93 protein-coding genes, 4 tRNA genes, 1 other RNA gene and 1 pseudogene (2 of these 99 cut by a window edge) are annotated in these 115,343 nt (G+C 62.4%); 58 read left to right on the top strand and 41 right to left on the bottom strand.

Annotated elements, in window-relative coordinates; all coding sequences use genetic code 11:
• From ACFPN2_RS28860 to ACFPN2_RS28840, 5 genes are all read left to right on the top strand, one after another.
• Positions 1-204, top strand: partial view of a TraB/GumN family protein gene (locus ACFPN2_RS28860; protein ID WP_380603162.1) — the end only. The gene continues 744 nt to the left of window position 1, outside the view; 204 of the gene's 948 nt are visible here — the last part of the coding sequence; the start codon falls outside the window, past its left edge; the stop codon is at positions 202-204.
• Between the two features lie 874 nt (positions 205-1,078).
• Entirely contained in the window at positions 1,079-2,077 is a 999-nt protein-coding gene (locus ACFPN2_RS28855) for a hypothetical protein (protein WP_380603160.1), read from the top strand.
• Positions 2,078-2,122: 45 nt separating this feature from the next.
• A complete protein-coding gene (locus ACFPN2_RS28850; protein WP_380603158.1) occupies positions 2,123-2,686 on the top strand; it encodes a carboxypeptidase-like regulatory domain-containing protein in 564 nt (187 codons plus the stop codon).
• Between the two features lie 290 nt (positions 2,687-2,976).
• Positions 2,977-4,791, top strand: a complete 1,815-nt coding sequence (locus tag ACFPN2_RS28845) for a phospholipase C/P1 nuclease family protein (protein WP_380603156.1) — start codon at positions 2,977-2,979, stop codon at positions 4,789-4,791.
• A 1,544-nt stretch (positions 4,792-6,335) separates the two neighbouring features.
• Entirely contained in the window at positions 6,336-6,890 is a 555-nt protein-coding gene (locus tag ACFPN2_RS28840; protein ID WP_380603154.1) for a hypothetical protein, read from the top strand.
• 363 nt (positions 6,891-7,253) lie between these two features.
• On the opposite strand, the gene ACFPN2_RS28835 is transcribed toward ACFPN2_RS28840, so the two are convergent.
• Positions 7,254-7,345, bottom strand: a tRNA-Ser gene (locus tag ACFPN2_RS28835).
• A 53-nt stretch (positions 7,346-7,398) separates the two neighbouring features.
• Positions 7,399-8,277 (bottom strand): 4-hydroxy-tetrahydrodipicolinate synthase, encoded by an 879-nt coding sequence (dapA, locus tag ACFPN2_RS28830; protein WP_380603152.1) that lies wholly within the window; start codon positions 8,275-8,277, stop codon positions 7,399-7,401.
• Between the two features lie 158 nt (positions 8,278-8,435).
• On the opposite strand from dapA, the gene ACFPN2_RS28825 reads away from it, so the two are divergent.
• The 8 genes from ACFPN2_RS28825 (at position 8,436) to recR (ending at position 14,377) form a co-directional block, all read left to right on the top strand.
• Positions 8,436-8,963 carry a glycine cleavage system transcriptional repressor gene (locus tag ACFPN2_RS28825; protein ID WP_380603150.1) on the top strand — a complete coding sequence of 176 codons (528 nt, stop codon included), beginning with the start codon at positions 8,436-8,438 and terminating at the stop codon, positions 8,961-8,963.
• A gap of 4 nt (positions 8,964-8,967) precedes the next feature.
• Positions 8,968-9,540, top strand: coding sequence for a peroxiredoxin (locus ACFPN2_RS28820; protein WP_380603148.1), 573 nt, complete (start codon positions 8,968-8,970; stop codon positions 9,538-9,540).
• A 155-nt stretch (positions 9,541-9,695) separates the two neighbouring features.
• A complete protein-coding gene (locus ACFPN2_RS28815; protein WP_380606672.1) occupies positions 9,696-11,054 on the top strand; it encodes a PhoH family protein in 1,359 nt (452 codons plus the stop codon).
• A complete protein-coding gene (gene queF, locus ACFPN2_RS28810) occupies positions 11,054-11,515 on the top strand; it encodes a preQ(1) synthase (protein ID WP_380603146.1) in 462 nt (153 codons plus the stop codon). Before ACFPN2_RS28815 ends, queF begins: the two co-directional genes overlap by 1 nt.
• A 124-nt stretch (positions 11,516-11,639) precedes the next feature.
• An RNA gene (gene ffs / locus ACFPN2_RS28805) (signal recognition particle sRNA small type) lies at positions 11,640-11,736 on the top strand.
• Between the two features lie 23 nt (positions 11,737-11,759).
• Positions 11,760-13,436, top strand: coding sequence for a DNA polymerase III subunit gamma/tau (dnaX, locus tag ACFPN2_RS28800; RefSeq protein ID WP_380603144.1), 1,677 nt, complete (start codon positions 11,760-11,762; stop codon positions 13,434-13,436).
• A 14-nt stretch (positions 13,437-13,450) separates the two neighbouring features.
• Positions 13,451-13,777: a YbaB/EbfC family nucleoid-associated protein gene (locus ACFPN2_RS28795; RefSeq protein ID WP_380603142.1), complete on the top strand. Its 327-nt coding sequence runs from the start codon at positions 13,451-13,453 to the stop codon at positions 13,775-13,777.
• Positions 13,778-13,780: 3 nt separating this feature from the next.
• Positions 13,781-14,377 (top strand): recombination mediator RecR, encoded by a 597-nt coding sequence (gene recR, locus ACFPN2_RS28790; protein ID WP_380606670.1) that lies wholly within the window; start codon positions 13,781-13,783, stop codon positions 14,375-14,377.
• A 7-nt stretch (positions 14,378-14,384) separates the two neighbouring features.
• On the opposite strand, the gene ACFPN2_RS28785 is transcribed toward recR, so the two are convergent.
• Entirely contained in the window at positions 14,385-15,140 is a 756-nt protein-coding gene (locus ACFPN2_RS28785) for a helix-turn-helix domain-containing protein (RefSeq protein ID WP_380603140.1), read from the bottom strand.
• A gap of 185 nt (positions 15,141-15,325) precedes the next feature.
• On the opposite strand from ACFPN2_RS28785, the gene ACFPN2_RS28780 reads away from it, so the two are divergent.
• The 6 genes from ACFPN2_RS28780 to ACFPN2_RS28755 all read left to right on the top strand — a co-directional run bounded on the left by ACFPN2_RS28780 (position 15,326) and on the right by ACFPN2_RS28755 (position 23,797).
• Positions 15,326-17,284, top strand: a complete 1,959-nt coding sequence (locus ACFPN2_RS28780) for a serine hydrolase domain-containing protein (protein WP_380603138.1) — start codon at positions 15,326-15,328, stop codon at positions 17,282-17,284.
• Positions 17,285-17,292: 8 nt separating this feature from the next.
• Positions 17,293-18,324 carry a dipeptide epimerase gene (locus ACFPN2_RS28775; RefSeq protein ID WP_380603136.1) on the top strand — a complete coding sequence of 344 codons (1,032 nt, stop codon included), beginning with the start codon at positions 17,293-17,295 and terminating at the stop codon, positions 18,322-18,324.
• Positions 18,325-18,369: 45 nt separating this feature from the next.
• Positions 18,370-20,616 carry a TonB-dependent receptor gene (locus ACFPN2_RS28770; RefSeq protein ID WP_380603134.1) on the top strand — a complete coding sequence of 749 codons (2,247 nt, stop codon included), beginning with the start codon at positions 18,370-18,372 and terminating at the stop codon, positions 20,614-20,616.
• 21 nt (positions 20,617-20,637) lie between these two features.
• On the top strand, positions 20,638-21,675 hold the full coding sequence (locus ACFPN2_RS28765; RefSeq protein ID WP_380603132.1) for an N-acetyltransferase DgcN family protein: 1,038 nt from the start codon (positions 20,638-20,640) through the stop codon (positions 21,673-21,675).
• Complete coding sequence (locus ACFPN2_RS28760; RefSeq protein WP_380603131.1) at positions 21,675-22,796, top strand: YkvI family membrane protein; 1,122 nt, start codon at positions 21,675-21,677, stop codon at positions 22,794-22,796. Before ACFPN2_RS28765 ends, ACFPN2_RS28760 begins: the two co-directional genes overlap by 1 nt.
• A gap of 86 nt (positions 22,797-22,882) precedes the next feature.
• Entirely contained in the window at positions 22,883-23,797 is a 915-nt protein-coding gene (locus tag ACFPN2_RS28755; protein ID WP_380603129.1) for an alpha/beta fold hydrolase, read from the top strand.
• 15 nt (positions 23,798-23,812) lie between these two features.
• On the opposite strand, the gene rsgA is transcribed toward ACFPN2_RS28755, so the two are convergent.
• Positions 23,813-24,742, bottom strand: a complete 930-nt coding sequence (rsgA, locus tag ACFPN2_RS28750; RefSeq protein WP_380603127.1) for a ribosome small subunit-dependent GTPase A — start codon at positions 24,740-24,742, stop codon at positions 23,813-23,815.
• A complete protein-coding gene (locus tag ACFPN2_RS28745) occupies positions 24,739-25,992 on the bottom strand; it encodes a M48 family metallopeptidase (protein WP_380603125.1) in 1,254 nt (417 codons plus the stop codon). Before ACFPN2_RS28745 ends, rsgA begins: the two co-directional genes overlap by 4 nt.
• An 83-nt stretch (positions 25,993-26,075) precedes the next feature.
• On the opposite strand from ACFPN2_RS28745, the gene orn reads away from it, so the two are divergent.
• Positions 26,076-26,624, top strand: a complete 549-nt coding sequence (gene orn, locus ACFPN2_RS28740; RefSeq protein WP_380603123.1) for an oligoribonuclease — start codon at positions 26,076-26,078, stop codon at positions 26,622-26,624.
• Between the two features lie 51 nt (positions 26,625-26,675).
• On the opposite strand, the gene ppsA is transcribed toward orn, so the two are convergent.
• Positions 26,676-29,045, bottom strand: coding sequence for a phosphoenolpyruvate synthase (gene ppsA / locus ACFPN2_RS28735; protein WP_380603121.1), 2,370 nt, complete (start codon positions 29,043-29,045; stop codon positions 26,676-26,678).
• A gap of 91 nt (positions 29,046-29,136) precedes the next feature.
• On the opposite strand from ppsA, the gene ppsR reads away from it, so the two are divergent.
• The 3 genes from ppsR (at position 29,137) to ACFPN2_RS28720 (ending at position 31,632) form a co-directional block, all read left to right on the top strand.
• Positions 29,137-29,961, top strand: coding sequence for a posphoenolpyruvate synthetase regulatory kinase/phosphorylase PpsR (gene ppsR / locus ACFPN2_RS28730; protein ID WP_380603119.1), 825 nt, complete (start codon positions 29,137-29,139; stop codon positions 29,959-29,961).
• Positions 29,962-30,083: 122 nt separating this feature from the next.
• On the top strand, positions 30,084-30,536 hold the full coding sequence (locus ACFPN2_RS28725; protein ID WP_380603117.1) for a DUF1249 domain-containing protein: 453 nt from the start codon (positions 30,084-30,086) through the stop codon (positions 30,534-30,536).
• A gap of 28 nt (positions 30,537-30,564) precedes the next feature.
• The gene (locus tag ACFPN2_RS28720) at positions 30,565-31,632 is read left to right on the top strand and encodes a hypothetical protein (RefSeq protein WP_380603115.1); all 1,068 of its coding nucleotides are present in this window, start codon (positions 30,565-30,567) and stop codon (positions 31,630-31,632) included.
• 22 nt (positions 31,633-31,654) lie between these two features.
• Here the strand turns inward: ACFPN2_RS28720 and ACFPN2_RS28715 are convergent, their stop codons facing one another.
• Positions 31,655-33,811 (bottom strand): carboxy terminal-processing peptidase, encoded by a 2,157-nt coding sequence (locus ACFPN2_RS28715; protein WP_380603113.1) that lies wholly within the window; start codon positions 33,809-33,811, stop codon positions 31,655-31,657.
• 186 nt (positions 33,812-33,997) lie between these two features.
• Here ACFPN2_RS28715 and ACFPN2_RS28710 point away from each other — a divergent pair, with 186 nt between their 5' ends.
• A complete protein-coding gene (locus ACFPN2_RS28710) occupies positions 33,998-34,285 on the top strand; it encodes a hypothetical protein (RefSeq protein WP_380603111.1) in 288 nt (95 codons plus the stop codon).
• A gap of 91 nt (positions 34,286-34,376) precedes the next feature.
• Here the strand turns inward: ACFPN2_RS28710 and ACFPN2_RS28705 are convergent, their stop codons facing one another.
• Both ACFPN2_RS28705 and ACFPN2_RS28700 read right to left on the bottom strand, forming a co-directional pair.
• Complete coding sequence (locus ACFPN2_RS28705) at positions 34,377-34,613, bottom strand: hypothetical protein (RefSeq protein WP_380603109.1); 237 nt, start codon at positions 34,611-34,613, stop codon at positions 34,377-34,379.
• Positions 34,614-34,792: 179 nt separating this feature from the next.
• Complete coding sequence (locus ACFPN2_RS28700; RefSeq protein ID WP_380603107.1) at positions 34,793-35,239, bottom strand: hypothetical protein; 447 nt, start codon at positions 35,237-35,239, stop codon at positions 34,793-34,795.
• A gap of 195 nt (positions 35,240-35,434) precedes the next feature.
• Here ACFPN2_RS28700 and ACFPN2_RS28695 point away from each other — a divergent pair, with 195 nt between their 5' ends.
• Positions 35,435-36,397, top strand: coding sequence for a Gfo/Idh/MocA family protein (locus ACFPN2_RS28695; protein ID WP_380603105.1), 963 nt, complete (start codon positions 35,435-35,437; stop codon positions 36,395-36,397).
• On the opposite strand, the gene ACFPN2_RS28690 is transcribed toward ACFPN2_RS28695, so the two are convergent.
• A complete protein-coding gene (locus ACFPN2_RS28690) occupies positions 36,366-37,634 on the bottom strand; it encodes a hypothetical protein (RefSeq protein WP_380603103.1) in 1,269 nt (422 codons plus the stop codon). The two genes, ACFPN2_RS28695 and ACFPN2_RS28690, sit on opposite strands and share 32 nt — an antisense overlap.
• A 237-nt stretch (positions 37,635-37,871) precedes the next feature.
• On the opposite strand from ACFPN2_RS28690, the gene ACFPN2_RS28685 reads away from it, so the two are divergent.
• Positions 37,872-39,008, top strand: a complete 1,137-nt coding sequence (locus ACFPN2_RS28685) for an adenylate/guanylate cyclase domain-containing protein (RefSeq protein WP_380603101.1) — start codon at positions 37,872-37,874, stop codon at positions 39,006-39,008.
• A gap of 14 nt (positions 39,009-39,022) precedes the next feature.
• Here ACFPN2_RS28685 and ACFPN2_RS28680 read toward each other — a convergent pair whose 3' ends face one another.
• The 6 genes from ACFPN2_RS28680 to gspC all read right to left on the bottom strand — a co-directional run bounded on the left by ACFPN2_RS28680 (position 39,023) and on the right by gspC (position 46,096).
• Positions 39,023-39,640, bottom strand: coding sequence for a UdgX family uracil-DNA binding protein (locus tag ACFPN2_RS28680; protein ID WP_380603099.1), 618 nt, complete (start codon positions 39,638-39,640; stop codon positions 39,023-39,025).
• Between the two features lie 74 nt (positions 39,641-39,714).
• Complete coding sequence (locus tag ACFPN2_RS28675) at positions 39,715-39,993, bottom strand: hypothetical protein (RefSeq protein WP_380603097.1); 279 nt, start codon at positions 39,991-39,993, stop codon at positions 39,715-39,717.
• Positions 39,994-40,139: 146 nt separating this feature from the next.
• Positions 40,140-41,360, bottom strand: coding sequence for a type II secretion system inner membrane protein GspF (gspF, locus tag ACFPN2_RS28670; protein WP_380603095.1), 1,221 nt, complete (start codon positions 41,358-41,360; stop codon positions 40,140-40,142).
• Between the two features lie 9 nt (positions 41,361-41,369).
• The gene (gene gspE, locus ACFPN2_RS28665; RefSeq protein ID WP_380603093.1) at positions 41,370-42,890 is read right to left on the bottom strand and encodes a type II secretion system ATPase GspE; all 1,521 of its coding nucleotides are present in this window, start codon (positions 42,888-42,890) and stop codon (positions 41,370-41,372) included.
• Positions 42,891-42,923: 33 nt separating this feature from the next.
• The gene (gene gspD, locus ACFPN2_RS28660) at positions 42,924-45,077 is read right to left on the bottom strand and encodes a type II secretion system secretin GspD (RefSeq protein ID WP_380603091.1); all 2,154 of its coding nucleotides are present in this window, start codon (positions 45,075-45,077) and stop codon (positions 42,924-42,926) included.
• Positions 45,078-45,127: 50 nt separating this feature from the next.
• Complete coding sequence (gene gspC / locus ACFPN2_RS28655; protein ID WP_380603089.1) at positions 45,128-46,096, bottom strand: type II secretion system protein GspC; 969 nt, start codon at positions 46,094-46,096, stop codon at positions 45,128-45,130.
• Positions 46,097-46,558: 462 nt separating this feature from the next.
• On the opposite strand from gspC, the gene clpS reads away from it, so the two are divergent.
• The gene (gene clpS, locus ACFPN2_RS28650) at positions 46,559-46,876 is read left to right on the top strand and encodes an ATP-dependent Clp protease adapter ClpS (protein WP_116810964.1); all 318 of its coding nucleotides are present in this window, start codon (positions 46,559-46,561) and stop codon (positions 46,874-46,876) included.
• A 122-nt stretch (positions 46,877-46,998) separates the two neighbouring features.
• Positions 46,999-49,287, top strand: a pseudogene (clpA, locus tag ACFPN2_RS28645) (ATP-dependent Clp protease ATP-binding subunit ClpA).
• Between the two features lie 79 nt (positions 49,288-49,366).
• On the opposite strand, the gene infA reads toward clpA, so the two are convergent.
• The 4 genes from infA to trxB all read right to left on the bottom strand — a co-directional run bounded on the left by infA (position 49,367) and on the right by trxB (position 52,638).
• Positions 49,367-49,585, bottom strand: a complete 219-nt coding sequence (infA, locus tag ACFPN2_RS28640) for a translation initiation factor IF-1 (RefSeq protein ID WP_116810962.1) — start codon at positions 49,583-49,585, stop codon at positions 49,367-49,369.
• Positions 49,586-49,673: 88 nt separating this feature from the next.
• Complete coding sequence (gene aat / locus ACFPN2_RS28635; RefSeq protein ID WP_380603086.1) at positions 49,674-50,414, bottom strand: leucyl/phenylalanyl-tRNA--protein transferase; 741 nt, start codon at positions 50,412-50,414, stop codon at positions 49,674-49,676.
• Positions 50,415-50,417: 3 nt separating this feature from the next.
• Positions 50,418-51,563: a GNAT family N-acetyltransferase gene (locus tag ACFPN2_RS28630; protein WP_380603084.1), complete on the bottom strand. Its 1,146-nt coding sequence runs from the start codon at positions 51,561-51,563 to the stop codon at positions 50,418-50,420.
• A gap of 103 nt (positions 51,564-51,666) precedes the next feature.
• Complete coding sequence (gene trxB / locus ACFPN2_RS28625; protein ID WP_380603082.1) at positions 51,667-52,638, bottom strand: thioredoxin-disulfide reductase; 972 nt, start codon at positions 52,636-52,638, stop codon at positions 51,667-51,669.
• A 351-nt stretch (positions 52,639-52,989) separates the two neighbouring features.
• On the opposite strand from trxB, the gene ACFPN2_RS28620 reads away from it, so the two are divergent.
• The 5 genes from ACFPN2_RS28620 (at position 52,990) to serS (ending at position 59,034) form a co-directional block, all read left to right on the top strand.
• Positions 52,990-55,281 (top strand): DNA translocase FtsK, encoded by a 2,292-nt coding sequence (locus ACFPN2_RS28620; RefSeq protein ID WP_380606668.1) that lies wholly within the window; start codon positions 52,990-52,992, stop codon positions 55,279-55,281.
• Positions 55,282-55,285: 4 nt separating this feature from the next.
• Entirely contained in the window at positions 55,286-55,942 is a 657-nt protein-coding gene (gene lolA / locus ACFPN2_RS28615; RefSeq protein ID WP_380603080.1) for an outer membrane lipoprotein periplasmic chaperone LolA, read from the top strand.
• A 5-nt stretch (positions 55,943-55,947) separates the two neighbouring features.
• Entirely contained in the window at positions 55,948-56,355 is a 408-nt protein-coding gene (locus ACFPN2_RS28610; protein ID WP_380603079.1) for a VanZ family protein, read from the top strand.
• Between the two features lie 47 nt (positions 56,356-56,402).
• Complete coding sequence (locus tag ACFPN2_RS28605) at positions 56,403-57,635, top strand: replication-associated recombination protein A (protein WP_380606666.1); 1,233 nt, start codon at positions 56,403-56,405, stop codon at positions 57,633-57,635.
• Between the two features lie 118 nt (positions 57,636-57,753).
• Positions 57,754-59,034 carry a serine--tRNA ligase gene (serS, locus tag ACFPN2_RS28600; protein ID WP_380603077.1) on the top strand — a complete coding sequence of 427 codons (1,281 nt, stop codon included), beginning with the start codon at positions 57,754-57,756 and terminating at the stop codon, positions 59,032-59,034.
• Between the two features lie 95 nt (positions 59,035-59,129).
• On the opposite strand, the gene ACFPN2_RS28595 is transcribed toward serS, so the two are convergent.
• Positions 59,130-59,804: a Bax inhibitor-1/YccA family protein gene (locus tag ACFPN2_RS28595; protein ID WP_380603075.1), complete on the bottom strand. Its 675-nt coding sequence runs from the start codon at positions 59,802-59,804 to the stop codon at positions 59,130-59,132.
• A gap of 300 nt (positions 59,805-60,104) precedes the next feature.
• On the opposite strand from ACFPN2_RS28595, the gene ACFPN2_RS28590 reads away from it, so the two are divergent.
• On the top strand, positions 60,105-62,789 hold the full coding sequence (locus tag ACFPN2_RS28590; protein WP_380603073.1) for a winged helix-turn-helix domain-containing protein: 2,685 nt from the start codon (positions 60,105-60,107) through the stop codon (positions 62,787-62,789).
• A 78-nt stretch (positions 62,790-62,867) separates the two neighbouring features.
• Here ACFPN2_RS28590 and ACFPN2_RS28585 read toward each other — a convergent pair whose 3' ends face one another.
• Complete coding sequence (locus tag ACFPN2_RS28585; RefSeq protein WP_380603071.1) at positions 62,868-65,672, bottom strand: YncE family protein; 2,805 nt, start codon at positions 65,670-65,672, stop codon at positions 62,868-62,870.
• Positions 65,673-65,891: 219 nt separating this feature from the next.
• On the opposite strand from ACFPN2_RS28585, the gene ACFPN2_RS28580 reads away from it, so the two are divergent.
• Entirely contained in the window at positions 65,892-67,034 is a 1,143-nt protein-coding gene (locus ACFPN2_RS28580) for a PepSY-associated TM helix domain-containing protein (protein WP_380603069.1), read from the top strand.
• A gap of 28 nt (positions 67,035-67,062) precedes the next feature.
• On the opposite strand, the gene ACFPN2_RS28575 is transcribed toward ACFPN2_RS28580, so the two are convergent.
• From ACFPN2_RS28575 to ACFPN2_RS28565, 3 genes are read right to left on the bottom strand one after another with little or no spacing between them, the layout of a single operon-like run.
• A complete protein-coding gene (locus ACFPN2_RS28575) occupies positions 67,063-68,250 on the bottom strand; it encodes a carbohydrate porin (protein ID WP_380603067.1) in 1,188 nt (395 codons plus the stop codon).
• Positions 68,247-69,581, bottom strand: a complete 1,335-nt coding sequence (locus ACFPN2_RS28570) for a sensor histidine kinase (protein ID WP_380603065.1) — start codon at positions 69,579-69,581, stop codon at positions 68,247-68,249. Before ACFPN2_RS28570 ends, ACFPN2_RS28575 begins: the two co-directional genes overlap by 4 nt.
• Positions 69,582-69,585: 4 nt before the next feature.
• A complete protein-coding gene (locus ACFPN2_RS28565; protein WP_380603063.1) occupies positions 69,586-70,260 on the bottom strand; it encodes a response regulator transcription factor in 675 nt (224 codons plus the stop codon).
• A gap of 217 nt (positions 70,261-70,477) precedes the next feature.
• Between ACFPN2_RS28565 and ACFPN2_RS28560 the strand changes: the two genes are divergently transcribed.
• The 10 genes from ACFPN2_RS28560 to ACFPN2_RS28515 all read left to right on the top strand — a co-directional run bounded on the left by ACFPN2_RS28560 (position 70,478) and on the right by ACFPN2_RS28515 (position 83,792).
• On the top strand, positions 70,478-71,515 hold the full coding sequence (locus ACFPN2_RS28560) for a right-handed parallel beta-helix repeat-containing protein (protein ID WP_380603061.1): 1,038 nt from the start codon (positions 70,478-70,480) through the stop codon (positions 71,513-71,515).
• A 96-nt stretch (positions 71,516-71,611) separates the two neighbouring features.
• Positions 71,612-72,133, top strand: a complete 522-nt coding sequence (locus tag ACFPN2_RS28555; RefSeq protein WP_380603060.1) for an RNA polymerase sigma factor — start codon at positions 71,612-71,614, stop codon at positions 72,131-72,133.
• Between the two features lie 8 nt (positions 72,134-72,141).
• Positions 72,142-73,233 (top strand): FecR family protein, encoded by a 1,092-nt coding sequence (locus tag ACFPN2_RS28550; RefSeq protein WP_380603058.1) that lies wholly within the window; start codon positions 72,142-72,144, stop codon positions 73,231-73,233.
• Positions 73,234-73,351: 118 nt separating this feature from the next.
• A complete protein-coding gene (locus ACFPN2_RS28545) occupies positions 73,352-75,868 on the top strand; it encodes a TonB-dependent receptor (protein ID WP_380603056.1) in 2,517 nt (838 codons plus the stop codon).
• 60 nt (positions 75,869-75,928) lie between these two features.
• Positions 75,929-78,007, top strand: coding sequence for an amidohydrolase family protein (locus tag ACFPN2_RS28540; RefSeq protein ID WP_380603054.1), 2,079 nt, complete (start codon positions 75,929-75,931; stop codon positions 78,005-78,007).
• A 33-nt stretch (positions 78,008-78,040) separates the two neighbouring features.
• On the top strand, positions 78,041-79,225 hold the full coding sequence (locus ACFPN2_RS28535) for an alpha/beta hydrolase (protein ID WP_380603052.1): 1,185 nt from the start codon (positions 78,041-78,043) through the stop codon (positions 79,223-79,225).
• 35 nt (positions 79,226-79,260) lie between these two features.
• A complete protein-coding gene (locus tag ACFPN2_RS28530; protein ID WP_380603050.1) occupies positions 79,261-80,556 on the top strand; it encodes a metal-dependent hydrolase family protein in 1,296 nt (431 codons plus the stop codon).
• A 14-nt stretch (positions 80,557-80,570) separates the two neighbouring features.
• Positions 80,571-81,236 (top strand): flavin prenyltransferase UbiX, encoded by a 666-nt coding sequence (locus ACFPN2_RS28525; protein WP_380603048.1) that lies wholly within the window; start codon positions 80,571-80,573, stop codon positions 81,234-81,236.
• On the top strand, positions 81,211-82,479 hold the full coding sequence (locus ACFPN2_RS28520; RefSeq protein ID WP_380603046.1) for an MFS transporter: 1,269 nt from the start codon (positions 81,211-81,213) through the stop codon (positions 82,477-82,479). Before ACFPN2_RS28525 ends, ACFPN2_RS28520 begins: the two co-directional genes overlap by 26 nt.
• Positions 82,476-83,792 (top strand): UbiD family decarboxylase, encoded by a 1,317-nt coding sequence (locus ACFPN2_RS28515; RefSeq protein ID WP_380603044.1) that lies wholly within the window; start codon positions 82,476-82,478, stop codon positions 83,790-83,792. The genes ACFPN2_RS28520 and ACFPN2_RS28515 overlap by 4 nt, the downstream gene beginning before the upstream one ends.
• A 3-nt stretch (positions 83,793-83,795) precedes the next feature.
• Here ACFPN2_RS28515 and ACFPN2_RS28510 read toward each other — a convergent pair.
• The 3 genes from ACFPN2_RS28510 to ACFPN2_RS28500 form a co-directional block, all read right to left on the bottom strand.
• A tRNA-Ser gene (locus tag ACFPN2_RS28510) sits at positions 83,796-83,885 on the bottom strand.
• A 78-nt stretch (positions 83,886-83,963) separates the two neighbouring features.
• Positions 83,964-85,601, bottom strand: coding sequence for an alkaline phosphatase D family protein (locus ACFPN2_RS28505; protein WP_380603042.1), 1,638 nt, complete (start codon positions 85,599-85,601; stop codon positions 83,964-83,966).
• A 149-nt stretch (positions 85,602-85,750) separates the two neighbouring features.
• Complete coding sequence (locus ACFPN2_RS28500; RefSeq protein WP_380603040.1) at positions 85,751-86,659, bottom strand: M55 family metallopeptidase; 909 nt, start codon at positions 86,657-86,659, stop codon at positions 85,751-85,753.
• Between the two features lie 185 nt (positions 86,660-86,844).
• On the opposite strand from ACFPN2_RS28500, the gene ACFPN2_RS28495 reads away from it, so the two are divergent.
• The 4 genes from ACFPN2_RS28495 (at position 86,845) to gstA (ending at position 92,318) form a co-directional block, all read left to right on the top strand.
• Positions 86,845-88,155: an MFS transporter gene (locus ACFPN2_RS28495; RefSeq protein WP_380603038.1), complete on the top strand. Its 1,311-nt coding sequence runs from the start codon at positions 86,845-86,847 to the stop codon at positions 88,153-88,155.
• 257 nt (positions 88,156-88,412) lie between these two features.
• Complete coding sequence (gene tuf / locus ACFPN2_RS28490) at positions 88,413-89,603, top strand: elongation factor Tu (RefSeq protein ID WP_380606664.1); 1,191 nt, start codon at positions 88,413-88,415, stop codon at positions 89,601-89,603.
• Positions 89,604-89,727: 124 nt separating this feature from the next.
• The gene (locus ACFPN2_RS28485; protein ID WP_380603037.1) at positions 89,728-91,551 is read left to right on the top strand and encodes a DUF885 domain-containing protein; all 1,824 of its coding nucleotides are present in this window, start codon (positions 89,728-89,730) and stop codon (positions 91,549-91,551) included.
• A gap of 158 nt (positions 91,552-91,709) precedes the next feature.
• Positions 91,710-92,318 (top strand): glutathione transferase GstA, encoded by a 609-nt coding sequence (gene gstA / locus ACFPN2_RS28480; protein WP_380603035.1) that lies wholly within the window; start codon positions 91,710-91,712, stop codon positions 92,316-92,318.
• Between the two features lie 6 nt (positions 92,319-92,324).
• Here the strand turns inward: gstA and ACFPN2_RS28475 are convergent, their stop codons facing one another.
• The 4 genes from ACFPN2_RS28475 to ACFPN2_RS28460 all read right to left on the bottom strand — a co-directional run bounded on the left by ACFPN2_RS28475 (position 92,325) and on the right by ACFPN2_RS28460 (position 97,757).
• Complete coding sequence (locus ACFPN2_RS28475) at positions 92,325-93,533, bottom strand: RtcB family protein (protein WP_380603033.1); 1,209 nt, start codon at positions 93,531-93,533, stop codon at positions 92,325-92,327.
• A gap of 325 nt (positions 93,534-93,858) precedes the next feature.
• The gene (locus ACFPN2_RS28470; protein WP_380603031.1) at positions 93,859-94,416 is read right to left on the bottom strand and encodes a hypothetical protein; all 558 of its coding nucleotides are present in this window, start codon (positions 94,414-94,416) and stop codon (positions 93,859-93,861) included.
• Positions 94,406-95,251: an archaeosortase/exosortase family protein gene (locus ACFPN2_RS28465; protein ID WP_380603029.1), complete on the bottom strand. Its 846-nt coding sequence runs from the start codon at positions 95,249-95,251 to the stop codon at positions 94,406-94,408. The genes ACFPN2_RS28470 and ACFPN2_RS28465 overlap by 11 nt, the downstream gene beginning before the upstream one ends.
• A 151-nt stretch (positions 95,252-95,402) precedes the next feature.
• Positions 95,403-97,757, bottom strand: a complete 2,355-nt coding sequence (locus ACFPN2_RS28460; RefSeq protein ID WP_380603027.1) for a VIT domain-containing protein — start codon at positions 97,755-97,757, stop codon at positions 95,403-95,405.
• 180 nt (positions 97,758-97,937) lie between these two features.
• On the opposite strand from ACFPN2_RS28460, the gene ACFPN2_RS28455 reads away from it, so the two are divergent.
• Complete coding sequence (locus tag ACFPN2_RS28455) at positions 97,938-98,426, top strand: hypothetical protein (RefSeq protein WP_380603025.1); 489 nt, start codon at positions 97,938-97,940, stop codon at positions 98,424-98,426.
• On the opposite strand, the gene ACFPN2_RS28450 is transcribed toward ACFPN2_RS28455, so the two are convergent.
• The 3 genes from ACFPN2_RS28450 to ACFPN2_RS28440 form a co-directional block, all read right to left on the bottom strand.
• Positions 98,397-99,683, bottom strand: a complete 1,287-nt coding sequence (locus tag ACFPN2_RS28450) for a cation:proton antiporter (RefSeq protein WP_380603023.1) — start codon at positions 99,681-99,683, stop codon at positions 98,397-98,399. The genes ACFPN2_RS28455 and ACFPN2_RS28450 overlap by 30 nt on opposite strands.
• A 129-nt stretch (positions 99,684-99,812) precedes the next feature.
• Positions 99,813-101,303 carry a tryptophan halogenase family protein gene (locus ACFPN2_RS28445; protein ID WP_380603021.1) on the bottom strand — a complete coding sequence of 497 codons (1,491 nt, stop codon included), beginning with the start codon at positions 101,301-101,303 and terminating at the stop codon, positions 99,813-99,815.
• 4 nt (positions 101,304-101,307) lie between these two features.
• A complete protein-coding gene (locus tag ACFPN2_RS28440) occupies positions 101,308-102,279 on the bottom strand; it encodes a hydrogen peroxide-inducible genes activator (protein ID WP_380603019.1) in 972 nt (323 codons plus the stop codon).
• Positions 102,280-102,416: 137 nt separating this feature from the next.
• On the opposite strand from ACFPN2_RS28440, the gene ACFPN2_RS28435 reads away from it, so the two are divergent.
• Entirely contained in the window at positions 102,417-103,070 is a 654-nt protein-coding gene (locus ACFPN2_RS28435) for a Fic/DOC family protein (protein ID WP_380603017.1), read from the top strand.
• 527 nt (positions 103,071-103,597) lie between these two features.
• Here ACFPN2_RS28435 and ACFPN2_RS28430 read toward each other — a convergent pair.
• The 5 genes from ACFPN2_RS28430 to ACFPN2_RS28410 all read right to left on the bottom strand — a co-directional run bounded on the left by ACFPN2_RS28430 (position 103,598) and on the right by ACFPN2_RS28410 (position 107,966).
• On the bottom strand, positions 103,598-105,553 hold the full coding sequence (locus ACFPN2_RS28430; RefSeq protein WP_380603015.1) for a hypothetical protein: 1,956 nt from the start codon (positions 105,551-105,553) through the stop codon (positions 103,598-103,600).
• Positions 105,554-105,604: 51 nt separating this feature from the next.
• Positions 105,605-105,679 (bottom strand) — tRNA-Asn (locus ACFPN2_RS28425).
• A gap of 153 nt (positions 105,680-105,832) precedes the next feature.
• Positions 105,833-106,282: a MerR family transcriptional regulator gene (locus ACFPN2_RS28420; protein ID WP_380603013.1), complete on the bottom strand. Its 450-nt coding sequence runs from the start codon at positions 106,280-106,282 to the stop codon at positions 105,833-105,835.
• Positions 106,279-106,716, bottom strand: a complete 438-nt coding sequence (locus ACFPN2_RS28415; protein ID WP_380603011.1) for a nuclear transport factor 2 family protein — start codon at positions 106,714-106,716, stop codon at positions 106,279-106,281. The genes ACFPN2_RS28420 and ACFPN2_RS28415 overlap by 4 nt, the downstream gene beginning before the upstream one ends.
• 53 nt (positions 106,717-106,769) lie before the next feature.
• Positions 106,770-107,966, bottom strand: a complete 1,197-nt coding sequence (locus ACFPN2_RS28410; protein WP_380603009.1) for a pyridoxal phosphate-dependent aminotransferase — start codon at positions 107,964-107,966, stop codon at positions 106,770-106,772.
• Positions 107,967-108,149: 183 nt separating this feature from the next.
• Here ACFPN2_RS28410 and uvrB point away from each other — a divergent pair, with 183 nt between their 5' ends.
• The gene (uvrB, locus tag ACFPN2_RS28405; protein ID WP_380603007.1) at positions 108,150-110,186 is read left to right on the top strand and encodes an excinuclease ABC subunit UvrB; all 2,037 of its coding nucleotides are present in this window, start codon (positions 108,150-108,152) and stop codon (positions 110,184-110,186) included.
• 16 nt (positions 110,187-110,202) lie between these two features.
• Here uvrB and ACFPN2_RS28400 read toward each other — a convergent pair.
• Positions 110,203-110,277: transfer RNA gene (locus ACFPN2_RS28400), tRNA-Val, on the bottom strand.
• A 162-nt stretch (positions 110,278-110,439) separates the two neighbouring features.
• Here ACFPN2_RS28400 and thrS point away from each other — a divergent pair.
• The 6 genes from thrS to pheT form a co-directional block, all read left to right on the top strand.
• A complete protein-coding gene (thrS, locus tag ACFPN2_RS28395; RefSeq protein WP_380603005.1) occupies positions 110,440-112,365 on the top strand; it encodes a threonine--tRNA ligase in 1,926 nt (641 codons plus the stop codon).
• A 3-nt stretch (positions 112,366-112,368) separates the two neighbouring features.
• Positions 112,369-112,893 carry a translation initiation factor IF-3 gene (gene infC / locus ACFPN2_RS28390; RefSeq protein WP_380606662.1) on the top strand — a complete coding sequence of 175 codons (525 nt, stop codon included), beginning with the start codon at positions 112,369-112,371 and terminating at the stop codon, positions 112,891-112,893.
• Between the two features lie 165 nt (positions 112,894-113,058).
• On the top strand, positions 113,059-113,256 hold the full coding sequence (rpmI, locus tag ACFPN2_RS28385) for a 50S ribosomal protein L35 (RefSeq protein ID WP_380603003.1): 198 nt from the start codon (positions 113,059-113,061) through the stop codon (positions 113,254-113,256).
• An 11-nt stretch (positions 113,257-113,267) separates the two neighbouring features.
• Positions 113,268-113,636, top strand: coding sequence for a 50S ribosomal protein L20 (rplT, locus tag ACFPN2_RS28380; protein ID WP_129777480.1), 369 nt, complete (start codon positions 113,268-113,270; stop codon positions 113,634-113,636).
• A gap of 87 nt (positions 113,637-113,723) precedes the next feature.
• Complete coding sequence (gene pheS, locus ACFPN2_RS28375; RefSeq protein ID WP_380603001.1) at positions 113,724-114,752, top strand: phenylalanine--tRNA ligase subunit alpha; 1,029 nt, start codon at positions 113,724-113,726, stop codon at positions 114,750-114,752.
• Positions 114,753-114,799: 47 nt separating this feature from the next.
• A protein-coding gene (gene pheT, locus ACFPN2_RS28370) for a phenylalanine--tRNA ligase subunit beta (RefSeq protein WP_380602999.1) crosses the window boundary here: on the top strand, positions 114,800-115,343 show its start. 1,838 nt of this gene lie beyond the right edge of the window; the window shows 544 of its 2,382 coding nt (coding positions 1-544); its start codon is at positions 114,800-114,802; its stop codon lies off the right edge, out of view.

Here is a 115,343-nt window from a genome sequence, read left to right as displayed (position 1 = left end):
GCGTATAGCTGGCCGTTCCTGAGTCAGGAGCAAGTCGGGCAGCTGCAGCTCGAGGCGGAGAACAAGCTGCTCAGTGCGCTGGAGCGGGCGCTGAATCGGAATGAGACGACGCTGGTGGTGTTGCCGATCCACGTGGTGTCGCGAGGAAAGAGCGTTGTGGCGAGCTTGCGCGCGGCGGGCTATGGCGTGGCTGAGCCCCGCTGAACTGGATTGGGCAGGCGCGACACACGCGAATGGTTCCCAATGCGAGGCCTCGCAGTTCCGCATAAGTCATGGGGATCCTGGCGGCAATTGCCGCCAGGATCCCCCGAGCGGTGCAAGTGCTCCGCCAGCAGGTAGGCTCCGTAGGGAAGGAGCAGGCTAACGAGGATGAGCGGCTCCGTCTTCGCCCAAACGGAGAGCGATCCAGTTCATCGTCGTTGCTTCCCACGTGATCAGCACATCGACGGCGATGCTCCCCAGAGCGAATCCGAGAAACGTGCCCAGGGGCGGTAGATGGTCCAGCCCTGTGCCGAATGTTCAATCACGTAATCGCGAGCGTACCCAGACTGCCGCGTCAACTCAGCAGCGACCAGGACCCGCAGGCCAATCTGCGCATTCTTGAATTGACCCAGATCCAGACCGTGCCGCATATGCCACTATCACACTCGTTCGTTGAGCGAGTGATCGGAACTTCGGAACCGTACGTCGAGAGCTGTTGGATCACGTTTCCCTCTAGGGTGCCCGAGATCTCGAACGGAGGCTGCGGCACTTCCGTGACTACTACAATCACGGCTCGGTTCATGCGTCATTGAAGGACGTCACCCTGATCTGCTCAGCCGCGCGCAACGTGATTGCTCTCGACGACTATCAGTTGCGATCTCACTGTGGGTTGTATCAGCTGCATGCGGCCGCGTGATGCTCAATTCGCCACATACAGGTGCGTGGTAGGGTCAACGAGGTCGTTGACCCTACCACGAGGAGCTGTTGATCGTTCGGTGAATCCCTGATTTAGATTCTAACTACCGACGCAATATTGACAGCAACTCGGAAAGAATCTCACACTGGACGGACAGAAGATTAATCGCGGGCCGAAGATATGGAGCAATCATCCGAGCTAGGGAGCAGCGCAAATGAGGTCACCGCTCTAGGAGCCGATCAACAAACAATCCGCAAGAAGTGGACGGCGTTGGGCGGCTTCATCGCCGCGGTTCTTGTGCCTGTCGGTGGGGCGCAGGCTCAAACCATTCCGCCGCAATATCAGTATGCCCTGCAACGTGCCGAGTATCTCGTATCCAGCGGAGATGTGAATGGCGACGGCACGCTGGATGTGCTGGTCAAAGCGCGGGTGAGCATCACGTTCGTCGACATCGATTTGCTTGTGCCGATCGTGCTCAAGCCCGCTAGTCCGACCTTCGTGCTGCTCTCATCTGGCGGGACGTACACTCTCTCGGCGAATCCCGACGCGACGCTGATCAATCACCCCGCCTGGCAGGCTAGCAGTCACGATCTGGTATTCGGCGATGTGCTGGGAACGGGGAATAATGCGATGCTGCTGCGGGGTAGGGCGAACGGATCGCCGAATTTCGTCATCGTGACGTCTTCGAGCACAGGCGCGCCGGTCTTGTCACAGCAGCTCTCGGCGGCCAATCTCGGCGTGGACATTAGCGGCTCGACCCACAGCGTGTCGTTGGTCGATACCAACAGAGACGGCCGCGCCGATCTCGTGTTACGTACCAATGGAACGATCGATACTGTGTTCGCCGCCAGCGCCGATGGCTTGTTCGCGGCGCCTCAAGATGAGGAGGATCGAGTCATGATGGCCTGGCGCGCCTTCTGCGCAGCGCTCGACGCGGGTGACTTGGCGTCCGCTCAGCAGTTCATTTCGCCGGTGACGCAGGCGAGATACATGACAGGCCTGACCAACCTTGGCCCCGCGGTGACGACCTTCACCTCAACACTTGCCCAGCCGCGCGAAGTGAGTACCACGGCCACTTTCGCGGAGTACGCCATCACGCAGACGTACAACGGCAGCACTTACCTGCACTTGATCGTGTTTCGTAAGTCGAGCAATCGCTGGCAGCTCGAGGAGTTCTGATCGATGCGAGTCCGTGTGGCAGTGATGAGCAGCTGGGTTGTTTGTATGCTGCTTGCGTTGAACGGCTGCACGAAGGCGTGGCGCTCGGAAGCCATCGACGGTCGCGTTGTCGATGAAGGCACCGATGCGCCCATCGCCGGCGCTATTGTGCTGGTCAATTGGCAGATCAAAGGAATGGAAGGTTATCCGCAGGGACAGCTGGGGATTTTCGAACGGGTGACAGACGCCGCAGGGCGCTTCCAGATTCCTGCGTGGGGGCCGAAACGCCCTCCCATGGGCACGACCGTGGATGCCTCCGATCCCACCGTCCGGGTATTTAAAAACGGCTACGAGCCTTTGGTGGTTCGTCGGCCGCCCAACTCCAAGGATAGCGCACACGTGGAGATGTTGCGTTTACGGCGCTTCGAGGGTACCGCTGAAAGCTATGCCTCGCAGATGGACGAATTCTGGAGGCCCTTGAATGTCAACTTCGTCATCGGCCGCTGCGAGTGGTCATTGGCTGCCCAGATGATTCATGCATTGGTGCGACTCCGAGGCGAGTTCGACAGGGCTGGCATCCGTAGCGATCTGCCGCTGGAAAGTGGGCTGTGTAACGCTGAGACACACTGAGTTTCAATATGAAGAATGCACTCACACGGATGTGCTTGGCACTAGGCGTGCTCGCCGTCGGCAATTTGGCGCTTGCTTATGAGCCATCTACGCACGAGATACTCTCAGAACTGGCCTTCGATCGATCGAGATTGACGGATCCGGCGCTATTCAGCGATCTCGGCTTCGACTCGGCAAGTCAATACAGAAGCGTGTCGGCCGATGGCCTCCCGGAACCTTTGCAAACGCCTCGTAATCTGGTTGGGCACGGTGCCATTGTCGAAGATAGGGCTGTCTGCGCAGACGGATGGATGCGCGTATTCAATCATTTCTTCGACCCACAGCATGGCGGACGCGCGCTCGAGTTTGCCAGTGTCACCCTAGGGCATGCGTCGCCGAACTGGGCCTTGGAGGACAACGGTCAAGTGAGCACGTTCTCGGTGCAGTGTTCGCCCGGCGGTCGTCCACAGAATTTCTCGTATCGAGATGCACAGGGCAACCTCTACCTCGCGCTCACCCAACAAAATGCCGCGGATCGCCAGAATTCCATGGGCCTGGTGTTGCAAACCCTCGGCCACGTTGTGCATCACCTGCAAGATATGTCACAGCCTGCTCACACCCGTAACGAGGCGCATTCGCCGTACAATCCCCCCGACCGAGGCTGGATCGAGGGTTATACTGAGGATTTTATCAACACGAGCATCGCTACGATCGTCAGCAACAACTCCTATCCGACGCCGAGCTTTGCACGTGCGCGAGACTACTGGATCAGTTCGGGCTCCAGCGGCCCGATGTATGTCGGCATGGCGGAGTACACGTCTCACAACTTCATCAGTCAGAGCACGGGCTTTACGACGAGTGGCAACACTGTGCAGGCGAATCCCGACTTCCCGCTGCCCAACGGTCAAGGTAAGAGCATTGAGCCGAGAAATGTCACCATTCATTTGCACGACAACAGCAGTGTCTCTGGCCCCATCCAGGTGGTGACGGGGTCGATCTTCGATGGCTATGCGTTCGGCTCACAACCCAACAAGGTGCTGGCCGCGCAGTCGCTGCTCGACCGGCTGCTGCAAAACAGCGGATTCAGCATGGTGTTCGGTGTCAACTCCTATGTCTACGATCAGCAGTATCCGCTGTTGTTGCCGCGAGCCGTCGGGTTTTCGGCCGGACTTATCAATCATTTCTTCGCCGGCAAGCTCAGCCTGAGTCGCGTTGCGTCCGGGTCGGGGTGGACGATCAGGAATGAAGCGGCGGAGACCATGATGGGCCAATTCGAGCTGTACTATGAGTCCGCCAGCGGGCAGAGGTTGCCTGTGCCCGGTGCGACGCCCTGGGTCGGCACGCTGGCAACCGGCCAATCGACGCCAACGCTGGCCGAGCCGCCGAGCACTGCGAGTAAAGTCGTAGCTGTCTTCTTTGGAACCATCGGAATCGAGCCGACACCACGTGCGGCCGGCAAGGTGATGAATTACTCACCGCCGCCGGTGCCCTGCGGGCAGGAAATATCGGCGGGCGGTTCCTCTGAAGGTTACAACCAATTGATGGAGCTGGGTACAGATGCGGGGCCCGTGCAGGTCGAGTTTGAAGCCTACTCGATTCCGGATAAGTTCGAGATTCGCGCGGAGAACTCGGCTCAGTCAGTGCTCGTCACCACCACCAACATGGTGAGCGGCTGGCACACCTGGACCTATCCGTTCGATCCGGCAACGCTTGGGACCACTAAGGTTCGGGTTCGCGTCACCGGCAATAGTGATCCTGGAACGTTGTGGACCGCCACGGTCTCCTGCCCGAACCAAACACTCAACAATGGTGATCGCATCGAGGATCGGATCAGCATCACTATCGGGCGCGGTGGATGGTCGGGCGCCGGGTGCAGCGCCGGTTATACCGACGTGAACTTGAATGGCAAGAACGTGGCGCGCTTGACCTTCAACAAAGTGGGCAGCGGCTCCTCGACGAGTGTCGCGGTCACGGCGGGCTCCCATCAGCGGTACACGCTGACGACCACGATCACCGATCCGGAAACGCCGGGATTCTCCTGCAGCGGTAACGGCAATGTTTACTACACCGATCGGGCCGGGCAGCACTTTCTGAACGGAAATACGGGTTGGATCGCGATTCAATAGAGCAAGAGGCCAGCGCTCTACAAACGCGCGGGCGATTGCTGCGCTTTCAATGGCGGCAGTGGCTCAGCAGGTTCAGGCTGACTACGGCGGCACGGTCAACCAGCATGGGACGACCGTGACGATGATTGCAGGAGTTACGAGCATGGCCCTTGTGATCAGTGCGATATGCGGCGCGAGCAGTCTGTCGCTGACTGCTGGTATCGATCGCGGTCGTGCGGAAGTATAAAGGTGACGATCGACTTCGTGGCTGTCAAGGACCGTAGGGTGCTCAAAGAGCATTCAAGTCACGATGTCAAAAGTAGACGGGGCATCTCGAAGATCCACTTCAGTGGACGCGCAGCAGCGCTCGGCAGGATTTAAGCAGACAGATCTTGGAGGAATGACATGAATTACAGCAGGAGATTGCGAGTGAAGAATATATTAATTGCAGCACTCTGTACGCTATGGTCTGGGCCCTGTCTTGCCGATATCACGATGACTAGCACTATAGCCGCATTGCAGATCCACCCCGCGTCTAACGGCGGATATGTGAAGCTAACTAGCTATGCAACGATCGTAGATGGTGCATGCTCCGGCCAGTATGGATACGGAGATCTAAATGACGATAAATTTATGATCTATATCTGGCCGGCGCTGATGCTCGCTCACTCGAAAGGGAGAACCGTCAGGATTGGTTTTTCAGGGTGTGGCCCAGGGGGGGGCTCCAAAAATTGCGTGGGTAGAGGTCAACGCCGGCACTCCTTGAATGGCGTGACCCCATTTCGAAAGGCCATGCGTGGCCAGCGACTAGGCTTAATCGGATGTGGCCGCTGGCAGCCAGAGCCAGGGCAGATTGCCCTCGACGAACGACAGAAGTAATCCGACGCTCAGCTGAGAGAATCGCCGACTTTTGGGCGATACGCGGCGGCGATGCACTTGCATATCGCGGACCATTGGGTATCTCCGAATCGGTCATCGCGCCCTGTCGTTCGTTCGAAGAATTCGATCCTATCAAACCACTGAGCCGGATTTTCGGAGCGAGATCTTTCCGAGATCATGGCATGTGATGCATATCGGCGGCGAACGCTCGGCAGCTCGGAGGGGTGTCGCGGTGAGGACAATCCCAAATTCGGAGATCCTTCGTTTGGAAGGCTGAGTTCGTTTTGCTCAATTGCTGCACGTGAGGATGAGATCGTCGCCGCTGTTGGATACAGGGGCGGCCACACTCAGCGCGCCGTAGGTGCGGTCAAGCTTTGCTGATTGGACCGGGTGATATTTCGATCCGGAGATCTGTATGGCAATTGTTCGAAAGAATCGCGGCCGTTACGTGGCAGATTTTCGTGATCAGAATGGCCGCAGGCACATCGAGGTGCCCAAAGGAGCGTTCGAGACATTGGCGATCGAGAAGCGAGCCGCTGGAGTGCTGCTTCAAGAGCGGCTCATCGAAGTGGACTCGGGTATCTATGCTCCGGTTCGAGGCCGACTCACGTTTGCTCAGATCGCGAAGAAATGGCTCGATAGCAAAGGTACGACTGCGCGCATCGGCGAGCTCGGACTACCAACCAATGCTCGATTGCTATCTGCTGCCGTATTTCGGTCCCAGGAAGTCGGAGTCGATTTCGCGCTTGAGTGTCGAAGAGTTTCGGGCAGACATGCAGAAGGGTGTACCCGAGAGCGTGCAGCTCGCTAGGGACAATAAGCTGCGCGAGCTTCAGAAAGATGACCCGACGGCTTGGCTCAAGCCGCTCGATCCAGGTCCGCGCACGATCAATAAGTGTCTCGGCATCCTGACATCGATTGGTTTCTACGTGAGCGGCCACAACTTGGCGACGAAGAATGTTGCCGAGCGCATTGACAAGCTACCCACGGAAGAATCAGCAGAGGATGGAGAAGACAGCGTCATTGAGGAAAACATCTTGACGCCTGGCGAGCTTGTACGAGCCGTCGACCGGGACGGTGGACCCGTATCGCGCGCCGATTGCGCTCGCTGCCTACTGCTGCCCTCGCCAAGCAGAAGTGCTGGGCCTGGAGTGGGACGAATCGATCTTGAGCGTGCATTGCAGAGATCCGCAGAACGCACGATCGAATTGCCAATGCCGTTGATCGCCGAGCTCAAGTGATAGCGAGCGCAACCTTGTATGTCCTTCGGTGACGGGGCTGCCGATGCAGGCGAACGCCCTGTTGCAGCGGGGAATCTATCCAGCATTCAAGCGCTCAGGAGTTCGCCGGGTCGGTATCACGACCTGCGTCACTCATGGGCGAGCAACTACTGGAGCAGGGGGGGCAACATCGCCGACGTTTCGAGGGACTTGGCCACGCCAACGTGTACATCACGCTCAAGATCTATGCCCACGCGATACCGAAGGTGCGGCGAGGGACGAGCGATCAGATGGCCAAACTCATGGCCCAGAGTGGAAACAAAATGGAAACCAGCGAGGGGGGCGAGGTGCCGCGCTCGGCGGACCGAGCGCAAGTTTCTGATTTGGCGGAGAGACAGGGATTCGAACCCTGGAACACCTGTGAGGATGTTACTGGAATTCCAGTCCAGCGCCTTCGACCGCTCGGCCATCTCTCCGTACAGGGCGCGAAGATTACACTACGTCGCGCCCGTTCCCAAGTAACGTTTGTTCAGGCGAACGCGATGCCCGCCGACTGCATGGCTTCCAGGATCGGGGCCTGGTGCTGGCGGGACAGGGCCACCAGCGGCAGGCGCACGGTGTCGCCGCACAGGCCGAGGCGGGAGACGGCCCATTTCACCGGGATCGGGTTGCTCTCCAGGAACATCGACTTGTGGAGCGGCTGGAGCTTCATGTCGAGCTTGCGGGCTTCCTCGCGCTTGCCGGCCAGCGCGGCGTCGATCACGGCCCGGACCTGTCGCGGCGCGATGTTGGCCGTCACCGAGATCACCCCGTTGAAGCCGGCCAGCACCGCTTCGCAGGCGAGGTCATCATCGCCCGAGAACAGCGCGAGGCGGCCACCGACGCGGTTTAACAATTCGCGGTTACGCTCCAGGGAGCAGGCTTCTTTCAGGCCGATGATGTTCGGAAATTCGGTCAGTCGCTGAACGGTCTCCGGCTTCATGTCGACCACGGTGCGACCGGGCACGTTGTACAACACGATGGGCACATTCACGGCTTGCGCGATGGCTTTGAAGTGTTGATACAGGCCTTCCTGGGTCGGCTTGTTGTAGTAGGGGACGACCGAGAGGCAGGCATCGACACCCACGTCTTTGGCCAGCCGGGTCAGCTCGATGGCCTCGCGGGTCGAGTTGGCGCCGGTGCCGGCGATCACGGGGAGGCGCTTGGCGGCACGGTCGACCACGCGTTTGACCACGCCGATGTGCTCCTCGACGCTCAGCGTCGGGGATTCGCCGGTGGTGCCGACGGCGACGATGGCGTTGGTGCCATTGGCGACGTGGAAATCGACCAGACGGTCCAGGGCGCTGTTATCTACAGAGCCATCCGCCTGCATCGGCGTGACGAGCGCCACGATGCTGCCGCTAAACATGGTCATCCTCGAAGGGGAAGGGGCGCGATCGTACCAAAGTTAACGGCAGTTACGCACGCGATGGGCAGGACGCCCGAATGCAAGCCCCCCGGAATTCGCGTTCTGACTCGCGCCGGGTGCGTGTAAACTGGCGACCCGTAAATCCAGTCAGGCATTCGATGCAGTTCATCGTCATTTCCGCTCTCGGCAGCGATCGCACCGGTCTCGTCTACGATCTGACCCGCGTGGTGCTCGACTGCTCCGGTAACATCGTCGACAGCCGCATGAGCTCGTTCGGTAGCGAGTTCGCCATGCTGTTGCTGGTGTCCGGCAACTGGCACACGCTCGCCAAGCTGGAAACGGAGCTGAAAAAGCTCAGCGATGCTTCCGGCATCACCATCAGCCTCCGGCGCACCGATCAGCGCCCGCCGCGCAAGGATGTGGTCACATATTCGGTCGATGTGGTGTGCCTGGATCAGCCGGGCATCGTGCACAACCTGGCCGGTTTCTTCAGTGCGCGCGGCATCGATATCGCCGAGCTGAATACGCGCAGCTACGCGGCCGCGCATACCGGCGCGCCAATGTTTTCCGTACAGATGGTCGTCCACATTCCAGCGAAGATTCATATCGCGGCATTGCGCGAGGAATTCATGGATTTGTGCGATCAGCTCAACCTCGACGCCATTCTCGAACCCGTAAAGTCCTAATCTGATGCCGGCAAAAAAAGCGTCTCCCGCCGCGAAGACAACGGCCAAGAAAGCTCCCGCCAGGAAAGCGCCGGTCGCCAAGAGCGCGCCAGCGAAGAGTAGCGGCGGCTCGGGCAAGATCGCGGTAGGCAAGAAGGTCCCCGCGTTCTCCAGTCTGGTCACGGGTGGCGGCTCGTGGAAGTCGAGCGAGGCCGCCGGCAAGAACCTCGTGATCTATTTCTATCCTCGCGACAACACGCCGGGTTGCACGACCGAGGGCGAGGCGTTTCGCGATCTCGCGCCGGCGTTCAAGAAAGCGAACACGATGATTCTCGGTGTCTCCACCGACAGCATCGCCTCGCACGAGAAATTCAAGGAGAAGTATCGGTTTCCGTTCGAGCTGCTCTCGGATGAGAGCCAGGCGCTGTGCCAGCTGTTCGACGTCTACAAAGAGAAAAGCCTGTACGGCCGCAAGTTCATGGGCGTGGAGCGCAGCACCTTCCTGATCGACGCGGACGGTGTGCTGCGTCAGGAATGGCGCAAGGTGAAAGTGCCCGGTCACGCCGAGGCCGTGCTCGACGCTGCCAAAGCTCTGTAACAGCGGCGCCGTACTCTGCTCTCATCCCTTTCATAGGAGTGACGACACCCCACATGGCCAAAGCCGAATCGAGCGAACACAAGGCCGGCGACAAGCGCAGTCGCCCGGGCAAGCGCGGCCAGCGACGGATTTTCGTGCTGGACACCAACGTCCTGATGCACGACCCGACTTCGATTTTTCGTTTCGACGAGCACGACGTCTACATTCCGATGATCGTGCTGGAAGAGCTCGACGCCGGTAAGAAGGGTTTGTCGGAAGCGGCGCGTAACGTGCGGCAGGTGAGTCGCTTCCTCGATGAGCTGATGGTCGGTGTCGACAAGGCCGCGATCGACGCGGGCATCGAGCTGCCCACCAGCAAATACATCAACGGCCAGAAGAAGCCGATCGCGGGCCGGCTGTTCTTTCAGACCAAAGTGCTGGTGGGCGGTCTGCCCGACACGTTGCCCGGGCACGGCGCGGACAACGCCATCCTCGGCCAGGCGCTGGCCTTGCAAAAGGAACATCCGGATGCGCGCGTCACGCTGGTGTCGAAGGACATCAACCTGCGCATCAAGGCGTCCATCATCGGCGTCTACTCGGAAGACTATTACAACGACAAGACCATCGAGGATGCGGACCTGCTGTACACCGGCCTGCAGGAGCTGCCGGCCAACTTCTGGGAGAAGCATGGCAAGAACATGCACTCCTGGCAGGAGCAGACGCGCACGTATTATCGAGTGCATGGCCCGATGGTGCGCGACTGGCACGTCAATCAGTTCCTGTTTCAGCAGGACGCGAACGGGCTGGAAGCCATCGTTCGCAAGATCGACGGCAACGAGGCGGTGCTCGAGCTGATCCGTGACTTTCGCAACGAGCGGCACAGCATCTGGGGCATCAATGCGCGCAATCGCGAACAGAACTTCGCGTTGAATCTGCTGCTCGATCCCGAGATCGACTTCGTGACTATTTTGGGTCCTGCCGGCACCGGTAAAACGTTGTTGACGCTCGCGGCGGGCCTGGCGCAGACGCTGGAGAGCAATCGCTACAGCGAAATCATCATGACGCGCGTGACCATTCCGCTCGGCGAAGACATCGGCTTCCTGCCCGGTACGGAGGAAGAAAAGATGGAGCCGTGGATGGGGGCGCTGATGGACAACCTCGAGGTGCTGACGCAGAGCCAGGAGGGCGGCAACTGGGGGCGCGCGGCGACCAACGATCTGCTGCGCAACCGGATCAAGATCCGTTCGCTGAATTTCATGCGCGGTCGCACGTTCCTCAATCGGTTCCTGATTCTGGACGAAGCGCAGAATCTCACCGCGAAGCAGATGAAGGCGCTGGTGACGCGCTCCGGCCCGGGTACGAAAGTGGTCTGCCTCGGCAACATCGCGCAGATCGACACGCCGTACCTCACGGAGACCACCTCGGGCCTGACCTATGTCGTCAACCGGTTCCGGGATTGGTCGCACGCCGGCCACATCACGCTGATGCGCGGTGAGCGCTCGCGGTTGGCTGACTATGCCTCTGAGATTCTGTGATGGCGAAGGGCGATAAAAAACTTTCGCAGCTCGGCTCGCAGGTGGCCTTGCCGCAGTCGCCGGAGGAGGCGACGCTCGAGCGCGTGCCGAATCCGCATCCGGACAAGCAGTATCTCGCGCGCTTCACGGCGCCTGAGTTCACGTCGCTGTGCCCGGTGACCGGTCAGCCCGACTTTGCGCACCTCGTGATCGACTACGTGCCGAAGCAGTGGCTGGTCGAGAGCAAGTCGCTCAAGCTGTACCTGGGCTCGTTCCGCAATCACGGCGCGTTCCATGAGGACTGCACGGTCGCCATCGGCGCACGCCTCGTGGACTTCCTGAAACCGCGCTGGCTGCGCATCGGCGGGTACTGGTATCCGCGCGGCGGCATCCCCATAGACGTGTTCTGGCAGACCGGGGCGCCTCCCAAGGACCTGTGGCTGCCAGACCAGGGTGTGCCCGGATACCGGGGGCGAGGTTAGGTAAGGCCGTCGCCACGGCGCGCCGTAGGATTCCGCAGACGGATCTACGGCAAACCGTTGTCGTCTGGTATATTCCGCCGCCTCAAATCGACTGCCGATTTTCGTGGGCTTCTATGGCGGCTCGCGTCGGTTTCTCCGCGACGATCAGCCGCGAACCCCGCCAGGCCCGGAAGGGAGCAACGGTAACGGTGATATCGGGCGCCGGAGAAGCGCCGGCGCGGGCCGTCTCCATCAAGGTTCCCGCATGTCCTATCTAGCTCTCGCCCGCAAATGGCGGCCGCGCAGTTTTACTGAGCTGGCTGGCCAGGATCACGTGATGCGTGCGCTCGTGAACGCGCTGCAGACCGGGCGGGTGCACCACGCGTTCCTGTTCACCGGCACGCGAGGCGTAGGCAAAACGACCATCGCGCGCATTCTCGCCAAGTCGCTGAATTGCGAAACTGGCATGACGCCGACGCCGTGCGGCGTCTGCAGTGCCTGTCGCGAGATCGACGAGGGGCGCTTCGTCGACCTGATCGAAGTCGACGCCGCCTCGCGCACCAAGGTCGATGACACGCGCGAGCTGCTCGATAACGTGCAGTACGCACCGGCGCGCGGTCGCTACAAGGTCTACCTGATCGACGAAGTGCACATGCTCTCGACGCATTCGTTCAATGCGTTGCTGAAGACGCTCGAAGAGCCGCCGCCGCACGTCAAGTTCCTGCTCGCGACCACCGATCCGCAGAAGCTGCCGGTGACGGTGCTGTCGCGCTGCTTGCAGTTCAACCTGAAGCGTTTTCCGCCGGCGATGATTCTCAATCGGCTCAAGTTCATTTGCGAGCAGGAGAACATCGAGTTCGAAGCGGAGGCGCTGCGCATGGTCGCCCGCGCCGCTGAAGGCAGCATGCGCGATGCGCTGAGTCTGCTCGATCAAGTCATCGCGTTCGGTGGCGGCAAGCTCACCGCCGACGACACGCGCACCATGCTCGGCACGCTGGATCGTGCGCAGGTGTTCGGTATCGTCGAAGCGCTGATTGCGCGTGATGCGCGCAAGGTGCTCGATCGCGCGAACGACTTGGATGAGCACGCGCCGGATTATCGCGAAGTGCTCGCCGAGCTCGCGGCGCTGTTACAGAAGCTCGCGCTGTTGCAGGTCGTGCCCGATATGCAGATCGACGAGTCGGACGACGTCGAGGCGTATAAGAAGCTGGCCGCGGCGATCACGCCGGAAGATGCGCAGCTGTTCTATCAGATCGCCATCGTCGGTCGTCGCGATCTCGAGCTTGCGCCCGATGCGCGCGGCGGATTCGAGATGGTGTTGTTGCGCATGTTGGCGTTCAGCGCGCAGGAAGTGGTGGCCTCGGCTGGCAGTGCGCCGTCGGCCGCTCCGGCGCCGGTCCGTTCAGCGGGCGCGTCGGGTGGCGGTGTGCCGGCGTCCGTGCGTGCAGCTGCCGCGGCTCCGGTTCAACAAGCTCAGGCGCCTGCACCCAGTGTCGCTGCACCGTCTGCGCCAGCCGCAGCGGCCGCACCGGCTGCGGCCTCAGGCAGCGACGGCGATTGGAATGCGATGGTCGCGCAGATGGGCCTCGGCGGTATCACACGTCAGCTCGCGGCGAATTGCGCGTTCCTCGGCCGGCAAGGTAACAAGGTGCGTCTGTCGCTCGCTCCGGAAGGCGCGCACTACCGCACGGCCATGATGGAAGAAAAGCTCAAGCAGGCGCTGAGCACGTACTACGGCGAGCCCGTGGTGCTGGAGTTCGTCGAAGGCGAAGGTGGCGGTGAGGTGATGAACACACCGGCGCGTCAGCTCAAGGCCGCGGCGGACGATCGCTTGCAGAATGCGCGCTCGTCCATCGAGAACGATCCCAACATTCGCGCCATGAAAGAGATCTTCGGCGCGACGGTCACGCCCGAGTCGATCCGGCCGACCGACAATCATTGACGGAGTGTTGAGTTATGAAAGGCAATATCGGCAACATGATGAAACAGGCGCAACAGCTGCAAGCCAATATGCAGCGTGCGCAGGCCGAGATCGCCCAGCTCGAAGTCACGGGCGAGGCGGGCGGCGGTATGGCCAAGGTCGTGATGACCGGCAAGCACGAAGTGCGTCGCGTGAGCCTGGATGCGTCCATCGTGAGCAGCGACGATAAGGACATGCTGGAAGACCTGATCGCCGCGGCCATCAACGACGCCGTGCAGAAGGTCGAGCGCACGACCCAGGAAAGAATGTCGTCGCTCATGGGTGGCCTGAACCTGCCGCCCGGGTTCAAAATGCCGTTCTAAGTGATCTACCCGCCTTCTCTCATTCGCCTGATCGAGGCGCTGCGTTGTCTGCCCGGGGTCGGGCCGAAGTCGGCGCAGCGCATGGCGTTTCATTTGCTGGAAAAGGATCGGAACGCCGCCGGCTTGCTGGCCGACGCCTTGCAGAAGGCGGTGGTCGGGGTCGGTCGGTGCCAGCGCTGCCGGATGTTTGCCGATGCGGAGCTGTGTCCGATCTGCGCCAACGCCTCGCGCGATCGCGGCACGTTGTGCGTGGTGGAATCGCCCGCCGATGTCGCGGCGATCGAGCAGTCAGGCAGTTATCGCGGCACTTATTTCGTCTTGATGGGGCACTTGTCGCCGCTCGATGGCATCGGCCCCGACGAGCTCGGCTTTGCGCAATTGGAAACATTGCTGGCCGAGGGTGAGATCACTGAGGCGATTCTCGCCACCAACACGACCGTGGAAGGCGATGCCACCGCGCATGTGATCGCCGAAATCGCCGCTCGCCGCAATGTGAAATCCAGTCGTATCGCGCACGGCGTGCCGATCGGCGGCGAGCTCGAGTATGTGGACGGCGGTACGCTGGCTCATGCACTCGCCGGGCGCCGAACCCTGACCTGATACGCCGCTAAGCGGCGGTCTTTTTCGCGCGTGCCTTGGGCTTGGCGGCCGGCGTCGCACGCGATGTTTCTTCGGGCGGCGACAACCGCACCTGATCGTCGCCGTGCAATTCCATCAGCGACTCCATCAAATCTTCCTCATCCGCGCTCGAGCACACGCCCAGCACGGTCGCTTCATCGCAGCCCTCGGCGGCGACGTACGCGTGGCCCATGTTCGAATCGATATAAATGGACTCGCCGGCCGAGAGCACGATGGGATCGTAGAACTCGGTGTGGATCTCCACCTGGCCTTCGAGCACGTAGATATATTCCTCACCCGAGTGATGCACCAGCTCGCCGAATTCCTCGACGCTCTTGGCGCGAATGCGCGTCAGGATGGGGATCATCCGTTTCCGGCGCAGCTCCGCGCATAAATAGAAATAATCGTAGTTGGGCGTGTTGACGCGGATCGCGCGCTCCATTCTGCCGATGCTGCGTCGGGCGGTGACCGGCTGAGCCGACGGCTCGCTCGACTCGGCGAACAGATCCGACATGCGGATCTTCAAGCGCTCGCTCAACTGCAACAGCTTGTCATAGGTGAGCGTGAGCCGGTCGTGCTCGACCTTCGCGAGCGTCGACAGCGGAATGCCGGTGCGATCGCTCATCTCCTTCAGCGTCCAGTCGTTACGCGTGCGTAGGGAACGCAGTACGCGACCGAGCGTCGGCTTGTCCGCGGGCCGCTCGGGCAACGCAGCGGATTTTTCGGCAGCTTTGGGTGTTTTCATTTGCGGGTCATTGTAACGGACCGGGTGGGGCGCGCAGCGCCGTTGTTTTGCACGATCAGGTTGACGATTCTCTAATCAGGACTATTATTGCCAATAGGAGAAAATACCGCCGCCGCCAGAGCGGCCCCGATTCAGGTGAGGATCCGATGCGCTTACCTACAGCGATAACCAGGACGACGTTAGGGATGGTCCTGTTTGGCTGGGCCAGTCTGGGCCTGGCACAGGAGGGCGCGCCGCTGCCGCCGCCCGGGCCCGCGACCGAGGCCGCCGTGCCACAGGCAGAACTGACCGGCGCGGCCCCACTGACCCGCGAGAACGTCGAGGCCTGGCTGGATGGCTATCTGCCGTACGCGCTGCAGACCGGCGATATCGCCGGCGCCGTCGTGGTCGTCGTGAAGGACGGTCAGGTCCTGGTGCAGAAGGGCTACGGCTACTCGGACGTGAAAACGCGCAAGCCGGTTGATCCGGAGCTCACATTGTTTCGTCCGGGCTCGATCTCCAAGTTGTTCACCTGGACGGCGGTGATGCAGCAGGTCGAGCAGGGCAAGCTCGATCTGGATGCCGACGTTAATGAGTATCTCGACTTTAAGATTCCGGCGCGCGACGGTCAGCCCATCACTCTGCGCAACATCATGACCCACACGGCGGGCTTCGAAGAGCAGCTGAAGGGCTTGATGGGCGGTGAAGCCAACACGAAGTCGTTCGATGAGCGGCTGAAGACCTGGGTGCCGGAGCGGATTTTCGCGCCGGGCACGACGCCGGCGTATTCCAACTACGCGACCGCGCTCGCCGGTTACATCGTTCAGCGCGTCTCGGGCGTGCCGTTCTACGACTACATCGAACAGAACATCTTCGTGCCGCTGGGCATGCAGCACGCAAGCTTCCGTCAGCCGCTGCCCGACAATTTGAAGCCGCTGATGTCGAGCGGTTATCAGCTGGCCTCCTCGGGCGAAGCGAAGCCCTATGAGATCGTTGGCGTGTCGCCGGCCGGCAGTCTCGCGGCTTCGGGGGCGGACATGGCGAAGTTCATGATCGCTCATCTACAAAACGGCGCGGCCGGCTCAGCGCGCATTCTGCAGGAAGACACCGCGAAACAAATGCACTCGACCGCGCTGACCATCCTGCCGCGCGTGCATCGCATGCTGCTCGGCTTTTATGAGCAGAATTACAACGGCCATCGCGCGCTCGGTCATGGCGGCGATACCAACTGGTTTCATAGCGATCTGCATCTGTTCATCGACGACGGCGTCGGTATGTATATCTCTGTGAACAGCGCCGGCAAGGGACCCGCGGCTCATCAGATCCGCAGCACGTTGTTCGATCAGTTCGTCGATCGGTATCTGCCGGGCTCGCCATTGGACGGCAAGGTCGATGAGAAGACCGCGGCCGAGCACGCCCGCATGATGGCCGGCGAATATGAGAACTCGCGTCGCGCCGACTCGAGCTTCTTCAAGCTGCTGGGCCTCGCCGGTCCCATCAAAGTCACTCCGAATCCGGACCACACCATCAGTGTGTCGATGGCGACGAACCTCGCGGGCGCACCGATCAAATGGCGTGAGATCGAGCCGTTCGTGTATCGCGATGTCGATGGCAAGAATCTGCTGTCGGCGCAGGTGAAGGACGGGCAGGTGGTCCGCTTCAGCTTCGATGGCATCTCGCCCTTCATGATGTTCGATCGCACGCCGGCCTCGCGTTCGGGCTGGCTGCTGACGGCGGTCATCGGTGGGTTGATCGCGCTGTTGCTCACGAGCGTTGCCTGGCCGGTGTCCGCGCTCGTGCGTCGTCACTACGGCGTGGCTTACGGGTTGTCGGGTGAGGATGCCAAGGCGCATCGCTGGGTCCGAATTGCAGCGACCGCGGCGGTCGTGCTCTGCATCGGCTGGGCCATGACGATCGGCAAGATGATGGGCAACCTCGCGTTGCTCTCGGAGAGCTCCGACACCTGGGTGTGGCTGATGCAATTGCTGTCGCTCGTCGTGTTCGTCGGCGGCGCGGCGCTCGGTGTCTGGAATGCGTGGGTCGTCGTGCGAAGCCCGCGCAAGTGGTACGCGAAGCTCTGGGCAGTCGTGGTGGCGTTGTCGCTACTCGTGCTGCTGTATCTCGCGTTGACGTTCCATCTCATCGCATTCGATACCAATTACTAGAGGAAATCATGAGCACGGCTGAGGCGATGATGATGAGCACCGCGGTTCCCATGCAAATGCAGGTCGAGATCGAGCGCTTGCGCTTGCGCAATCCGTTCCGGATCTCCGGCTACACCTTCACCGAAGTGCCGGTGGTGGTCGTCACGTTGGAGAGCGAGCGGGGACGCGGTCGCGGTGAGGCGGCGGGCGTGTATTACCTCAAGGACACCCCTGAGCAGATCGTCGCAACGCTCGAGGCCCATCGCGCGGTCATCGAGAGCGGCATCACGCGTGCGCAGTTGCTCGAGCTCTTGCCGCCAGGCGGTGCTCGCAACGCGCTCGATTGCGCGCTGTGGGATCTCGAGGCCAAGCACGCGGGCATGCCGGTGTGGCGATTGGCGGGCGTGAACGAAGTCGTGCCACGCATTACGACCTTCACATTGAGCGCCGACGGTCCGCCGGCGGTCGTGAGTGCGGCCGAAGCGTTACCGCACGCCAAAGCGCTGAAGTTGAAGCTCGATGGCGATTTGCAGATGGACAAGGAGCGTGTGCGTGCCGTGCGCCGCCTGCGTCCCGACGTGTGGATGGGCGTCGATGCGAACCAGGGTTATTCCATCGAAAAACTCAAAGCGATCATGCCGGCGTTCGTCGAGGCGGGCGTGAAGCTCGTCGAGCAGCCGTTACCGCGCGGTCGCGAAGCCGACCTCGACGGATTCAAGAGCCCGATTCCGCTTGCGGCCGATGAGAGCGTGCAGGGGCTCGCCGACGTGCGCGGTCTGCGCGGCCGCTTTCAAGTCGTGAATATCAAACTCGATAAATGCGGTGGTTTGACTGAAGGACTTGCGATGGCGCACGAGGCGCGGCGCCTCGGCATGCAAGTCATGGTCGGCAACATGGTGGGCACCAGCCTCGCCATGGCGCCGTCCTTCGTGGTCGCGCAGTTGTGCGACTACGTCGATCTGGATGGACCGGTGTTTCTGGCAGAGGACCGTCAACCCAGCCTGACGTATCAGGACGGCAGTGTGTATTGCGCGGCTAACGTTTGGGGAGACGGCAAGTAATTCGATTTCAGTGCGGTCATCGACAATTATTAATGGGGAGCGACCATGAATAGTGTTTCGAGTCTGTCGAGAAGGATGACGATAGGCGTTTCGAGCAGCGCATTCGCGCTGTTGATGAGCGCGACCAATGTGAAAGCAGCCGAAGCTCAGTCGGGCGTGATCGACGAGATCGTCGTGACCGCGCAGAAGCGCAGCGAGAGCGTGCAGGACGTGCCGGTGTCGGTGAGCGCGTTCGCCGAGGAACAGTTGACGCGCGTGCATGCGACGCAGCTGCAGGACTACGCGGCCTACATGCCCGGTATCAATATCACGAACGGCGGCAGCCCCGGCCAGACGAGCATCACCTTGCGCGGTATCGCACCGGTGGGCCCGGGGTCGGTGGTGGGAACTTATGTCGATGACACGCCGCTGGGTGCGAGCAACAACTACGCTCGCGCCACCGGCTTTGCGCTCGATCTCATGCCCTATGACATCGAGCGCGTCGAGGTGCTGCGCGGTCCGCAGGGCACGCTGTATGGCGCAGGCTCCATGGGCGGCTTGCTCAAGTATGTGCTGAAAGAACCGAGCGCCGACGCGCTCGAATTCCGCGCCGGTGTGGAAGGCTCCGATGTGAGCGGCGCCGACGATCTGGGCTGGGGCGCACGTGCGGGCGTCAACGTGCCGTTGGGCGACACGGTCGCGCTACGCGCCAGTTACTTCCAACAGAACACGCCGGGGTACATCGACAACCTCTACACCGGCAAGCAGGACATGAACGAGCTCGAGCAGAGTGGCGGCCGCCTCGCGCTCAAGTGGCAGATCAACGAGAACGCCTCGTTGAAGATCGGCGGCATGTGGCAGCGTCTGGATTCGGACAACAACGGTTCGATGGCGTTAGGGTTGACCAGCGTCGATCCATATCGCGGCACTCGCAGCTTCGGCGATCTCGGCACCTCGATTCCGAACGAGGAGCCTTTCAGCAAGGATGTGGACTACTACTCGGCGACGCTCAACTGGGGCCTCGGCTGGGGTGAGTTCGTGTCCGCGACCAGCTACTCGAAAACTCACACCTCGCAAACCCAGGACGCAAGCATCACGTTCGGTGCGTTCTTTCCCATCTACAGCGTGCTGCTGGAGCTGCCCGGCGCGCCGTTCGATCCGGGCCTCGCCAAGTTCAACATCACGCTCGACCATGAGAAGTGGACGCAGGAGTTCCGGCTCGCCTCGAGCGGCGAGGGCGCGATTCAATGGCGCATCGGTGCGTTCTATACCGAGGAAGACAGCAAGAACGAACAGATCGTGGACGCGACCGATTTCAATCACGTGCTGATCCCGGGCTTCCTGCCGTATTTCGCATTCGCGGCGCTGCCCTCGGAGTACAAAGAGCTCGCGCTGTTCGGCGATGTGACGTTCAAGATCAGCGACAGCTTCGATGTGATCACCGGCGTGCGCCTGGCGCGCAACGATCAGAAGTTTCGTCAGATCAGCGGCGGTGTCGTGCTCGAGACCGCCAACGAGCCGGGCGAGTCTGATGAAGACGTCTTCACCTACGCAGTCAGCCCGCGCTGGCACGTGACCGATGACACCATGGTCTACGCGCGGGTCGCGACCGGTTATCGACCGGGTGGCCCGAACACCATCGCGCTCAACTTGCCGCGGTCGGTGGACGCCGATGAGCTGACCAACTACGAGTTGGGCATCAAGAGCCTGCTCATGGAAGGACGCGCGCTGGTGAACGCCGCGGTGTTCTATATGGATTGGCAGGACATCCAGCAGACCCGCAGCTTCGCTGGCGTGAGCGGTCTGGACAACGCGGGCGATGCGAAGAGCAAGGGCATCGAGCTCGAATCGTTGTTCTCTGTAACCGCGGGCCTGCAGCTGGGTCTTAATCTCTCCTATACGGATGCGACTTTGAAGTCGACCCCGCCGGACCTGCCGAACAAGCTCGATGAGCAGCTGCCGGGCGTACCGGAATTCAGCGGGGCGATCACCGCGAATTATGCCTTCACGGCTTTTGGCGGCCACGAGGCCAACATCGGCGGCGGCTGGCGCTATGTCGATGAGCGCTGGTCGCAAGTCGTCATGACCGAAGAGAATCGCGCGTACGCGCTGCCCGCGTACGATGTGCTGGATCTCAACGCCGACGTGCGCTTCGATAGTCTGACCGTGCGCCTGTTTGTAAAGAATCTGACCGACGAGCGCGCCTTTACCGGCGGCGGCGTCACGACCGACGGCGCCGACGAGCCCGTCCGTCTGGACCTTGCCGTGCTTCAGCCGCGCACCGTCGGTTTGAGCATCGATTTTCAGTTCTAAGTGATACAAGTTGACTTCAACGTGACAACAGCAAATCTCTCGACCACTTTGGATCTGCCGCAACCGTATCTGCTGTTCCTGGGCGATACGACCGAGGCGGGCTTCGCGAAAACAGCTTTTGGCTTGAGGGACTGGGCGCCCGAGCAATGCGTCGGCGAGCTTGCGTGCTCGCCCGACGCCATCTCGCTGGGGCTGCCGAAGCTCACGCCGGCGCAGGCGTACGCGAAGGGCGCCCGCTCCATGATCATCGGCGTGGCCAACATGGGCGGACGCATTCTCGATAGCTGGATGCCGTCATTGATCGCCGCGCTGGAAGCGGGGCTCGATCTGGTGGGAGGAATGCACACACGGCTCGTCGACACGCCGGCGTTGGTTGCAGCCGCCGAGCGTCATGGGCGTCGTTTGATCGACGTCCGCACGCCACCGCGAGGCATTCCGACCGCCAGTGGTCGTAAACGCAGTGGTAAGCGACTACTGGCGGTCGGAACCGATTGCGCCCTGGGCAAGAAATACACCGCGCTCGCGATCTGGAAGGCGCTCAAGCGGCGCGGCGTGAAGGCGGATTTTCGTGCCACGGGTCAGACTGGCATCATGATCGCAGGCAGCGGCATGCCGATGGATGCGGTGGTGTCGGATTTCGAGGCGGGCGCGGCGGAAGTGTTGTCGCCGGATGCGGCGCCGGATCATTGGGACGTGATCGAAGGGCAGGGCTCGTTGTTTCATCCCTCATACGCCGCCGTGTCGCTCGGTTTGTTACATGGCAGTCAGCCCGATGTGATCGTCGTGTGTCACGAAGCCGGCCGCAATCACGTGCTGGGCATGCCAGACTACCCGCTGCCCAGCCTCGAGGAGACCATCGATATGAATTTGCGACTGGGCCGGCGCACCAACCCGTCGATCCGCTGCGGCGGGGTGAGTCTGAATACGTCGAAGCTCTCGGAGAGCGAAGCACGAGCCTTGATGGCCGCGGAGAGTAAACGACTGGGGCTGCCGGTCGCCGATCCGATTCGCGGCGGCGATGAGTTCGAGCGGCTCCTCGACCGTTGCTTGAACGGCTGATGCAAACCTCCTCCTGGTTTCAACGCTACCTGCTGCCGGGCTTCGCCTTCAAGGCGGTGGTCATCGGCGGCGGGTATGCGACTGGCCGCGAGCTGGTCGAGTTCTTCCTGCCGAGCGGTCCGCACGGCGGATTGCTGGGCATGATCTTCGCCGGAGCGATCTGGAGCGTCATTTGTATCGCGACGTTCCTGTTCGCCCGGGCCACGCACAGCGCCGACTATCGGACCTTCTTCAAGCACCTGCTCGGCCGGGGCTGGATCGTGTTCGAGATCTCCTATTGTTTGCTGATCGTGCTGATCCTGGCGGTATTCGGTGCCGCCGCCGGTGCGCTCGGCGCGGCGTTGTTCGGCTGGCCGCCCATGGTGGGCACGCTCTGTCTGATGCTGGGCATCGCGTTGTTCGTCGCCTTCGGTAACGCCTCGGTCGAGCAGCTGTTCAAGTGGGTGTCGTTCTTCCTGTACGGCGTGTATGGATTGTTCCTGATCCTGGCGCTCGGCAAGTTCGGCGACCGGATCGCGGCGAACTTCGCGCTGGACGTGCCGACCGATGGCTGGGCATTCGCCGCGGTGACTTACACCGGCTACAACATCGTGGGTGCGGTCGCGATCCTGCCGGTGCTGCGTCATCTGCGAAGCAATCGCGATGCTGTCATTGCCGGCGCGCTGTGCGGGCCGCTCGCCATGATTCCGGCGATTCTGTTCTTCGTCTGCATGGTGGCGTACTACCCGGAGATCTCCGCGGAGGCCTTGCCTTCGGACTACATGCTGCAGCGATTGGGCTTCCCGCTGTTTCATGGGGTGTTCCAGCTGATGATCTTCGCCGCCTTGCTCGAGAGCGGCACGGGCAGTGTGCACGCGGTGAATCAGCGCATCGCGCAGGTGTGGCGTGCTCGATTCAATCGCGATCTGCCGGCCCGTGCGCGGTTTGTCGCGGCCGGCATCCTGCTCGTCATCGCAATGTTCTTTGCCGACCGCTTCGGTCTCGTGGCGTTGATCGCAAGCGGCTATCGCACGCTGTCGTATGTGTTGATCGCGGTCTATGTGTTGCCGCTGCTCACGTACGGGGTGTGGCGCTTGTGGCAGCGGCGGGGTGAGCAGGTGCCGGTGACAGCGCCTCCCTAAAAAGATCTGAGGGGCGTTGTCGGAATCCGGGGTTGAGTGCCGTCCTTGGGTCAGAACGGCACTCAACAACACTGGAGTATCGAGCAATGAAGCGCTTGCTGACCCGGATCCTGGCTGCGACGGCACTGATTGCACCGGCAGTTCCCACCCTGGCGGACAGCCCGGCCGCCCCACCGGCCATCACGGCGCCCGACAAGTCGGGGCGCCTCGCCGTCAACGGCATCAATTACTACTACGAGATTCGCGGCAAGGGTGAGCCCCTGCTGCTCCTGCATGGCGGCTTGGGCTCGAGCGACATGTTTGCGCCGCTGCTGCCGACGCTCACGAGCCAGCGACAGGTCGTGCTGGTCGATTTGCAGGGGCACGGTCGCACCGAGCTCGGCACGCGCAAGTTCAACCTCGAAGCGATGGGCGATGACATGAACGCCCTGGTGCAGAAGCTCGGCTACAAGCAGATCGACGTGTTCGGTTATTCCTTCGGCGGCGGCGTGGGCTTCAGGCTCGCCGTCCAGCATCCGCAGACCGTGCGTCGTCTGGTGCTGGTGTCGGCGGGCTATGCGTCCGATGGTTTCTATCCCGAGATCCGGGCACAGCAGGGGCAGGTGAACGCCGAGGCCTTCCAGTATATGAAGGACACGCCGATGTACAAAGGTTACGTTGCGGTGGCACCGAAGCCGGATGACTTCCCGAAGTTGTTGACCGCGATCGGCGACTTCATGAAACAGGGCTATGACTACTCGCCCGATGTCGCGAAGCTGAAGATGCCGGTGATGCTGGTGTTCGGCGACTCGGATATGTATCGGCCCGAGCACGTCGTGAAGTTCTATCAGCTGCTCGGCGGCGGCTTGAAGGACGCCGGCTGGATGCGGGAGAACCTGTCGCAGAATCGCCTGGCGATCCTGCCCAATCACACGCACTACGACATCTTCCTCGCCCCCGAGCTCGTGAGCACGACGCTGCCGTTCCTGAACGGTGAGACCAAAGCGAGCGCGTGGCAGTAACGCAAGAAGCGAGGATCAGCGCCGGCGTTCGTACTCCGGCGCGAGCCCCCGCATGATGTTGAGCAGTCGTTTGTAACTTTCGTAACGACGCGCCGAGAGCGTGTTCTCGGCGAGCGCGGCCAGCACCGCGCAACCTGGCTCGCGAAGGTGCAGGCAGTTGTTGAATCGGCACTCGGGCGCGAGCTTCAAGAGTTCCGGCCAGCCAACTTGCACCAGCGCATCTTCGACCGGCGGCGGCGCATAGTCGCGAACGCCGGGTGAGTCGATCAGCTCACCGCCGCTGGCGAGACGGAACAACGCAGTCGAGACCGTCGTATGTCGGCCTTCACCGGTCGAGTCGGACAACGAACGCGTGGCACGCTCGGATTCGGGCGCCAGTCGATTGGTGAGCGTGGACTTGCCGACGCCGGACTGGCCGACCAGCATCGCACTTTGATTGACGAGCAAATCACGCACGGGCGCAACCGTCGGCTCGTTCTTCGCGGAGACTCGCAGCACCGGATAGCCCGCGCGCTCGTAGTCGGTCACGCGTTCTTGAAATTCAGCGTCCTCGGCACCCGGCAGCTCCGATTTGTTGACGATCAATGCGCCCGAGATGCCCGCGAGCGCGGCGCCCGCGAGATAACGATCGGCGATATATAAATCCGGCTCGGGGTTGGGTGCGACGATCACGATGACCAACGACAGGTTCGCCGCGAGCGGTTCGGTGCGTCCCCGACTGTCCGTGCGAGCAAACAACGATCGGCGCGGCGCGACGCTCACGACCTTCGCGACATCGCCGCTGCTTTGTGATGGGCCGCGAATCGTGACTTCATCGCCGCAGACGCAGGTCAGTCGTTTGCCGAAGAGCTCGGCCGACATGCGCTCGCCGGCGGCGGTCTCGACGATGACGCGACGACCGAACGACTCGGTGACTCGCGCCGTCGTCTCAGCCGCGTCGCTCATGAGCGCTGCGTGGCCAGCGACTGCAGGCGCGAGATGCGCACGAGCGCGGGCGGATGCGAGTCGTAGAACGCCGAGTGCAAGTGATCGGGCGTGAGCGTGCTCGCATTGTCTCGATGCAGTTTCACCAAGGCGCTCGCAAGCTCGCTGGCATCCGCGTGCTGAGCGGCGAACTCATCCGCCTCGAACTCGTGCTTGCGCGACCACCACGCACCGATGGGCGTGAGGAAATAAGTGAACGCCGGCAAGACAAACATGAAGAGCAACAACGCGGCGTGCGTGGAGGGTGCGCTCACGCCGAGCGCGGCATAGAACGCGGGCCAGCGCATCAACGCATCGAGCAGCAAGAAGCCGAGCAGCGCCATCACCACCGACAGGATCAACCCCGAGCGAATGTGATGCAGCCGGAAATGTCCGAGCTCATGCGCGAGCACGGCTTCGACTTCGGCGACCTGCAGACGCTCGAGCAACGTGTCGAAGAACACGATGCGCTTGTTGCGACCGATGCCGGTGAAGTAGGCGTTGCCGTGCGAGGAGCGGCGCGAGCCGTCCATCTTGAACACGCCCTTGGAGGCGAAGCCGCAGCGTTGCAGAACCGCTTCGGTGCGCTGCTTGAGGGCGTCATCGGTGACCGGCGTGAACTTGTTGAACAGCGGCGCGAAGATCGCCGGCCACGCCCAGGTCATGAGCACGGAGAAGCCGACCCACACCGCCCACGCGAACAGCCACCACAGCGCGCCGGCCTGCTGCATCAGAAACAGGATCACGAAAATCAGCGGCGTGCCGAGCAGCAGGCTCAGACCCAGGCTCTTGCATAAATCGGCGATATACAGCCCCGGCGTGGTGCGATTGAAGCCGAAGCGCGCCTCGATACCAAAAGTACGCCACAGAGACAGCGGCAGGCCGATGGCACCGACTATCAAGAAAGTCGACAGTACCACCGCGGTCCCGTGCCAGGTCGGCGACAGGCCCGCCGCCTGCCACCAGCGATCGATGGTGTCGATGCCGCCGCCCAGGGTGAGCAACAGGGCGACAGCCGCATCCAGCAGCACATCCCAGCGATTCAGGCCGGCGCCGGCGACGGTATAGTCAGCGGCTTTCTGATGGGCCTGCAGGTCGATCTGCTCGGCGAACGCCTCGGGCACGCGGTCGCGGTGCCGGCGCACGGCAGCCGCCTGGCGCTGATTGAGCCAGCTGCGCATGGCCGTGGAGGCGAGCAGCAGCACTAGAAACAATCCGGTAAACCAATGCATTTAGGTGATCTCAATCCGTGCCCGGGCACTCTAGCGTCAGCTGCTATGATGAGGCAACGAAACTACTTCTGGCAGAACGTACCGTGACCGACCGCGACCCGACCCGACTCATCTGGATCGATCTGGAAATGACGGGCCTGAAGCCCGACACCGACCACATCATCGAAATCGCCACCGTGGTCACCGACAAGCACCTGAATACCCTGGCCGAGGGGCCGGTGCTGGCCATCCATCAGTCGGATGAGATCCTGGACGCCATGGACGACTGGAACCGTCGCCAGCATGGCACCTCGGGCCTCGCCGCCCGCGTGCGTGCCAGCACCATCACCGTCGAGGAGGCCGAGCGCCAGACGGTGGAGTTCCTGAGCCGCTGGATCGAGCCCGGCGTGTCGCCCATGTGCGGCAACAGCATCTGTCAGGACCGCCGTTTCATGGCGCGCGAGATGCCCAATCTGGAGCGGTATTTTCACTACCGCAATCTGGATGTGAGCACGCTGAAGGAGCTGGCGCGGCGCTGGTCGCCGGAGGTGTACAGCAGCTTCCAGAAGAGCTCGACCCACCTGGCGCTGGACGATATTCGCGACTCGATTCGCGAGTTGCAGCACTACCGCACGAATTTCCTGCGGGCTTGACGACTTAAAGTCGCGGCGGCAGGGGATGCCTGCCGCCGCGATGTGACGACGTTACTTCGCGGCCACCGCGCCGCCGGCCAGGAACAGCCACGTCTCGACCACGGTGTCGGGATTGAGCGAGATGCTCTCGATGCCTTGCTCGACCAGCCAGCGCGCGAGGTCGGGATGATCCGAAGGGCCCTGGCCGCAAATACCCACGTACTTGCCATGCTTGCGACAGGCGTCGATGGCGAGCTTCAACAGCGCCTTCACCGCCTCGTCGCGCTCATCGAACAGCTTGGCGATGATCGCTGAGTCGCGGTCAAGGCCGAGTGTCAGCTGCGTCATGTCGTTCGAGCCGATCGACATGCCGTCGAAGAACTGCAGATATTGATCGGCGAGCAGCGCGTTGGTCGGCAGCTCGCACATCATGATGACCTTCAAGCCGTTCTCGCCGCGCTTCAGGCCGTTTTGTGCCAGCAGCTGCGTGACTTGCTCGGCTTCCTTCACGGTGCGTACGAAGGGCACCATCACTTGCACGTTGGTCAGGCCCATCTCTTCGCGCACGCGCTTCAACGCGCGGCACTCGAGCTCGAAGCAGGGACGGAATGTTTCATCGACGTAACGCGAGGCGCCGCGGAAGCCGATCATCGGATTCTCTTCGTGCGGCTCGTACTGACGGCCGCCGATCAGATTCGCGTACTCGTTCGATTTGAAATCCGACATGCGCACGATGACCGGCTCCGGCGCGAACGCGGCGGCGATGGTCGCGATGCCTTCGCACAGCTTGTCGACATAGAAGCTCACCGGATCTTTGTAACCATTCATCTGACGACGGATGGTCTGTTGCAGATCCTTCGAGAGCGAGTCGAACTCGAGCAGGGCGCGCGGGTGCACGCCGATCATACGATTGATGATGAATTCCAGACGCGCCAGGCCCACGCCCTTGTGCGGAATGCCGGCGAAGTCGAACGCACGGTCGGGATTGCCGACGTTCATCATGATCTTGGTCTTGATGGCCGGCAGCGCATCCAGCTCGATGATTTTCTGTTCGAAGGGCAGGGAGCCCTCGTAGACGAAGCCCGTGTCGCCTTCGGCGCAGGATACGGTGACTTCCGTGCCTTCCTTGATCGTCTCGGTCGCATCGCTGCAGCCGACGACGGCGGGAATGCCGAGCTCACGCGCGATGATCGCGGCGTGACAAGTGCGTCCACCGCGATTGGTCACGATGGCCGAAGCGCGCTTCATCACCGGCTCCCAATCAGGATCCGTCATGTCGGCGACCAGCACATCGCCGCTCTGCACGCGCGTCATTTCCTTCACATCGCGAATGATGCGGGCGGGACCGGCGCCGATGCGCTGACCGATGGAACGGCCGCTCGAGAGCACCTTGGATTTTTTCTTCAGCGAGTAGCGTTGCACGGTGCGGCCGGCGCGGCTCTGCACCGTCTCCGGGCGCGCCTGCAGGATATAAATCTTGCCGGTCTCGCCGTCCTTGCCCCACTCGATATCCATCGGGCAGCCGTAGTGCTGCTCGATGATGAGCGCCTGCTTGGCGAGCTCCAGAATGTCGGCATCGTCGATGGAGAACTTGTTGCGATCCTCGGTCGGCACATCGACGGTCTTTACGCGCTCGCCGCTGCCGGGCTCGCCGTAGACCATCTTGATGGCTTTCGCGCCGAGAGTCCGGCGCAGGATTGGGGCATGGCCCGATTTCAGCGTCGGCTTGTAAACGTAGAACTCATCCGGATTCACCGCGCCCTGCACGACGGTTTCGCCCAGACCGTAGGAGGCTGTGATGAAGACGACATTGCGGAAACCGGAGTCGGTGTCGAGCGTGAACATCACGCCGCTTGCGCCCACATCCGAACGGCACATGTATTGAATGCCGGCGGACAGCGCGACCACATCGTGGGCGAAGCCCTGATGCACGCGATACGCGATGGCGCGATCGTTGTAGAGCGAGGCGAACACTTCGTGCACGCACTTGATCAGTGCTTCCTTGCCGCGCACGTTCAAGAATGTTTCCTGCTGGCCGGCGAAGGAGGCGTCCGGCAAGTCTTCGGCAGTGGCCGAGGAGCGAACCGCGACCGCGACATCGCGACCCTGGCCCATGCGCTCGTAGCCGGCGAGAATTTCTTTCTCGAGCTGCGGCGGGAACGGCGTCGAGAGAATCCACTGCCGGATCTTCGCACCCACCTCGGTGAGCTTCTCGACATCTTCCACATCGAGCGTGGCGAGCTCCTTGGAGATGCGCTCGGCCAGACCCTCGTGCTTGAGAAAGTCCCGATACGCCTGCGCGGTGGTCGCGTAGCCGGTCGGCACGCTCACGCCCATCTTGGCCAGATGACTGATCATCTCGCCGAGCGAGGAATTTTTGCCGCCGACGGTGTCGACGTCGTGGCGTCCGAGCTGTTCGAAGGGTACTGTGTAAGCGGTCAAGGGCGATCCTCGTAGACACTCAAGCGAGTGAACTTAGCCCCGGGATTTTAACCGCAATGCGCGACCGCGCGTGAGTCTTGGCGACAGAAGAATGGATAGACGAACGGTTTTTTTTGTGTCCGACCAGACCGGCGTGACCGCCGAGACCATGGGGCATAGCCTGCTGACGCAGTTCGACGGGCAGGCGTTTCGGCAGGTGACTCTGCCATTTATCTCCACTGTTGACAAGGCGCAGGACGCGGTCCGTCGCATCAACGCGACGGCCGAGGCGGAGGGCGTCCGGCCCGTGATTTTTAGTACTTTGGTGCAGGAGGACCTGCGCGAGATCATCAAGCTCGCCAACGGTTTGTTCCTGGATTTCTTCGACGCGTTCCTGGGCCCGCTGGAGATGGAGCTGAAGCTCAAATCCTCGCGTGCCCAGGGCAAGGCGCACGGCATGCAGGATATCGGCGCTTACACCACGCGCATCAACGCCACCAATTTTGCCCTGGCCAACGATGACGGCGCTGTCACGCGCGATTACGAGCGCGCCGACCTGATCCTGGTCGGCGTCTCGCGCACCGGTAAAACGCCAACGTGCCTGTACCTGGCCTTGCAATACGGTGTCTTCGCCGCCAATTATCCATTCGCTGACGAGGAGCTCGAGACCGGGCGTCTGCCGGCGGCACTGACCAAGCATCAGCGCAAGCTGTACGGTCTGACCATCGCGCCGGAACGCCTGCAACAGATCCGCAACGAGCGCCGGCCGAACAGCAACTATTCTTCGCCCTCACAAGTGGACTTCGAAGTGCGCACGGCCGAGGCTATCTTTCGTCGTTACGATATTCCCTGCATCAACACCACCGAATGTTCCATCGAAGAGATCGCCAGCCGCATTCTCGACCGGACGGGTGTCGAGCGCAGGCTGCGTCCGTAAGCGTTTTGGCACGCATGTCGCATGCATGTTCGTCGCCGTGACGCAAGTCACACACCACTGGCAGTAGTGCGAAACTGCTGTGCTATATTCGGCCCATGTCGATAGCCCTTACAGCAACCGATGTGAATTGCCCCGTCAGCTGGCGTGCCCGTCCGGGCAGCTTCGTCAGCCTGATGTCGCTGTACGAGAGCAATTACATTCGTCTCGCCTGGCTGGTGCCGGACGTGGAGCGCGCGGCGGCTACGCAGATTTCCGTGGTCGACGGCGATTGTCCGTTGCATCTGGCGATCGAGGAGCGCAGCCGCTATACGACCACGCTGCGACTCACCTATGTGTTCGACGATGAAGCGGGACCGCTGGCCGATCCCGATCTGCTGATCCGCGTGTATCGCGATGCGCGTCTCGCCGAAGTGCAGGCCTGCGCACGCTGGCATCGTCATGCGATGCTCGAATCGCTGCGCTCGCAGCTGGCACGCGATCTGGGCGATCGCTGGCTGCGTAACGTCATGCTCAATAAATGGCTCGATTATTGCGTCGAGCGCGGACATCACTTTCCCGCACTAGCCGCGACCTGACGTTTGCCACGCCCGTACAGGGCCCGCTATGGAATTCTCCGATCGGCTGAGCAATCTGCGCCAGCTTCTCGCGCCGGGCGCGCGTCAACCTGCCGAAGACGAACGGCTGCTGCAGCTCTATTGGAATCGCGCCGAGCTGAAGAAAGAGCTGACGCGCTTGCAGGACGAGCGTCACAAGCTGATCGAGCAGCTGAACAAACACGAAGCCAGCTACGTTCGTAACAGCGAGCAGCTGTTGCAGCTCGAAGAATTTCTCGGCAATCCAGAGACCGGCCCGCACGGTCTGGTTTATTTCCAATTGCGCTCGCTGTGGCGCGCCTCGTCGGCGAAAGTCGCACGCTTCGCGCAACAGCTTCAGCAACAACAGGCCGATCGCGAGCAGCGCCGTCAGGTGCTGGAATTCGATCGCGCGCGTCGTCAGCAGCTCGCCGATTTCGATCGACGCATCGCGACCGCACGCTCGCGCGCCGACATGATGGAAGCGCAGTTGAAACTGCAGGAAGTGAAGCTCGAGAAGATGCGCGGCTTTTGGAACTACGCGCGTCGTCGGCGCCTCAGCGAGGAGATCGCGACCGAGCGTGAACAATGGGATCTCGCGGCGACCGAAGTCACCGATTTGAGCGACGACCGGAATGCGCTCGAAGACAAGGCCGCGCCGGGCTTCGAGGGAATATCCATCGACGGCCGTCGCGTCGTGAATACCGCAGTGATCGCCTATGCGCAGCAGCTGGTCGTGACGTTGTCCGGCGGCGGCCTGGCCGTGCTCGCGAAGGAGACGACCACCAAGCGCGTGTTCGATATGAAATATGGCACGCGCGAGGAATGCTCGCGTCTGATGATGTTATTGCGCGAGGCGCTCGCCATCGTCAAAAACGAAAAAGACGATCTCAGTGGATTGAAGGAGCGCACCGACGCAGTACGCGCGGTCGCCGCTTATCGCAGCGATGCGGACACGGTGCCGCTGACGGATTCGATCGGGACGTTGCCGGTGCCCGTGGCACTGGTATCGGGCCTGGAGACGGGCAACAAGGACAAGGCAGGCGTGAACGTCCTGGTGGACGATTACTGGGATCTGTATCAGGCGCTGCTGCAGTGAGCAGCGCCTGATCGTTTGTTAGTTACTGCGTCGAATCCGACCGGTCGCCCTGAGCCTTCAGGCGCGACAGATACAGATTGCTCATGCCGCTCAAGTCCGCGGCGATCTCGAGCGTTTCATCCAGCACGGCATCGGGCGGCTCCTGACCGGTGAGGTCGGCGAGCTTCGCGACCGGCGGCTGACCGCGCGACTTACGACGCTCGTTCTCGCGACCCAAGCGTTCCTGCTCCAGTTGCTCGCGCTCGGCAACACGCGTCTTCAGATTCAGCGACAGCTTCTTCTGAGTGCGGATCTTCTCGAACGAGTCGAGATCGGCGAGCAGCGAGCGGTAGTCCGGATCGGTCGCGATGCGCTGCTCGTGCGTCTGCTCGAGCGCGGCGATGGCCGGGGTCAGCTGACCTTCCTTGCTGAATTCCGCCGGACGAATCCGATCCCAGGGCAGGGCGCTTTCACGCGTGCTCTCGCCGACTTCCTCGGGGCTGATGGCGGTCGGCATGGAGATGTCGGGCTGTACGCCGCGATGCTGGGTGCTCTCGCCCGTCACGCGGTAGTACTTGCCGATGGTGACCGTCAGCTGGCCGAAGCCCGGATCGGGACCGAGCGCATAACGATCCAGCGGATAGAGGTTCTGCACCGAGCCTTTGCCGTAGGTCTGCTGGCCGACGATGATGCCGCGACCGTAGTCCTGAATCGCGGCGGCGAAGATCTCCGAGGCCGACGCGCTATAGCGATCGACCAGCACGATCATCGGGCCATCCCACGCGGTGTTCGGCTCCGGATCGTCGAGCACTTCGACGCGACCGCCGGTCTCGCGCAGCTGCACGATCGGGCCGGCGGGAATGAACAGGCCCGAGAGGGCAGTGGCTTCGGTCAGGTGACCGCCGCCGTTACCGCGCAGATCCATGATCAGCGCGTCCATCTTCTCGGCCTTCAATTCGGTGAGCAGCTTCTGCACGTCGCGCGTGGTGCTGCGATAGTCCTTGGCGCCGGAGGATTTGGCTTCGAAGTCCTGATAGAAGCTCGGCACGTTGATCACGCCGACCTTCATCTCACGATCGCCACGCTTGATGGTGTGGACTTCCTTCTGCGCGGCCTGCGCATCGAGCGACACCTTGTTTCGCTGCAGCTCGAGCACCTTCTCCGGCGAGCCCGGCGCGGCGCCGGCTGGCAGGATGTTCAGGCGCACGGTGGTGCCGACCTTGCCGCGGATGATCTGCACGACATCATCGAGACGCCAGCCGATCACATCGACCATCTTGCCGCTCTTGCCTTCCCCGACCGCGATGATGCGATCGTTCGCGCCGAGCGTGCCGTTGATCGCGGCGGGGCCGCCGGGCAGCACGTTGAGCACGGTCACGTAATCATCGACGAGCTGCAGCGAGGCACCGATGCCTTCATACGACAGGCTCATCTGAATGCGGTACTCCTCGGAATTGCGCGGCGAGAAGTAGCTCGAGTGCGGATCGAAGACATGCGCGAAGGCATTCATGAACACTTCGAAGATGTCGTCGCTCGTCACCTGCTCGGTGCGCTTGACCACGCGCTCGTAGCGCTTCTGCAGGATGTCCTTGGTTTCCGGCCAGGTCTTTTCGGTGAGCATCAGGGACACCGCGTCGTTCTTCACACGACGGCGCCAGATGTCGTTCAACTCTTCGGGCGTCTTGGCCCACGGCGCCTTGGCGCGATCGAACTCGAAGGATTCATCGACGGTGAAGTCCGGCTCGGTCTTGAGCAGGTCCACCGCATACTTCACGCGTTCTTTATTGCGCTGCTGGAAGCGATTGAAGATGGCGAACACGGGCTCGAGCTGACCGTTCACCACCGCGTCGTCGAGCTGATACCGATAGCGCTCGAACTCGGCGATGTCGGAGGCGAGGAAGTAGCTGCGGCCGCCGTCAAGCTGCTCGATGAAGCGGTCCAGCACCAGCGAGGACACCGGGTCATTGATCGGCGACTGGCGGTAGTGCGAGCGCTCGATCACGTTACTGACCAGCTTGCTGACGCGGCGCTGGCGTTCGGTGGGCGAGAGTTCCTGCGGGTTCGCGGTCGCAACCGCCTTGGCGACCGGCGCTTGCGCCGTGCCGGCCAGTAACGCACAGACCACCAGCAGCGCGGGCAAGCTGAAGATCAACGTCGTGCGCCGCTGCTTGGCGGGTTCGTGCGAGGGCGACTGATACACTGTTTCACATCCTCATCAGGGGGAGGGGGCCGCGGCCGTAAAGGCGGGGCCGGTCCCGATTTCGACCTAAACCTGAATCGTAAGCAAGGCAGGACAGATCCATTCTATGGGCAAGGCTAGAGAGACGCTGCACTCCGATCAAGTACGGACCCCTCGTGGGTTGCACGATTTTAACGGGAGCCTCGCATGAGACCGCTCGCCGTCCTGAACGCCATCATCTTCGGCTCGGCTGCCGCCATCACATTCGGTCTGCTAGGTGTGGTGGTCATTTTCCTGGTCCTCAAGGGGAGCAACCCGGCCATGGGCAGCGAGTTCCCGGCGCTTCTGCGCAGTAGCGGGGTGTTCCTGGTACTGGCAGCGGTGTCCGGAGCGAGCCTGCTCGGGCTGCTCAAGACCTTGAAATGGCGCTGGCTGGCGCAGCTGGCGATGTGGGCGACGGTCGCCGGCATCGCGGCACTGTACTGGCCGGAATGACGATCTACAGTGAGGCCGCGCCGCCGGTTTTACACCCGAATTTACCCAAGGGAAAACCCTCAAGGCGCCCTCGGCCAGGACCGCAGGGCGATTAACGGCGGATGACCCGTTCCCAGGCGTTGCCGCGCTCGAAGGAACCGCTGTTGTAGGGATCGAAGCCACTCTTAGCCTTATTGACCTTGTCGGCATGGATGCCGCGCTTGGCCGTGCCGACCATAAGCGGACGTTTCACGGGCGGAGCGGGGTTATCGGAGATCCGCGGCGCAATCCGCGCCGGCCGATCTTCCTCTTTCACCTTCCGGCCGCCGAATAACCGGGCGAGCCACATACGCGATCTTCCCAACGAAAAAGTGTAAAGAAAACCAACAGATTCTTTTTAATATCAACCGCTTGCAGCCTACACGCCGGGCTTCGGCGCGTGGCGATTCTTCAGTGGGAACTGTGAGGTACGTCACGGATCCCTGTGCTATCAACTTCGCGGCCGCGCTCAGCGCGGATTCGATGCGCTCAATCGCTGCCCATGCGCGGCTCGACACGCGCGGGACGGCCGGCGGGGCGCTTGGCTTCCTTGGGGGCGGGCGCACGGCGTGGCGGTGGCGGTTCGTCTTCGTCGAGGGGCTGGCGCTCGACCTTGTCCGTTTTGACGCCGATGAAGATCGCGCGCATCGCATAAATGAGCAGCAGCGGTCCCACCGCGATGGTCCAGGCGCGCCCGGCGCCGTCGGCGAGATCGGCGAAGAAATCGCTGTAGAACGCGCTCAGACCGGCGCCGGCGCCTTGAGTCGGGGCGCCATACGGGCCGAGCGCAGCGGTGCCCACCCAGTAGATCAGCGCGGGCAGCAGGAACAGCCCGAGGGCCAGCCACAGACTGCCGAAGATCAGTTCGAAGCGCAGCCGATGCGTACGGCGCTGCTCGTCGGAAACATCGTCATCGTGAGGGGCTGCGGCGTTCATGCGGGCCTGTGCAGGTAAGTTGGCGCGCATCATAAATGATTCGGGATCGGGCATCCTGCCACGACCCTCATGCGAGCTGGCAAAAAGGCGCGACTTTTTGCCGCTCGCCGCCGCCGATGGCGGCGGGGTACATCCCTGTACCCGGGCGGCACTCGTTATGATTGCGGTCTTTCATAGGTTCGAGGTTTCTCGCTAATGTCAGAAGCAACCCACGCCGCGCCGCTGCGTACCGCCGTGATCGGCGTTGGCTATCTTGGGCGTTTCCACGCGCAGAAGTACGCGCAGATTGCGGGTTCGACGCTGGTGGGCGTGGTGGATGCAAATGCGGAGGCCTGCGCGAAGGTCGCCGCCGAATTGGGCACGAAGGCGGTGAGTGACTATCGCGAGCTGTTTGGCGCCGTCGATGCGGTGAGCCTCGCGGTGCCGACCCCGCTGCATCACGCGATCGGTTGCGAGCTGTTGAAGAACGGCATCGACGTGCTGATCGAGAAACCCATCGCGACCACCGTCGCCGAAGCGCGTGAGCTGGTGGATCTGGCGCGCACCCACAAGCGCATTCTGCAGGTGGGGCATCTGGAGCGTTTCAATCCTGCGGTGCTCGCGGCGGCGGAGCGGTTGCAGACGCCGCGCTTCGTCGAATCGCATCGTCTCGCGCCGTTCAAGCAACGCGGCACCGATGTGAGCGTGGTGCTGGATCTGATGATTCATGACATCGATTTGATCCAGGAGCTGGTCGGCACGCCCATCGAGCACATCGACGCCGTCGGTGCGACGGTGTTCTCGGGCGAGATCGATATCGTCAACGCGCGGCTGCGCTTCCAAGGCGGCTGCGTCGTGAACACGACGGCGAGCCGCATCAGTCTCAAGCAGGAGCGCAAGATCCGTATCTTCCAGGACGACGCGTATCTCTCGGTCGATATGCAGCAGAAGATTCTGACCGTGATCCGCAAGAAAGACGCGGCGCCGGTGGAGTCGCCGGCGCAGGTCTCGATCGAGGAACAGAACTTCGATCAGGGCGATGCGCTACTCGCCGAGATCGAAGCGTTCTTGAAGGCGGTGCGTGAGCGCAGCACGCCGGTGGTGACGGGCGAAGACGGGCTGCGGGCGCTCGAGACCGCGATGAAGATCACGGCCCTGGTTCAACCACAGGCTTCGTGAGTCGATCCCGCTGCAACGATTGCAGCGGACGGCCTGCGACGGCTTGCGCGATCTCCTGAAGTTGAATCAGGCTGATCTCGCCGCGGTCGGCCGCAAGCTTGCGCGCGACGTCATCCAAGCTCGCCTTGCCCTGGGTCACCGCACGAATCTCCGCGTCGACTTGCTGAAACACCAGCACGGCGCGGGCCGTGGTCGCCCCCGTCGAGGCTTTGGCGAACAGCGTCGGCGCGCGGCGCGCCCATTTCTCCAAGTTATCCATCGCCTGCTCGTAACGCTTCTGACCGATGCCGCCGGAGCGTCGCAAGGTCTGAATGGAATAAAACTCGGCGAGGCCTTCGACGATCCAGTCGCTCTCGTTGTCGCCGCGAATGCCGAGCGCGACGTGCACCAGCTCATGTAACAACGGGCTGGTCCGGTTCTCGCTGATCAGCGGCCGGTCCGAATGCAAAAAGATCGAGGCGGGCCCGGACAGGCCGCCGCGCCACATGGGATCGCCCGCCGAGACGATCAGCACGCGCTTGGGAAAGTCCGGAAACACATCCAGCAGTTTCGGCAGGTTCCAATTGATGAAGGCGAGGGCGTCCTGGCGACGCGCGCTTTCGCCTTCGGGCGCGGCGATGAGCGTGTTCACGTGCTCGATGCGCTCGCTGCGCACGCCGATCTTGCCGATCAGCATCCAACCTTCGGGCTCATCGAAGCGGCGCGTCGGATCGTCCACGCGAAAGGCGTGCTCGCCTGCGGACGGATAGGGCGTCACGGCCGACCACCCCGTCGGCAGATCGAATTGCAGCACCGTGCGCGAGCGAAGATTGCGGGCCGAAGTGACGCGCGTGCTCGGGGTCATCTTGTCGCCGCGAAACAGGGCCCAGCTGTCGGTGATGTAGGAGTCGTAGCTGCCCGAGGAGCGTTGATGGTTCACGATGAACTCGTAATGCAGCGTCGAGTGCTGACCTTGCGGACGCCACACGATTTCCTTCGCGCCCACCTCGAGCGGCTCGTTCGAGCGGAAGTTCCGATAGCGCTTCGGATCGACTTGCAACACGACCTTGCTGGGCAGCTTCTCGCCGTTCAGCTCGAGCGCCACCTGCGCATGATCGACACCCGCTTTGAAGCTCGCGCGATAGGTGGCGTCGTAATAGGCGATCTTGGCCGCCGACGCCGAGCCCGCCGCGGCCAGCGAGGCGAGGCCGAGCAGGGCGGCTCGGCCGAGGCGCGATCTCAGAAGTCTTGCAATCACGTGCCTTCCATCGAGGGTCGAGGACTTGCCCGGCAGTTTACGGTTTTTTGACAGAACTCAGCTCGTTTGGCGTTAGTTGCGTAATGTCGGTAGGATGCGACGCCAAGCGAATGTCCTTTACGCAGTTTCCGTCGCGCACGAGCAAGACGGGGGTTGCGTGGGACATGCCCTGATCGAATTGCCGAAAACGATGGGCTACGAATGGGGACGAGCAGTGACCACGAGGAATTACGGACGATGTCCGCGACCCTGTCCGCGACGTACAGAACATTGTTGGTGAGCAGTTCCGAGAGCACCCGGGGGGTGCTCTCACGACTGCTCGATGCCTCCGATATCGGTATCGATGACATGGTCGAGCCGGACCAGGTCATCGCGAGCGTCGCGCGCCGCGCGCCCGATCTGATCGTGCTCGATGTGGAAGCCGATGCCACCGCACTCGCACGCGTCTCCGGCGTGCTCAAAGCGAATCCGACGACGTTGCTGGTGCCGCTGGTGGGCCTCGCGAAATCCTCCAAGCAGCGGCTGCTCGCCTTCGAAGCGGGCGTCGATGACTTCCTCACCCATCAAGTGCGCCGCGAAGAGTTTCTGGTCCGCGTGCGCTCGCTGCTCAAAGCGAGTGCGACGCGCCGGCAGCTGGCTGCCGAGCAGTTGGCCGAAGAGGTGAAGCGTCGCGAGCTGATTCGTGCGGCCTTCCGTCGTTACATTTCACCGAAGCTGGCCGATCAGATCCTCGCCAGCCCCGAACTGCTCGATACCATGTTCGCCGGCACGCACAAGCGCACGCAGGTCGCGGTGATGTTCGCCGACATGCGTGGCTTCACGGCGCTCTCGGAGCGGCTGAATCCCGAGCAGGTGGTCGAGCTGCTGAACGAATTTTTCAAGCTGCTCACCGAGATCACATTCGAATACGAAGGCACGGTGTTCAGCATGGCGGGCGACAGCTTGCTGGTCGGCTTCGGTGTGCCGGTCGCGCAGGAGGATGGCGCCGAGCGCTCGATCGTCGCGGCCAAGCAGATGCTGGAGAAGTTCTCAGAGCTCGCGCATCGCTGGAAGGATCGTTACGGTGTCGAGACCGGCCTCGGGATCGGCATCAACGTCGGCGAAGTGATCGCGGGCAACATCGGCTCGCCTGCATACATGAACTACACCATCATCGGTGACACGGTGAACGTCGCTTCGCGTCTGGGTCAGCGTGCGCGTGCCGGTGAGATGTTGTTCTCGGATGCGGTGAAGAACCTGCTCGATAAGCGCGGCGTCGATGTGGGCGCGATGCCCTTGCCGTCGTTGGTGTTGCGCGGCCGCTCGACGCCCATCGGCATTTTCTGCGTGCCGACCGCAACCGCCGAGCCCCGGGTCGACTTCCGTCCCAATTGATCGCGCATTGATCGTTAGGCCGGCGCGTATTGGCGCGCCAGCTGCAGATCTTTGACGAACTCCTCGAACGCGCTCTCGCGATCCTCATCGGGCACGCGCAACAGATAGGACGGGTGCACGGTCACAATCACGTCGGCCTCGACCTCACTGACCAACGACTGACCTTTGATGATGTGACCGCGACTCTTGCCGATCGCCGTCGCGCGCCCGAACACCGCGCGGGCCGCGGTGGCGCCCATCGCGATCACCAACTCCGGCGCGATCGCGCGCAGCTCGTTGTCGAGCCACTGCTGACTGCAGATGGAGATCTCCTGTTCGTTGGGTTTCTTGTGGATGCGACGTTTGCCGCGCGGCTCGAACTTGAAATGTTTGACCGCGTTGGTGACATACGTTTGTGCGCGCTCGACACCGGCTTGCGCCAGCGCGCGATCGAGTAGCTTGCCCGCAGGACCTACGAACGGTTTGCCCGTCAGGTCTTCACGGTCACCGGGTTGTTCACCGATCAGCACGATGCGCGCGGAGGCGCGCCCGGCACCGAAGACCGTTTGCGTGGCGTTCTTCCACAGCGGACAGGCACGGCAATGCTCAGCTTCTTTGCGCAGGGAGGCGATCGATGGCCGCGTGCGTCGCATAGCGAAAGCCAACGGTTGCACGATCGGACAGGTTCCGACGCAGGGTCGGAACGTCAGAGGAATGCGGGCAGCGGCTACTCTTCGTCGTCGAGCGAGGCGGCATCATCGTCCGCGCCATTGCCGTCCATGCCAATTTCGTAGTCGTCGAAATCGGACAGCTGCGCGGCGGTTTCGCGCTCCTCGCGAATGCGCTCGAGGCGCCGCCATGCCGGCTCGCCGGCTTTGGTGACGTTTTTCTTACGCTTGTCGATGTCGGCGATCAAATGATCGACATCGAGGTCCTCAGAGGACTCGACGGCACCGCCATCGTCCTCTTCTTCATCGAACTCTTCGGATTCCGGCTTCTCAGTCATCGACTGCGATCCCGCAAACTTGCCGCAGCGCCCCAGGGGTGTTTACGGCGCGAGTATATAGAGGGAAGGCGGGCCGCTCGCAATAGCGTCTTTGCCAATTCGGTGAACCAGGTCCGTCCGACACCGGCGCGCCCGCCGCGAGCGGCTTACTTGATCAAGGTGTTGAGCTGGAAAATCGGCAGCAACATGGCGAGCACGATCAGCAGCACCATGCCACCCATGAACAGGATCATCAGGGGCCCGAGCATGCCCACCACCGCGCTCAGGATGGAATTCATCTCGCGTTCCTGGTTGGTGGCCGCGCGGTCCAGCATGGTCTCCAGCTCGCCGCTGGACTCGCCGCTGGAGATGAGGTGGATCATCATCGGCGGAAATATTTTCGCCTGGCCCAACGATTTGCCGATCGGTGCGCCTTCGCGGACGCGGGTCGCCGCATCCTGAACGGCGTCGCGCATCGGCAGGTTCGTGACCACTTCGCCGGAGATGCGCAGCGCTTCCAACACTGGCACCGCACTCGAGGTCAACGTGGAGAAAGTGCGAGCGAAGCGCGCAGTATTCGAGCCGCGCACCACTTTGCCCACCAGCGGCAGACGCAGCAGCAGGGCATGAAAGCGACGCTTGGCGCCCGGATCGCGCAACCAGCGCTTGAACAGCCAGCCGACGCCAATGGCGCCCAGAATCAGCAGCCAGCCCCAGTCGCGTAAGAAATCCGAGATCGCGATCAAGATCTGCGTGAGCATGGGCAGCTCGGCCTTGGAGTTCTCAAACTGCTTGACGATCTTCGGCACCACGAACGTGAGCAGCAGCGCGACGATTGCAATACACACGAAGAACAACAGCACCGGATAGAGCATCGCGGTGATGGTGCTACTGCGCATCTGTTCGCGATTCTCGGTGTAGTCGGCCAGACGTTCGAGCACGGTGTCGAGATGTCCGGACTGCTCGCCCGCGGCGACGGTGGCGATATACAGCTCGGGGAACACGGTGGGGAAGTCGGAGAGGCCGTCCGCGAGCGTATGACCCTCCATGACTTTGGCGCGAACGGCCATGACGATGCTGCGAACTCGCGGCTTCTCGGTCTGCTCGGAGACCGCGGCAAGCGCCTCTTCCAAGGGCAGCCCGGATCGAACCAGCGTCGCGATCTGTCGCGTCAATAGCGAAAGGTCGCTCGCGGACACGCCGCTACCGATGGAGAAGCGGGCCTTCTGTTGCTTCTGCTGCTCGCGCTGGGTGACTTCGTTGACCGTGAGCGGCAACAGCGCCTGATCGCGTAGCAGTTGGCGAACCTGCCGTGCGGTATCGCCTTCCAGCACGCCTTTGCGTTCGCGACCTGTGGCATCGACCGCGGTGTATTCGAAAGCGCTCAAAGCGACTCCTCAATCCTCGCGCGTGACGCGCAGGACTTCCTCGAGCGTGGTCACGCCCGACAGCACTTTGGATCGGCCGTCGTCGCGGATGCTCGGCGTCAGCGTGCGCGCATAGCGCTCGAGCTCCTGCTCGCTTGCGCCGTCGTGAATCATGGTTCGCATGCTGTCATCGACCAGCACCAGCTCGTGGATGCCGGTTCGACCTTTGAAGCCGAGGGCCGCATCGGCGCCGGGACGATACAAAGTAGGCGAGGCCGCGCCTTCAGGCACGTTGAGCAGACGACGCTCATATTCGCCCGCGGCATACGATTCGCGCGTGTCCGGATTCAGCACGCGCACGAGGCGCTGCGCGAGCACGCCGATCAAGCTCGAGGACAAGAGGAAGGGCTCGACGCCCATATCACGTAGACGCGTGACCGCGCCGACCGCGGTGTTCGTGTGCAACGTCGAGAGCACCAAGTGACCGGTGAGCGAGGCCTGCACGGCGATGTGCGCCGTTTCCAGGTCGCGGATTTCGCCGATCATCACCACGTCCGGGTCTTGACGCAGGATGGCGCGCAGGCCGCGCGCGAAGGTCATCTCGACCTTGGTGTTCACCTGGGTCTGGCCGATGCCGTCGATGTAATACTCGATCGGATCTTCGACCGTGAGAATGTTTCGAGTGTTGTCGTTGATGCGCTCGAGCGCGGAGTACAGCGTCGTGGTCTTACCCGAACCGGTCGGGCCGGTGACCAGAATGATGCCGTGAGGCTTGTGGATCAGCTCATCGAGCAGCTTCTGCGTGCGCGGATCCATGCCGAGCGCATTTAGTTCGAGTCGACCCGCTTGTTTGTCGAGCAGGCGAAGCACGACGCGCTCGCCGTGACCGGCGGGAATCGTCGAGACACGAACGTCGACCGCGCGACCTGCGACACGCAGCGAGATACGACCGTCCTGGGGCAGACGCTTCTCGGCGATGTCGAGCTTCGACATGACCTTGATACGCGACACCACGAGCTGCGCGACGGCCCGCTTGGATTGCAGCACCTCGCGGAGCACGCCGTCGACGCGGAAGCGCACGACCAGACGATTCTCGAACGGCTCGATGTGAATATCGGAGGCGTTCTCGCGAACCGCCTGCGTGAGGATCGCGTTGATCAATTTGATGATCGGCGCCTGATCGTCGCTCTCGAGCAGGTCGGAGGGCTCGGGCAGATCCTGCGCGAGGTGGGCGAGGTCGGTGTCTTCCTCGACCCCGGCGCCTGCGACCTGCATGGCCGAGTTACCGCCTTCGTACTGCTGACGTAGCAGTTGATCGAATGCATCGGTATCCACGCGTCGCAATTGCAAGGGCACGCCGAGCACGCGTCGCACTTCGGCGATGGCGGCGGGCTGTGCGCCAGCGCGATAGACCGCTTCGGCGAATGTTTCATTGACCTTCTGCACCAGCACGCCGTGGCGCTTGCAGAACGTGAACGAAAGCATCCCCGCGGATGCCGGTGCGCTCGTCGCGCCACGCGCGACGACGGGAGTTTCAACTTGTGCGCTCATGACAACACCATGTCGTGAGAGAAAGGGCGCGGATCACTGCTTCGGTGGCGGTGACTGCTCCGGCAGAGGTTGAGTCTGCGCGGGCGGCGGGGCCTCGGGATTCGTGCCTGGTGCCGGAGCCTGCGCGCCCGCGGTCGGGTCGGCATACTTCGACAGCTCTTCGATGGGCGGCAACAGCGGCTGGCGTTCGCCCGGCAGCAACGTCACCTTGCCTTTCCTGTTCCCGCGCTGCAGCTGCTGATCGCGCAGTACGTTGTACTTGGCGCTGGTCGTGATCGCCGCGGCCACGCCGTCGCGCAGGATGGTCGGACGGATGAACACCATCAGATTGCGCTTTTCCTTCGAGCCGTTACGAGTCTTGAACAACTCACCGATGATCGGAATATTGCCGAGGATGGGCACGCGCGACTCGCCCTCGTTGGCGGACTCGGTGATCAAGCCGCCGAGCACGATCATGCCGCCGTCCTCGACCAGCACCGTGGTCGAGATGGTGCGCTTGTTGGTGATCAGATCGACCGCGCCGGTCACGCCCTGGGTGAGGTTGGAGTTTTCCTGTTCGATCTTCAGCTGGACCGCCGTGCCTTCGTTGATCTGCGGCGTGATCTTCAGAATGTTACCGACCTCTTCGCGCTGAATGGTCTGGAACGGATTCACCGAGCCCTGATTGGTGGTGCCGGTGTTGGTGTACTGACCGGTGATGAACGGCACTTCCTGCGCGACCTTGATCTCGGCCTCTTCGTTGTCGAGGGTCGTGATCGAGGGCGTCTGCAGAATGTTGCTGCTGCCATCGTTACGCAGCGCGCGTAACAGCACCGCGAAGTTCAGTCCACCGTCCTTGATCATGCCGGCGCCGAGCGTGAGGCCGGTCGGTAGCGACGCGCTCGTCGCGGTGTCCGGATTGATGATGGCGGAGGCGAGACTGCCGAGGCTGGTGCCGCCCACCGGCTGATTGAACGTGCCGATCGGAATGGTGCTGCCTTGTTCTTCGCTGTACACGGCCCAGTTCACGCCGAGCTCGGCGGCGCGCGACTGCGTGATCTCGACCAGAATCGCTTCGAGGTGCACCTGGGCGCGACGGATGTCCAGCCGGTCCACGACCGACATGATCTGACGCATCATCTTCGGCGCGGCCGTCACGACCAGCGCGTTGGTTTGTTTGTCGGCCCAGATCGTGGTGTTGCGATCTTGAGCGGCGGCCGGGCCCGCGGCGGCGGCGCCGGCACCCGGTGCACCCGGCGCGGCCTGCGTGACGCCCGTGACCTGTTCCTTCAGCTTGCCGGCGATCTGCTCGGCATCGGCGTAATTCAGATAGCGCACCTGGGTGTCGCCGCCGGCTTCGAGCGGCGTGTCCAGATGCATGACCAGGCCCTTCAAGCGCAGGCGCTGCGACTTCTCACCGGAGATCAGCACGCTGTTGGTGCGGTCATCGGCGACGAGCTTCGCCTGCAGGCCGGGGGCTTCGCCTTGCTGTTGCGCGCCCTGCGACAGCGCGTTCACGACACGCACGATTTCCGAGGCGCTCGCGTTCTCCAGGCGGATGATTTCAATTTCCTCATCGCCCGCCTGATCCAGGCGCTGCACGATGCGCATGATGCGCGCGATGTTATTGGCGCGGTCCGAGACGATCAGCATGTTGGAGGCGGGGTAGGCGACCAGGTGACCGTTCTGCGGAATCAAGGGACGCAACACCGGCACCAGCTGTGCGGCGTTGATGTTACGAACCGAGATCACCTGCGTGACCACTTCGTCCGAATTCGGATTGACGCTGGAGGGCAGGTCGTTGCCCGGAATCTGCCGCGCGTTCGCGTCGGGAAGAATCTTGATGTTGTCGCCGCTCGGCACCGCGATGAAGCCATGCACCTGCAGGATCGACAGGAACGTCTGATAGAACGCATCCGGCGTCATCGGCGTCGAGGAGCGGATGGTCACCTGCGCACGCACGCGCGGGTCGACGATGAAGGTCTTGCCCGTGATGGTCGCGACCGCATCGATGATCTCGGTCAGCTCGGCATCGCGGAAGGCCGGCGTGATGGTCGGCTGCTGCGAGGTGGGCTGCGGCGGTTGCTGCGCTGTCGCCGACATGCAGGTGAGCAGGCATGTCAGGGTGAGCGCGAGCAGGCCGGAGCGCTTGCCGCTGAGCACGCTCTGCGGCTTCCCTGCAGCTGGGTTGGTTGAAGAAATCGTCATGGACGGTCCTTGACTAGCAAAGGCGGACGTTCGTTCTTGGCGGCCACCGCTCATTCGGCGGGCGGCTGCGGTGTATTCGGGCGTTGTGTCGGGCGCGGCGGCTGGCCGCCACCATTGGCGCCATTGGCCCCGTTGGCATCGGGCACGTTGACCTGCGCCATGTTCAGCGACAGCTCCTGCGTCTGACCGTTGCGTTCCACGGTCACGTTGACCTGGCCGGCGCTGCCGATGGTGTTGAAGATCTCCATGCCGCGCTGGGGATCGTCCAGCGGCGTGCCGTTGATCGCGAGCACCAGATCGCCCGGCACCAGGCCCAGCTTGCTGAACTGCGCGCGGTTACGGCCCGGGTAGACGCGATAGCCCCGCTGGGCACCATTGGCGAACACCGGTTGCGGCCGGATGATTTCGGCAAAAGCACTGGGATTCGTCTCGGCCATGCGTCGCAGATTCTCAGCGACCGGATTCTGCTGGGGCGCCGGCGGGCGATTGATGACCAGCGCGGCCGAGTTGCGCTTCGGTAGCGCGAGCGCTTCGAGGTTGCCGCCGCGGTCCAGGATCACCTTATCGATGTAAACGGAGTGCAACTTGAGGCCCGGACGCACCAGGCTGCCAACCGCGAACACTTTCGCGCCCTGGGCGGACTCACCGATGATGGCGAGGCCCTTGCTCGGATCCTCGGAGGCGAACACCGCTGAGAGCACGAGATTCGCCTGCGTGGCCGGCGCATTGGCCGCATCGAGCGCGGCCGGGGCCGCGGCCACATCGAACAGATGCGCGTTCACGATGGCCTGAATGTCCACGCCACTGCGCACCGGCGCGACATTCATCGGCGGCGGCGCAGTGGGGGCTTGAGGTTGCGGCCCGCGATCCAACACTAGCCAGGTGAGCTGGACCAATTGCCAGGCGATCGCGATCACCAGCACCACCATCACGACCTGGGGCGCGGTACGCGACACCCGGTCGAGCCACTGCTGCGGCGTGAGGTCCTGAAATTCGTGCAATTTGGCAGACAGCGGCATCGTTCGAATACGCGATCTAAGTTAGACGACCAGTGTTGTCTTCCACCCTATTCGCAGCCGGCGGCAGATCAGTGCTGGCTACGGTGCGAGCTGCTCGTGGGCAGCCTGACACGACATGATACGGAGTGGCGTTAGTTTGTCACAAGAGATTGTTCCGATTGATGAAAACACTGTCGCAAATGCCCGAATCCGCAATCCCGGGCTGACAGCGGGGACCGACATCGCCCGGCGCGGGGTCGATGCCTTGAAATCGGCAGCAATCCGGGCACGCGGATCATAGTCTCCGGCTTTGGGTGGCGTCGTGACGCGACGCCGCGCCGACCGGGATCGAGGACCCCGGGCACCCGCTACTGATCGCCTTTGGACCGCGGCGGCGGGTCGAAGTGCGGTGCGTCGGATGCTGCCTTGTATTGTCCGAGGTTCCCCCCTATAAAGAGTGCGAACTGGTTGCGCGTTAAGTTGATGACGGAAGAGAGCACACGGCATGAGCGGGAACTGGTCACCGAGGAAGCCGAGCCCAAGCTCAAGCGGCCTCCGCTGTATCAGGTGGTCCTGCTGAACGACGATTACACGCCGATGGAATTCGTCGTGGACGTGCTGGAACGTATCTTCGGCATGGATCGCACGACCGCCACGCGCGTTATGCTTGAAGTGCATACCAAGGGCAAAGGGGTATGCGGCGTTTTCACGTTCGAAATCGCCGAGACCAAGGTCGCGCAGGTGACCACATATGCGCGTCAGCACCAGCATCCTCTGTTATGCACGATGGAAGAAACGTGAAGAGGTTCACCGCATCGAGCCGTGGCCCTGCCACGCTGGAAACCGACGGCGGCGGGGCCCCGAACCTCCGATCGAGGTGGCGGTCCACTCTTTAAGTTGTTTAGGTATTTGAGAGTCAGTCCGTGTTAAGCAGCGAACTCGAAATTTGTCTCAACGAGGCTTTCCAGTCGGCGCGCGAAGCGCGGCACGAGTTCATGACCGTGGAGCATCTGCTGCTCGCGATCGTGGACACGCCGAAAGTCCGGGAAATCCTCCGTGCCTGCGGCGCCGATGTAGCTCGGCTGCGCAAGGACCTGAAGGACTTCATCGATCAGACCACACCGCGGTTAAAGGATGATGACGATCGCGAGGTGCAGCCGACGCTGGGTTTCCAGCGCGTCCTGCAGCGCGCGGTGTTCCACGTCCAGTCCAGCGGCAAGAAGGAAGTGACCGCGGCCAATGTGCTCGTGGCCATTTTCAGCGAGAAGCACTCCCACGCGGCCTACCTGCTGTCCATGCAGGACGTGGCGCGCCTGGACGTCGTCAACTACATCTCCCACGGCCTGTCGAAGATCGCCGAGGACCGCCCCGATAAGGAAGAGTCGGCGCCGGGCACCGAGGCCGAGCGGGGCGAGCCCGATGGCGGCACCGCGCTCGAGAAGTTCACGACCAATCTGAACAAGCAGGCGCTGGAAGGGCGCATCGATCCGTTGATCGGTCGCAAGACCGAGATCGAGCGCACCGTCGAGATCCTGTGCCGTCGTCGCAAGAACAATCCGCTGTACGTCGGCGAAGCCGGCGTCGGCAAGACCGCGATCGCCGAAGGCCTCGCGCGCATGATCATCGAGGACAAGGTCCCCGAAGTGCTCTCCGACAGCACCGTGTACTCGCTCGACATGGGCGCCTTGATCGCCGGCACCAAGTACCGCGGCGATTTCGAGAAGCGCTAGAAGAGCGTGCTCAGCGAGCTGAAGAAGAATCCGGGCTCGATCCTGTTCATCGACGAGATCCACACCGTCATCGGCGCGGGCGCCGCCTCGGGCGGGGTGATGGATGCGTCCAATCTGATCAAGCCGGCGCTCGCGAACGGCGAGCTGCGCTGCATCGGCTCGACCACCTACAGTGAATACCGCGGCATCTTCGAGAAGGACCACGCGCTCGCGCGTCGCTTCCAGAAGATCGACATCGTCGAGCCGACGGTGCCCGAGACGATCGAGATCCTGAAGGGGCTGCGCTCGCGCTTCGAAGAGCATCACAACGTGAAGTACGCCGATGACGCGTTGGCGTCCGCGGCGGAGCTGGCCGCGCGCCACATCAACGATCGTCAGTTGCCCGACAAGGCCATCGACGTGATCGACGAGGCGGGTGCGCGTCTGCGCTTGAAGCCTGAAGGCGAGCGCGAGACGACGGTCACGACGCAGATGATCGAGGACGTGGTCGCGCGCATCGCGCGCATCCCGCCGAAGAATGTGTCGACCACCGACAAGGATGTGCTGAAGAACCTCGAGCGCAACTTGAAGCTGGTCATCTTCGGCCAGGACGCGGCGATCGACTCGCTCGCCTCGGCGATCAAGATGTCCCGCTCGGGCCTGGGCGATCAGCGCAAGCCGGTCGGCTCGTTCCTGTTCGCCGGTCCCACCGGCGTCGGCAAGACCGAGGTGACCCGTCAGCTCGCCATTGCCCTGGGCGTCGAGCTGATCCGCTTCGACATGTCCGAATACATGGAGCGGCACACGGTGTCGCGTCTGATCGGCGCGCCTCCGGGTTACGTGGGCTTCGATCAGGGCGGCCTGCTCACCGAAGCCATCAACAAGCATCCGCACTCGGTGCTGCTGCTCGATGAGATCGAGAAGGCGCATCCGGATGTGTTCAACCTGCTGCTGCAGGTCATGGATCACGGCACGCTCACCGACAACAACGGCCGCAAGGCGGACTTCCGCCACGTGGTCATTGTCATGACGACCAACGCCGGTGCGTTCGAGATGAACCGGCCGTCGATCGGCTTCACGCAGCAGGATCACGCCACCGACGGTATGGAGGCGATCAAGCGCATGTTCTCGCCGGAGTTCCGCAACCGCCTGGACGGCATCATCCAGTTCAACGGCCTGGATCCGCGCACCATTCAGCGCGTGGTCGACAAGTTGCTGGTGGAAGTCGAGGCGCAGCTCGAGCAGAAGGGCGTGCAGCTGCACATCGACGACAACGCGCGCGAGTGGATGGCCCGCAAGGGCTACGATCCGAAGATGGGCGCGCGGCCGATGGCGCGCGTGATTCAGGAAGCGATCAAGCGACCGCTGGCGGAGGAGCTACTGTTCGGTCGGCTGGTGGGCGGCGGTCACGCGTTCGTGACGGTCGGCCCGGACGACAAGCTCAAAGTGGAAGCCCGCGCGGATACCGAGCAGGCGCTGCTCGAAGTGGATCGGCAGTCGTAAGCGCTGCCGGTCATTTGCGGAGAGCGGGATATCGACAGCGCACGGATGCGTCTGTCCAACAGGTAGTCTTACTTGGGCGTCAGCGGCCGCGGTACACGATGCGGCCTTTGGTCAGATCGTAGGGCGTGAGCTCTACGGTGACCGCGTCGCCCGTCAGGATGCGGATATAGTTCTTGCGCATCTTTCCGGAGATGTGCGCAATCACGGTGTGGCCGTTATTCAGCTGCACCTTGAACGTGGTATTCGGCAGCGTGTCGATCACGCGGCCTTCCATCTGAATCGCATCTTCTTTCGACATGCACTCTCAAAGACTGTCCGGCAGGGCCCGCCGGCAAGGCGCGCGAATTGTGCATAAAGGCCCTAGCCATTGCAATTGACGCTGGACGTCATACGTCCCCGGGCGGTGCTTCGTTCCCGGCAAGAAGGGTGTCCTCGTTCCACAGACCCGGCTGGAAGGGGCCGCCGACATGCTCCCCGAGCACGGCGGTGAACTCCCCGCGGGGGATCATCTTGGCGCCCAGGCTCATCAGGTGCGGGGTCGACATCTGGCAGTCGATCATGTGAAAGCCGCGGCAAATGAGCTCCTCGCAGAGCCGTTTCAGCGCGACTTTGGAGGCATCTCGCTCCATGCTGAACATCGATTCGCCGAAGAACATGCCGCCGAGCGCGACCCCGTAGAGGCCGCCGACCAGGCGGTCATCGAGCCAGGTCTCCACCGAATGGGCGAAGCCCTGCTTGTGCAGCTTGATGTAGGCGGCGCGCATTTCCGGGGACAGCCAGGTGCCGCCGGGGCGCAGCTCGCTACTGCCGCAGGCGCGCACCACGTCGCGAAACGCGGTGTCGATGCGGGTGACAAAGCCGCGATTACGGCTCGATTTGAGCAGACTGCGCGACACCTTGAGCTGATCGGGCATCAGCACCGCGCGCGGGTCGGGACACCACCACAAAATGGGCTGGCCGCGCGAGTACCAGGGGAAGATGCCGCGGCGGTAGGCGGCGAGCAGTCGCGTCGGTGACAAGTCACCGCCGGCGGCGAGCAATCCATCGGGCTCGACCAATGCTCGGTCAACCGGCGGGAAAGCGTCCGGTGAATCGTGTTCCGACAGCCAGACAATCGAGCCGCGCATGGGTCAAGGCCCTCGGTGGTATGGCGTATGTTCCTCGACCTGCAGGATATATTGATCGATCGCCGCGCGCTCATCATTTAGATAGTGGTCGATCGCGCGCCGAAAGCGCGGGTCCGCGATCCAATGCGCCGACCAGGTCTCGGTGGGCTCGAAGCCGCGCGGCACCTTGTGCTCGCCTTGCGTGCCGGGCTCGAAATGCTTCAAGTTGTGCTCGATGCAGTACTCGATGCCCTGGTAATAACAGGTCTCGAAATGCAGGCTGTGATAGTTCGCGGCCGCGCCCCAATAGCGACCGTACAGCACCTCATCGCCACGAAAGAAAATCGCGGTGGCGATCGGCTCGCCCTGATATTCCGCCAGCTTGATCACGATCGACTCCGGCATCACCGCGGCGACGGCCTGAAAGAACTCGACGTTCAAATAATGCTCGTGACCGTGCGCTTCGAACGTTGCCGCGGAAAATCCGAACACGATATTCCATAGACGCGCATCCATCTCAGCCCCGGTCAGCGTGCGAAAGCTGACGCCGCCTTCGCTCACGCGCCGGCGTTCGCGCAATGCTTTCTTGCGCTTGTCGGAGCGGAACGTTGCGATGAAGTCATCGAATGTTTTGTAGCCGCGGTTGTGCCAGTGGAACTGACAGTCCTTGCGCCACGAGTAACCGGCATCGCTCAACGACGCGCGATCCTCCTCGGTCAGGAATAACAGGTGCGCGGAGGATAAGTGCTCGGCCTTCGCGTAGGTCAGCAACTCCGTGTTCAATCGCGTGCGCACGTCGGCGGGCGCATCGGGCGCGATGAGCAATCGCGGTCCCGTCGCCGGCGTGAACGGCGGCATGCTCACGAGTTTCGGGTAGTAGCGCAGACCCGCCTGATCGTAGGCGCGAGCCCAGCTGAAATCGAAAACGAATTCGCCCCACGAATGACTCTTGCGATACAGCGGCACGGCGCCGATGAGTCGATCGCCGTCTTCGAGCACCAGATGAGTGGGAAACCAGCCGGACGCCTTGCCGACGCAGCCGGTGCGCTCGAGCGCGAGCAGGAACTCGTGCCGCACGAACGGATTGCCGCCCAGCGCCAGCGCATTCCATTGCGCGGCGGGGAGGCGATCGATGCTCGTGATGAAACGCGCTTGCAGAGTCGCTGACATTGGCCCCGACCTTACCGATCAGCGAACCCAGCGGCCGGTCGCCGACACGACGGCCGAACGCGAGCGCCGCGAAGGCGAGGGCGCGTTAGCGCCCAATGCCTGCTCAAGCCTTGTGTTTGGCCGCATCGACTTGGTCGAGGTACTTGTCGGCATCGAGCGCCGCCATGCAGCCCGTGCCGGCCGAGGTAATCGCCTGGCGATACACATGATCGGCCACGTCGCCGGCGGCGAACACGCCCGGGATGCTCGTCTGCGTCGCGTTGCCGGCGATGCCGGACTTCACCACGAGGTAGCCGCCTTTCATTTCCAGCTGGCCTTCGAAGAGCTGCGTGTTGGGCGCATGGCCCACGGCGACGAACATGCCGGTGATCTCGAGATCCTTTTTCGGGCCGCCCGCGACCGGCGCGATGCGCACGCCGGTCACGCCACTGTCATCGCCGAGCACTTCATCGACGTGGTGATTCCACACGATCGACACCTTGCCGGCTTTCTCGCGCTCGAAGAGATGATCCTGCAGGATCTTCTCCGAACGCAGCTTGTCGCGGCGATGAACCAGCGTGACGTGCGAGGCGATGTTCGACAGATACAACGCTTCTTCGACCGCGGTGTTGCCGCCGCCGATGACCGCGACCTTTTGGTTCTTGAAGAAGAAGCCGTCGCAGGTGGCGCAGGCGGACACGCCGCGACCCCGGAAATTCTGCTCGGACTCGAGACCCAAGTACTTCGCGGTCGCGCCGGTCGCGATGATCAAGGCATCGCAGGTGTAACCGCCGCGATCGCCCTCCAAGCGAAACGGACGCTGCGACAGATCGACGCTATTGATGTGGTCGTTCACGACTTCGGTGTTGAAGCGCTCGGCGTGCTCGCGCATGCGCTCCATGAGCTTAGGTCCCGTGAGCCCGTGCGGATCGCCCGGCCAGTTGTCGACTTCGGTCGTGGTCATGAGCTGGCCGCCTTCCTCGAGCCCCGTCAGCAGCAGCGGCTTGCGATTGGCGCGAGCGGCGTAGACGGCGGCTGCGTAGCCTGCGGGGCCCGACCCCAGAATGATCAACCGGGAGTGGCGGGGAGTGCTCATGTATGATTCACCTTCACGATCCTTAAAGCGTCGACGCAAGAGTTCTGACAATCTGTGAGGGCGGCGGCCGCGAATAGCAACGCCGCGGTTCATCCCGCAACCCCGCCAGCCCTCGGGAACGACTAAGAGGGCGCATGGTAAGGAATGCGCCCCGACGGCGCCAAATAGACGGGTTCGATGCCGGTCATCGACGGACAGCGCCAGCGGCGCGTCCAGTCTCCCGTTCAGGATTCGGCTTAGCCCGCTGGGCTCAGGTTAATGTATATTCGTTATCAGTGGTTTACGAAGCTTTTCTTATGCACTTGGTTGGGGTGACTCGATTTGGCCAGTAGGGCTGACGCTCGCGAGGGAATGGGGTTGGCGTCCACCGTGGTGCGCTCGCTGCGCGAGGGGGCCCTGTGGGTCTTCGGCGCGCTCGCACTGATCGTGCTGGCGGCGCTGACCACGTATGACCGCCACGATCCATCGTTCGCAACGACCGGAGAACCCGGGCCGATCGCCAACGTCATCGGTCCTTTGGGCGCGCACATGGCGGGCCTCTTGGTGCTGCTGTTCGGCGCGCCCGCGTTCCTGTTTCCGGTGATGATCGGTTTCGCCGGCTGGCTGCTGTATCGGGATCGCAGTAAAGACGACGCGCAATCGCGCGCGACGCTCGCATTTCGGGGCATGGGCTTCCTGCTCACGCTCGCTACCAGCTGTGGGCTTGCGAGCCTGCATTTCACCATTCGCAGCTATCCGGACTCGGCGGGCGGGGTGCTCGGCTCGCTGGTCGGGCACGGCCTGGACTCGGGCCTCTCCTTCCTCGGCGCGACGCTGATGTTGCTGGCCCTGTGGCTTGCGGGCGTGTCGCTCTTCATCGGTCATTCGTGGATCCAGGTGATGGATTTCGTGGGCCGCGCGACGCTGCGGGCATTCGAGTGGCTGTCCGGTCGGCTCAACACCGCGCGCGAAATCAAACAAGGTCGCGAGGTGAAGGAGGCGCGCAGCGAAGTCATTCGCGAAGAGAAGAAGCGCGTCGCCGCCCGGCCGCCGCCGAAGATCGAGCGGGTCGAACAGAAGGTTGAGAAGAGCGAGCGCGTCGAGAAGGAGCGCCAGGTCGCGCTGTTCGAGGCGCCGCAGTCGAAGGAACTGCCGCCGCTGTCGCTGCTCGATGACCCGCCACCGAAACCGCAGGGTTATTCCTCCGAAGCGCTCGAGGCCATGTCGCGCCTGGTCGAGATCAAGCTCAAGGACTTCGGCGTCGAGGCCGAAGTGGTGGCGGTCAATCCGGGTCCCGTGATCACGCGCTTCGAGTTGAATCTCGGCACCGGGGTGAAGGTCAGCCAGATCTCCAATCTCGCGAAGGACCTCGCGCGTGCACTGTCCGCGATCAGCGTGCGCGTCGTGGAAGTCATTCCCGGCAAATCGACCGTGGGTTTGGAAATTCCCAACGAGAAGCGCGAGATCGTCACGCTGGGCGAGATCATCAAGTCCAAGGCGTACGACGACATGGCATCGCCGCTCGCGCTGGTGTTGGGTAAGGACATCAGTGGCGGTCCGGTCTGCGCGGATCTGGCGCGCATGCCGCACTTGCTGGTCGGCGGTACGACGGGTTCGGGTAAGTCCACCGCGGTCAACGCGATGGTGCTCTCGCTGCTCTACAAGGCCTCGGCCGAGCACGTGCGGCTGATCATGATCGACCCGAAGATGCTGGAATTGTCGGTGTACGAAGGCATTCCGCATCTGCTCGCGCCGGTGGTCACCGACATGAAGGAAGCCGCCAATGCGTTGCGCTGGTGCGTGGCCGAGATGGAGCGTCGCTATCAATTGATGGCCGCGCTGGGCGTGCGAAACCTTGCCGGCTTCAATCGTAAGATCAAGGAGGCGCAGGAGGCCAAGACGCCGATCCGCGATCCGCTCTTGATGAAGATGCTCGGCCCCGAAGGCAATCCGAACGAGGTGCCGTTCCTCGAGTCGCTGCCGTTCATCGTGGTCATCGTCGATGAGTTGGCCGACATGATGATGATCGTCGGCAAGAAGGTCGAAGAGCTGATCGCGCGTCTCGCCCAGAAGGCGCGTGCCTCGGGCATTCATTTGATTCTCGCTACGCAGCGTCCGTCGGTGGATGTCATCACCGGTTTGATCAAAGCAAACATTCCGACGCGTATGGCGTTCCAGGTGTCGGCGAAGGTGGACTCGCGCACGATTCTGGATCAGATGGGCGCGGAGGCCCTGCTCGGTCACGGTGACATGTTGTTCCTGCAGCCGGGCACCTCGGTGCCGGTGCGCGTGCACGGCGCGTTCGTCTCGGATGCCGAAGTCCACCGCGTCGTCGGCAGCTTGAAGGGCTCCTCGCCCCCGACCTACGTGGATGAGATCCTGAAGGGACCTTCCACGCCGATTCCGGGTCTGAAGGGAGAGGACGATGAGGGTGGCGAAGGCGGCGAGGGCGGCGATGCCGAATCCGATCCGTTGTACGACCAGGCCGTGAAGATCGTGGTCGAATCGCGCAAGGCGTCGATCTCCGGCGTGCAGCGTCGTCTGAAGATTGGTTACAACCGCGCCGCGCGCATGATCGAGACCATGGAGGCGGCCGGCCTGGTCGGTCCGTTGCAATCCAATGGCTCGCGCGAAGTGCTGGCGCCGCCGCCGGTCGAAGAGTAGGGCGATGAAACGTTTTGTCAGTGCGTCGGGATTGGTGGCCGCGTTGCTTCTCACGATGCTGACGCACGTGACGTTGGCAGCCTCCGATCCGGCTGCCGGTCGGCAGAAGGTCGAGAGCTTTCTGCAAGGCCTGCAATCGTTGCAGGCGCAATTCAAACAAACGCTCAGCGATCGCAACGGGCTTACCGTCGAGCAGGCGAGCGGCACGCTTGCGATCCGCCGGCCGGATCGCTTCCGCTGGGATTATCAGGATCCCAACGAGCAGGTCATCGTCGCCGACGGCTCGCGCATCTGGTTGTACGACGCCGATCTGGAACAGGTCACCGTACGGAAGCTCGATGACACGCTGTCGGCCACGCCCGCCATGTTGCTGAGTGGGCAGGGCAATCTGCAGGACAATTTCAATGTCACGCAGACCGCCCAGGAAGGCGGGGTCTATTGGGTGCGCATGGAACCCAAGCGCGACGACACCGATTTCAAATGGGTGCGCCTCGGCTTCGAGGGCAACACCCTCAAATTCATGCAGCTGGCCGACAAGCTCGGTCAGACCACGAACCTGGAATTCGCCCAATTGGAACGCAATCCTGCCCTCGATCCGTCACGATTCACGTTTACTGTGCCGCCTGGTGCCGACGTGATCGGTGATACGTCCAGGAATTGATGTCCATGTTGCCTTTGCGATTTCCCCGGCTGTGGCTCGGCCTGGGCTGGCTCGCCGTCACGCTCGCGATCGTTGTTTGCCTGATGCCGTCGAACCGTCTGCCGCAGCCGCCGAACCTGAGCGACAAGTCCGAGCATTTCATTTGTTATCTGCTGCTCTCGTGCTGGTTTGCCGGGATTTATCCACGGGCGCGGTACTGGATCATTGCGCTCGGCCTGCTCGTGATGGGGGTTGCGATCGAGTTCGCCCAAGGCGCCATGGGCTGGGGACGTCAGGCGGATGTGCATGATGTGTTTGCCAACAGCACCGGTATCGTCGCGGGCCTGGTGTTGTGCTGGTGGTTCCTGGGCGGCTGGGCACAGCGCCTGGAATCCTTGGTGGGATCGCTCGTGACGGGGACTCAGAAGTCGTGAATTTGCCGTTCGAGGACGCCATCGACGCGCGACCGCTCGCGGATCGCATGCGCCCGGCGTCGCTCGAAGACTACATCGGCCAGACGCATCTGTTCGGCCCCGGCAAGCCGCTTCGGCGCATGCTCGAAGGCGGACATCTGCATTCGATGATTCTGTGGGGACCGCCCGGCACCGGCAAAACCACGCTCGCTCGTCTCGTCGCTCAGCAGTGCGATGCGCAGTTCATTGCGTTATCCGCGGTGATGGCCGGCGTGAAAGATATTCGCGCCGCCGCCGAACAGGCGCAGGAAGCGCGTCGCGCCGGCCGTCGCACCGTATTGTTTCTGGACGAGGTGCATCGGTTCAACAAATCGCAGCAGGATGCATTTCTGCCGTGGGTCGAAGATGGCACCTTCGTGTTCGTCGGTGCGACTACCGAGAATCCCTCGTTCGAATTGAATAACGCCTTGCTGTCACGCGCGCGTGTGTACGTGTTGCGCTCGCTGACCGAGAGCGATATTCGGCAAGTGCTGGATCGCGCGCTTGCGAAACAACCGGGTGCGATCACGGCGGAAGAGCGCGCGTTGGAATTGATGGCGAAGGCGGCGGATGGCGATGCGCGCCGCTCGCTCAACATGCTCGAGCTTGCGATCGATCTCGCCAGCGACGCCACGCCACCGCTGATCACTGAGGCCATTGCGAACGAAGTGGCTTCAGGCGGATTGCGACGCTTCGACAAGCAGGGCGAGGCGTTCTACGACCAGATCTCGGCACTGCATAAATCGGTACGCGGCAGCGATCCGGACGCGGCGTTGTATTGGCTGTGTCGAATGCTCGATGGCGGCTGCGATCCTCGCTACATCGCGCGTCGGGTGCTGCGAATGGCCGCTGAAGATATTGGGCTTGCCGATCCTCGTGGGCACACGTTGGCGCTGGAGGCGTGCGAGGTGTTCGAGCGGCTCGGCTCGCCGGAAGGGGAGCTTGCGATCGCGCAGGCGGTCGTGTTCCTCGCGTGCGCGGCGAAGAGCAATGCCGTGTACAAGGCGTTCGGCGAGGCCATGCAGGATGCGAAAACCTTGGGCTCGCTCGATGTGCCGTTGCACCTGAGGAACGCGCCGACCAAGCTGATGAAGTCCTTGGGCTACGGCAAGGATTATCGCTACGCGCACGATGAGCCGGATGCGTACGCGGCGGGCGAGACCTATTTCCCGGACGGCATGGAGCCCCGGGCCTACTACCAGCCCGTGCCCCGGGGCATGGAAATCAAGATTGCCGAGGCCCTGGCCCGGCGCAAGAAATAGCCTCGGCCCGAGGCCGCGCATCCGGTCCGGTGAGCGCGTAAAACCAATTCTGCGGCTGCGTTTTGCTCGACGAGTGGCTTAAACTGCGCGGCCTATCGCTATATACGCCTAGATCGTCATGTTGGACCCCAAACTGCTCCGTTCCGACCCCGACGCCGTTGCCGCGAACCTCGCGAAACGCGGTTTCAAGCTCGACGTGGCTCAGTTGAGCTCGCTCGAGGAGTCGCGCAAGAAATGGCAGGTGCGCGCCGATGAGCTGCGCAATGAGAAGAACGTCCATGCCAAGAAGGTCGGGGTGGCGAAATCCAAGGGCGAGGACATCGCGCCGCTGCTGAAGCAGGTCGCGACCCTGGGCGATGAGCTCACCGCCGCCGAGGCGGAGTTCGCCAAGGTGCAGGCGGAGCTCGAGAAGATCACGCTCGGCCTGCCGAATATGCTGAACGACAGCGTGCCGGTTGGTGCCGATGAAACCGCGAACGTCGAAGTGCGCCGCTGGGGTGAGCCGCGCAAGTTTCCTTATAAGCCGCTCGATCACGTCGAGCTCGGCGAAAAGCTCGGCCAGTTGGATTTCGATGCCGCGAGCAAGATCTCCGGCGCACGCTTCACGGTGCTGACTGGGCCGCTCGCCCGACTGCATCGTGCGCTGATTCAGTTCATGCTCGATCTGCACACGAGCGAACATGGCTATCGCGAGACCTATGTTCCTTATCTCGTGAATGCACAATCCCTGACCGGCACCGGCAACCTGCCGAAGTTCGAAGCGGATCTGTTCGGCATCAAGGGCGAGTCGGGGCTGTACCTGATCCCGACCGCGGAAGTACCGGTCACCAATCTCGCCCGCGAATCCATCATCGAAGCGGACCAGCTGCCGCTTCGTTACGTCGCCCACACGCCGTGCTTTCGTTCCGAGGCGGGCTCGCATGGCAAGGACACGCGCGGCATGATTCGTCAGCATCAGTTCGAGAAGGTCGAGCTGGTGCACTTCTCGAAGCCGCAGGATTCCTACGCCGAGCACGAGACCCTGACGCGTAACGCCGAGGAAGTGCTCAAGCGACTGAATCTTCCTTATCGCGTGGTGGCGCTGTGCTCCGGCGACATCGGCTTCGGCTCGGCGAAGACCTACGACCTTGAAGTGTGGCTGCCAGCGCAGGATACGTATCGCGAGATTTCCTCGTGCTCGAACTTCGAGGCGTTCCAGGCGCGTCGCATGCAGGCGCGGTGGCGTAATCCCGAAACGGGCAAGCCCGAGCCGCTGCACACCTTGAACGGTTCGGGCGTGGCGGCGGGCCGTGCGCTCGTGGCCGTGCTCGAGAACTATCAGGAGCCGGATGGCAGCATCACCGTGCCCGAGGTGTTGCGGCCTTATATGGGCGGCCTCGCGGTGATTCGCCGGCCGTAATCGATGGTTCGAGCGAGCAAACAAAAAGGGCGCTGCGGGTGGCAGCGCCCTTTGTCTTTTCAGACGTGGGTCGTTTCAGGTCTGACTGAACTCGATCAGTCGTCGCTCGAAGCCGCGCCCAACAGGTGCAGCAGGCTCATGAACATGTTGTAGATGCTCACGTACAGCGTCAGCGTCGCGCGGATGTAGTTCGTCTCGCCGCCGTGGATGATGGCGCTGGTCTGATAGAGCATCAGGCCCGCCATCGCGACCACGAACAAGCCGGAGACCACCAGCGACAGCGTCGAGAGCTGGAAGATCATCGCGACCAGACCTAGCAGGAAGGCGCCGATGATGCCCACGGTGAGGAAGCCGCCCATGAAGCTGAAGTCCTTCTCGCTCTTGATCGCATACGCCGAGAGGCCCACGAAGGTGGCCGCGGTGATGCCGAGCGCCGTCGTCACGACCTGCGCGCCGTTCGGCAGGAACTTCAGATAGGCATTGACGATGGGACCGAGCGTGAAGCCCAGGAAGCCGGTCAACAGGAAAATGAACAACAGGCCCCAGGAGCTGTTCTCGGTTTTGGAGACGCCGAACAACAGGCCGAAGTAAACGATCAGCGTGATCCACGGATTGATCGGCGCCAGGTTCATCACCATGGCGACGCCCGCGGTCAGCGCGCTGAAGCCGAGCGTGGCGGCCAGCAACAGGTAGGTGTTGCGAAGAACTTTATTGGTCGCAAGCGCTGAGCCGCGCGGGGTACTTGCGACGGTGCTTGGATAAGACGCCATGACTTTCGACTCCTCCGGGATATCGTCCAGTTGGACCGCGTTCCGCTGCGCGAGTTGCAGCTCGAAAACGCCTTCGCACGCCATTCTACAGAGGCCGTGCGAACACACACTAAGTGATTGCAACTTTTTGAATTACAAGGGGTTGAAGCTTACGGCGCTGTCAGAATCCCTGTCATAAACCGCCGTGCCTTCGCATTGACACCTTTGTCAGCAGACTCTTAGATTCGAGACCGGATCGATTGCCGCCGCATCGGTTGTTTGCGGTGGCTGATAACCATCGCAATGACTGCATGGGGACCTATGCGCACGGCACGGAACCGCGAGATGGCGCAGATCGTCGGCATGGCGGGAAACTCGGCGAAGTTCTCACCGCCGCGGGCGACCCCGGCACTCATTGCCCGTCCGCGACTGCAAGCTCGCATCGAGCACGGCGCGAAAGTCGTGCTGCTGCTCGCGCCGCCCGGGTCGGGCAAGACCTCCTTACTCACCCAATGGCACAGCCAGCTCGAACCGAGCCGACGGATCGCCTGGGTGTTGTGCGAGCGTCGCGACCGCACGCCGGTACATTTCTTTGCCTGTCTCACCGCGAGCATCGACAAGGCGCTCGATGTCTCCGTCGCAAGCTTCGTCGGCGCGGGTGCCTGCGTGCAGTGTTCCGCCGAACATATCACCGACGCACTGCGCGATCGGCTCGCCTGCCTCGAGCAATCACTCGTCATCGTCATCGACGATCTGCACTGGTTGGATTGCATCGAGGGTGAGCGTGCATTGCTGTCGTTGATCCTGCAGTCCTCACCGAGCGTGCGATGGGTGCTCGCGACGCGTCGAGTGCCGCGATTCGATCTGCAGCGACTGAAGCTCGACGATGCGTTGACGCAGCTCGATGCCGGCGATCTTGCCTTCGAGCCTTCGCAGATCTGCGAGCTCGCGTTGTTACTTCACGGTACGCCGCTGTCCTTGCCGGAGGCCACCGCGTGTAGCGAGCGCACCGAAGGCTGGATTGCTGGCGTGAAACTCACGTTGCTCGAGAGCACGACCGGCGAGCGCGTCGACGGTCTCAATCACGACGTGCGCACGTATCTGATGGCCGAGGCGTGGCGGGATGTGCCGGAGCGCTTACGTGACTTTCTGCTGGCGACCTGCGTGCCGGAACGATTCTGCGGCGAACTTGCGGTCGCCTTGATGAAGGATGACGGCGCGGCGCAATGTTTCGATGAAGTCGAACAACTGCAGCTCTTTGTCCGGGCGCTGGACGATAAGCACTGCTGGCTTCGCTATCACGCGTTGTATCGAGAGTTCTTGCTCGCACAGCTGCGCACACTGGGTGCTACCCGGATCGCCCGGTTGCATCGAGCGAGCAGCCAATGGTTCACCGAGCACGAGCGGCCCACCGAAGCGCTCCAGCATGCCTTCGCGACCGCCGATCGTCTGTGGTGCCTGCAGGTGCTGACGCGCAGCGTGCCGGTGTGGTTGCGCACGGGCGAGTTCCCAGAAGTCCTGCAGTGGACCGGACGGCTGACCTTGACCGAAATCATGAACTGCCCGGCGGTGCGCGATGCGCATCTGATGAGTCTGATCTTTCTGCGTCAGTTCGAGCGGGCACGCCAGGAATTGCGACTCGCGGATCAGTTGGCGCGCGATGAGTCGGAGCGACGCGCGTTGCCGGCCTTGCAATTGATGCTCGAGATCATGACGGATGCGGGCGTGCGGTTTGTGGTGCCGGAGGTGGAGGCGCTCAGCATCCCCGACGATCCGTATCTCACCGCCAATCTGTTCAATGTCGCGGCCTATCAGTTGCTCGTGGACAAGGACTTCGATGCCGCCCGGAGGCTGGCACTGCGAGGCAAGGAGTTATTGGAAGGCACGCAGCACCTCTACGCATCCGCGCAGTCGTCCGTCGTGTTGATGCTGATCGATCGCGCCGAGGGGCACGCGAAGGAGGCGGCGGAGTCGTGCATGCAGCTCTATGCACGTACGCGAGGTGGGCGGCGCAATCCGATCTGGGTGACCGCGACGACCGCCGCAGCCGCCGTGCACTATCACCACAATCGATTGCAGCAGGCCGAGGCGCTGTGCAGTGAAGTGTTTCCGTTGCTCTCGTTGGCGCCGTCGCTCGAGAACTTCACGGTCGCGCACGTGGTTGCCGCACGCCTCAAGTGTGCCTCGGGGAAATACGGCGATGCCTCGAGAGTGCTCGACTATCTGCACAGCGTGCTCGACAGCAGCAACGCTCGACGGTTCCTCGCGCGCGTTTGTTTCGAGAAAGTGCGATTGTGGTTGCTACAGGATCAGCCGCTACGAGCATTGCGAGTGCTCGCCGATTGCGGACAGTCATTTCATCTCGAGGCGAGTCCCGCCACCGAACAGCCCTGGGAGGAGTTTGCGTTATCGACGGTCGCGATCCTGATTCATCGCGGCTTGTTCGATACAGCCGCGACTCAGTTGCAGCGATTGTGCGAGCGGGCGGAGGCCGCGGGCGATGTCTATGGGCGCGTGCGATTGGAGGCGGCGCTCGCGACCTGTCACTGGCAGGCGCACGAGGAAGAGGCGGCGTTTCGCTGGATGAATCGTGCGCTGATCCTTACGGAGCATCGCGGTTTCAGTCGAGCGGTGTTCGACGATGTGTTCGGTCTGCCCAAGATGTTTGCCACTGCGCTCAAGATGTCCCGCGTGCCGACGCTACCCTCGGCCGAATATTTCAAACGCTTCCGCGACGTGCTCGCGTTCGATCCCTACGCGAGCAATCCGCCCGCCGAGCCGACGCCGCTGCTCACCCAACGCGAGCTCGACTTGTTGAAGCTCGTGTCGCAGGGCTTGAGCAACAAGGACATCAGCGAACGAAGCAACATCACATTGCTCACGACGAAGTGGCATCTGAAGAACGTGTTCGCAAAATTGGGCGTGAGCACGCGCATGGAAGCGGTGTTTCGCGCGCAGGAGTTGCGGCTCGTCGACGGCCGGCCGCCTTCGGTGTCGGCCCGCTGAGCAGAAAAATAGGTCGCCGCCAGAGTGGGGTGGCGGCGACCTTTGAAAAAATCTGCAACCGGCGTTGTTGTGGAGCGCTCAAGGAACGGCGGCGATGCGTGTGCCCGAGCCGGGCGGTACGCAAGTGAAGGTGATTTCTTGTCCCGGGATCAGCGCCAGCGCGCGGAACAGCGCGTCGGGCACATCGAGCGCGCTACCCGAGAGCACGAAGGAATCGGAACTCGCGTTATACAGGAAGCCCCGCGGGGTGCCGGCAAGCGTGACTTTTGCGACCAGGTCACATTCGGTCACGCCGCCACCGAGCGTCTTCGAGGTGAAGGGCGCCGCGGCCCGGGCTTGCAACAGATCGATGCGCGGGCCCACTGCCGCCGCATTGGTCTTCGTCAATGTGATCTGCTGACCGACGATGGGCGCGATGTCCGAATCGAAGGCGAGCATGAACTGCTCCATATCGCGCCGGGTTCCTTCATAGGTCGCCGCCGGGAAGCCGACTTCCGGCGTCGGCGCGAACAGCACCGCCGACAAGAAATGAAACACCGTGTCGATGGAGCCGTCGTGCAGATAGCCGAAGCCACGGATCTGATTGCCGGTGTTGCCGGTGTCGGGTGTGGTGAAGAACGGCATGCCAGGGAAGCCGAACATGCCGACCTTGGTATAGGCGTTACGCAGGTGAGGAATCTTGACGATCTGCGGCAGGCCCTCGAAGCTCGCCTGACCGTCGGTGCCGAAGAAGCCTTGGGAGGCATCCAGGCGATGACAGCCTTCGCACGTAAAGCCCGTGCCTGGGCCTGCCGCCGGGGGTGCACCGTCGGCACGACGGGAGCCGAGATAGAAATCATGGCCGCGCTGTTGGGCCGCCGTGAGCGAGTTATCCAGATTGCGCACGGGATTCGGCGGCAACTGCACTTCGAGCTGGAAGTTCGTAAAGCGCTGCATGGTGGTCAGATCCGGCAACGTCGAGCGGCCGATCAATCCATCGAACGCGACGACGAAGTTGTTGAAGGAGAGCTCCGGATCGAACGGATCGGTGCCGAAGAAGCCGTGCGAGCGATCGCCCCGCCAGTGCATGGCGCCGTGATTGCGCATGCCTCGCAGCGTCTGTGTCGTCATCGGTCCCTTCATCGGGTGGAACTCGTTCACGATGCCCGTGCCGTTGATCCGAGGCTGCGTCGCAAGCGCCGCGAAGCCGAGCCGAATCGGAATGGGATTGGAGGTGACGAGATCGTCGGGATTGCCGAGGTCCCAGGCCAGATCGTCGTTGTCGCCGAAGATGTGACAGCTCGCGCACGCGGCCTCGCCGTTGGCCGACATGTCGGTGGCGTCATAGAGCAGGGGCCGTCCAGTGACGACTTGCGCAGGCTCGGGATTGAACAGCGGTAACGCCGCGACTTCCGTCTTGGTCGCAAGGTTGATGACCTTCACCGCGTTGTCGAAGCGGGTCATCACATACAGCCGATTGCGGCTCTCATCGAGCGCAAGCCCGCTCGGTCCGCCGCCGCTCACGCTGATGTAGTTGGCGCTCGAAGTCACGGGATTGAACGTGTCCGCTTCGAGCGCCGCCGTGTCGAACACGCCGACTTTGCTCGACCCGAACGCGGCGATATAGAGCTTGCGACCGTCGCGGCTCACGACCATCTCGAGCGGCGTCGATAAGCTGTGGTTTTTCACCGTCGGATCGAAGCCCGGATCGTTCGCGAGCACATCGTAGTTGATGTGTTTGTTGAGGTGGCGAGGCGCGACGCTCGTGCCGGAGATCACCGTGATGCGCGTCTGCGCGAGGCGGCCTTGCACGGTCGAGCCGCCGACCACGCCCGGGCCTTCGAAGCGCACGTTGTTGATGGCTTCGGTATTGGAAATATATAACTTGCCGGTCTTCGGGTTCGTGGCCATGTTGAACAGCGTCGTGCCGACGTGCGAGAACGAGGCCTTCTGCGTGAGCGCATTGGCATCGATCGAGAACACGTCCTGATCCGGCAGTTGGAAGCGCACGGCCGCATCCCAATTGCGCCCCAGCTCGTCCTCCCAGTGGCCGCTTGCGGTATTGAACTTCACGATCAAGCCCACCTCCGGAGCGCGCTTGCCTTCGAAGTTCGTCATCGGGCCCGGGTTGCCGCCGGGCAGAGTGTTGCCGGCGAAGGAGCAGGGCGTGTTGGGATCGAAGCCGTCGCACACCATCAGCTCGAACACCGTCGTCGTTTGATTGCCGGACTTGAAGGCCGCGGCATACACGGTCTTGCGATCGGGGCTCACGGCGAGCGCACGCGGCGTATCGCTGAAGAACGAGAGGATCTTGAGCGGTGAGCCGCCGAAGGCGGCACCGAGATTTGCAGGATCGAACACCCACACGTCAGCGCGACCGACACCCGGCGTCGTCAGTTGCGGATCGCCGGCGCCCGGCACGGCTGCGATGGAGGCATCGGTGCGTTGCTGGCCGCGATGCGCCGTCGTGATGAAGGCACGACCGGTGGTGCCGGCAAAGACGATGTCACGTGGCTCATCGCCAACGAGCAACGTGCGCGTGACGCGCGGCGTTCCGGATAACGAGACGACGCTCACGCTGTCGGAGAGATGATTCACCACCCACACTTCGCTGCTGTTACGGATGGCGACCGCGACCGGCTCCAAGCCGACGGAGACTTCCGCGTGCTTGAAAATGCCGACGGAGGTGACGTTGTAAATCACCAGCGTGTTGTTCGGTGTGTTGACGGCAAAGAGCTTGGTGCCATCAGATGACAATGCGAGCGGTCGAACGTGACCGCTTTCGAACGCGACGAAGGACGGTGCTGCCTGCACCGCGGGCGCGATCATCGGCGCCAGAAACAAAGCGAGGCTTGCCGCCCACCGCCGCCCGAGCCGGGCAGCCTCCCCTGAGCATTTGAACATAGTTCTCTCCGTGGTCAGTCCGAGTCCCTGGTGCTGAACGCAGCGGACTGTACGCGCTCGTGAGGCGGCGCCGCGCCCCTCCACGGAGGGGGCGGCGGCTACAATTCGTTACATCGACCCGGGTTTTTTCAGTGGAAATTCGCAAGCCGTGTCAGGTCTCTGTCAGGCGGAACCGGCTAGGCTCCATGCCGTTTTCTTCCTCCTTCCGTGCGCACCTTCATGGCTAAAAGCAGGTTCTGGTTTCAGGCCCATTGGCTCATCGGCATCACCGTCGGCGTTTTGCTGGCGCTCATGGGATTCACCGGCGCGATGATGTCCTTCCAGGATCCCATCCTCGCCGCCTTGAACGCCGACGCACGGACCGTGGAAGCGAAGGGCGATCGGCTTGCGATGCCAGCCCTGTATGAGCGTGCGCAGACCGAGGCGCAACGCATGGGGGCGATCGTCCGCACCGTGACCGTGCCGGGCGCAACGGACGGCGCGGTGCGCGTGCTGTTCCTGACCGGCCCGAGCGAGACCGTGCGCTATCTCAATCCCTATACGGGCGACTGGCTGAATGGCGGCGCGCGGGGCGAGAAGTTCTTCGAGATCGTCGAAGAAGTGCATCGAGGCCTGATCACCGATCGGCTCGCCGGTGAGTATGTGGGCCGCCGGGTCGTCGACATCGCAGCGATTCTGCTGGTCGCGATGGTCGCAACCGGCTTGTACTTGCGTTGGCCGCGTCGGACGACCAACTGGCGCGCCTGGTTCGTGATCGATCGGAAGCTCCGCGGTCGAGGCTTTCTCTATTCGATGCACGCGGTCATCGGCACGTATGTGCTGCCGCTGTTGTTACTTTCTGCGCTCACCGGTTTGTATTTCGCCTATGCCTGGTACGGGGACATCCTGAAAAAGCTTGCGGGTGTGCCGCCGGTGGCCGAGGAGCAGATGAAGGGCAAGGCGCTCGTGGCGCCGGATATCGAGAAGGTGTGGGTCTCCTTCGAGCAGGCGACGGGGTCGCAGGCCTTGGGGGATGTGGCCGTGCGCTTTCCGAAGAAGGATGAAGAGCCGCTGCGCATTCAGTACTTGCTGGCGGACTCTCCGCACGCCACCGCCTTGAACACGATCAAGATCGATCCGAGCGATTCGCAGATCTTGTCTCACGAGAAATATGCCGAGAAGCAGACCGGCGCGCGTCTGCTCGCGAGCATGCTGTCCATTCACAAGGGCGGCTACTTCGGTCTCGTGGGCACAATTGCCTTGATGCTCTCGAGCCTCGCCTTGCCGCTCTTCATGATCACCGGCTGGATGATGTATCTGGATCGGCGCAAGGTAGAAGAGCGGGCTCGCAAACGACAGGCGGCGAGCGCGGCTACCGCCTGATCGTTAGATCTTTGCAGCGGCCGGGCGTTCAGCCCGGCTCGTTGCTCCAGCTGAACTCGAATCGAAGTCCCACCACCCACGCGTTATCCAGACTTGGATCGGTGCCGGGATTGACGATGTATTGCAGGTCCGGCTGCAACGCGAGCCAGGGGAGCGCCTGCACGCGGTAGGTCAGCTCGATGGCCGTCTCGTGCCGTTCATAGGCGGTGCCTTGCGCCGCCTGCGCCCGCAGGTACGCATTGCCGTTGGTGATATTGGCTAAGGCTAAGCCCAGTTGTTCCTCGCGCTCGGCGCTTGCGAACAGTGGTCCCGACCACACGAGGCCTGCGCCGACGTACCGGGAAACCTGATGCACGTCGGCATCCGCGATGCCCAAGCGGAGGAAGCCTGAGAGCGCATTCTCGCCACGCTCGAGCAACTTTCCTTCGGTGAGCGCGTACACGCCGAGCGATTCACTTCGATGCAGTAACTCCTCGTCGTTGAAATCGGTGGATCGACCGGTATGGCGCCACACGCCGACGACGGCGCGACTCGCCTCAGTCGGATGCACCGTGAGCTCGCCCACGAGCAGCGCGCCCTCATCGTTTTCCAAATCGACGGTGGTGCGGTGAGGATGCGTGGGATCGCCCACCGTGCCTTCGAACGCCGCAAGACGGATTTGCAATCGATCGCTCGCATCCCAGCGGATCACGGTGCCCAAGCCCGTGACCGGAAAGATCGAGGGGCCGTTCTCGCCGACCTGACTGAAATCCGGGCCGATGCCGTGCGAGCTGTTGATGAATAGCGCACCGGTCTCGTTCACATCCAGTTCGCTGTTCAAATCGATCAGACCCAGCTTGATCGCGCCCACCTCGAACGCACGTTCCACCCACGCCTCATACAATCGCGTGGCGCCGTCCGTATCGATGTTACTGACGGTTTGAATGTCACCAACGATGCGATCCGAGAGCGTCGGATCATTGTTGTGCAGGCCCGAGACCAGGAACGTCGTGCCGGTCCAGCCCCAGGCGCGTTCGGCATCGAGCGTTGCGATCACGTCGATGTTGTCGAGATACGTGCCGTCCACACGCGCGCCGCCGCTGAAGTTGCGCCAGACCTCGCCTGTGTAGGCTGCTTCGAGCAGCAATGGCGGTGTGCCGTCCGGTGACTCGGCGGCGTCTGCAAACATCGGTAACCCCAGTGCCGCTACTATCGCCGGCACTCCCGCAGTTCTCATGTCAGGCTCTCTTTGGTCCACTGAATCGTAAATACGGCGCCGCCGTCGGGGGCGTTGTCCGCGGTGATCGTCGCGCCATGTCGCGCGAGGATGCTTTGAGCGATCGCAAGGCCCAGGCCCGCCCCGGCGCGGCCAGGCGCGGCGTCTCGCCAGAATCGTCGGAACAACAGCTGCGCGTTCTGCCGTGAAAAGCCCGGGCCGCGATCGCGAACGACCAGGCGCGCACCGGGGCCGACGATCACGTCGATGCTGCGATCTTTGGGCGAGTAGGCGATGGCGTTGTCGATGAGGTTCGCGAGCACGCGAGCGAGCGCTTCGGCATGGCCTTTGATGCTAGCGCCGCCCTGATCGATGAGCGCGATGTCACAGCCGCGGGCGACGGCGACGGGGAGCATGCGCTCGCAGACATCGCGCGCCAGGGTCGCAAGATCGACCGTCTGGGTGATTTGAGAATCGAGGGTGTCGGCTTGCGCGAGATCGAGCATCTGATTCACGAGGCGCGTCATGGCGGAGACGTCTTCGCGAAGCGCGTTCTTCGCGGGGCCTGCGTCCAAGGCCTCGACACGTAGTTTCAAGATGGACAGCGGCGTGCGCATTTCATGAGCCGCATCCGCCGTGAACGATTCGAGCGTCTGCATCGCCTGTTCGAGGCGATCCAAGGCGCGATTCATCGCAAGCACCAGGGCTCGAACTTCGCGAGGGGTCGCCGGAACGGTGAGTCGTGTTTCCATGCGCGAGGGATCGAGCGCATCGACCTCGGCGGCGGAGGCTGCAAGCGGCGCCAGCATCCGGCGCACGATATAAACATTGAGCAGCAACACCAGGATCGTGACGGGCGCGACGGGCACGATGACGTGCGTCCAGGCTTCGCGGAGGTAGACGATGCCGAACAACGGCAAGGTTTCGCCGGTCACCGCCATCGTCACCCACGACTCATCGGGCAGATGGCGCGAGCCGTACAGAATCACGGGATTGCTGTCGCGCTCGAGACGCGTCCAGTCGTGATCGGTCGGGGCGGGCAGGGTTGGGAAGTGGGTCGGGTTCGAAGGCTGACGTTCGAAGATCACGTTGCGATTGCGATCGAGCACCGTGAAGGCCCAGTCGTCGGCGCCTTGCGGCGGTTCGAGCGCTGACAGGCTGCGATGTGCATCCTCCGAGCTCAGCGCATCGAAGACGCGGTCCGCTTGCGAGGTCACGAGCTCCGCGGCGAGCTTGGGCTGTCGGCTCGCGTAGATCGCGAGCACGCCGACGATCTCGATCAACGAGACCAGCACCGCCGCTGCGACCAAGCGAACAGAGATCTGGCGAACGAGACTCGGACCGGGCTGCATCGTGCTACGACTGCTGAAAAATCGCGTAGCCGATGCCGTGCGCGGTTCGCACGAGGATATTGGCGCCAGCGGCGGTCAGGCGTTTGCGAAGCCGGGACACGGCGCTTTCGAGCGCGTTGGGCGTGACTTCCTCGCCGAAGGAGTAGAGCGATTCTTCGAGCTGGTTGCGGCGAACGACCTGTTCGGCGCGTCGCAGGAGTTGTTCGAGCAGGGCGACCTCGCGGGGGGGCACATCGATGCGCTGATCGTTCACGGTCACGCTGCGCGTCGTGGTATCGAGCGCGACGTTGCCGAGCTGCAGAACGACGCCGAGACTTGCGCCCGGCCGACGCAGCAGCGCCCGGCATCGCGCCGCGAGCTCCGCGATCTCGAACGGCTTCACCAAGTAATCGTCGGCGCCCCCATCGAGACCGATCAAGCGATCGTTGAGACCGCCGCGCGCGGTGAGAATCAGGATGGGCGTGGAGTCTTGGCCCTTGCGCAGCTCGCGCACGAGGCTCATGCCATCGCCATCTGGCAGGCCCAGATCCAGCAGAATGAGGTCGTAGCTCGCTGCGCTCCGCGCCGCCATCGCCTCTTTCAGCGAGCCACAGCGGTCGATCGCGAAGCCCTGACGCGTCAATCCCTCCTGCACGAGCTCTGCGAGCTGCGGATTGTCTTCAACGAGCAGCAGTCGCATGACACGGACGGCCGGGAGGGAGGGGATCGCGATTCATTCTCAAGTACTGCGCTGGCGACTTTGAGGCTGGCGGCAAAGGTCACAGCATAGGCGGTCGCGGCTGACCAAGACCTGACATCGTCTGGTGTCGCCTCGGCACCAGGCGGGGCCAACTTCGCATCTACGAGCATCGGCAGGTTGCCAACATACTTGACTCACCAACGTAGTGAGAATCCGCATGCCTGTGCGTTTCAGCCTGTCCGTGCTCGTGGTCGCAAGCGTGTTAGCCGGTTGCTCTAAGGGCTCGCAGGTAAGTCCCCCGGCAGTTTCGACCGGCCCGAAGACCCACGTGGTGTGCCCCACGCAGGCGCTCGCCGCCGACTGTGCGTTCTCCAGCGGCAGCGGCCTCCAGGCCGCCATCGACGCTGCGGCCGATGGCGACACGATTCGGATTCGACCGGGCACCTACACCGCGACCGCCGTGCGTGACGTGCCTTACAAGATCCACACGATTCGCGGCTTCGTTGTGGTCGATGGCAAGCGTCTGAGCTTGATCGGCGAGTCCGGCGCGGTGCTCGATGGCAGCACCGGTCCGCGAACCACGGGGCTCGTGATTCATCGTGCCAACGTGGACGTGCAGGGCCTCACGTTCACGGGATTCAAGTTCGACATCGAGGAAGATGAGATCTACGAAGGCCACGGCATCTTCGCGATCGACAGTCGCGTGCGGGTGCGCGATGTGACGATCGAGAAGTATCAAAAGATGGGCCTCACCGGCCGCGGTCACTCCGATCTCGACGCCGAGAACCTTCGCGTGCTCGATGGACACGTCGCGATCTGGCTCGATGAGCACGCGCACCTGCGCCTCGCGAACGCGATCATTCGCGGCAACGATTCGGCTGGCATCGCCGCGTACAACCAGGCCTCGGCGCATGTCGCGAACTCGGTGTTCGAACGCAATCTCGATGACGGCTTATATGCCGAGCAGGACGCGACGATCTACGCGACCAATTCGATCTTCCTGAACAACAAGCCGTACGTCGCGCGAGCAACCGAGAACAGCAAGATCTGGGTGGGATACAGCGGGATGTTTGGTAATGAGGGTGGGTTGTTCGCGAAGGATGCGGCGGTGGTCAGGAAGGGCGCGAACGTGATCGAGTCCGACCCGAAGCTCGCCGCGGACTATCGGGTGCAGCCAGGATCGCCGCTCGAGGGCAAGGGCGATCCGGAGTTTGGCGTGCCCACGGGCAGCCCGTCGGTGATCGGCTTGCGCTGAGGCGGCGTCTGGGCCGGAACGGGGCCCGGATTCCGTAGCCACTTTTTTTCCGAATCGCTCATAGCATAGTAGGGGTCGGCTACCCAGAGAACCCGTTTGCCCACCGAAGACCATCAAGCGTTCGTCAATGAGCTGGTGCAGGAGCACGGCCAACGCCTGCGCTCGTTCCTGGCACGACGATTACACGGGGCCGGTGCCGATCTTCCGGACCTGGTCCAGGAAGTGTACCTGCGTCTGCTGCGCATCCCGGACGTGCAAACGATCCGCAGTCCCAGAGCCTATCTCTTCACCGTCGCCATCCACGTCTTGCATCAGCATCGGCTCAATCTCGCGAGCTCGCCCGAGGCGGTCGATATCGCCGAGGCGCTGCCGATGCTACAAGCCCGCAGCGGCGACAATCCTGCCGAGCAGGTCGAGGCCTGGGATCGACTCGAAGGTTTCTACGAAGTCCTGGGCGAGCTGCCGCCGAAGACCTACGCGGTGTTCGTGCTCCACCGCCAGTACGGCTATTCGCGTGAAGAGATCGCGTCCCAGCTGGGGCTGTCTTACGCAATGGTGAAAAAACATCTTGCGCAGGCCCTCGTGCATTGTCGGCGCCGACTAGACGCAATGGAGTGATGCGCGCCATGTCACCGCGAAAACCGAAAATCAACGCTCAGATCCTGGAAGAGGCGGCCGAGTGGTTCGTTGAGTTCGATCAGGAGGACATCGATCTGGCGAGCCGTCGGCGATTCGATGAATGGCTGCGGCGCTCGCCCGATCATGTGCGCGCATTTTTGGAGCTGGTGCCCGTGTGGGAACAGGGTCGCGTGGGGCGGGGCCCGCTCGCCGGCGATGATCCTCAAAGCATCATCGCCCGGGCATTGAACGCGCCAGATAATGTGGTCTCGATCAAGGCCGGTCTCGAATCGTCAGAGTCCGATCAGGGCACGCCACGTGTGAAACGTCGCGCCTGGGCGGCCCTTGCCGCCTCACTGCTGCTTTGTTTGTTCGCCGGTTGGATCTACAGCGAGCGAAACTCCTACTCGACCGGCATCGGCGAGCAGCGTTCTTTCGTGCTCGCCGACGGGTCCGTCGTCGAGTTGAATGCCCGCTCTCGAGTGCGAGTTCGCTACAGCGAGCACGGGCGGGATGTCGAGCTGCTGGAAGGGCAAGCCTTGTTCCAGGTCGCACATGATGAGACGCGCCCGTTCGTGGTTCATAGTGGCGACGCCCGGGTCCGCGCGGTCGGGACGCAGTTCGATGTCTATCGCAAGCGAACGGGCACCGTGGTCACGGTCGTCGAAGGGCGGGTCACTGTCGCCTCCGAGACGGCCGCGCCGACACCTCGAGCCGCGGTCACCTCAGAGGAGGCGCTTCCATCAAGCGCCGCGCCTCTGCATGCGCATGCTGGAGAGTTGCTGCTCGCCGCGGGCGAACAGGCGACCGTCACGCCGCATGCGGTTGAACCTGCGGCCACTGCAAACGTTGCGGCAGCCACCGCCTGGATGCAACGCCGTCTGGTGTTTCGAAAAACCACCCTGGCCGAAGTGGTGGAGGAATTCGGCCGATACAACGCTCGATCCATGCGCATCGCCGATCCGCAGATCCAGGCCTTTCTCATCAGCGGTACGTTCTCGTCCACCGACCCGAGCTCGCTGATTCGCTTTCTGCGCGAGCAGCCCGGCATGAGCGTCATCGAAACAGACAAAGAGATCCGCATCGAAGCGGCCCCGTAGCCACTTTTTTTTGGAACCGCTCTCTATATCCATAGCCATGAGTCACCGTCATTACAAATCTGGCGGTCGCGCATGGAGTCGTCTGAGAGACGAATCAAAAAAATGGGGAGGGGATTGCATGCGTACTATGGTTGCAAGCGCGGTCGTTTGCATATCGATTGCCGGAGTATCCGCCGCGGGCGAAGCTGACGCGGCCATTCGTCGACCAACAAACATTCCCGAGCAATCGCTCGATGAGGCATTGCAGGTGCTCGCAAGCGAGCGCGGCGTGCAGATGATCTATCCCTATACGGTGGTGGGGGAGCGGCTGACGCGCGGTGTGCATGGCGAATTGACGCTCGCCGAGGCGTTGGACCAACTGCTGCAAGACACCGGGCTGCGCTATCGCTACCTCGATCAAAAGACCATCACGATCGCGCCGGTTCGGAAAACCTCCGAGACCGAGGCATCCGAGCGCGGCGAGGGCTCGTGGGGAAGGCTTCGTCTGGCGCAGGTTGCCGGACAGGCATCGCGTGGAGCGTCCGTCTCCGGCAACGTGGAATCGGCCGCGCTCGAGGAAGTGATTGTTACAGCGTTACGACGCGAACAACGCACTCAGGATGTGCCCGCCGCGATCAGCGTGTTGTCGGGCGAGGACATCAAGGCAAAGGGCGCGCAGGACATGCGCGACTATCTGACGACGATTCCTGGCGTGAACTACTCCGAGCGTAACGTCGGCGGCATGAGTGTCACCATCCGTGGCATCTCGGACGGCGTCGGTGCCAGAGACGCGCTCACCGGCCTGTACATCGATGAGGCGCCGCTGACGGACACGTCGCTCGGAACGCTGGACCCGGATATCTATGACGTGGATCGCGTCGAGGTTTTGAAGGGCCCGCAGGGCACGCTCTACGGCGCAGGCTCGATGGGTGGCACCGTGCGGGTGCTGTCGAAAAAGCCCAAGCTCGATACATTCGAGGCGGCGTTCCGGGGCATGGTATCGAGCGTCGATCACGGCGATACCGGCGAGCGCATCGACGGTGTCGTCAACGTGCCGCTGATGGATGATCGCGTGGCCTTGAGAATGTCAGCAGGCTATCGCAAGGACGGCGGCTGGATCGACGATGTGACGCGCGGTGACAAGGACGCGAACACCATCGAGAAGAAAAACGCACGCGCGCAACTGTTGGTGCGCCCCGCGGACGGCACGTCGGTCATCCTGGGGTTCCTGTATCAGAACCAGGAGATCGGTTTGCCGCCGTTCGACGACCCGGGCGGCGCCGATTTCGCGAACGGCAAGATCTATCGGCAAAGCCGCGAGTCGGACACCAAATTGTTCAGCCTGACGCTGAATCAGGACTGGGATCGCGTGTCGCTGGTCGCCGCGAGCAACTACCTGACGAAGGATGGCAAGGGTACTTACGATGCCACCAGCACTTCGCAGCGAAACATCATCAGAGCGTTGACCGGCATTACGCTCGGTCCGTTGGAAGGGCTCGGTCTGCAAGTGCCGGGCAGTCTCGATCAATTCACGCAAGAGGTGCGCCTGTCCTCCGTGGGCGATCAACGGCTCGAGTGGCTGGTGGGCGGCTACTATTCGGATGTGTCGACCGAGACCGGCGAGACGATCGACCTATCACAGGCGCCGAGCCTCGCAGGCGTGCTCACGTCCGACGGTTATTACGAGGCGCTCAACACCCGCGATACCCAACAGATTGCCGGGTTCTCCGAGCTGACCTTCAACTTCACCGACAGACTGTCGCTCACCGCGGGGCTGCGATTGTTCAATGTGCGAGAGCAGAGCAGTTCTCGCAGCAGCGGCTTGCTCGCCGGCGAGGACTCCGCCACGAGGCAGGATTTCGATGAAACCTCGACCACTAAAAAGGTCGCACTCCAGTTCGAGGCCAGCCGCGATCACATGATCTACGCGCAGGCCGTGCAAGGCTATCGTAACGGTGGCGCGAACACGCCCGTGCCGCCGTCGTGCGCGGCAGCGTTGCAAGAGGCCGGTTATGACGGCGTGGCGTCCGCGTTCGATCCGGACGATTTGTGGAACTACGAAATCGGCTCCAAGAACACGTTGTTCAACGGTCGCATGCAGCTCAATGCGGCTGCGTTCTACATCGACTGGAAAGATATGCAGACCACCGTGCCGCTCAGCTGCGGCATTGGATTCGTGGTCAACGCTGGGGAAGCTGCGAGCAAAGGCATCGAGCTCGAAACAGCGCTGCGACCACTGGATGGCCTCACGGTCAATCTGTCGGCGTCCTATCTCGACGCGGAGCTGACCGGCGTTGCGCCAGGCTCGGCGAGTAAAGAGGGCGATCGGCTGCCGCAGTCTGCCAAGCTGTCCTGGAACATCAGTGCGCTCTATGAGCATCCCATCGGAGGAGAGCTCATGGGCTTCGCGCGCAGCGAGGTCAATCATGTGGGCGATCGTTGGAACAGCTTCTGGCCCATCGGGCCACGCTCGACCTTGCTCGATAGTTACACGACCGTGAATGCGCGCATTGGCGTCGGCACCGAACGTTGGACGGTGGCGATCTTCGGGACCAATCTCACCGACGAGCGCTACTTGCTGGACGCCAACCTTCCGACCTACGAGCTCGTGGGCAGGCCGCGGACTGTCGGTCTCGAGGCACAGGTCGGATTCTAGGCGCGTTTCGACGCGCTCTCCCAAGTTCACTCCCTACGATAAGACAGCAAGGCGGTGCCTATGCTTCGAAGATTGTTTGCGCCTCTATGGTGGCGTTCTAGCACGCGTTGGCTCATCTCTGGCGCGCTCTATGTGGTGATGTATGCCGGCACGGCTTCGGCGGCGTCAGCGGTGACGGAACGTTACGTCGCCGTGGTCGCCGAGGGGCAGATGGGAACGCTCGCCGTTGCGCGTGCCGGCGAGCGAGTGGATATCGACTATCGCATCGATAACAACGGGCGCGGTCCCAAGGTGCATGAGTCGATTCGTCTCGGGCGTGAAGGACTGCCGGTGGATTGGCGCATCGAAGGCTCGCGCGACAAGGGCGCGCCACTTCGCGAGACCTATCGGTTCTCCGGCGGGACCGCGAGCTGGAAGAGTCTCGAGGATTCGGGCACTGCGCGCTCGGACGCAGCGCCGATCTATGTCCCGAACGATGCGAGCCCGTGGAGTCAGGGGCTGTATCTTCGTGCTCTACTGAAGGCGCCGGGCGGCAAGCGAAGCGCGCTGCCGGGGGGTGTGCTTCGCGCCGAGAAGCTTCGCGATGTGAACGTGGGCTCGGGAGAGTTCGCACAGCAAGTCCAGGTCTTCGCGTTGTGGGGTATCGATATTTCTCCGCAGCTCGTGCTGACCCGCTCGAATGGCGAGTTCTTCGGCACGATCGATGCTCGCATGGTGCTCGTGCCCGTCGGGTATGAGCGAGAGTATGAGCCGCTGACCCGCCTGGCCTCAGAGCTCAACCGCACGTATCTGCAGCAGCTGACGCAACGGCTTCTGCATCGCTACGATCAACCCATCTATCTGCGCAATGTTCGTGTCTTCGACAGCAAACGCGCGACACTCGGCGAGCCTACGACGGTCGTCGTGTTTCGAGATCGTATCGTGAGCGTGCGGTCGGACGCCGTGCCACCGGCCGATGCGGTGATCGTCGAAGGCGAGGGTGGCACGTTGCTGCCCGGCTTCACTGACATGCACTCGCATGTTTCCTTCGACTCCGGTTGGGATCTGCCGCTGTTCCTTGCGGGCGGCGTGACCTCCGTGCGCGACGTGGGTGGTGACAACGAGGTGCTGCTCGATCTCAAACGCGCCACGGAAACCGGGGCGCTCATCGGGCCGCGAATGTTTCTCTCGGGATTTCTCGAAGGCCGCAGCCAGTATTCGGCCCGGTATGGCTTTGTGGTGGACCAGGTGCCCACGGCGTTGGAGAAGCTGCGTTGGTACGCGGATCACGGCTTCTGGGGAATCAAGATCTACAACTCGATGCCGCCCGACTTTGTCGCGCCCATTGCAGCGGAGGCGCATCGACTCGGGCTGCACGTGAGCGGACACGTGCCCGCGTTCATGACCTCCGAGGCGGCGGTCAGAGCGGGCTACGATGAGATCAATCATATGAATCAGCTGCTGCTGAGCTTCGTGCTCGATGGGAAGGAAGATACGCGGACGCCGCTGCGATTTACGGCGGTCGGCGAGCGGATGGGCACGCTCGATCTGGGCAGCGAACCGGTACGACGCATGATCGCGTTGATGCAGGAACGGGGTATCGCTGTGGATGTGACGATGGCTGGCCTCGAATGGATGTTGCTGACGCGACCCGGTGTCTCTCCGCCGAGCATGACAAGCTGGCTCTCTCATATGCCCGCGCCATTTCAGCGTTCACGGCGCACCTCCGTGCTCGATATGAAGCCGGAGCAGCTTCCGCAGTATCGAGCGAGTTGGGAGAAGCTGCTGCAAGCGTTGAAGCTGTTGCACGACGCCGGCATCCGCATCCTTCCCGGGACCGACGATAAGGCCGGCTTGTTGCTGCCGAGTGAGTTGGAAGTGTACGGGCGAGCGGGAATTCCGAAGACGCAGGTGCTGCAGCTCGCGACGCTCGAGTGCGCCCGCCTGCTCGGACGCGACCAGGATCTAGGCTCGATCGAGTCCGGCAAGCTGGCCGATCTGATGCTGGTCGATGGCGATCCGACGCAGGATCTGAACGTCCTTCGCAAGGTGCGCCTGGTGATGAAGAACGGCGACGTGATTCTTCCGGAAGAGGTGTTCTCGACGATGGGCATCGAGCCGTTCGGCCGACAGCCCACGCTGGTCCTGCCGCGTTCTTGAGTCGCCGTACCGGACTTCACCCAAGGTATCGTGATGAATCGATCCAGCTCATTCGCTTGCGCGTGGCTCGCTGTCGCAGGCTTCGTTGTTTCGCTGCCTGTGGCTCGAGCCGCGCACGCTCAGACGCCGGTCACGTTGCCGTCGACCTATGGGCACACGCTGCGATCCAAGTTGAATGGCGCTGAATATCAGCTGACCGTCGTGCTTCCCGCGGAATATGAGAGCAGCCCAAGCGCTCGCTATCCGACGCTGTACGTCATGGACGGCAATCGCTGGGCTCAACTGCTGGCGGTCTTGTTGCCCAGGTTCGCCTCGCGGGGCGCGGTGCCGCCGATCATTGTCGTGGGCGTCGACTATCAGGATGCTCGGCAGCGCTATCAGGACTACGGACCGTTGTCGCAGCGCTACTACCCGATGGATCCCAAGCGGGGCGCGGTGAACTTCATGCGTGTGATGAAGGAGGAGATCATTTCCTTTGTCGATGCGAACTATCGAACCGACCCGAAGGATCGCGGGATCGGCGGTCATTCGCTCGGTGGGCTGTTCGCGGCGTATGCACTGCTGCATGAGAGCGAGACGTTTCAGCGTTTTTGGATCTCCAGTCCGTCACTGTTTTATGAAGATGAAATGCTGTTCAAGGATTTCGCGACCTTCGTCAAGCAGCGCATCTCCCGACCGCTGTATGTCTTCATGGATGTCGGCGGTGAGGAGTTGCCGGCCATGCAGGGCACGCTCGAACGGTTCGCTCAACAGCTGAGCGAGGCGCAGCGGGACAAGATCATCGCCCGCACGTTCGTCGTACCGGAAACGAATCACATGACCGTGGTGCCCAACGTGTTCGCACCCGCCTTGGAGCATCTCTATAGATACAAACCCGAGATCACACCCGCGGCGGTGGACCTGCTGCGCTTCGCGGGTGACTATCAGCTGCCGGATGGTCGCGTGGTGACGCTCATCACCAATGGCAGGGAGCTCCTGTATCAGGACTCCACCATCGATTTCCAGACGTCGGGCGCGCTGGTTCGACTGCTCGCATCCGCTGCCAACACGTTTTTCCAGCGCGGCGATGGCATGGAAATCGCGTTCCCGGAAGGCGATGCCATTCCGCAGCGGCTGCAGTTGCGCGAAGCGGCGACCCAACAATGGGTCGAGGCGGTGCGATTGCCGCCGGCAACGCCGAAGCGCGTGGCGCAACCCACCAACCCCGGTCGTCCCTGACCTCGACAGCGCGGATCTCAAGCAAAGGAAATATCGTGAGCTACCGAATCCTCATCGCGTCCGTTCTGCTGTTGTTGGCGGGTGCCGCGAGCGCCGGCGAATACTTGCTGCACGCGGGGCGAATGGTTGACGTGGTCCAAGGCAAGATCGTCGAGCGCGTCAGCATCGCCGTCTCCGGCAACCGCATTACCCATGTCACTTCAGGATATGCGACGCCTGCCGCCGGCCAGCAACTCATCGACTTGACCGATCACACGGTGATGCCCGGTTTGATGGACATGCATGTCCATCTGACGACGGAGCGCTCAGCGCAGGTACGAACGGAAAAGTTCTTGATGGAATCGGCCGACTACGCGTATCGCGCCGAAGCGTTTGCCGAACGCACGCTGCTGGCCGGTTTCACGACCGTGCGCGAGATGGGAGACCAGGATCGCAACCTGGGCGCCTCGATGCGCCGGGCGGTCGATCGAGGCTATATCCATGGGCCCCGCATCTTCACCGTCGGCAAAGGCCTGGCCACGACGGGGGGCGTCGCTGATTACTCGAGTGGCCTGCGCCACGAATATATGGGAGAGCCCGGGCCGGTGGAGGGCGTCGTCAATGGTCCGCTGTCGGCGCGTCAGGCAGTGCGCCAGCGTTTCAAGGACGGTGCCGATGCCATCAAGATCAACGTCGACGGTCTCGGCGCCAATCGGTTCGGCAATGAGATGGGGCCGCAGTGGATGCAGGATGAGATCGATGCGGTCGTTGCGACCGCGGCGGATTACGGCATGACCGTCGCCGCGCACGTGCATTCCTTGGAAGCGATTCGGCGTGCGGTGCGTGGAGGCGTGACTTCTATCGAGCACGGCACCTATCTGGATGAGGCGACCGCTCGCGAAATGAAAAAGCGCGGGATTGCATTCGTGCCGACCATGACCGCGCTCAAATGGATCGATGAACCCGATGCTGCCGGCTCGCACGTTTCCCCTTACAGCGACCGAATCGATCAGAGCATGAAGGTCGCGCTCGAGGCCGGCGTGTGGATCGTGTTCGGTAGCGACGCGGGCGTCTTTCCGAATGGCACGAATGCGGAGGAGTTCGTGCACATGGTCGGTGTCGGCATGTCGCCGATGGCAACGATTCAGAGTGCGACGATCGAGGCCGCCAGGATGTTGAGGATCCAGAAGCAGCTCGGCTCCATCGAGTCCGGCAAGCTTGCGGACATCGTCGCGGTGGCCGGCGATCCGCTCGCCGATATCGCGCGGATGAAGTCAGTCGGCTTCATCATGAAGGACGGTGTGCTGTACAAGCAGGGCGGCAAGGTCGTGCTACCGATCGGCGATCGTTGACGTTGTCATTGCCCATGCGAAACCCTGGAACGTCCAAGCCCGGCGATCGTATCTCGGTAGCCTTCACCGGCGCGTCGGGCCTGCAATATGGATTGCGCCTGCTGCAATGTTTGCTGGCGGCGCAGATGGAAGTGTACGTCATGGTTTCCAAGGCGGCGCGGGCCGTCTTTGCCTGGGAGCTCGACGTACACCTGCCAGGGCAGAACAAGGCGATTGCCAGTTATCTCGCTCAGCAGTTCGGTGGACGAGAGGAGCAAGTGCGGGTCTTTGGCGATCAGGAGTGGACGGCGCCGGTCGCGAGCGGCTCGGGCGCACCCCGTGCGATGGTCGTCTGTCCTTGCAGCATGGGGACCTTATCGTCGATCGCAGTGGGCAGTAGTCACAACCTGATCACGCGCGCGGCCGATGTCGTCATCAAAGAGCGGCGCCAGCTGATCCTCGTGCCGCGTGAGACGCCGTTTTCGCTCATTCATCTACGAAACATGACGACGCTCGCGGAGTTGGGCGCGGTGATCCTGCCGGCCAACCCGGGCTTCTATCATCGGCCGCAGCGTGTCGAGCAGATCGTCGACTTCATCGTGGCGAGGATCCTGGATCAGCTCGACATCGCGCACGACCTCACCGTCCGGTGGGGCGCTCCGCCACAAACAGCCGATGAATCAAATAGCGAGGACGATTGAGTTGCCTGTAACGCGTGCGCCGTTTGGATGGCAGGTGGTCGTGGCGTGTGTCATTGGCTCGGCGCTCAGCCCCGCGACGTTGATCAATGTGCCGTTCAGTCTGTTCGTCACTGAGCTGCAGCAGGCATTCGGCTGGTCTCGTTCGCAGATTACCGGGGCGTTGAGCCTCTTTCTGTGTGTCCTGGTGGTGTCGCTGCCGCTCGCGGGACGACTCGTCGATCGGCTGGGCGCGCGTCGCGTCGCCATTCCCTCGATCCTGCTGTATGGCGCGGCGCTCGTGTCGATGGGCTGGCTCGGCCCGAGCCTCGCCGGCTGGTATGTCATGTACGCCTTGCTGGCCGTGCTGGGCGCGGGGGCGCAAAGTCTGACATTCATCCGAGTGATCTCCGCTTGGTTCGACCGACGGCGGGGCCTGGTGATCGGCATCTGCATGGCTGGATTTGGCCTGGGCTACGTGGCGGTTCCCATGATTGCGCAGTCCTTGATTGCTATCGGCGGATGGCGTCTGGGTTACGTGGGTCTCGGGCTGCTGGCATTGCTCGGAGCGCTGCCCATCGTCACGTTGCTGCTGCGTGATTCACCGGCGCAGGTGGGGTTGCACATCGATGGGCAGGTTCACGATTCGCAGCCGGCGTTACATCGGGAACCGATCGGCGTGTCGCTCGCCGGAGCGATGCGAACCCGCGAATTCTGGGTCCTGGCGGCCACGTTTCTATTGATGTCATTCGCCTTGAACGGCGTGCAATCGCAGATCGTGCCCATGCTCACCGATCGGGGCATGAGCGCTGCCTCCGCCGCGATCATGTTGTCCGCCATCGGCGTCGGCTCATTTCCCGGCCGGCTCGTCGTCGGCTTCACGATCGATCGCGTGTTCGCGCCCTATGTGGCTTTTGTTTGTTATGCAGCTGCCGCCGTCGCGATTCTCTGGTTGATGGAGGGCAGCGGCGTCGCGGGTGTGTTCATTTGCGCGGTGGCGGTGGGCGTCGCGCTCGGCGCTGAAAATGACCTGTTGGGATATCTCGTTGGTCGGTACTTCGGATTGCGTTGGTTCGGGCAGATCTATGGCGCACTGCTCAGCGTCTATCTGATCGGGGCCGCGCTCGGCGCTTATCTCAGCGCGCAGGTTTATTCGGCAACAGCCTCGTATCACGCTGCGCTTCAACTCGATGCGGCAGCGATCATCGGGTCATGCGGGCTTCTATTGTTTTTGCGCCGGTACGATCGCGGGGAACGAACTCAATGAAAGACTTTATCGAGAAGCTAGCCGCCGACGGTGAGTTGCTGATCGTCGATGAGCCCGTGAACCCCAAGTTCGAGCTCGCCGCGGTCACCCGGAAGATCCAGACGATCAGCGAGAAGGCGGTGTTGTTCAACAACGTCGCCGGTACCCGACTGCCGGTCGTGAGCAACCTGTATGGTAGTCACGATCGCCTTTGCCGGCTGATCGGCGCCACCTCGGATGCATTCTGCCCGGCGTGGGACAAGGTGCTGCGCTCAGCTGTGCCGTCGCAGATCTACGAGCACGTCGCTGCGCCCGCGGATTTGATGGAGTGCTCGCTGAGCGATCTGCCTCTGATCACTTATCACGGTAAGGATGCGGGACCTTATTTCACCTCCGCGATATTTCTTGCGCTTGAACCTGATACGGGCGTGCCGAACCTGTCGTTCCATCGTTCGATGTATGTGAACGATCGGGAACTGCGCGTTCGGCTGGGCTCCTCGCACGATCTGGCTCGCTATCAAAAGAAGGCGGAGCAGCGAGGCGAGGCGCTGGAGGCGGCGCTGCTCATTGGGGTGCCCCCGGAAATCTTTCTCTCCGCGGGATACTCGCTGCCCTACGAGGCGAATGAACTGGAGCTTGCGGCGAAGCTGCTCGGCGGGCCGGTCCCGATGCGATCGTGCAGCCGGATCGGCTTGTCAGTGCCGGCCGCGACCGAGATCGTCGTGGAAGGTCGCTTTGTGCCGAACGTGCGTCGGCCGGAAGGACCCTTCGGCGAATTCCTGGGCGCCTATGTGCCAGTAGGTGACAACCATGTGTTCGAGGTGCTGGCGGTGACTCATCGCGCGGGTGCTTATTTCCATGCGCTGACGTGCGGCACGGCGGAGGACTTGCGGCCCCTCGAGGCACTGACTGCGGCGCGCGTGTACGAACACGTCAGTCGAGTCGTGAAGGGTGTGCTCGATGTGTCGACCCGCCCCAACTGCATGATCTCGATTCTGAAGATCCGGCAGGAGTATGAGGGCCACGGCAAACACGCGTTGCTCGCGGCATTGGGCTCCAACATGGACTACAACAAGGTCTGCATGGTCGTGGATGAGGATGTGGACATCTACGATCTCAACGACGTGATGTGGGCCTTTCTCACCCGGGGACCGGCCGACCAGCGAGCGATGGTGCTGGAGCGCATTCCAGGGTTTTATCGCGATGAAATGAAAGACCACTGGGGTCGTCTTGCCATCGATGCGACGATGCCCTGGGGACGTCAGGCGGAATTCGAGCGCAAGGCCATACCGGGGGAGGAGGGTGTGGACTTGGCCCGGTATCTGAGGGCGTAAGGTTGGCGGAAGGGGTGGGATTCGAACCCACGAGACTCGTGAGAGCCTGCCGGTTTTCAAGACCGGTGCAATCGACCACTCTGCCACCCTTCCACGCATGAGGCGGCCCCGGGCGGGTCGGCCCGGGGGCGCGCATCCTAGCATGGATCGCGGGTGGGACGCCCGAGGGGGTCAATCCCAGCGGTCGTGGTCGCCCTTCGACGGCCGGGGCTCGAGCTGCTTGCCGAACACCTTGGTGCCGTTCAAGTCCTTGAGCGCGACGCTCAGCACCTTGCTGTGCTCGTCGATGTCGATCTGGCCGAAGAACTGGAAGCCGGCGCTCGGCGGGGCGTTCGGGGCCGGTGGGGTCTTCGAGAAGATCACTTGCGGGCCGAAGGTCTTGTCCATGGGGTTCGGGCCGAAGGTGCCGGCGTTCAGCGGGCCGGCGACGAATTCCCAGAACGGCGCGAAGTCCTGGAACACCGCCTTGTTCGGGTCGTAGTAGTGAGCCGCGCAGTAGTGAATGTCGGCGGTCACCCAAACGATGTTGCGAATGTCCTCGCGCTTGATGAAGCGCAGTAGGTCGGCGATCTCGAGCTCTCGTCCCGAGGCCGGGCCGTCGTTGCCGTTCGCAGGGCCTTCCCATTTCGCACGGCCTTGCGGATCGGTGCCGTCCGGAATCTGAACGCCAAGCGGCATGTCGGCCGCGATGACCTTCCACGTCGTGCGGGACTCTTTGAGCTTCTTCTTCAACCAATCAATCTGCGGCTTGCCGAGGAACGCGGTCTCCGCGCTCGGTTCAGCCTGCAGGTTGTACGAGTTCGGTCCGCGATAGCTGCGCATGTCGAGCACGAACACATCGAGATCGCGGCCATAAGGAATGTGACGATAGACGCGCTCTTCCTCGGCCTGGTTGTGCCAGCGCATCGGGGAGTGTTCGAGGAACGCGCGCGTCGCGCGGGCGGTCAACGTTTGAACGCGTTGCTCGGTGTAACGCGAATCGAGCACCTTGCTGTCCGACCAGTTGTTGGTGACTTCGTGATCGTCCCACTGCCAGATCTGCGGCACTTCGGCGGAGAAGCGCTGAATGTTCGCGTCGTAGCGGTTGTAGAGATGATTGCGGCGATACTCGTGCAAGGTCTCGGCGACCTTCATCTTCTCCGGCACCTCATCGAGGAACGCATTGGTCCAGATCAGGTTGCCGGCGGTGTCGGTTACGCGCTCGACCATCGGGCCGTCGGCGTAAATGGTGTCGCCGGAATGAATGAAGAAATCGGGGCGCACCTGGCGCATGGCCTCATAGATCTTCATGCCGCCGAAGCCGAGATCGATGCCCCAGCCTTGACCGGCCGTGTCGCCCGACCACACGAAACGAATGTCACGACGATGCGACGGCGGCGTGCGGAACTGGCCGACCAAGGGCTCGCTCGACGCGCGGCCGGAATCGAGGTCCTGGTAGCTCACGCGCACGAACACTTCCGAATCGGCCGGCAGCTGCGTGAGATCGATGCGCGAGGTGAAGTCGGTGACTTCGAGTGCGTGCGGGCCGCGAATCTTCTTCGAGCGCTTGAAGGTCTCATCGAGCGACCACTCGACAATCATGCGAGCGGCGCGATCGGCGCGGCTCCAGATGATCGCGCGATCGTCGATCACATCGCCGATCTGCAACCCCCAGTTCGCCATGGGACGCGTGGCGTCTGAGGCAATCACGGCCGGTGCCTGCTTCGAATACAGAATGCCGCCGATACCCGTGAGCGTGACGCCGCCGAGCGCGGCCTGCTGCAAGAAGGAGCGACGAGACACACGGGGATCGTTGCTGTTGTCGGTCATACCTGGCTTCCTATGACGGGGCTGGGGAGGCGCTTGTCATAAGGCTAGGCGGCCGATGTGTCGGAGGCGTTACGTGCAGGTTGCAGGGGGGCAGCGTCGGCACGTCCCTGTGCCCATCACACGCGAAACATTTACAGGCTCAGCATCGATCAGGGATCCATGTCCGCTTCATACGTCACCGCGAACTCGACGAACTTGGAGGCGGTCGGCATGTCCTTGGCGGTGTAACGGATCGTGTGGGAGTCGAGGCGCTCGACGATGGGCAGATAGCTCAGCATGTCGGCCTGACGATAGCTCTTGAAGCGGATGTCGAAGCGCACCGGCGTTGCGACCTTGTAAGGTTTGAAGCTCTTGATCCGACCGAGCGCACGTTCGGTGCTCGCTCGAAGCACGTCGTTTGCTTCGGCGGGCGTGAGCGTGCGAGCGGAGTGGAAGCCCACCGCCCATTTCACGACCGCGCCTTCGACATTGCCCAGTGTGCCTTGCAGTTCCTTCACGAGCTGATCGTCGCCGCTGACCATGATGACGGGCACGCCAAAGTGACCTGCGATCGCGGCGCTGATCTCGCCTTCGCCCACTTGTTTGTCGTTGATGCGCACGTCGGCGAGGCGGGCGCTGGAAAGCGTATGCGCACGGACGCCATGCTCATTGTGGGTGCTCGTGTGATAGCCGAGCAGGATGGCGCCGGCGAAGCTGTCGTCGATGCCTTCCATCATCATCAGCGGGCGGGGCCAGGAGCGGATCACCGACACCTTCTTCGGGAATTTCTCGATCAGCAGGTTCTGGCCATTGCCATGCGAGTCGCTCACGACGATCTCGATGACGCCGGCGGCGAAGGCAGCATCGATCACGGTGTTCACTTCGGCCGTCATGAACTCACGGAAGCGCCCATATTCGAAGCCGGTGGGATGGAGCTGCTGGTCGCTCACGACGCCTGCGACCCCTTCCATATCGGCGGAGATGTACAGCTTGAACGGCGTCTGTGCCGCGGCGAGGCCGGGCAGCAGCCCGAGGCTGAGCAGGGCCAGGACAGGGGACAGCCGAGCGCGATCTTTCATTCGGGGGACCTCGATGCTTCTGTTGGTGGGTCGGTGAGCCGTCGATCATAGAAGGGGATGCCGAGGGGCGCATCCTGCGGTTGGGTCAGCATGTATCACGGCCAGGCCAGCGACGGGCGAGTTCGTGCAATCGATGCCATTGCGGCCGGCGTCGGCCCACTGAAATCCGATAAACTTAAGCCCGTATGACCCCACCGACCGATAACAACCTAGGCACCTCGACGCTGCGTAAGGTCGCGGGCCGCCTGATTCCGTTTCTGGGCTTCCTCTACTTCTTCGCGTTCCTGGATCGAGTGAACGTCGGCTTCGCCGCGCTCACCATGAATGCGGACTTAGGGATTTCGGCGGCGGCGTTCGGGATCGGCTCAGGCATCTTCTTTATCGGCTACATCCTGTGCGAGGTACCGAGCAATGTGATGCTCGAGCGCTTCGGTGCTCGCCTGTGGATCGCACGCATCATGATCAGCTGGGGCATTCTCTCGGCGGCGATGGCGTTCGTGCAGGGGCCGAGGAGTTTCTATGCCGTGCGGTTCCTGCTCGGGATTGCCGAGGCGGGTTTCTTTCCGGGCATCATTTTCTATCTCACCTGCTGGTTCCCCTCGCAGCATCGCGCACGGATCATCGCCTTGTTCATGATCGCGCTGCCGTTATCGAGCGTCATCGGTGCGCCGATCTCGACGTCGCTGCTCGGCATCGAGGCGGTGGGGCTCAAGGGCTGGCAGTGGATGTTTCTGTTGGAGGCGGTCCCGACGATCATCCTTGGCATCGCGGTGCTTGCGGTGTTGCCGGATCGGCCCTCGGATGCGAAGTGGCTGAACGAGGATGAGAAACGCTGGCTGCAGAGCGAGCTCGCGCGTGAGCATGCAGGTTCCTCCAGTCACGATCATGCAAGGAGTTTGCGCGAGGCACTGATGCTGCCGCGGGTGTGGCGCAGTGGCCTCGTTTACTTCTGCATCCTCGTCGGCTTGTATGGATTCAGTTTCTGGTTGCCGCAGATCATCGCCTCGCTCGGGCAGATGACGAATGTGCAGGTCGGGCTCGTCACCATGATCCCGTATTCGCTCGCGTGTATCGGGCTCGTGTTGTGGGGCCGGCATTCGGATGCGACCGAGGAGCGCGCGTTACACGTGGCGTTACCGATGCTTCTGGGCGCCGCGGCCCTCATCGTGAGTGGCTGGACGAGCGCGCCGGTCGTGGGATTCGCGGCGTTGTGTCTCGCGGCGGTGGGCATCTATTCGGGATTGCCTTCGTTCTGGGCGCTCGCAAGTCGCGGCTTGCAAGGCGCCGCGGCGGCGGGCGCCATCGCGTTGATCAACTCGCTTGGAAACTTCGGCGGCTTTCTCGGACCCGCCGCGATTGGGCTCGCCAAGACCTACACCCACAGTTACGCCGCGAGCCTGTTGCTCATCGCCGTGTTTCTTGGGCTCGGCGCGGCGCTGGTGATTTGGGAACGTGCCCGTGAGCAACGGGCAACGACAATGTTTGCTCCGCATTGACTTGTTTCCAAGCCGCCCCCACACTACGGCCATGCGTTTCTCAATCGCTCTACTAGGTGAATCTGCAAGCCTGCCCCAGGCGGGACGGGAGGGTCGTGCCTAGCGTTTGAGCGTCCATATCGGGCTGCGATAACAGACAAGCCCCCTTCGGTTCTGCCGGAGGGGGCTTTTTGTTTTTCCTGCCGCGAATTCCTTGTGGCAGGTGGCCGAGCGTCCACCGGCCATTCGCCAAAGTGGACTCGTGAGAAAGGAGAGACATCGTGAGACAGAAGTTCGAGCGCACCAAGCCGCACGTGAACATTGGAACCATCGGTCACGTGGACCACGGCAAGACGACGCTGACGGCGGCGCTCACCAGGGTCATGTCCGATCTGTACGGAGGCGAGTTCAAGGCCTTCGATCAGATCGACAAGACACCGGAGGAGCGTGCCCGAGGCATCACCATTACCACCGCCCATGTGGAATTTCAGTCCGCGTCGCGTCACTACGCGCACGTGGACTGCCCGGGCCACGCCGACTATGTGAAGAACATGATCACCGGCGCGGCGCAGATGGACGGTGCGATCCTGGTGGTGTCGGCGGCCGACGGCGCCATGCCTCAGACGCGGGAGCACATCCTGTTGGCGCGCCAGGTCGGCGTGCCGCACATGGTCGTGTTCCTGAACAAGGCGGACCTGGTCGATGACACGGAGCTTCTGGACCTCGTGGAGCTGGAAGTGCGTGAGCTGCTGTCGAAGAACGGCTTTCCCGGCGATGTCACGCCGGTCGTTCGAGGCAGCGCGCTCAAGGCGCTCGCCGGCGACGCGTGCGATCTGGGCGTGCCGTCCATCGTCCGGCTCGTGGCGGAGATGGATCGATTCATTCCGCTGCCGGATCGGGTGTTGAACGGTCCGTTCTTGATGCGGGTGGAGGAGGTCTACACGATCTCTGGACGCGGCACCGTGGTCACCGGCTGTATCGAGCGCGGCGTCATTCGCCCGAACGACGAGGTTGAAATCGTGGGCTTGAAGCCTTCGAGGACCACCACGTGCACCAGCATCGAGATCTTTCGCAAGATCGTCGATGAGGGACGGGCGGGCGACAACGCCGGTCTGCTCCTGCGCGGCGTGAAGCACGACGAGGTGGAGCGTGGCCAGGTGCTGGTCAGTCCGGGCAGCGTGACGGCTCACAAACGATTCGAATGTGAGTTGTATGTGCTGACCAAGGAGGAAGGCGGTCGACACACGCCCTTTTTGAAGGGCTATCAGCCGCAGTTCTTCTTCCGGACGACGGATGTGACCGGCGCCATCACGTTGCCGGAAGGTATCGAGATGGTGATGCCGGGTGACACCCGGGCGGTGAACGTCGAGCTGTTCAATCCGGTTGCGATGGAAGCCGGACAGCGCTTCGCCATCCGTGAAGGCGGCAAGACCGTCGGCGCGGGTGCCGTCTTGAAGATCTTGGAGTGAAGTGCGGGTGGAGGTTGTGAGCCTCCACCCGCCTATGTTTCTTGCGATAGGCGTCGTGCCGGTGTTATTTGTGGTCGATTGCGACCAGCAAGGAGTGTTTCCGTTGACCGACCGGCGTTCGTTTTTGAGATCCGCTGTATACACTGCGGCCGTAGCTAATTTACCCACCGTCGCGTTCTCGCAGAGCGCACCGGCAAAGACTGCCGCGAATCAGAAGGCGGAAGCCGATCTCAAGGCACTCATGGATTACGTCTATGAGGAAGCGGTGATGTCCAATCCGGAAGCGCGTACGACGTACGGCTTGGACAAGGGCGCGCACGCAAGCGCGAAGAGCAAGTTGCAGGATCGCTCGGCGGCGGGCATCGAGCGCGAGCATCAGATCATCCGCACGTCCTATGCGCGATTCAAAGCCATTGATCGAAGCGCGTTATCGGCGCAGTCAAAGGCGGACTACGACGCGTTCTACTATCTGTACGGCGCGATCGTCGGCGCGTACGACGATTTCAACTACGGCACGTTCAGCTGGCCGGAGCCCTACAGCGTGCATCAGCTCGGCGGCACGTATCGAAGCATGCCGGATTTTCTCCACAACCAGCACACGATCGAGACGCGTGAGGATGCCGAGGCGTACGTGTCGCGCGTGGTCGCGTTCGCGAAGGAAATCGATCACGAGACGGATCGCCTTAAAGCAGAGTATGCAATGGGCGTGATTCCGGCGAGCTTCCTCGTCGATCGCACGGTCGCCCTGTTCGACGGCATGCTCGCGCAAAAGGCCGCCGATACGAAACTCGTGACCTCGATCGACACTCGCGCGCGTGCGAAGAACATCGCAGGCGAGTGGGGCGCGAGGGTGACGAAGATCGTCGAGCAGCAGGTGCAGCCGGCGATGAAGCGACAGCGCGATTGCATCGCGGGCATCCGTTCGAAGGCGACGAGTGATGCGGGCGTGTGGAAGCTGCCGAAGGGCGAGGCGTACTACGAGTACGCGCTGCGCTATTCGACCACCACGTCGCTCGATGCCGAGCAGATCCATCGGCTGGGCCTCGAACAGATGGCGGGGCTGAGCGCGCGGGCCGATCGGATCTTGAAGAGTCAGGGCATGACTCAGGGCACGGTGGGCGAGCGGCTGCGGGCGCTTGCGACCGACCCGCGTTTCATCTATCCGAACACCGACGCGGGCAAACAGGAGCTGCTGGATTATCTCAACGCCGGCATGGTCAAGATTCAAGGCGACCTGCCGAAGTATTTCGGCCGCTTGCCGAAGGCGAAAGTGGAGATCCGGCGCGTGCCGCCGGATATCGAGGCCGCGGCGACGGGCGGTTACTATCAGCCGCCGACGCTCGATGGTTCGAGGCCGGGCGCGTACTACATCAATCTGCGTAACACCGCCGAGACGCCGAAATGGGGATTGATGACGTTGACGGCGCACGAGGCCTCGCCCGGTCATCATCATCAGATCGCGCTCGCGCAGGAATCGACCGCCGTGCATCCGGTGCGGCGCTTGTCGTGGTTCTCGGTGTACACCGAGGGCTGGGGTTTGTATGCCGAGCAGCTGGCCGATGAGATGGGGGTCTACGAGGGCGATCCGTTCGGTCAGGTCGGCTACATCAAGTCTTATATGTTTCGCGCGGCGCGCCTCGTCGTGGACACGGGCTTGCATCACAAGCGCTGGACGCGGGAGCAGGGTGTCGACTACATGGTGCAGGCACTGGGCGAGCAGCCGTCCTCGATCATCACCGAAGTGGAGCGATATTGCGTGTGGCCGGGCCAAGCGACGAGTTACAAGATCGGCCAGACGCAGTGGCTGAAACTACGCGAGGCGGCGCGCCAGAAGCTCGGCGCACGTTTCGACATTCGTGAGTTCCATGACGTGGCGCTCGCGTCGGGCACGCTGCCGCTTGCGGTACTGGAACAGCTCATCAACGAGTGGGTCGCGAGCAAAACGTGAGTGACGGGTCCAAGCGGGGCTCGATCATTGTAGGGAGACTCAGCAGGGGCCGTGAGTCCCAGCACGAGAGCCCCTAACCCCCTTGGCGCGGGGAATCGTGGCCCATAGACTCACGGTCAGTGTTCATTCGCAACTGACGTTCGCCGAAAGGTTCAGACATGAAGCTCTATTATTTGCAGGGTGCGTGCTCGCTGGCTTCCCTCATTTCGTTGATCGAGGTCGGCGCAAAGTTCGAGCCGGTCGCGGTGGATCGTAAGACCCGAAAAGTGCCCGACGGCCGGGACTACAACGCGGTGAATCCCAAGGGATACGTTCCCGCCCTCGAGCTCGATGATGGCGAAATCCTCACCGAGAACACCGCCGTGCTTCCGTACATCGCCGATCTGAAGCCGAGCGCGAACCTGGCGCCTCCTGCGGGAACCCTGGCGCGTTTTCGTCTGCAAGAATGGCTGGGATACTTGAATAGCGAACTGCACAAGAACTTCTCGACGCTATTCAATCCCTCGGCACCTGAGGCGATGAAGCAGATTGCCAAGGACAACATTGCCCGGCGCGTCGCGTTCATCGAGGACAAGCTCGGCGACCGACCGTTCCTGACGGGAGAGAACTTCTCGGTCGCCGATGCCTACCTCTACGTCATTTTGAGCTGGCGTGAGAAATTGGGCGTCGATATCAGCAAATTCCCCAAGGTCACGGCGTTGTATGAGCGCGTTCGCGCCCGCCCCTCGGTTCAATCCGCGAGAAAGGCGGAAGGGTTGGACGGTTAGTCGTATCTAACCCTTGATGCACATCACTTGCTTCAGCGTGTGCACGATGGCCACCAGGTCCGACTGGTTGGCCATCACCCCATCGATGTCCTTGTAAGCCGCCGGGATCTCATCGACCACGCCGCCGTCCTTGCGACATTCGACGCCTTCGGTCTGTTTCGCAAGATCGAACCGATTGAAGCGACGCTTCGCTTCGGTACGACTCATGCGACGCCCCGCGCCATGCGAGCAGGAGCAGAACGACTCGGGATTGCCCTTGCCGCGCACGATGTATGACTTCGCGCCCATGCTGCCCGGGATGATGCCGAGCTGTCCGTCTTGCGCGCTGATCGCACCCTTGCGAGTGATGAACAGCTTCTCGCCGAAGTGATGTTCAACGGCGACGTAGTTGTGGTGGCAGTTGATCGCCTCGCCATCGGTCTTGAACGCCGGCAGATGGGGTACGAGTGCATCGAGCACGAGCTTCATCATCATGCTGCGATTCAAGAGCGCGTAGTCCTGCGCCCAGTCCACCGCCTCGACGTAGTCATCGAATAGATCGGAGCCCTCGCTGAAGTAGGCGAGGTCGCGATCCGGCAGATTCACCTGATGGCGACGCATGTCCTTGCGAGCCGCCTCGATGAAGTAGCGGCCGAACACGTTACCGACACCGCGCGAGCCGGAATGCAGCATCACCCACACGCGCTGCTCCTCATCCAGACACAGCTCGATGAAATGATTGCCGCCGCCGAGCGTGCCGAGCTGACACACCCAGGTCCGGGCGAACTGACGCTGCATCTTCATCACGCCCGGATGCTTGCCGACGATCTTGTCGAGTCGATCATCGAGCACGCGGCCTTGTCGTGCATGCGAGCTGCCACGCACCTTGTCCGAGGCGTGCTGGTTGAAGCCCACCGGCACGCGCGCTTCGACGGCGCTGCGGAGTTTCGCGAGGTTGTCCGGCAGATCGGTGGCGTGCAGCGTCAGGCGAACGGCATTCATGCCGCAGCCGATGTCCACGCCGACCGCCGCAGGAATGATGGCCTGCTTGGTCGGGATCACGCTGCCCACGGTGGCGCCGATGCCATGATGGACGTCAGGCATCGCGGCGACATGGCCGTGAACGATGGGCAGCTGCGCCACGTTGAGCAGTTGCTGGATCGCGTCGTGCTCGATGTCGCTGGTGAAGACCTTCACCGGCACCCGAGCCTGGTTCAACGTAATGTGTACTGGCATGACTGAATATTCCTTATTGCGGCCAGGAGCCCTCAAAAAAAGAGGGGGCAATAAAAAACCCCTGGTCGGGTATCCCAACCAGGGGTTTTAGCGGAGCTGTAGGCTGCGCACCTGACTTGGGGAGCGGGCGTGCTCCGCAAGTCATCTTGCGGATCAACGCGCGTTGTTCATGTTCGTTTCAAGATTGTTCGATGCGTGCATGTCCGACTCCGATAGACCCGGTGTTGAGCCGGGGCGCGCATAATACTCGGCGGCGGCGCGGTGTCAACGCCGACATTGCGTAACGGAAGTTTGCTCACATCGCCTTAAGTAATAGTTGTCTCGGTCACTCCTCGGCGGCGGCCAGCGGCACGTTTGCCGCCGAGGCGTGAGACGAGCCGGCAGCCGCGACGGTGATTGCCCACCACGGGCCTCGTGTTTCATCGCGAACCGCGGCCCAGTACCAGGCCGACACATCCGTCCACCGCCGACCGCTCGCATCGACGATCGCTTCGCGAACATTCAGCCGTTGATCGTGGCGCTCGGCGGAGAACGCGCCCCAAGCGTTGCCGTCCGTTGTTTGTAGTGGCAGCGGCGTGACGTGATAGCCGCTGCCTTTGAAACAATCCGAGGCGGCGTGCAGCTTCCGGGTTGGCGCCGCGATCCAGCGCAGGACGATCTCTCGTCGACCGTCGCTGAATCGGCCGATTCGGCCGGGAAAGGAACGAACGAAACGCTCCTCGATGTCCGTGAGCTCGAGGGCGCGAAGCGGGCGGCCTTCGAACGTGGTCGGCCAGCCGGGGAAGTTCGCGGTCACGACCGGCGCAGGTTTCGGCGAGGCCAGCGGCGTGAGCGCGGCTACGAGGCACGCCACGAGAAAGGCAGCGATGCGCTTAGTGGGCATGTTCAGGCTCCGCGAGTTTGCGCGCCAGGACAAAGACCGTCGTGGCCGCGAAAGCAAACATCACGAGACCAATGGCGTCGTGGAACTGGTCGGGCGCCTGGATCAATCCCGCTTCGACGTAGAAGAGCGAGGCTGCACGAAACGCATTCGCAAGGATCACCACCGCTGCCGAGCTTGCGAGGAGCGCAAGAGCGCGCAGATCACTCAATCTCATCATCGCGGCCAGCGACAAACTCAGGTACGCGCGGGTCCACAACATCTTCACGCCACTGCACGGCGCATCGATGGCGACAATCTGGCCATTCCATTGGAGTTGCGCGCCTTCACGAATGGCGGCGATGCCGTTCATTTGAAGCAGCGCTTCGGCGAGCGTGCCCGCCGCGACTCGCAGGGGATAGCCCAAGTAGAAGTTCAGCGAGGCCATCACCGGCAGGCAAATCAAGAGCAGGCCGCAGAGGGCGACATCGAATCGCTTGCCGTACCACAAAGCGCTCACGGCGGTGCCGAGCGCCGCCATGGCGAGCATTGCACGCGGTAGCGCGGAGAGGTGGTGGTATGAAGCCGCATACGTCACGAGAAGCAGGGCCGGCATCCAGAGGCTGACTGAGCTCGGGTTCGGCGACCAAAGGCTGACCGAGGGATTGTTCCGCGACCAGAGGCTGACCGAGCTTAGGTTCCGCGACCAGAGGCGGATCGAGCTTAGGTTCCGCGACCAGAGGCTGACCGAGGGATTGTTCCGCGACCAGAGGCTGACCGAGCTTAGGTTCCGTGACCAAAGGCTGACCGAGCGATTGTTCCGCGACGAGAGGTTGGCCGAGCTCAGGTTCGGCGACATCACTGCTCGATCTCGCACCAGGACCGCCGCGGCCGTTACCGCGGCCAGCAATTCCCACAAGTCACCGGAGCCATCGGCGAATCGAAGTCCCATCCACCGCCACACCGGCCAGACTGCCGCTGCGAGCGCCACGAGTAGCAAGGCGCGTTTGTTAGATGCCATGGCGCTTCGCCACGGGCCGGCGTTTCCAGGCATAGAGCAGAACGAGGGCGGCGATGATCATCAACGCCCATTCCTCCGGTTCCGGAATGCTAGGCACGGTGCCTTCCGCGACCGGCGTCAATCCGGCGGCTTCATATTGTTGCTGCGTCTCGAGCACGACCGCGCCGGTGACCGGGGTCACGAGCTGATACTCGTGGGCGAACTCAATGATCGACCCTCGTGGATCGCGGTCGACATAGAGCAGGCGTTTGACTTCGTCATCGGCCCACAGCCGGGCCAGATGTTCCGATGTTTGCTCCGAGGCGGGACCTGCGGCCTGCGCGCTGGGAATCCAGTTTCGATGCACGAAGATTTCAGTACCGCCGGGGCGCCAGCTTGCGAACAGCGTGGTGAGCCTTGCAAGCGGAAGGGTGCGGATGTTTGCGAGCCCATCCAGTCGTTCGGCGATGAGGTTTGCGCCGGGCATGACCTGCACGTCATACCAGCGCACCTGCCCGCGACGCTCGAGCCGCTGCTCGATCGACGCCGTCGTCTGCAGCACCACCGGCTGCGGACCATGGACCCAGACCAGCGCACTGTTTTGCGTGGTGAGCACCTGATCCAGCGCCTGAGCGAGTGCCGCGGTGTTGTCCTCACCGCCGATGAATTCGTGGCTGCGCACTGAGGCAGTGGCGTCCTGTGGGGTCATCGGTACGATCGCGGTGTCGGCCAGGTCGTCCGCAAATATCACAAACAGTTCGACTTGCGGCGGCAGATGAGACAGGGCTTCGGCGAGCGGCTGCGCGAACGCCGCCATCGATGCGGATGAGTCGATCACGACCGTGAGTCGAGCGGGCGCGACAGTGGGCACGACTTCGAGAGCCTGCTTAATGACATGGTCTTTCGTCAGTGAGTCGTAGGACCACGCATTCTTACTAGGATCTCGCGGTACCGTGATGACGGCGTTCGTTTGCGTCAGCTCGCTGTCGGCCAGGTTGAACTGCAAGGCATACGCGCCTTCGGGCGCCAGGGTCGCACGACGGGAGCCAGCGTTCAGCGGCGACTTCGCTTCGACCCACACGGAATGTTTGAGGGATTCGGCCAGCTCGAAATTGCGCTCATGGAAATAGGGCAGCTGCAACGTGCCCTGTTGCAAGCTATCGAGCTGCAGCGGGACCGTCATGCCGATGCGCGCTTTCATTTCACCGTATGGGGGCACAGGAAACATTTGAACGGCGATGCGATCGGCGCCTGCGGTCGTGACGAGCACGGGATCGCGCCGTCGTGCGACGACGCTTTGATAGGCTGCGGTCACTTCCCCGCGCCCGGCGAAGGCGGCCTCGCGCTCCTCGCCATTCACCCACAGCGTGAGTCGAGTGACGACGGCGCCGGGCGGCAGGGCCACTCGAGCACGCGCCTCGCTCTGGGCATTGGTGTCGTTCTTCAAGACGAGCGTCCATTCGAGATAAGCGAGGGCCGCTTTGGCGTCGACGGATCCGTCCAGGCGTGAGCTCGCAAGCGACAGTCCTTCCAATCGTCCGCCGACGGTGAGCGAGACTTGTTCGGTGTCCCAGTTCATCCAGCGGCGTTCGCGCAGATTCTTAGGTTCAGGCTTGGCGTTGAACACATCGCCCGTGACGCGGTAGTACACGACACGCGCCTGCTCGGGCATGACGTTGCGACGTCCCAGCAGCGCGCTGAGCAGGTCGGTCGCACGGCCCGTGCGGAAGTAACAAAACCTCAGCATCGAATCTTCGTTGCCCACCGCGCGAAGCAACCAAATCCCACGCGCTTGTTCCTTGGGCGATGCCGAGGTGGCCAGACTCATGCCGGCCGTGGTCAGCGTGTAGGGCAGATCCGCGGCGATCAGGGCCAGGGCGCCACAGAGAAAGCCGGGCCACGTCGCAAACTTGCGCTGCTCGTCAGTGGCTTCTCGTTTCAGGTGCGCGCGTAAGCACAGCGCCGCGATCAATGCGAGCACCGGCGACCAGGGCAAAAGGCCCAGGCCGAAGTACACGATGGCGACGGCCGCCACCGGCAGCAACGGAAGAAACAACACGCTATAGAGTGCCGCGACCGCGATGGCGAGGCCGTTCGCGAATGCGAGCAGTCGGGGATGTGTATGAGTGCGGCTGAAGGACATCCAGACAAAGAGATTGCACGCGGGCACGAGCGCCACGAGCACCGCATGGAGCAGCGTCGGCAGCGGGTCGAACAATTCTTCGGCGCACAGGCTGGTGGCGAGCTCGAAGCCGAGCGTACCCAGGGGCAGCAGGACGCCGAAGATCAAGGACGGCAGTCCCGGCCCGCTTCGCCAGCGCTCAGCCCAGCCCGCACGCCACCGGGGCGGAATCGTCGTCGTCATGCCATCCTCTGCAATATTTTCTAGGATGACTGCAGATTAGTTGCCGATTCAGGTTTGGATGTGGGGCGACTCTGACGAACTATGGCAACGACGGTGACCGTTACATAACCTCGATCCGACTGACTTCAGATGGCGACGCGGCGCATCCTGAACTCACCGTAAAGAGCGGAGGGAGGAGCGATGCTGCAACTGTCAGTCGATGCTGATCACGGGGCGGACGTCATCCATGCGATCGCCTTTTCACCCGCCGAGCGCCTGCGCCGCTGGCTGAGCGGGCGCTGGTCTCTGCTGTTCTCTCATCCCGAGGACTTCGCGGCCCACGGCTTCGAGGTGGATCGTTGGCTGTCGTGTTTGAGCGAGGAGTTCGAGCGCCTGGATCTGGGCGTGATCGGCGTCGGCGCCAACGTTCGTCGCAGTTGGATCGGTCAGGTGAATGGACGCTTCGTGCCTGCGAACGAAGTGGATGAGTTGCTGCCTGCCGATTGGCGCGTCGGTGCGCACGAGCACTTTGTCACGATCTTCGATGGCGCCTTGCACGCACGCCGCACGGTCGTGTACGCGGCGGGAAGCGAGGTGCCATCGCCCATTGAGTTGGCGCAGACCGCCGCGGGTCTGCGGGCTCGCAGCTGGCCGGCCTCCTCAGTGTGCCGGGTTCTGCAGCGAGCCTAGCTCGCCCCGAGCGCGAGCGTCGCGACCGTAGACGTACTCGAAGAGGGGCGAGGCCATCAGTGTCGTGACGATGGCCATCAGCACCAAGATGGAAAACAGCGCCGGTCCAATGACGCCGGCCTGAAGTCCGATGTTGATGATGATGAGCTCCATCAAGCCACGCGCGTTCATCAGCGCGCCGATGCCGAGCGCCGTGCTGTTGTCCTGACCGGTGAGACGCGCCGCCGCCCAGCACGCACCGAACTTCGCCAGGATGGAGGCGACCAGAATCGCGGACGCCATCAGCAGCAGCTCGACATTGTTCACCATGGAGAGCTGCGTGTTGAGCCCCGAGTAGGTGAAGAACATCGGCAACAACAGCACCACGGTGAACGGTTCGAGCAGCTTGCGAAGATTGTCGGCAAGCGCGCCGCGCGGCATGACGGTACCCAGCAGGAAGCCCCCGAACACCGCATGCAGGCCGATAGCGTCGGCGATATACGCGGACAACATGAAGAGCATCAACACGATCGACAGCAGCGTCGGGCTCATCGGCTGATTGAGCGCCTGCTCGCGCTCGGCCATGCGACCAAGCGGCGCGAGTAGCTTGGGCATGGCGAGCAACATGAAGCTCGCAAAGACGACGCCGCCGGCGATGGCGGTGATCGCAACGCTCGGGCCCGCGCCGAAACTTGCGAGCACCACGGCCAGCACGCACCAGGCCGCAGCGTCATCGATTGCGCCTGCGGACAGTGACAGCGTGCCGAGCGAGGTGTGGCTCAAGCCACGCTCGTGAATGATTCGAGCGAGCATCGGAAAGGCCGTGATCGCAATGGCCGCGCCCATGAACAAGGTCGCATCGAAGCGCGTGGCGGTCTCAGAGAAGAGGCCCGGCACCGTCATGAGCCAGGGCGTGCCGATGATGGCAATCAAGAAGGGCGCCGCCATTCCTGAGATCGACACGGCCGCGGCCCGGCGAATGTTGTGTCGAAAGTGATCGCTTCGGAAGCCGAGCCCGACCAGAAACATATAGAGCCCGACGCCGAGTTGCGCGCCGACATACAACACGCCCTTGGTGTCCACCGGGAAAATGACTTTCTGCAGCTCGGGCAGAAACAAGCCGAACAAGGAGGGGCCGAGGATGACGCCGGCGATCATCTCGCCCACCACCTGCGGCTGTTTCAGATAGCGTCGCCCCAGCCAGCCCACCAGGCGGCAGGTCGCAAGGATCACGAACATCTGCAGAAAGAAGGCAATCGAGAGCTTGGCGACCGACATGAGCGTCCCGTCATCGTTATTGGAGTGGCGCGGGCCCGTCGGCGGCGCCCGTGGCGATGCGGGTTTATAGAAGAGCGCGGCGTCGGCGCTCAACGGCGGATCGATAAATTCTCGCTATGGCAGCGCCGGTCAGGCGAGCTGGCCGCCGAGAAACTGCTCGTGCGTCGGCAGATGTTCGACCATGCCGGCGATCGCAGCCTTGGCGGTGCGCAGGGTTGTCTCGATGTGCGTGTAATCGAGGTTGTCGACGCGGGAGGAGTAGCTGCGGGGCCGGATGCCCATGCCTTCGAACACCGATTGCCAGCTCGATGCGCGAAACAACTCATCGACGCCATCGCGCATCGCGCCTTGGCTTTTGAAGAGTTCGATACGTTCCTTGAGAGAGTCGGGCAAGGGCAGGCGTTGGCAGGCCTGCCAGAAAGGGGAGTCGTCGCGATTCGTCGCGCTGTAATGGAGCACGATGAAGTCGCGGACTTCTTCATAGTCGGCCGTCATGCGACGGTTGTATTCGCGGGCGAGCGCCGGATCGCAGTCGCGGTTCGGGAAGTAACGCAGGAAGAAGTCGATGCCGCGCGCCATCATGTGAATGGCGGTCGCTTCCAGTGGCTCGACGAAGCCGCCCGCAAGACCGATCGACAGGCAGTTGTGTTTCCACAGCTCACGTCGATGGCCGGTCGAGAAGGGAATGACGCGCGGCTCATCGAGGCATGCGCTGTCCAGATTTCGCAGCAGGGTCGATCGCGCGTCGCTGTCGCTGCAGAAGTGACTGGAATAGACATACCCCTGGCCGATGCGCGATTGCAGAGGAATGCGCCACATCCAACCGGATTTCTGCGCCGTCGCGCGGGTGTAGGGAACGAGCGGCCCGCTGTTTTCCGTGCGAACGGCGATGGCGCGATCGCAGGGCAGGTAGGTCGACCAGTCGATCGTTTCCACGCCTAGCGCCTTGCTAATCAGGAGGCCCCGCGCGCCGGAACAGTCGAGGAAGAAATCGCCGCGAACGCTCGTGCCGTCCGCAAGGTCGAGGCGATCGATGAAGCCATCGTCACGGCGATGGACCTGGGTGACCAGGCCCTCGATGCGTTTCACCCCGCGCTCTTCGCTGAAGCGCCGCAAGTACTGCGCGACCTCGTTCGCATCGACATGCAGGGCATAGTTCGCGCCGCCAATCGGCGTATTGCGGGCGCTGGAAGGTGGAAAGAATCGGCCGTTTTCTGCCATGACGTTGCATGGAGAGAAATCCTGCAGCGAGGAGCCTTCGCCTTTGGATCGTGCCTTGAGCCAGCACTGATAGAAGTCCTGGGTGCCAATCGGTTTGCCGATGACGCCGAAGGGATGGAAGTAGGTGTCGGTGCGCCGGTGCCAGCCGACGAATTGAATGCCGAGCTTGTAGGTTGCGTTCGTCGCACGGATGAAGTCCTTCTCATCGATGCCGAGGCGCTGAATCAAGCCGACGAACGGTGGCACGGTGGATTCGCCGACGCCGATGGTGCCGATGTCCTCGGACTCGACCAGCTCGATCTCGCACAGCTCACGTTTCAAGTGATGGCGAAGCATGGCCGCGGCCAGCCAGCCCGATGTGCCGCCTCCCACCACCACGATTTTGGACAACGGTTGCATCCGTCTACCAGTCCCGGTTCTCGATCATGACGCCGGGCATCGCCGGCTCCCGCTGCGTATTGTAATTCCAATACGCGGCGCTGCTGGCCTGAATTGCCCTTCGGAGCACGTCGATGGCTTTGTGCCGGGGATAACTCACCCGCCAGGCGAGCACCAGGGTACGTTTGGGCGCGGGCTCGGTCAGCGGCTTTGTTACCAATATATCGGGGGAGTAGAGCGGGGCATGCGCGGCGGCCTGCGGTAGGATCGTGACGCCCAGGCCCGAGGCCACCATGTGGCGCAATGTTTCAAAGGTGCTGCCTCGCATGGCCCCTCGCAGGTTCGGCTCGGCGTCCGCCGGGCGCAGCTGGGGATACGCAGCCAGGACCTGCTCGCGGAAGCTGTGCCCTTCATCGAGCAGCAGCACTTCGGCGGGGTCGAGGTCCGCGATATCGATGCTCGATTTACTCGCCAAACGATGCCGTGCCGGCAGCAGCACGGTCAGCGGCTCCTCGAACAGCGGTTGCGTGACGATGTCCGGCTCGTTGAAGGGCGCGGTGATCAAGAGGACATCGAGATCGCCGTTACGCAGTTTCGCGGCCAATGTTTGTTGAGCGGCTTCCTCGACGAACAGCGGCATGCCACTCGCCATCTCTCGAAGCAGCGGAATGAACTGCGGCAACAGATACGGACCGACGGTCGGCAACGTGCCGAGCGCCAGCGGTCCTTGCAATTGATTGGTATCACCGGCGGCCACGTCCTTGATCTCGGCGGTTCGCTCGAGGACGGCGCTTGCCATCGCGATGATGCGTGCGCCGAGCGGCGTGACCAGCACGCCTTGCTTGGCTCGCTCGAATAGACTCACGCCGAGCTCGTCCTCGAGCTTCTTCACGGCGATGCTCAGGGTCGGCTGACTCACATTGCAGCGCTCGGCGGCACGGCCGAAGTGCTGTTCCTGACCCAGGGCGACGATGTAACGCAGTTCGGTGAGCGTCATGGTTGAGATCGAGTGTAGGGGGCCGCCCGCTCATTGGACAAGGAGAGGCCGATGTCCAACATTCCATGGTCTGAGCAGGGGGAGGCGCCGTCGTGATCGACGGGCTGGTATGATCGCGATACGGGTCTACCTCACAGATGACAGCATCTCGCTATGAAGCGTCTGGTCTTCAGACGGAATTCGAGCCGGGGTCGCGGCGACGAGTGCTGCGGAATCTGCTCGGAATTGTGCGTGCGCGCGATATCGCCGAGGCTGAATCTCAGGCATTGGCGATTGCCCAGGAAGCCGCATTAGACCGGTACGGACCAACTCATCGTTTTTCCGCGAAAGACGTTTGTGAGTTACACCGTCTCTGGTTGGGGCCCATCTATCCGTGGGCTGGAAAATATCGGTCCATCAACATCGGCAAGGGTGGTTTTCAGTTTGCGCATGTTCCGATGATTCCTCGGCTCATGCGGGAATTTGAGCGCGGGCCATTGCGGCGACATACCCCGTGCAACGACGCCGATAGGGCAGCCATTGCACGAGCTCTGGCCGAGGTACACGCCGAGCTGATCCTGGTTCATCCGTTCCGTGACGGAAATGGACGCCTGGCGCGACTCCTGGCGTTGCTCATGGCATTGCAGGCAGGCCTGCCGCCTCTGGATTTCAGCCCACTGGCCGGCCGAGGGAAGCGCGTGTACATCTCTGCCATTCACGCGGCAATGGCTCGGGACTACGAGCCGCTGACGAGATTGTTTCTTAGGGTTATCGACCGGTCGCGGCGGCTCGCCGCTTCCAATAGGCGATGAACGCCTTCACGTCCTTTGGAATCTTTGCGCCCTTGCCCTTGGCGAAGGGTGCCCGAATACCCTCGACGGCAGACGATGTTTTCGCAGACAACCGTAGCCCGGCCTTGCGGCCGGCGCGCGATCGGAGGTGGGGATTCGAGCGCGAAAGCGTCATGTCGAAATCGTACGCCAGTTGCTGGGCAGATGGCGAGGGTAATTGATACTCACCTCGCTGCGGACCTAAAATCCTGTTCTATGAGCGGTCAAAACTCCGACGCTCCCTCACCCCAGGACGATTGCGAGCTGAACGGCCACGTCTTCGAGGGTTACGACACGTTTACTGAAATATGCTCGTTCTGTGGAATGGTACGCGAGCGGGTGAACCAGGCCGAGCGTGCGCCGGTGGATGATATCCACGTTTGTTGGAGCGCTGCCGATCATGTGTTTGGCATGGATGGCGTTTGCATCCATTGCGGCAAGACGGAGGGCAGTCTGACGGCCGCCGATCGGCAGCTCCACGCATCGAGGCATGCGCGATAGGTCGCGCGTCAGCGTCCCAGCAGGAGCTGCGGTCGCGAGGTGCCGCGTCGAGCGGATATTTCTTCCAGCCAGTGTCGTAACCGCTCCGGCACGATGAGCCGGTGCTGAGCGCGGGTGACCGCCACATAGAGCGCGGCGCTCGCGGCGGCGTAATCAGGTCTTCGTAGATCCCAGACGCCCTCGACCACCTCAGGCACCAGCATGACGCCGGCAAACTCGCGGTTGCGGACGTCTCCGATCAACCCCAGCGCGAACTTGCCCTGCGCGGCGAAGCGATCGACGGTGCGGGTCCAGTCTTTGGTGTCGTAACCCTTTTCGAGCATCCGATCGATGCGCTGAAAGCCCGGGTTCTGTTGTTTGCTCTCGGCGAGCGCTTGCCACGATCCGAAGCGGAAGATCTCGCCATGCCGCGGGCGGCTGCCGTTGCGACGCAGCTCAATGCAGTCACTCACAAACATGGTGAGCTGTTGTCGGCTGCTCAATAGCTCGAAATCCAGGCCCTCCGCGGCGAGGCGCTGCGCCCACTCGAATAAGCCCCAGGTGTCGTTCACCAGGATCGCCGCCGGATGGTCGGGAATGCGAGGCCGATCGTAATAAACAATCTCGGTGCGATGGAGCGGGTTGCCGAGGAACGGCTCTTTCGTTTCGCCCGGGTGCGCGGAGATGATGGGATTCACGACGTCTTCGAGCAATTGCCCGGAGCGCACGGACGCGGTGACAGCGCGTTGCCTCACGACGTGCGTACGTCGTTGCGGACGGCCCTGCAGATTCTGATATTCATCGCCCAAGCTGATCACGGCCTGCGGGCTGTTATCGAGAATCTGCAGCATGGGCTTTTTCAAGTCGTGACATTCATCGATGAGCACGTGCGTGTAGCGCGCCGGAATTCGCCAGCCACGCAGCGCGGCCCATTTGATTCGATGTTCGCCGCGAACGGGCGGCTCGAAGTCGCGCGAGGGCGGTAGCAGGATCGCTTTCCACAACTCGCTTGCGTGGTGAAGCACGAGGCGTCGGGACGTGGCATCGAGCGTCGAGAGGTGGCGGGCCGGAATGTGACTTTCATCGAAGTCCGCATCGCCGCTGTAGCAGAAGCCTGCGACTGTGCTGCGTACGATGACGACGAGATCGCGTTCCAGCAGCGTGTCGCTCGCATGGATGCCCAGATGGCGGATGACCAGCTCATCGGCGATCGGTGCGGAGGCCGAGTAGGGCAGGCTCAGGCGAAGGTGGGTAGGATCGGTCAGATCCGCCGGAATCATCTCCCGCGCCAGCGTATCGAAGCGTCGCGGATACACATTCGGCAGGCCACTCACATCCGCGAGCAATGCCTTCAATTGCGATTGTCGTTCCGCCAGCACCAGCACGCGCGCGTGGCGCAGTGTGCCGAGCAGCGACTTGATCAGATAAGACTTGCCGGTCCCGGCATAGCCTTGCACGTGGAGGTGATCGTCGCTCTGGGCTCGGATCTCTCGATAGATGCGGGTCTGCTCGCGCGTCAGGAAGGCCGTTGTGCCTGTGGGCAGCAGGATCTGTTCTCGGAGGTCACGATCGCGTGCGTTGTAGCGATCGCGACTGCCGCTGTCCCACTGGCCGTCGCTCGTGAGGTACGCATCCTGATCGACTTGCTCATCGTCCAACAGCGAAATGCCGAGATCCGGCAGCAGGCGGTAACCGGCACGAAGCTTCGCGCGATCCAACGACTCGGCCGCTTCATCGACCAGGGCTTGCGAGCCCTCGCGCTCGACTTTCGCCTGGGCGGCCTTGATGGCCTCCATCAGCACTCGCTCGGCGAACACCGCGCCATGTCGTGCGATCGTGGGCAGAGACTGCAGGAGCATCAGCGCCGCGAGTTGCGGCACTCGTAAGCCTGCGAGGGAGGCCGCGAGGGGATGCGCTTCGTTCAGTACCCGATTCAGCACGGGTTCGCTCAAGGGCAGATACAGCGCGGGATCGGTTCTAGCCATGCGACCGCGTGGTGCGCTCCGCGCTTGTGCCGTGTTGGCTGAAGAATTAGGTGGCTCCCCGGGCCGGACTCGAACCAGCGACCAACGGATTAACAGTCCGTCGCTCTACCACTGAGCTACCGGGGAACAGGTGGGTCAAATCGAAGGCGCGGGATTTTGCGTAATGCGCCGCGGCCGTGTCAAGGAATCGAAGCGACTTGAGTCGCAACTTTTTGAGTTGACAAACTTTCCCGGCACCGAACGGTGCATTGCGCGGGGTCATCTTCGGCTGACAGAGGCTTACGGGACCGTCGCACGGGCCGCACGAGGCGGGGTGGGGCGCTCGCCGACCTCGAAGTCGCCGGGCCGCCGGTCATCCGCCAGCCACTTCTGATAGTAGGCCTGCTTGCGCTCGACGAAGCGCAACGCGGTCTCGAGTTCCGCGATATGCGCCACGGTGCGCGCGTGATGCGCCTCGAGCAGTGCGAGGCGTTGGCGGATGGTCTTCTTGCCCTGGGCGGCGAGGCTCGCGTAGCGACGCATCTCGCGCACTGTCATCCCCGCGTAACGCAGGCGATCCAGGAACAGCAGCCAGCCAATGTGCGGATGTGTGTAGACGCGCCGGCCGCCGGGATCGCGCGTCACGCCGGGCATCAGGCCCTGCGCCTCGTACCAGCGAATCGTGTGCACGCTGCGGCCGGTCTCGCGAGCGAGCCGGCCGATGTGAAAGCGGGTGCCGTTTTGACTCATGCGGTGGCCGCCCAGGCGGGTGGTTCGAGCGCCGAGGACACGAGTTCGGTATCGAGGTACTCGGTCAGCTCAACCATTTTGCCCTCGCGCAGGCGAATGACCATGCAGTAGGTGTTGGCGTAGAGCTTGCCCGTCTTGGTCGTCACGTTGCCGCGACTCTCCACCACGACGAAATCTCCATCGGCCAGGATCCGCTTCGGCGTATTTGTGTAGTGGCTGCCGAACTGCGCGAACAACGGCGCGATCAATCGCTGCCGAACCTCGGTTTTGCCGGCGAACGTGCCTGACCACGCGGTCGTGCCCACCATGTGCCAGGTGAAGTCCTCCGCCATGGCCTCAGCGAAGGGCTGGCGCTCGCCGCGGGACAGCGCCTCCATGATGCCGGTGACGATGGCCCGATTGCGCTCTGTAACGCTCGTCGCAGTAGTCGTCATGGTCGCCTCCAGTTGGGTTGCGACCCTTTGTACCGGCTAGAGCGCGCTCTAGATCAAGCGGCTTGTGCAGCCCGCAGCGTCTTTTCCATGCGCTTCAGCGACTCTTCCAGGTTCTTCATGCTGGTCGCGAACGACAGGCGCATGTGATTGGGCGCACCGAATCCGCTGCCCGGAACGACGGCGACGCCGCCGTGCACGAGCAGATGCTCGGCGAACGCGTTGTCATCTTTCACACCGACGATCTTCATCGCCTTTTCCACGTGCGCGAACGCGTAGAAGGTGCCTGCGCCTTCGAGGCACGTCACGCCGGGCAACTTGTTCAAGCCTGCGACCGTGAAATCATGGCGCGCCTTGAACGACTTGTTCATCTCGCGCACGCACTCCTGATCGCCGTTTAACGCGGTGATCGCGGCCTTCTGCGCGATCGAGGAGGGATTCGAGGTGCTTTGACTTTGAATCGTGGACATCGCGGTGACGATCTCGATCGGACCACCGCAGTAGCCGATGCGCCAGCCCGTCATCGCGTACGCCTTCGACACACCATTCGTCGTCACGACACGGTCGTACAGCTCCGGGCACACCTGCGCGAGGCTGACGAAGGGCTCTTTGCCCCAGTAAATGTGCTCATACATGTCATCGGTGCAGATGATGACCTGCGGATGTTTGACGAGCACGTCGCCAAGCGCACGTAATTCGGCGGCGGAGTAGGCGGCGCCGGTCGGGTTGCTCGGGCTGTTCAAAATGAACAAGCGAGTTTTCGGGGTGATGGCGGCTTCTAATTGCGCCGCCGTGAGTTTGTAGCCTTGCTCGGGACCGGCGTAGGGCATGACGGGAATGCCATCGGCGAGCAGCACCATGTCCGGATACGACACCCAGTACGGTGCGGGCACGACGACCTCATCGCCCGGATCGACGACCGCGAGGATCAGATTGAAGATGGTCTGTTTCGCGCCGGTCGAGACCAGAATCTGGTTGCGCTTGTAGTCGAGCGCGTTCTCGCGCTTGAATTTCGCGATGATCGCGTCCTTCAGCTCCGCGACGCCTTCAACCGGCGTGTAACGCGTAAAGCCCTTGCGAATGGCCTCGACGCCTGAGTCCGCGATGTGCACGGGTGTATCGAAATCCGGCTCGCCGACGCCCAGGCTGATGATGTCCTTGCCCTCGGCCTTCAGCTGCGCGACGCGCCCGGTCAATGCCACGGTCGGGGAGGGCTTCACACGTTGGACGCGCTTTGAAACTGGTAGACTCACGGCGACACCGAGTGACCTGAAATAACGGAAAATCCCTGACAAAGGTCGGGACGTTTTCGTGCGATTGTAGAGCGATTCGCCGCCCGGCTCTATACGAAAGGCCGCCTCCCATATTGGAAAGGCACCCTTCGAGCCCCACGTATCTCATCCGCTATGCCCGTTGCACCTCGCTCGCTGCAAACCATGACCGACAAACCGGCCCAAACTCCCTTTGCGCTCAAGGGCGATTTCAAGCCCTCCGGCGATCAGCCCACGGCCATCGCCAAGTTGATCGAAGGCATCGAGGCGGGGCTTGCGCACCAGACGCTGCTCGGCGTGACGGGCTCGGGCAAGACCTTCACGGTCGCGAACGTCATTCAGCAGATCCAGCGTCCGACCTTGGTGCTCGCGCATAACAAGACCTTGGCAGCGCAGCTGTATGGCGAGTTCAAGGAATTCTTCCCCGATAACGCGGTGGAGTATTTCGTCTCGTATTACGACTACTACCAGCCCGAGGCGTATGTGCCGTCCTCGGACACGTATATCGAGAAGGACTCCTCGATCAACGAGCACATCGAACAGATGCGCTTGTCTGCGACCAAGGCGATTCTGGAGCGGCGCGATGCGATCATCGTCGCGACGGTGTCGGCGATCTATGGCCTGGGTGCGCCCGAAACCTATTTGTCGATGGTGTTGCATCTCTCCCGCGGCGAGCACATCGATCAGCGCGCGATCCTGCGTCGCTTGACCGACATGCAATACAAGCGCAACGAGCTCGATCTCACGCAAGGCACGTATCGCGTGCGCGGGGATGTGATCGATATTTTCCCGGCCGAATCGGAGCGCGAGGCGCTGCGCGTGGAGCTCTTCGACGATGAGATCGACTCGCTGATGCTGTTCGATCCGTTGACCGGCGAGATCAAGCGCAAGATCCCGCGCTACACCGTGTTCCCGGGCACGCACTATGTGACGCCGCGCGATCGACTGGTGCTCGCGGTGGATCAGATTCGCGATGAGCTGCACGATCGACTGATCGAGCTCAAGAACGCGGGCAAGTTGCTCGAAGCGCAGCGGCTGGAGCAGCGCACGCGCTTTGATATCGAGATGATCCGCGAGCTCGGCTACTGCAACGGCATCGAAAACTACTCGCGCTTTCTGTCAGGTCGCGAGCCGGGCGAGCCGCCGCCGTGTCTGTTCGACTATCTGCCGCAGGATGCGCTGCTCGTCATCGACGAAAGTCACCAGACCATTCCGCAGCTCGGCGCCATGTTCAAGGGCGATCGCTCGCGCAAGGAAACGTTGGTGGAATACGGCTTCCGCTTGCCCTCGGCGCTCGACAATCGACCGCTACGATTCGAGGAGTGGGAGCGCCTGGCACCTCAGGCCATCTTCGTCTCGGCGACGCCGGGGCGGTATGAGCTCGAGCATTCCGGCGGTGAAATCGTCGAGCAGCTGGTGCGCCCGACGGGGCTCGTCGATCCGGAGGTGGAAGTGCGCCCGGTGCGCACGCAGGTGGACGACGTGCTCTCTGAGATCAAGCTGCGGGTGGAGAAAGATGAGCGCACGCTGATCACGACGCTCACCAAGCGCATGGCCGAGGATCTCACCGAGTATCTCGATGAGCACGGCGTGAAGGTGCGCTATCTGCACTCGGACATCGACACCGTCGAGCGCATGGAGATCATTCGCGATCTGCGCCTGGGCAAGTTTGATGTGCTGGTCGGCATCAACCTGCTGCGCGAAGGCCTCGACATGCCCGAGGTGTCGCTCGTCGCCATTCTCGATGCGGACAAGGAGGGGTTCCTGCGCTCGGAGAACTCGCTGATTCAGACCATCGGCCGCGCCGCCCGCCATCTGAACGGCAAGGCCATCCTGTACGCCGACCGGGTCACCGGCTCCATGCAGAAGGCGCTGGAAGAGACCTCGCGTCGTCGCACCAAGCAGCTCGAGTTCAACGCCGCGAACGGCATCACGCCTCGGGGCATCAAGAAGGCCGTCGCGGACATCCTGGAAGCTGCGCAATCCGAGCCCAATCGGGGTCCTGCGCGCAAGATTGCCGAGGCGACGCCCGACTATTCGAGCCTCACGCCCGACCAGGTCATGCGTCGGATCAAGAAGTTAGAAGCCGAGATGTTGAAGCACGCCCGGAACCTGGAGTTCGAGGAGGCGGCGAAGCTTCGCGACCATATCTCAAACCTGCGGAAATCGAGCCTGGGATTGGCGACGAGCAAGGTGGGGTAGTCGGGCCGAAGTTGATTGGTGCGCGCGACAGGGATCGAACCTGTGACCCCTACCATGTCAAGGTAGTGCTCTACCGCTGAGCTACGCGCGCATCCGGGCCCGTCGAAAGGGGCCGAGAGAATAGCGGCGAGTCGGCATGGTGGCAAGCATTACTGACAGATGACGTTACAGTCTCGCGGTTGCCTGCCATACCGCGGCCGGGCATACTGCGCGTCCTTTTTTCTGCCTCTAACGGCTTGAATTCCTTCGTCTCATGCCTGTAATCACCCTGCCAGACGGCAGTCAGCGCACCTACGCAGAGCCGGTCTCGGTCGAGAAAGTCGCTGCCGACATCGGGGCGGGTCTCGCCAAGGCGGCCCTTGCGGGTAAGGTCGATGGCCGTCTCGTCGATACTTCTTATCTGATCGACAAGGACGCGCACCTCGCGATCGTCACGAGCCGCGATGCCGAAGGCATTGACGTCATTCGTCATTCGACTGCGCACTTGCTTGCGCAAGCCGTGAAGCAGCTGTTCCCCGAAGCCCAGGTCACCATCGGCCCAGTCATCGAGGACGGTTTCTTCTATGACTTCGCCTACAAGCGTCCCTTCACGACCGAGGATCTGACCGCGATCGAAGCTCGCATGCACGAGCTCTCGGAAGCCGATCAGAAGGTGAGCCGTCGGGTGATGAGCCGGAACGATGCGGTCAAGTTCTTCCAGGATCAGGGCGAGATCTATAAGGCCGAGATCATCGCGAGCATCCCGGAGAAGGAAGACATCAGCCTGTACGGGCAGGGCGACTGGGTCGATCTGTGCCGCGGCCCGCACGTGCCGAGCACCGGCAAGTTGAAGGCCTTTAAGTTGATGAAGGTGGCCGGCGCCTACTGGCGCGGCGACTCCCGCAACGAAATGCTCCAGCGCATCTACGGTACCGCCTGGGGCGATGAGAAGGCGTTGAAGGCCTATCTCACGCGCCTGGAAGAGGCCGAGAAGCGCGATCATCGCAAGCTCGGCAAGGAACAGGATCTGTTCCACTTCCAGGAAGAAGCACCGGGCGCCGTGTTCTGGCATCCGAAGGGCTGGACGCTGTTCCAGACCCTGATCGCCTACATGCGTCAGTACCAAGGGCGCGCCGGCTGGCAGGAAGTGAGCGGGCCGGAAGTCATGGACGTGAAGCTGTGGGATGCCTCGGGGCATCTCGCAACCTTCGGCGAGAACATGTACTTCACCGAAGTGGAGAAGCGGAAGTTCTGCTTGAAGCCCATGAACTGCCCGGGCCACGTGCAGATCTTCAACCAGGGCCTGCGCAGCTACCGTGACCTGCCGATGCGGTTCTGCGAATTCGGCAAGGTGCATCGCTATGAGCCCTCGGGCGCATTGCATGGCCTGATGCGCGTCCGGGCGTTCACGCAGGACGACGGCCACAGCTTCGTCGCAATGGATCAGCTGTTCGATGAAGCGGTGAACCTGACCAAGCTAATTCTCGGCATCTATGCCGATTTCGGCTTCACCGACGTGCGCATCAAGTTCTCGGATCGGCCGCCAAAACGGGTGGGGTCGGACGAGGTCTGGGACCAGTCGGAAGCCGCGCTCAAACAAGCAGTTACCGCCGCCGGCCTCGAATACACGTTGAACCCGGGCGAGGGCGCCTTCTACGGCCCGAAGCTTGAATTCGTGCTTCGCGACGCCATTGGTCGGGACTGGCAGTGCGGCACCCTGCAGGTCGACTTGAACATGCCCGGCCGGTTGGGCGCCCACTACATTGGCGAAGACGGCCAGAAGCACACTCCGGTGATGTTGCACCGGGCGATGTTCGGGTCGCTCGAGCGCTTCACGGGTATTTTGATCGAGCATTTCGCGGGCAAGCTGCCGACCTGGCTCGCGCCGGTGCAGGCCGTGGTGATGAACATCACGGACGGCCAGGCCGAGTACGTGCAGAGCGTCACTGAAGTCCTGAAAAATCAGGGGCTTCGCGTGACTTCAGACTTGCGCAATGAAAAAGTCGGCTTTAAGATTCGCGAACACACCCTGCAGCGGGTGCCTTACCTATTGGTAGCGGGCGATCGCGAAGCAGGTTCGAATTCTCTGGCCGTGCGCACGCGTAGTGGCAAAGACCTCGGAGCCATGCCTGTCGAGGTGTTGGCTGCGAAGCTTGCCGAAGAAGCCGCGAGCCGCGGCCGGACTAGTTTGGAGGTATAACGCATCGCTGCTCCCATAGGAAAACGCGTCCGACGCAACGAAGAAATCAACTCGCCCCAGTTGCGAGTGATCGATGCGAACGGCGAACAGATGGGCGTCATGAGCCGCTTCGACGCGTTGAAGATGGCGCAGGAAGCCGAGCTTGACCTGGTCGAGGTATCACCGACGGCGGAGCCGCCGGTCTGCCGCATCATGGACTTTGGCAAGTACTTGTTCGAACAGAATAAGAAGGCCCACGCAGCAAAGCGCAAGCAGAAGCAGATACAGATCAAGGAAGTGAAGTTCCGCCCCGGCACCGAGGAAGGCGATTACCAGGTCAAACTGCGTAATCTGATCCGCTTCCTGGAAGAGGGCGACAAGGCCAAGGTAACCATGCGGTTCCGTGGCCGTGAAATGGCTCATCAAGAAGTCGGCCGTGAATTGCTCGGGCGAGTTCAGAACGATCTGGCGCCGTACGCCACGGTCGAGCAGAACCCGCTCATGGAAGGACGGCAGATGGTGATGATGTTCGGACCTAAGAAGAAGTAGGTCGTCGAATAACCAAGTGTCCCCAATTCGTAAGAACAGGGGGCACAACAAGCGAACAGCAATGACTCATTAAAAAGTCGGCGCTGTCCCGCCTGACAGGGCTAAGCCCCATGTGGTTCACGTGGGCTGGGTTCCTCAAAGGCTAACAATCAGTAGAGAAGTTCAATGCCTAAGTTGAAGACCAACCGGGCAGCGGCGAAGCGTTTTCGCCAGACTGCTAAAGGTTTCAAGCGCGGCCAAGCGCATCGTCGTCACATCCTCACCAAGAAGCCGAGCAAGCGTAAGCGTCAGCTGCGTGCGCCTTCGATGGTCGCGAAGCAGGATCTGGTCCGTATGGAGCAGCTGCTCCCGAACGCGAAGTGAGGAGATAAACCATGGCACGCGTTAAAAGAGGCGTCATTGCGGGCGCCCGTCACAAGAAGATCCTCAAGAAGGCGAAGGGCTATTACAACGCCCGTCGCAAAGTCTTCCGCGCCGCGAAGCAGGCCGTCATCAAGGCCGGCCAATATGCGTATCGCGATCGCAAGACCAACAAGCGCAACTTCCGTGCGCTGTGGATCACTCGTATCAATGCTGAGGCTCGCGTTCATGGCTTGTCTTACAGCAAGCTGATCGCAGGCTTGAACCTCGCGGGTCTGTCGATCGACCGCAAGGTGCTGGCCGACATCGCGATGAACGATCCGGCGGCGTTTGGCGTGATCGCGCAAAAGGCTCGGGACAGTCTGCTCAAACAAGCGGCTTGATCCTCGGGCTCCACGCTCGATAGTTGATTGAATCGGGCGTCCATAGTGACGCCCGATTCGTCTATAGAACCGGAAAAACTCAAGGCCATGACCGACACCGTTCTTGATCTGCCCGCGCTCATCGACGCTTCTCGCGCCGAGATCGCCGCCTGCGACAGCCTCGATGATCTCGAGCAGATCCGCGTTCGATTGCTCGGCAAGAAAGGCTCGGTCACCGAGCTGCTGAAGTCACTCGGCGCGATGGATCCGGAAGCCCGGCGCACGGCCGGTGCGAAGATCAACGAAGCGAAACAAACATTGACGACGGCGCTCGAGGAGCGTCGCGCGGCGTTGGACGCAGCGAAGCTCGCCGCACAACTCGCAAGCGATGCCGTCGATGTGACGTTGCCGGGCCGAGGACAAACGATTGGCGGTTTACACCCCGTCACTCGCGTGCGTCGTCGCATCGAGCAGATCTTTCGGAACGCGGGCTTCACGGTCGCGGACGGTCCCGAGATCGAAGATGACTGGCACAACTTCGGCGCGCTCAACATCCCGGAGAATCATCCGGCGCGTGCCATGCACGACACGTTTTATTTCCCGGACGGCCGGCTGCTTCGTACCCATACCTCGCCCGTACAGGTGCGCTCGATGGAGCAGCAGAAGCCGCCGATTCGGCTGATCGCGCCAGGTCGCGTCTATCGCAACGACTCCGATATGACGCACACCCCGATGTTCCATCAGGTCGAAGGCCTGGTGGTGGATGAGGGCATCACGTTCGCGAACATGAAAGCGATCCTGCATGGATTCATGCGCGAACTGTTCGAGAAGGACGTGAAGATGCGCCTGCGTCCGTCATACTTCCCGTTCACGGAGCCCTCGGCCGAGGTCGATATTTCCTGTGTGTCGTGCGGCGGCTCGGGCTGCCGGGTTTGCAAACAAACGGGCTGGGTGGAAGTGTCCGGCTGCGGTGTCGTGCATCCGAATGTGTTGAAGGCCGTGAACATCGATCCCGAGCGTTACACCGGCTACGCGTTCGGCATGGGCATCGATCGACTGACCATGCTTCGCTACAACGTGAACGACATCCGGCTGTACTTCGAGAACGATCTGCGGTTCTTGAAGCAGTTCGCCTGACGTTACGCCACCGATTGAAGCCCACTGATTGACTTGGGACGCCTGCGATGAAGATCAGCCTCAACTGGTTGCGTGATTGGGTGGACACGGGCACGGACGTGCCGGCGCTCGCGCACGCCTTGACGATGGCGGGCCTCGAGATCGAAGGCATCGCTGCCGCGGGCCCGCAGCTTCCCGGCGTCGTGGTCGGGGAAGTGAAGTCCGTGACCAAACATCCGGACGCCGAGAAGTTGAACGTCTGCGTCGTGTCCACTGGCAAAGAAGAGTTTCAGATCGTGTGTGGCGCGCCGAACGTGCGTGTCGGCATGAAGGCGCCGCTTGCGAGCATCGGTGCGAAGTTGCCGAACGGCACCGAAATCAAACGCGCGAAGCTGCGCGGGGTCGAATCCGCCGGCATGCTGTGCTCGGCGCGCGAGCTCGGCATCAACGAGGAAGCCTCGGGTCTCTACGACCTGCCGGCGCAGTTGCAGCCTGGCCAAGATCTGGTTGCAGCGCTCGGCCTCGATGACACCATTTTCGAAGTGAACCTGACGCCGAATCGCGGCGATGCAATGAGCGTGCAGGGCATCGCGCGCGAGGCCGCTGCCGCTC

The sequence above is a fragment of the Steroidobacter flavus genome (assembly GCF_042651805.1).
In the GTDB taxonomy this organism is placed as follows: Bacteria; Pseudomonadota; Gammaproteobacteria; order Steroidobacterales; family Steroidobacteraceae; genus Steroidobacter; species Steroidobacter flavus.
Note: the sequence above shows the minus strand (reverse complement) of the source record. Positions and strands in the feature narration are given on the sequence as shown.

Coding starts and splice junctions, on each gene's coding strand:
- ACFPN2_RS28855 (WP_380603160.1), top strand. CDS start 1,079: ATGGAGCAATCATCCGAGCTAGGGAGCAGCGCAAATGAGGTCACCGCT.
- ACFPN2_RS28850 (WP_380603158.1), top strand. CDS start 2,123: ATGCTGCTTGCGTTGAACGGCTGCACGAAGGCGTGGCGCTCGGAAGCC.
- ACFPN2_RS28845 (WP_380603156.1), top strand. CDS start 2,977: ATGCGCGTATTCAATCATTTCTTCGACCCACAGCATGGCGGACGCGCG.
- ACFPN2_RS28840 (WP_380603154.1), top strand. CDS start 6,336: ATGCTCGATTGCTATCTGCTGCCGTATTTCGGTCCCAGGAAGTCGGAG.
- dapA (WP_380603152.1), bottom strand. CDS start 8,277: ATGTTTAGCGGCAGCATCGTGGCGCTCGTCACGCCGATGCAGGCGGAT.
- ACFPN2_RS28825 (WP_380603150.1), top strand. CDS start 8,436: ATGCAGTTCATCGTCATTTCCGCTCTCGGCAGCGATCGCACCGGTCTC.
- ACFPN2_RS28820 (WP_380603148.1), top strand. CDS start 8,968: ATGCCGGCAAAAAAAGCGTCTCCCGCCGCGAAGACAACGGCCAAGAAA.
- ACFPN2_RS28815 (WP_380606672.1), top strand. CDS start 9,696: ATGCACGACCCGACTTCGATTTTTCGTTTCGACGAGCACGACGTCTAC.
- queF (WP_380603146.1), top strand. CDS start 11,054: ATGGCGAAGGGCGATAAAAAACTTTCGCAGCTCGGCTCGCAGGTGGCC.
- dnaX (WP_380603144.1), top strand. CDS start 11,760: ATGTCCTATCTAGCTCTCGCCCGCAAATGGCGGCCGCGCAGTTTTACT.
- ACFPN2_RS28795 (WP_380603142.1), top strand. CDS start 13,451: ATGAAAGGCAATATCGGCAACATGATGAAACAGGCGCAACAGCTGCAA.
- ACFPN2_RS28785 (WP_380603140.1), bottom strand. CDS start 15,140: ATGAAAACACCCAAAGCTGCCGAAAAATCCGCTGCGTTGCCCGAGCGG.
- ACFPN2_RS28780 (WP_380603138.1), top strand. CDS start 15,326: ATGGTCCTGTTTGGCTGGGCCAGTCTGGGCCTGGCACAGGAGGGCGCG.
- ACFPN2_RS28775 (WP_380603136.1), top strand. CDS start 17,293: ATGAGCACGGCTGAGGCGATGATGATGAGCACCGCGGTTCCCATGCAA.
- ACFPN2_RS28770 (WP_380603134.1), top strand. CDS start 18,370: ATGAATAGTGTTTCGAGTCTGTCGAGAAGGATGACGATAGGCGTTTCG.
- ACFPN2_RS28760 (WP_380603131.1), top strand. CDS start 21,675: ATGCAAACCTCCTCCTGGTTTCAACGCTACCTGCTGCCGGGCTTCGCC.
- ACFPN2_RS28755 (WP_380603129.1), top strand. CDS start 22,883: ATGAAGCGCTTGCTGACCCGGATCCTGGCTGCGACGGCACTGATTGCA.
- rsgA (WP_380603127.1), bottom strand. CDS start 24,742: ATGAGCGACGCGGCTGAGACGACGGCGCGAGTCACCGAGTCGTTCGGT.
- ACFPN2_RS28745 (WP_380603125.1), bottom strand. CDS start 25,992: ATGCATTGGTTTACCGGATTGTTTCTAGTGCTGCTGCTCGCCTCCACG.
- ppsR (WP_380603119.1), top strand. CDS start 29,137: ATGGATAGACGAACGGTTTTTTTTGTGTCCGACCAGACCGGCGTGACC.
- ACFPN2_RS28720 (WP_380603115.1), top strand. CDS start 30,565: ATGGAATTCTCCGATCGGCTGAGCAATCTGCGCCAGCTTCTCGCGCCG.
- ACFPN2_RS28710 (WP_380603111.1), top strand. CDS start 33,998: ATGAGACCGCTCGCCGTCCTGAACGCCATCATCTTCGGCTCGGCTGCC.
- ACFPN2_RS28705 (WP_380603109.1), bottom strand. CDS start 34,613: ATGTGGCTCGCCCGGTTATTCGGCGGCCGGAAGGTGAAAGAGGAAGAT.
- ACFPN2_RS28700 (WP_380603107.1), bottom strand. CDS start 35,239: ATGAACGCCGCAGCCCCTCACGATGACGATGTTTCCGACGAGCAGCGC.
- ACFPN2_RS28695 (WP_380603105.1), top strand. CDS start 35,435: ATGTCAGAAGCAACCCACGCCGCGCCGCTGCGTACCGCCGTGATCGGC.
- ACFPN2_RS28685 (WP_380603101.1), top strand. CDS start 37,872: ATGTCCGCGACCCTGTCCGCGACGTACAGAACATTGTTGGTGAGCAGT.
- ACFPN2_RS28680 (WP_380603099.1), bottom strand. CDS start 39,640: ATGCGACGCACGCGGCCATCGATCGCCTCCCTGCGCAAAGAAGCTGAG.
- ACFPN2_RS28675 (WP_380603097.1), bottom strand. CDS start 39,993: ATGACTGAGAAGCCGGAATCCGAAGAGTTCGATGAAGAAGAGGACGAT.
- gspE (WP_380603093.1), bottom strand. CDS start 42,890: ATGAGCGCACAAGTTGAAACTCCCGTCGTCGCGCGTGGCGCGACGAGC.
- gspD (WP_380603091.1), bottom strand. CDS start 45,077: ATGACGATTTCTTCAACCAACCCAGCTGCAGGGAAGCCGCAGAGCGTG.
- gspC (WP_380603089.1), bottom strand. CDS start 46,096: ATGCCGCTGTCTGCCAAATTGCACGAATTTCAGGACCTCACGCCGCAG.
- clpS (WP_116810964.1), top strand. CDS start 46,559: ATGACGGAAGAGAGCACACGGCATGAGCGGGAACTGGTCACCGAGGAA.
- infA (WP_116810962.1), bottom strand. CDS start 49,585: ATGTCGAAAGAAGATGCGATTCAGATGGAAGGCCGCGTGATCGACACG.
- aat (WP_380603086.1), bottom strand. CDS start 50,414: ATGCGCGGCTCGATTGTCTGGCTGTCGGAACACGATTCACCGGACGCT.
- ACFPN2_RS28630 (WP_380603084.1), bottom strand. CDS start 51,563: ATGTCAGCGACTCTGCAAGCGCGTTTCATCACGAGCATCGATCGCCTC.
- trxB (WP_380603082.1), bottom strand. CDS start 52,638: ATGAGCACTCCCCGCCACTCCCGGTTGATCATTCTGGGGTCGGGCCCC.
- ACFPN2_RS28620 (WP_380606668.1), top strand. CDS start 52,990: ATGGGGTTGGCGTCCACCGTGGTGCGCTCGCTGCGCGAGGGGGCCCTG.
- lolA (WP_380603080.1), top strand. CDS start 55,286: ATGAAACGTTTTGTCAGTGCGTCGGGATTGGTGGCCGCGTTGCTTCTC.
- ACFPN2_RS28610 (WP_380603079.1), top strand. CDS start 55,948: ATGTTGCCTTTGCGATTTCCCCGGCTGTGGCTCGGCCTGGGCTGGCTC.
- ACFPN2_RS28605 (WP_380606666.1), top strand. CDS start 56,403: ATGCGCCCGGCGTCGCTCGAAGACTACATCGGCCAGACGCATCTGTTC.
- serS (WP_380603077.1), top strand. CDS start 57,754: ATGTTGGACCCCAAACTGCTCCGTTCCGACCCCGACGCCGTTGCCGCG.
- ACFPN2_RS28595 (WP_380603075.1), bottom strand. CDS start 59,804: ATGGCGTCTTATCCAAGCACCGTCGCAAGTACCCCGCGCGGCTCAGCG.
- ACFPN2_RS28590 (WP_380603073.1), top strand. CDS start 60,105: ATGCGCACGGCACGGAACCGCGAGATGGCGCAGATCGTCGGCATGGCG.
- ACFPN2_RS28585 (WP_380603071.1), bottom strand. CDS start 65,672: ATGTTCAAATGCTCAGGGGAGGCTGCCCGGCTCGGGCGGCGGTGGGCG.
- ACFPN2_RS28580 (WP_380603069.1), top strand. CDS start 65,892: ATGGCTAAAAGCAGGTTCTGGTTTCAGGCCCATTGGCTCATCGGCATC.
- ACFPN2_RS28575 (WP_380603067.1), bottom strand. CDS start 68,250: ATGAGAACTGCGGGAGTGCCGGCGATAGTAGCGGCACTGGGGTTACCG.
- ACFPN2_RS28570 (WP_380603065.1), bottom strand. CDS start 69,581: ATGCAGCCCGGTCCGAGTCTCGTTCGCCAGATCTCTGTTCGCTTGGTC.
- ACFPN2_RS28565 (WP_380603063.1), bottom strand. CDS start 70,260: ATGCGACTGCTGCTCGTTGAAGACAATCCGCAGCTCGCAGAGCTCGTG.
- ACFPN2_RS28560 (WP_380603061.1), top strand. CDS start 70,478: ATGCCTGTGCGTTTCAGCCTGTCCGTGCTCGTGGTCGCAAGCGTGTTA.
- ACFPN2_RS28550 (WP_380603058.1), top strand. CDS start 72,142: ATGTCACCGCGAAAACCGAAAATCAACGCTCAGATCCTGGAAGAGGCG.
- ACFPN2_RS28545 (WP_380603056.1), top strand. CDS start 73,352: ATGCGTACTATGGTTGCAAGCGCGGTCGTTTGCATATCGATTGCCGGA.
- ACFPN2_RS28540 (WP_380603054.1), top strand. CDS start 75,929: ATGCTTCGAAGATTGTTTGCGCCTCTATGGTGGCGTTCTAGCACGCGT.
- ACFPN2_RS28535 (WP_380603052.1), top strand. CDS start 78,041: ATGAATCGATCCAGCTCATTCGCTTGCGCGTGGCTCGCTGTCGCAGGC.
- ACFPN2_RS28525 (WP_380603048.1), top strand. CDS start 80,571: ATGCGAAACCCTGGAACGTCCAAGCCCGGCGATCGTATCTCGGTAGCC.
- ACFPN2_RS28520 (WP_380603046.1), top strand. CDS start 81,211: ATGAATCAAATAGCGAGGACGATTGAGTTGCCTGTAACGCGTGCGCCG.
- ACFPN2_RS28515 (WP_380603044.1), top strand. CDS start 82,476: ATGAAAGACTTTATCGAGAAGCTAGCCGCCGACGGTGAGTTGCTGATC.
- ACFPN2_RS28505 (WP_380603042.1), bottom strand. CDS start 85,601: ATGACCGACAACAGCAACGATCCCCGTGTGTCTCGTCGCTCCTTCTTG.
- ACFPN2_RS28500 (WP_380603040.1), bottom strand. CDS start 86,659: ATGAAAGATCGCGCTCGGCTGTCCCCTGTCCTGGCCCTGCTCAGCCTC.
- ACFPN2_RS28495 (WP_380603038.1), top strand. CDS start 86,845: ATGACCCCACCGACCGATAACAACCTAGGCACCTCGACGCTGCGTAAG.
- gstA (WP_380603035.1), top strand. CDS start 91,710: ATGAAGCTCTATTATTTGCAGGGTGCGTGCTCGCTGGCTTCCCTCATT.
- ACFPN2_RS28475 (WP_380603033.1), bottom strand. CDS start 93,533: ATGCCAGTACACATTACGTTGAACCAGGCTCGGGTGCCGGTGAAGGTC.
- ACFPN2_RS28470 (WP_380603031.1), bottom strand. CDS start 94,416: ATGCCCACTAAGCGCATCGCTGCCTTTCTCGTGGCGTGCCTCGTAGCC.
- ACFPN2_RS28465 (WP_380603029.1), bottom strand. CDS start 95,251: ATGTCGCCGAACCTGAGCTCGGCCAACCTCTCGTCGCGGAACAATCGC.
- ACFPN2_RS28460 (WP_380603027.1), bottom strand. CDS start 97,757: ATGACGACGACGATTCCGCCCCGGTGGCGTGCGGGCTGGGCTGAGCGC.
- ACFPN2_RS28455 (WP_380603025.1), top strand. CDS start 97,938: ATGCTGCAACTGTCAGTCGATGCTGATCACGGGGCGGACGTCATCCAT.
- ACFPN2_RS28450 (WP_380603023.1), bottom strand. CDS start 99,683: ATGTCGGTCGCCAAGCTCTCGATTGCCTTCTTTCTGCAGATGTTCGTG.
- ACFPN2_RS28445 (WP_380603021.1), bottom strand. CDS start 101,303: ATGCAACCGTTGTCCAAAATCGTGGTGGTGGGAGGCGGCACATCGGGC.
- ACFPN2_RS28440 (WP_380603019.1), bottom strand. CDS start 102,279: ATGACGCTCACCGAACTGCGTTACATCGTCGCCCTGGGTCAGGAACAG.
- ACFPN2_RS28435 (WP_380603017.1), top strand. CDS start 102,417: ATGACAGCATCTCGCTATGAAGCGTCTGGTCTTCAGACGGAATTCGAG.
- ACFPN2_RS28430 (WP_380603015.1), bottom strand. CDS start 105,553: ATGGCTAGAACCGATCCCGCGCTGTATCTGCCCTTGAGCGAACCCGTG.
- ACFPN2_RS28420 (WP_380603013.1), bottom strand. CDS start 106,282: ATGAGTCAAAACGGCACCCGCTTTCACATCGGCCGGCTCGCTCGCGAG.
- ACFPN2_RS28415 (WP_380603011.1), bottom strand. CDS start 106,716: ATGACGACTACTGCGACGAGCGTTACAGAGCGCAATCGGGCCATCGTC.
- uvrB (WP_380603007.1), top strand. CDS start 108,150: ATGACCGACAAACCGGCCCAAACTCCCTTTGCGCTCAAGGGCGATTTC.
- thrS (WP_380603005.1), top strand. CDS start 110,440: ATGCCTGTAATCACCCTGCCAGACGGCAGTCAGCGCACCTACGCAGAG.
- rpmI (WP_380603003.1), top strand. CDS start 113,059: ATGCCTAAGTTGAAGACCAACCGGGCAGCGGCGAAGCGTTTTCGCCAG.
- rplT (WP_129777480.1), top strand. CDS start 113,268: ATGGCACGCGTTAAAAGAGGCGTCATTGCGGGCGCCCGTCACAAGAAG.
- pheS (WP_380603001.1), top strand. CDS start 113,724: ATGACCGACACCGTTCTTGATCTGCCCGCGCTCATCGACGCTTCTCGC.